108 protein-coding genes (2 of these 108 running past the window's edge) are annotated in these 112,027 nt (G+C 67.7%); 52 read left to right on the plus strand and 56 right to left on the minus strand.

Going from position 1 to position 112,027, the window contains the following annotated elements; all coding sequences use genetic code 11:
* The 3 genes in view from OJF58_RS10090 to OJF58_RS10100 are tightly spaced (at most 1 nt apart) and all read left to right on the plus strand, a layout consistent with a single transcriptional unit that may run on beyond the window.
* Positions 1-279, plus strand: the 3' portion of a protein-coding gene (locus OJF58_RS10090; protein ID WP_300783955.1) for a thiamine pyrophosphate-binding protein. 237 nt of this gene lie to the left of the window's left edge; the window shows 279 of its 516 coding nt (coding positions 238-516); its start codon lies beyond the left edge, outside the window; its stop codon occupies positions 277-279.
* Position 280: 1 nt separating this feature from the next.
* Complete coding sequence (locus tag OJF58_RS10095) at positions 281-907, plus strand: thiamine pyrophosphate-dependent enzyme (RefSeq protein ID WP_300783957.1); 627 nt, start codon at positions 281-283, stop codon at positions 905-907.
* On the plus strand, positions 907-2,037 hold the full coding sequence (locus tag OJF58_RS10100) for a C45 family peptidase (protein ID WP_300783958.1): 1,131 nt from the start codon (positions 907-909) through the stop codon (positions 2,035-2,037). The genes OJF58_RS10095 and OJF58_RS10100 overlap by 1 nt, the downstream gene beginning before the upstream one ends.
* A gap of 190 nt (positions 2,038-2,227) precedes the next feature.
* Here the strand turns inward: OJF58_RS10100 and OJF58_RS10105 are convergent, their stop codons facing one another.
* Genes OJF58_RS10105 through OJF58_RS10115 form a run of 3 tightly spaced genes read right to left on the minus strand, consistent with a single transcriptional unit; the run spans position 2,228 to position 4,859 of the window.
* Entirely contained in the window at positions 2,228-3,625 is a 1,398-nt protein-coding gene (locus tag OJF58_RS10105) for a hypothetical protein (RefSeq protein ID WP_300783959.1), read from the minus strand.
* 35 nt (positions 3,626-3,660) lie between these two features.
* Positions 3,661-4,488 (minus strand): enoyl-CoA hydratase-related protein, encoded by an 828-nt coding sequence (locus OJF58_RS10110; protein ID WP_300783960.1) that lies wholly within the window; start codon positions 4,486-4,488, stop codon positions 3,661-3,663.
* A 2-nt stretch (positions 4,489-4,490) separates the two neighbouring features.
* The gene (locus OJF58_RS10115) at positions 4,491-4,859 is read right to left on the minus strand and encodes a nuclear transport factor 2 family protein (protein ID WP_300783962.1); all 369 of its coding nucleotides are present in this window, start codon (positions 4,857-4,859) and stop codon (positions 4,491-4,493) included.
* Between the two features lie 154 nt (positions 4,860-5,013).
* Here OJF58_RS10115 and OJF58_RS10120 point away from each other — a divergent pair, with 154 nt between their 5' ends.
* The 3 genes from OJF58_RS10120 to OJF58_RS10130 all read left to right on the plus strand — a co-directional run bounded on the left by OJF58_RS10120 (position 5,014) and on the right by OJF58_RS10130 (position 7,857).
* The gene (locus OJF58_RS10120) at positions 5,014-6,009 is read left to right on the plus strand and encodes an LLM class flavin-dependent oxidoreductase (protein ID WP_300783964.1); all 996 of its coding nucleotides are present in this window, start codon (positions 5,014-5,016) and stop codon (positions 6,007-6,009) included.
* 63 nt (positions 6,010-6,072) lie between these two features.
* Complete coding sequence (gene purT / locus OJF58_RS10125; protein ID WP_300783966.1) at positions 6,073-7,257, plus strand: formate-dependent phosphoribosylglycinamide formyltransferase; 1,185 nt, start codon at positions 6,073-6,075, stop codon at positions 7,255-7,257.
* A gap of 216 nt (positions 7,258-7,473) precedes the next feature.
* Positions 7,474-7,857, plus strand: a complete 384-nt coding sequence (locus tag OJF58_RS10130) for a hypothetical protein (protein WP_300783967.1) — start codon at positions 7,474-7,476, stop codon at positions 7,855-7,857.
* 104 nt (positions 7,858-7,961) lie between these two features.
* Here OJF58_RS10130 and purH read toward each other — a convergent pair whose 3' ends face one another.
* From purH to OJF58_RS10155, 5 genes are all read right to left on the minus strand, one after another.
* Entirely contained in the window at positions 7,962-9,575 is a 1,614-nt protein-coding gene (purH, locus tag OJF58_RS10135) for a bifunctional phosphoribosylaminoimidazolecarboxamide formyltransferase/IMP cyclohydrolase (RefSeq protein ID WP_300783968.1), read from the minus strand.
* A gap of 55 nt (positions 9,576-9,630) precedes the next feature.
* Positions 9,631-9,936 (minus strand): NIPSNAP family protein, encoded by a 306-nt coding sequence (locus OJF58_RS10140; protein WP_300783969.1) that lies wholly within the window; start codon positions 9,934-9,936, stop codon positions 9,631-9,633.
* Positions 9,937-10,009: 73 nt separating this feature from the next.
* Positions 10,010-11,233, minus strand: a complete 1,224-nt coding sequence (locus OJF58_RS10145; protein ID WP_300783970.1) for a threonine ammonia-lyase — start codon at positions 11,231-11,233, stop codon at positions 10,010-10,012.
* Entirely contained in the window at positions 11,233-12,561 is a 1,329-nt protein-coding gene (locus OJF58_RS10150; protein WP_300783971.1) for an FAD-binding oxidoreductase, read from the minus strand. Before OJF58_RS10150 ends, OJF58_RS10145 begins: the two co-directional genes overlap by 1 nt.
* Positions 12,558-12,725, minus strand: a complete 168-nt coding sequence (locus tag OJF58_RS10155) for a DUF1674 domain-containing protein (protein ID WP_300783973.1) — start codon at positions 12,723-12,725, stop codon at positions 12,558-12,560. The genes OJF58_RS10150 and OJF58_RS10155 overlap by 4 nt, the downstream gene beginning before the upstream one ends.
* Positions 12,726-12,785: 60 nt before the next feature.
* Here OJF58_RS10155 and htpX point away from each other — a divergent pair, with 60 nt between their 5' ends.
* On the plus strand, positions 12,786-13,715 hold the full coding sequence (gene htpX / locus OJF58_RS10160) for a zinc metalloprotease HtpX (RefSeq protein WP_300783974.1): 930 nt from the start codon (positions 12,786-12,788) through the stop codon (positions 13,713-13,715).
* A gap of 73 nt (positions 13,716-13,788) precedes the next feature.
* Positions 13,789-14,868 (plus strand): IS630 family transposase, encoded by a 1,080-nt coding sequence (locus OJF58_RS10165; protein ID WP_300779365.1) that lies wholly within the window; start codon positions 13,789-13,791, stop codon positions 14,866-14,868.
* On the opposite strand, the gene rmuC is transcribed toward OJF58_RS10165, so the two are convergent.
* On the minus strand, positions 14,865-15,911 hold the full coding sequence (gene rmuC / locus OJF58_RS10170) for a DNA recombination protein RmuC (RefSeq protein WP_300783976.1): 1,047 nt from the start codon (positions 15,909-15,911) through the stop codon (positions 14,865-14,867). The two genes, OJF58_RS10165 and rmuC, sit on opposite strands and share 4 nt — an antisense overlap.
* A gap of 63 nt (positions 15,912-15,974) precedes the next feature.
* On the opposite strand from rmuC, the gene OJF58_RS10175 reads away from it, so the two are divergent.
* The 3 genes from OJF58_RS10175 to rnk all read left to right on the plus strand — a co-directional run bounded on the left by OJF58_RS10175 (position 15,975) and on the right by rnk (position 18,153).
* Positions 15,975-16,658 (plus strand): pyrimidine 5'-nucleotidase, encoded by a 684-nt coding sequence (locus tag OJF58_RS10175; protein WP_300783978.1) that lies wholly within the window; start codon positions 15,975-15,977, stop codon positions 16,656-16,658.
* Positions 16,655-17,602 carry a ketopantoate reductase family protein gene (locus OJF58_RS10180; protein WP_300783980.1) on the plus strand — a complete coding sequence of 316 codons (948 nt, stop codon included), beginning with the start codon at positions 16,655-16,657 and terminating at the stop codon, positions 17,600-17,602. Before OJF58_RS10175 ends, OJF58_RS10180 begins: the two co-directional genes overlap by 4 nt.
* A 137-nt stretch (positions 17,603-17,739) precedes the next feature.
* A complete protein-coding gene (gene rnk / locus OJF58_RS10185; RefSeq protein ID WP_300783982.1) occupies positions 17,740-18,153 on the plus strand; it encodes a nucleoside diphosphate kinase regulator in 414 nt (137 codons plus the stop codon).
* A gap of 10 nt (positions 18,154-18,163) precedes the next feature.
* Here the strand turns inward: rnk and OJF58_RS10190 are convergent, their stop codons facing one another.
* The 5 genes from OJF58_RS10190 to OJF58_RS10210 form a co-directional block, all read right to left on the minus strand.
* Positions 18,164-19,447, minus strand: coding sequence for a TRAP transporter large permease (locus OJF58_RS10190; RefSeq protein WP_300783984.1), 1,284 nt, complete (start codon positions 19,445-19,447; stop codon positions 18,164-18,166).
* A gap of 18 nt (positions 19,448-19,465) precedes the next feature.
* Positions 19,466-19,957 (minus strand): TRAP transporter small permease subunit, encoded by a 492-nt coding sequence (locus OJF58_RS10195; RefSeq protein WP_300783985.1) that lies wholly within the window; start codon positions 19,955-19,957, stop codon positions 19,466-19,468.
* A 12-nt stretch (positions 19,958-19,969) separates the two neighbouring features.
* The gene (locus OJF58_RS10200) at positions 19,970-21,004 is read right to left on the minus strand and encodes a TRAP transporter substrate-binding protein (RefSeq protein WP_300783986.1); all 1,035 of its coding nucleotides are present in this window, start codon (positions 21,002-21,004) and stop codon (positions 19,970-19,972) included.
* A gap of 103 nt (positions 21,005-21,107) precedes the next feature.
* Positions 21,108-22,826 (minus strand): amidohydrolase family protein, encoded by a 1,719-nt coding sequence (locus OJF58_RS10205; protein ID WP_300783987.1) that lies wholly within the window; start codon positions 22,824-22,826, stop codon positions 21,108-21,110.
* Positions 22,827-22,828: 2 nt separating this feature from the next.
* A complete protein-coding gene (locus OJF58_RS10210) occupies positions 22,829-25,126 on the minus strand; it encodes an NADP-dependent malic enzyme (RefSeq protein ID WP_300783988.1) in 2,298 nt (765 codons plus the stop codon).
* A 164-nt stretch (positions 25,127-25,290) separates the two neighbouring features.
* Here OJF58_RS10210 and OJF58_RS10215 point away from each other — a divergent pair, with 164 nt between their 5' ends.
* Both OJF58_RS10215 and OJF58_RS10220 read left to right on the plus strand, forming a co-directional pair.
* The gene (locus tag OJF58_RS10215) at positions 25,291-26,370 is read left to right on the plus strand and encodes an IS630 family transposase (RefSeq protein WP_300779365.1); all 1,080 of its coding nucleotides are present in this window, start codon (positions 25,291-25,293) and stop codon (positions 26,368-26,370) included.
* A gap of 11 nt (positions 26,371-26,381) precedes the next feature.
* Positions 26,382-27,209 (plus strand): nucleotidyltransferase domain-containing protein, encoded by an 828-nt coding sequence (locus OJF58_RS10220; protein WP_300783990.1) that lies wholly within the window; start codon positions 26,382-26,384, stop codon positions 27,207-27,209.
* A gap of 43 nt (positions 27,210-27,252) precedes the next feature.
* Here OJF58_RS10220 and OJF58_RS10225 read toward each other — a convergent pair whose 3' ends face one another.
* From OJF58_RS10225 to OJF58_RS10255, 7 genes are all read right to left on the minus strand, one after another.
* The gene (locus tag OJF58_RS10225; RefSeq protein ID WP_300783991.1) at positions 27,253-28,857 is read right to left on the minus strand and encodes an ABC transporter substrate-binding protein; all 1,605 of its coding nucleotides are present in this window, start codon (positions 28,855-28,857) and stop codon (positions 27,253-27,255) included.
* A gap of 113 nt (positions 28,858-28,970) precedes the next feature.
* Positions 28,971-29,873 carry an ABC transporter permease gene (locus OJF58_RS10230; protein WP_300783992.1) on the minus strand — a complete coding sequence of 301 codons (903 nt, stop codon included), beginning with the start codon at positions 29,871-29,873 and terminating at the stop codon, positions 28,971-28,973.
* Positions 29,874-29,886: 13 nt separating this feature from the next.
* Complete coding sequence (locus tag OJF58_RS10235; RefSeq protein ID WP_300783993.1) at positions 29,887-30,858, minus strand: ABC transporter permease; 972 nt, start codon at positions 30,856-30,858, stop codon at positions 29,887-29,889.
* Between the two features lie 65 nt (positions 30,859-30,923).
* Positions 30,924-32,528, minus strand: coding sequence for an ABC transporter substrate-binding protein (locus tag OJF58_RS10240; protein ID WP_300783995.1), 1,605 nt, complete (start codon positions 32,526-32,528; stop codon positions 30,924-30,926).
* A gap of 40 nt (positions 32,529-32,568) precedes the next feature.
* A complete protein-coding gene (locus OJF58_RS10245; protein WP_300783997.1) occupies positions 32,569-33,561 on the minus strand; it encodes an ABC transporter ATP-binding protein in 993 nt (330 codons plus the stop codon).
* Positions 33,558-34,556: an ABC transporter ATP-binding protein gene (locus OJF58_RS10250; RefSeq protein WP_300783999.1), complete on the minus strand. Its 999-nt coding sequence runs from the start codon at positions 34,554-34,556 to the stop codon at positions 33,558-33,560. Before OJF58_RS10250 ends, OJF58_RS10245 begins: the two co-directional genes overlap by 4 nt.
* 257 nt (positions 34,557-34,813) lie before the next feature.
* Entirely contained in the window at positions 34,814-36,073 is a 1,260-nt protein-coding gene (locus OJF58_RS10255; RefSeq protein ID WP_300784001.1) for an MFS transporter, read from the minus strand.
* Positions 36,074-36,142: 69 nt separating this feature from the next.
* Between OJF58_RS10255 and mutS the strand changes: the two genes are divergently transcribed.
* On the plus strand, positions 36,143-38,824 hold the full coding sequence (gene mutS / locus OJF58_RS10260) for a DNA mismatch repair protein MutS (protein ID WP_300784002.1): 2,682 nt from the start codon (positions 36,143-36,145) through the stop codon (positions 38,822-38,824).
* On the opposite strand, the gene OJF58_RS10265 is transcribed toward mutS, so the two are convergent.
* From OJF58_RS10265 to OJF58_RS10285, 5 genes are all read right to left on the minus strand, one after another.
* A complete protein-coding gene (locus OJF58_RS10265; protein ID WP_300784004.1) occupies positions 38,825-39,082 on the minus strand; it encodes a hypothetical protein in 258 nt (85 codons plus the stop codon).
* 139 nt (positions 39,083-39,221) lie between these two features.
* Positions 39,222-40,238 (minus strand): methionine synthase, encoded by a 1,017-nt coding sequence (locus OJF58_RS10270; protein WP_300784005.1) that lies wholly within the window; start codon positions 40,236-40,238, stop codon positions 39,222-39,224.
* A gap of 10 nt (positions 40,239-40,248) precedes the next feature.
* Positions 40,249-41,610 (minus strand): heme biosynthesis HemY N-terminal domain-containing protein, encoded by a 1,362-nt coding sequence (locus OJF58_RS10275; RefSeq protein WP_300784006.1) that lies wholly within the window; start codon positions 41,608-41,610, stop codon positions 40,249-40,251.
* A 6-nt stretch (positions 41,611-41,616) separates the two neighbouring features.
* Positions 41,617-43,602: a uroporphyrinogen-III synthase gene (locus OJF58_RS10280; RefSeq protein ID WP_300784007.1), complete on the minus strand. Its 1,986-nt coding sequence runs from the start codon at positions 43,600-43,602 to the stop codon at positions 41,617-41,619.
* Between the two features lie 34 nt (positions 43,603-43,636).
* On the minus strand, positions 43,637-44,098 hold the full coding sequence (locus OJF58_RS10285; protein ID WP_300784009.1) for a methylated-DNA--[protein]-cysteine S-methyltransferase: 462 nt from the start codon (positions 44,096-44,098) through the stop codon (positions 43,637-43,639).
* A gap of 69 nt (positions 44,099-44,167) precedes the next feature.
* Here OJF58_RS10285 and OJF58_RS10290 point away from each other — a divergent pair, with 69 nt between their 5' ends.
* Positions 44,168-45,526: an alpha/beta fold hydrolase gene (locus OJF58_RS10290; RefSeq protein WP_300784010.1), complete on the plus strand. Its 1,359-nt coding sequence runs from the start codon at positions 44,168-44,170 to the stop codon at positions 45,524-45,526.
* A gap of 131 nt (positions 45,527-45,657) precedes the next feature.
* On the opposite strand, the gene OJF58_RS10295 is transcribed toward OJF58_RS10290, so the two are convergent.
* Complete coding sequence (locus OJF58_RS10295; protein ID WP_300784011.1) at positions 45,658-46,146, minus strand: L-2-amino-thiazoline-4-carboxylic acid hydrolase; 489 nt, start codon at positions 46,144-46,146, stop codon at positions 45,658-45,660.
* Positions 46,147-46,397: 251 nt separating this feature from the next.
* Here OJF58_RS10295 and argC point away from each other — a divergent pair, with 251 nt between their 5' ends.
* The 5 genes from argC to OJF58_RS10320 all read left to right on the plus strand — a co-directional run bounded on the left by argC (position 46,398) and on the right by OJF58_RS10320 (position 51,947).
* Positions 46,398-47,360 (plus strand): N-acetyl-gamma-glutamyl-phosphate reductase, encoded by a 963-nt coding sequence (gene argC, locus OJF58_RS10300; protein ID WP_300784013.1) that lies wholly within the window; start codon positions 46,398-46,400, stop codon positions 47,358-47,360.
* 168 nt (positions 47,361-47,528) lie between these two features.
* Positions 47,529-49,280, plus strand: coding sequence for an ABC transporter permease subunit (locus OJF58_RS10305; RefSeq protein ID WP_300784015.1), 1,752 nt, complete (start codon positions 47,529-47,531; stop codon positions 49,278-49,280).
* A gap of 12 nt (positions 49,281-49,292) precedes the next feature.
* Positions 49,293-50,621: a nitrate/sulfonate/bicarbonate ABC transporter ATP-binding protein gene (locus tag OJF58_RS10310; RefSeq protein ID WP_300784016.1), complete on the plus strand. Its 1,329-nt coding sequence runs from the start codon at positions 49,293-49,295 to the stop codon at positions 50,619-50,621.
* A 275-nt stretch (positions 50,622-50,896) separates the two neighbouring features.
* Positions 50,897-51,094 carry a hypothetical protein gene (locus tag OJF58_RS10315; RefSeq protein WP_300784018.1) on the plus strand — a complete coding sequence of 66 codons (198 nt, stop codon included), beginning with the start codon at positions 50,897-50,899 and terminating at the stop codon, positions 51,092-51,094.
* 76 nt (positions 51,095-51,170) lie between these two features.
* Positions 51,171-51,947: a sulfite exporter TauE/SafE family protein gene (locus tag OJF58_RS10320; protein ID WP_300784019.1), complete on the plus strand. Its 777-nt coding sequence runs from the start codon at positions 51,171-51,173 to the stop codon at positions 51,945-51,947.
* A gap of 37 nt (positions 51,948-51,984) precedes the next feature.
* Here OJF58_RS10320 and OJF58_RS10325 read toward each other — a convergent pair whose 3' ends face one another.
* A complete protein-coding gene (locus tag OJF58_RS10325) occupies positions 51,985-52,449 on the minus strand; it encodes a GNAT family N-acetyltransferase (protein WP_300784020.1) in 465 nt (154 codons plus the stop codon).
* 51 nt (positions 52,450-52,500) lie between these two features.
* On the minus strand, positions 52,501-53,649 hold the full coding sequence (locus OJF58_RS10330) for an LLM class flavin-dependent oxidoreductase (RefSeq protein ID WP_300784022.1): 1,149 nt from the start codon (positions 53,647-53,649) through the stop codon (positions 52,501-52,503).
* Between the two features lie 165 nt (positions 53,650-53,814).
* On the opposite strand from OJF58_RS10330, the gene OJF58_RS10335 reads away from it, so the two are divergent.
* Positions 53,815-54,990, plus strand: coding sequence for a YncE family protein (locus OJF58_RS10335; protein WP_300784024.1), 1,176 nt, complete (start codon positions 53,815-53,817; stop codon positions 54,988-54,990).
* A gap of 2 nt (positions 54,991-54,992) precedes the next feature.
* Here the strand turns inward: OJF58_RS10335 and OJF58_RS10340 are convergent, their stop codons facing one another.
* On the minus strand, positions 54,993-56,204 hold the full coding sequence (locus OJF58_RS10340) for a CoA transferase (protein WP_300784026.1): 1,212 nt from the start codon (positions 56,202-56,204) through the stop codon (positions 54,993-54,995).
* A 40-nt stretch (positions 56,205-56,244) separates the two neighbouring features.
* On the opposite strand from OJF58_RS10340, the gene OJF58_RS10345 reads away from it, so the two are divergent.
* From OJF58_RS10345 to OJF58_RS10355, 3 genes are all read left to right on the plus strand, one after another.
* Entirely contained in the window at positions 56,245-57,414 is a 1,170-nt protein-coding gene (locus OJF58_RS10345) for a hypothetical protein (RefSeq protein WP_300784028.1), read from the plus strand.
* Complete coding sequence (locus OJF58_RS10350; RefSeq protein ID WP_300784030.1) at positions 57,411-58,397, plus strand: AMP-binding protein; 987 nt, start codon at positions 57,411-57,413, stop codon at positions 58,395-58,397. Before OJF58_RS10345 ends, OJF58_RS10350 begins: the two co-directional genes overlap by 4 nt.
* Positions 58,398-58,509: 112 nt before the next feature.
* A complete protein-coding gene (locus OJF58_RS10355) occupies positions 58,510-58,773 on the plus strand; it encodes a hypothetical protein (protein ID WP_300784032.1) in 264 nt (87 codons plus the stop codon).
* A 6-nt stretch (positions 58,774-58,779) separates the two neighbouring features.
* Here OJF58_RS10355 and OJF58_RS10360 read toward each other — a convergent pair whose 3' ends face one another.
* Both OJF58_RS10360 and OJF58_RS10365 read right to left on the minus strand, forming a co-directional pair.
* Entirely contained in the window at positions 58,780-60,030 is a 1,251-nt protein-coding gene (locus tag OJF58_RS10360; protein ID WP_300784034.1) for a flavin-dependent oxidoreductase, read from the minus strand.
* Positions 60,027-60,167 (minus strand): hypothetical protein, encoded by a 141-nt coding sequence (locus OJF58_RS10365; protein ID WP_300784036.1) that lies wholly within the window; start codon positions 60,165-60,167, stop codon positions 60,027-60,029. Before OJF58_RS10365 ends, OJF58_RS10360 begins: the two co-directional genes overlap by 4 nt.
* 241 nt (positions 60,168-60,408) lie before the next feature.
* Between OJF58_RS10365 and OJF58_RS10370 the strand changes: the two genes are divergently transcribed.
* On the plus strand, positions 60,409-62,031 hold the full coding sequence (locus OJF58_RS10370; RefSeq protein ID WP_300784038.1) for a YifB family Mg chelatase-like AAA ATPase: 1,623 nt from the start codon (positions 60,409-60,411) through the stop codon (positions 62,029-62,031).
* 2 nt (positions 62,032-62,033) lie between these two features.
* Here OJF58_RS10370 and OJF58_RS10375 read toward each other — a convergent pair whose 3' ends face one another.
* Positions 62,034-62,768, minus strand: coding sequence for an MBL fold metallo-hydrolase (locus OJF58_RS10375; RefSeq protein WP_300785239.1), 735 nt, complete (start codon positions 62,766-62,768; stop codon positions 62,034-62,036).
* Between the two features lie 56 nt (positions 62,769-62,824).
* On the opposite strand from OJF58_RS10375, the gene OJF58_RS10380 reads away from it, so the two are divergent.
* The 5 genes from OJF58_RS10380 (at position 62,825) to OJF58_RS10400 (ending at position 67,601) form a co-directional block, all read left to right on the plus strand.
* Positions 62,825-63,841 (plus strand): phosphonate dehydrogenase, encoded by a 1,017-nt coding sequence (locus OJF58_RS10380; protein ID WP_300784040.1) that lies wholly within the window; start codon positions 62,825-62,827, stop codon positions 63,839-63,841.
* Positions 63,838-64,710 carry a LysR family transcriptional regulator gene (locus OJF58_RS10385; protein ID WP_300784042.1) on the plus strand — a complete coding sequence of 291 codons (873 nt, stop codon included), beginning with the start codon at positions 63,838-63,840 and terminating at the stop codon, positions 64,708-64,710. The genes OJF58_RS10380 and OJF58_RS10385 overlap by 4 nt, the downstream gene beginning before the upstream one ends.
* Complete coding sequence (locus OJF58_RS10390; RefSeq protein ID WP_300784044.1) at positions 64,707-65,411, plus strand: glutamine amidotransferase; 705 nt, start codon at positions 64,707-64,709, stop codon at positions 65,409-65,411. Before OJF58_RS10385 ends, OJF58_RS10390 begins: the two co-directional genes overlap by 4 nt.
* A 95-nt stretch (positions 65,412-65,506) precedes the next feature.
* Positions 65,507-66,316, plus strand: coding sequence for a creatininase family protein (locus OJF58_RS10395; protein WP_300784046.1), 810 nt, complete (start codon positions 65,507-65,509; stop codon positions 66,314-66,316).
* 10 nt (positions 66,317-66,326) lie between these two features.
* Positions 66,327-67,601 carry a YncE family protein gene (locus OJF58_RS10400; RefSeq protein WP_300784048.1) on the plus strand — a complete coding sequence of 425 codons (1,275 nt, stop codon included), beginning with the start codon at positions 66,327-66,329 and terminating at the stop codon, positions 67,599-67,601.
* A gap of 9 nt (positions 67,602-67,610) precedes the next feature.
* On the opposite strand, the gene OJF58_RS10405 is transcribed toward OJF58_RS10400, so the two are convergent.
* The 6 genes from OJF58_RS10405 to OJF58_RS10430 are packed head-to-tail and all read right to left on the minus strand — an operon-like array spanning position 67,611 to position 73,926.
* Complete coding sequence (locus OJF58_RS10405) at positions 67,611-69,203, minus strand: FAD-binding oxidoreductase (RefSeq protein ID WP_300784050.1); 1,593 nt, start codon at positions 69,201-69,203, stop codon at positions 67,611-67,613.
* 51 nt (positions 69,204-69,254) lie between these two features.
* Complete coding sequence (locus tag OJF58_RS10410) at positions 69,255-70,274, minus strand: branched-chain amino acid ABC transporter permease (protein WP_300784051.1); 1,020 nt, start codon at positions 70,272-70,274, stop codon at positions 69,255-69,257.
* 8 nt (positions 70,275-70,282) lie between these two features.
* Entirely contained in the window at positions 70,283-71,146 is an 864-nt protein-coding gene (locus tag OJF58_RS10415) for a branched-chain amino acid ABC transporter permease (protein WP_300784053.1), read from the minus strand.
* 6 nt (positions 71,147-71,152) lie between these two features.
* On the minus strand, positions 71,153-71,872 hold the full coding sequence (locus OJF58_RS10420; protein WP_300784054.1) for an ABC transporter ATP-binding protein: 720 nt from the start codon (positions 71,870-71,872) through the stop codon (positions 71,153-71,155).
* 7 nt (positions 71,873-71,879) lie between these two features.
* Positions 71,880-72,605, minus strand: coding sequence for an ABC transporter ATP-binding protein (locus OJF58_RS10425; RefSeq protein ID WP_300784056.1), 726 nt, complete (start codon positions 72,603-72,605; stop codon positions 71,880-71,882).
* Between the two features lie 49 nt (positions 72,606-72,654).
* A complete protein-coding gene (locus tag OJF58_RS10430; RefSeq protein WP_300784059.1) occupies positions 72,655-73,926 on the minus strand; it encodes an ABC transporter substrate-binding protein in 1,272 nt (423 codons plus the stop codon).
* A gap of 149 nt (positions 73,927-74,075) precedes the next feature.
* On the opposite strand from OJF58_RS10430, the gene OJF58_RS10435 reads away from it, so the two are divergent.
* Both OJF58_RS10435 and OJF58_RS10440 read left to right on the plus strand, forming a co-directional pair.
* The gene (locus OJF58_RS10435) at positions 74,076-74,933 is read left to right on the plus strand and encodes a hypothetical protein (protein WP_300784061.1); all 858 of its coding nucleotides are present in this window, start codon (positions 74,076-74,078) and stop codon (positions 74,931-74,933) included.
* Positions 74,920-75,744 carry an FCD domain-containing protein gene (locus tag OJF58_RS10440; protein ID WP_300784063.1) on the plus strand — a complete coding sequence of 275 codons (825 nt, stop codon included), beginning with the start codon at positions 74,920-74,922 and terminating at the stop codon, positions 75,742-75,744. The genes OJF58_RS10435 and OJF58_RS10440 overlap by 14 nt, the downstream gene beginning before the upstream one ends.
* A 6-nt stretch (positions 75,745-75,750) precedes the next feature.
* On the opposite strand, the gene OJF58_RS10445 is transcribed toward OJF58_RS10440, so the two are convergent.
* The 6 genes from OJF58_RS10445 to OJF58_RS10470 form a co-directional block, all read right to left on the minus strand.
* Positions 75,751-76,776 (minus strand): alpha/beta fold hydrolase, encoded by a 1,026-nt coding sequence (locus tag OJF58_RS10445; protein WP_300784065.1) that lies wholly within the window; start codon positions 76,774-76,776, stop codon positions 75,751-75,753.
* On the minus strand, positions 76,773-77,159 hold the full coding sequence (locus tag OJF58_RS10450) for a histidine triad nucleotide-binding protein (RefSeq protein ID WP_300784066.1): 387 nt from the start codon (positions 77,157-77,159) through the stop codon (positions 76,773-76,775). The genes OJF58_RS10445 and OJF58_RS10450 overlap by 4 nt, the downstream gene beginning before the upstream one ends.
* Before the next feature lie 78 nt (positions 77,160-77,237).
* Entirely contained in the window at positions 77,238-77,621 is a 384-nt protein-coding gene (locus tag OJF58_RS10455) for a phosphoribosyl-ATP diphosphatase (protein WP_300784068.1), read from the minus strand.
* A 52-nt stretch (positions 77,622-77,673) separates the two neighbouring features.
* Complete coding sequence (gene hisF, locus OJF58_RS10460; RefSeq protein WP_300784069.1) at positions 77,674-78,453, minus strand: imidazole glycerol phosphate synthase subunit HisF; 780 nt, start codon at positions 78,451-78,453, stop codon at positions 77,674-77,676.
* Positions 78,454-78,460: 7 nt separating this feature from the next.
* Positions 78,461-79,189, minus strand: coding sequence for a 1-(5-phosphoribosyl)-5-[(5-phosphoribosylamino)methylideneamino]imidazole-4-carboxamide isomerase (hisA, locus tag OJF58_RS10465; RefSeq protein ID WP_300784070.1), 729 nt, complete (start codon positions 79,187-79,189; stop codon positions 78,461-78,463).
* Between the two features lie 59 nt (positions 79,190-79,248).
* Positions 79,249-79,794, minus strand: coding sequence for a sugar O-acetyltransferase (locus tag OJF58_RS10470; protein ID WP_300784072.1), 546 nt, complete (start codon positions 79,792-79,794; stop codon positions 79,249-79,251).
* 76 nt (positions 79,795-79,870) lie between these two features.
* On the opposite strand from OJF58_RS10470, the gene OJF58_RS10475 reads away from it, so the two are divergent.
* Complete coding sequence (locus tag OJF58_RS10475) at positions 79,871-81,061, plus strand: M20 aminoacylase family protein (RefSeq protein ID WP_300784074.1); 1,191 nt, start codon at positions 79,871-79,873, stop codon at positions 81,059-81,061.
* A 17-nt stretch (positions 81,062-81,078) separates the two neighbouring features.
* On the opposite strand, the gene OJF58_RS10480 is transcribed toward OJF58_RS10475, so the two are convergent.
* Positions 81,079-82,656, minus strand: coding sequence for an ABC transporter substrate-binding protein (locus OJF58_RS10480; RefSeq protein WP_300784075.1), 1,578 nt, complete (start codon positions 82,654-82,656; stop codon positions 81,079-81,081).
* Between the two features lie 224 nt (positions 82,657-82,880).
* Between OJF58_RS10480 and OJF58_RS10485 the strand changes: the two genes are divergently transcribed.
* Together OJF58_RS10485 and trmB are read left to right on the plus strand one after the other, a co-directional pair.
* On the plus strand, positions 82,881-84,428 hold the full coding sequence (locus tag OJF58_RS10485) for an acetolactate synthase large subunit (RefSeq protein ID WP_300784077.1): 1,548 nt from the start codon (positions 82,881-82,883) through the stop codon (positions 84,426-84,428).
* A 21-nt stretch (positions 84,429-84,449) separates the two neighbouring features.
* Positions 84,450-85,190, plus strand: coding sequence for a tRNA (guanosine(46)-N7)-methyltransferase TrmB (gene trmB / locus OJF58_RS10490; RefSeq protein ID WP_300784078.1), 741 nt, complete (start codon positions 84,450-84,452; stop codon positions 85,188-85,190).
* Here trmB and OJF58_RS10495 read toward each other — a convergent pair.
* Positions 85,165-86,385 carry an MFS transporter gene (locus OJF58_RS10495; protein ID WP_300784080.1) on the minus strand — a complete coding sequence of 407 codons (1,221 nt, stop codon included), beginning with the start codon at positions 86,383-86,385 and terminating at the stop codon, positions 85,165-85,167. The two genes, trmB and OJF58_RS10495, sit on opposite strands and share 26 nt — an antisense overlap.
* A 261-nt stretch (positions 86,386-86,646) precedes the next feature.
* Here OJF58_RS10495 and rimP point away from each other — a divergent pair, with 261 nt between their 5' ends.
* From rimP to pnp, 8 genes are all read left to right on the plus strand, one after another.
* Positions 86,647-87,159, plus strand: a complete 513-nt coding sequence (rimP, locus tag OJF58_RS10500; protein WP_300784082.1) for a ribosome maturation factor RimP — start codon at positions 86,647-86,649, stop codon at positions 87,157-87,159.
* 32 nt (positions 87,160-87,191) lie between these two features.
* Positions 87,192-88,727, plus strand: coding sequence for a transcription termination factor NusA (gene nusA, locus OJF58_RS10505; protein ID WP_300784084.1), 1,536 nt, complete (start codon positions 87,192-87,194; stop codon positions 88,725-88,727).
* 22 nt (positions 88,728-88,749) lie between these two features.
* The gene (locus OJF58_RS10510) at positions 88,750-89,373 is read left to right on the plus strand and encodes an RNA-binding protein (protein ID WP_300785240.1); all 624 of its coding nucleotides are present in this window, start codon (positions 88,750-88,752) and stop codon (positions 89,371-89,373) included.
* Between the two features lie 32 nt (positions 89,374-89,405).
* Positions 89,406-92,111, plus strand: a complete 2,706-nt coding sequence (gene infB / locus OJF58_RS10515; protein ID WP_300784086.1) for a translation initiation factor IF-2 — start codon at positions 89,406-89,408, stop codon at positions 92,109-92,111.
* Positions 92,112-92,175: 64 nt separating this feature from the next.
* Positions 92,176-92,580, plus strand: coding sequence for a 30S ribosome-binding factor RbfA (gene rbfA / locus OJF58_RS10520; protein WP_300784088.1), 405 nt, complete (start codon positions 92,176-92,178; stop codon positions 92,578-92,580).
* A 69-nt stretch (positions 92,581-92,649) separates the two neighbouring features.
* Complete coding sequence (truB, locus tag OJF58_RS10525) at positions 92,650-93,552, plus strand: tRNA pseudouridine(55) synthase TruB (RefSeq protein WP_300784090.1); 903 nt, start codon at positions 92,650-92,652, stop codon at positions 93,550-93,552.
* Between the two features lie 16 nt (positions 93,553-93,568).
* The gene (rpsO, locus tag OJF58_RS10530) at positions 93,569-93,838 is read left to right on the plus strand and encodes a 30S ribosomal protein S15 (RefSeq protein WP_300784092.1); all 270 of its coding nucleotides are present in this window, start codon (positions 93,569-93,571) and stop codon (positions 93,836-93,838) included.
* 225 nt (positions 93,839-94,063) lie between these two features.
* Positions 94,064-96,208: a polyribonucleotide nucleotidyltransferase gene (pnp, locus tag OJF58_RS10535; protein ID WP_300785242.1), complete on the plus strand. Its 2,145-nt coding sequence runs from the start codon at positions 94,064-94,066 to the stop codon at positions 96,206-96,208.
* 98 nt (positions 96,209-96,306) lie between these two features.
* Here pnp and OJF58_RS10540 read toward each other — a convergent pair whose 3' ends face one another.
* The 3 genes from OJF58_RS10540 to fabA all read right to left on the minus strand — a co-directional run bounded on the left by OJF58_RS10540 (position 96,307) and on the right by fabA (position 99,018).
* Positions 96,307-97,134, minus strand: a complete 828-nt coding sequence (locus OJF58_RS10540) for an SDR family oxidoreductase (RefSeq protein WP_300785244.1) — start codon at positions 97,132-97,134, stop codon at positions 96,307-96,309.
* A gap of 116 nt (positions 97,135-97,250) precedes the next feature.
* Positions 97,251-98,486, minus strand: coding sequence for a beta-ketoacyl-ACP synthase I (gene fabB, locus OJF58_RS10545; protein ID WP_300784094.1), 1,236 nt, complete (start codon positions 98,484-98,486; stop codon positions 97,251-97,253).
* A gap of 1 nt (position 98,487) precedes the next feature.
* Positions 98,488-99,018 (minus strand): 3-hydroxyacyl-[acyl-carrier-protein] dehydratase FabA, encoded by a 531-nt coding sequence (fabA, locus tag OJF58_RS10550; RefSeq protein WP_300784096.1) that lies wholly within the window; start codon positions 99,016-99,018, stop codon positions 98,488-98,490.
* Positions 99,019-99,153: 135 nt separating this feature from the next.
* Between fabA and irrA the strand changes: the two genes are divergently transcribed.
* From irrA to OJF58_RS10570, 4 genes are all read left to right on the plus strand, one after another.
* Positions 99,154-99,561 carry an iron response transcriptional regulator IrrA gene (gene irrA / locus OJF58_RS10555; RefSeq protein ID WP_300784098.1) on the plus strand — a complete coding sequence of 136 codons (408 nt, stop codon included), beginning with the start codon at positions 99,154-99,156 and terminating at the stop codon, positions 99,559-99,561.
* Between the two features lie 116 nt (positions 99,562-99,677).
* The gene (locus OJF58_RS10560) at positions 99,678-100,097 is read left to right on the plus strand and encodes a rubrerythrin family protein (RefSeq protein WP_300784100.1); all 420 of its coding nucleotides are present in this window, start codon (positions 99,678-99,680) and stop codon (positions 100,095-100,097) included.
* A gap of 84 nt (positions 100,098-100,181) precedes the next feature.
* Complete coding sequence (locus OJF58_RS10565; protein ID WP_300784102.1) at positions 100,182-101,546, plus strand: heterodisulfide reductase-related iron-sulfur binding cluster; 1,365 nt, start codon at positions 100,182-100,184, stop codon at positions 101,544-101,546.
* Positions 101,543-102,130 carry a DUF3501 family protein gene (locus OJF58_RS10570; RefSeq protein ID WP_300784104.1) on the plus strand — a complete coding sequence of 196 codons (588 nt, stop codon included), beginning with the start codon at positions 101,543-101,545 and terminating at the stop codon, positions 102,128-102,130. Before OJF58_RS10565 ends, OJF58_RS10570 begins: the two co-directional genes overlap by 4 nt.
* Before the next feature lie 9 nt (positions 102,131-102,139).
* On the opposite strand, the gene OJF58_RS10575 is transcribed toward OJF58_RS10570, so the two are convergent.
* Positions 102,140-103,075: an energy transducer TonB gene (locus OJF58_RS10575; protein ID WP_300784107.1), complete on the minus strand. Its 936-nt coding sequence runs from the start codon at positions 103,073-103,075 to the stop codon at positions 102,140-102,142.
* A gap of 33 nt (positions 103,076-103,108) precedes the next feature.
* A complete protein-coding gene (locus tag OJF58_RS10580) occupies positions 103,109-103,705 on the minus strand; it encodes an SH3 domain-containing protein (RefSeq protein WP_300784109.1) in 597 nt (198 codons plus the stop codon).
* Positions 103,706-103,794: 89 nt separating this feature from the next.
* Between OJF58_RS10580 and OJF58_RS10585 the strand changes: the two genes are divergently transcribed.
* A complete protein-coding gene (locus OJF58_RS10585) occupies positions 103,795-104,790 on the plus strand; it encodes a D-glycerate dehydrogenase (protein ID WP_300784111.1) in 996 nt (331 codons plus the stop codon).
* Positions 104,791-104,803: 13 nt separating this feature from the next.
* Here OJF58_RS10585 and OJF58_RS10590 read toward each other — a convergent pair whose 3' ends face one another.
* Complete coding sequence (locus tag OJF58_RS10590; protein ID WP_300784113.1) at positions 104,804-105,682, minus strand: YihY/virulence factor BrkB family protein; 879 nt, start codon at positions 105,680-105,682, stop codon at positions 104,804-104,806.
* Positions 105,683-105,698: 16 nt separating this feature from the next.
* A complete protein-coding gene (locus OJF58_RS10595) occupies positions 105,699-106,085 on the minus strand; it encodes an MAPEG family protein (RefSeq protein ID WP_300784115.1) in 387 nt (128 codons plus the stop codon).
* 75 nt (positions 106,086-106,160) lie between these two features.
* Between OJF58_RS10595 and msrA the strand changes: the two genes are divergently transcribed.
* Both msrA and OJF58_RS10605 read left to right on the plus strand, forming a co-directional pair.
* Complete coding sequence (msrA, locus tag OJF58_RS10600) at positions 106,161-106,823, plus strand: peptide-methionine (S)-S-oxide reductase MsrA (RefSeq protein ID WP_300784117.1); 663 nt, start codon at positions 106,161-106,163, stop codon at positions 106,821-106,823.
* A 17-nt stretch (positions 106,824-106,840) separates the two neighbouring features.
* Positions 106,841-107,593: a SprT family zinc-dependent metalloprotease gene (locus tag OJF58_RS10605; protein ID WP_300784118.1), complete on the plus strand. Its 753-nt coding sequence runs from the start codon at positions 106,841-106,843 to the stop codon at positions 107,591-107,593.
* 156 nt (positions 107,594-107,749) lie between these two features.
* Here OJF58_RS10605 and OJF58_RS10610 read toward each other — a convergent pair whose 3' ends face one another.
* Both OJF58_RS10610 and OJF58_RS10615 read right to left on the minus strand, forming a co-directional pair.
* Positions 107,750-109,216 (minus strand): amidohydrolase family protein, encoded by a 1,467-nt coding sequence (locus tag OJF58_RS10610; RefSeq protein WP_300784120.1) that lies wholly within the window; start codon positions 109,214-109,216, stop codon positions 107,750-107,752.
* Between the two features lie 124 nt (positions 109,217-109,340).
* Positions 109,341-110,591 carry an FAD-dependent oxidoreductase gene (locus OJF58_RS10615; protein ID WP_300784121.1) on the minus strand — a complete coding sequence of 417 codons (1,251 nt, stop codon included), beginning with the start codon at positions 110,589-110,591 and terminating at the stop codon, positions 109,341-109,343.
* 78 nt (positions 110,592-110,669) lie between these two features.
* On the opposite strand from OJF58_RS10615, the gene hslV reads away from it, so the two are divergent.
* Both hslV and hslU read left to right on the plus strand, forming a co-directional pair.
* The gene (gene hslV / locus OJF58_RS10620; protein WP_300784123.1) at positions 110,670-111,227 is read left to right on the plus strand and encodes an ATP-dependent protease subunit HslV; all 558 of its coding nucleotides are present in this window, start codon (positions 110,670-110,672) and stop codon (positions 111,225-111,227) included.
* A 7-nt stretch (positions 111,228-111,234) separates the two neighbouring features.
* Positions 111,235-112,027 carry the 5' portion of an ATP-dependent protease ATPase subunit HslU gene (gene hslU, locus OJF58_RS10625; RefSeq protein ID WP_300784124.1) on the plus strand. The gene runs 518 nt beyond the window's last position, so 793 of the gene's 1,311 nt are visible here — the first part of the coding sequence; it begins with the start codon at positions 111,235-111,237; its stop codon lies beyond the right edge, outside the window.

Here is a 112,027-nt window from a genome sequence, read left to right on the forward strand (position 1 = left end):
AACCTGATGGGCCTCACCAAGACGCTGCGCTTTCCCTTTCTGACGTTGATCACCATGCGCGGCGACTATGGCGAGTTCAATTCCTGGCAGTATCCCATGGGCCAGGGCACCCCCAAGGTGCTGGAGGCGATGGGCGTGCTGCTCTACTCCGTCGACAAGGCTGGCGAGGTGAAGGGCACGGTCGACGCGGCGGCGCGCTCGGCCTTCAGCGGCGGCCAGGCGGTCGCCGTGCTGTTGCGCCAGAAGCTGATCGGCATCAAGGCATTCGGAAAGAAATGACATGAGCAAAGCCACGCTGCAGCCCGCCCTTCAAAGGCGCCCTTTGGTGAAGAAGATCCTCGAAGGAGCCGACGACGACCTTCTCGTCCTGGCGGGTCTCGGCTCGGCCAACTGGGACATCACCAACGCCGGCGACCGTTCGCTCAATATGCCGTTGTGGGGCGCGATGGGTGCGACGGTGGCGATGGGGCTCGGCCTGGCGCTGGCCCAGCCCGCCAAGCGCGTGCTGGTGATCACGGGCGACGGCGACATGCTGATGGGCATGGGCTCGCTCGCCACAGTCGCCGTCCAGCAGCCGGACAATCTCGCGATCTGCGTGCTCGACAACGAGAAATTCGGCGAGACCGGCAACCAGGCTACGCATACCAGCCCGCGCAACAACGGTCCGACGGAGTCGGGCGCCGGCACCGATCTCAGCCTGATCGCCAAGGGCTGCGGCATCGCCGACACGGGCGTCGTGCGCGTCGAGGCCGAGGTCCCGACGCTGGTGAAGGATCTGCGGACCAGGAAAGGCCCCGTCTTCCGGGTCGTCAAGGTGATGGTCGAGAAGCTCGATTTCGTCATGCCGCCGCAGGACGGCGCCTATCTCAAGGACCGTTTCCGCGAGGCCCTGCTCGGGAGGCCGTGATGGACTATGCGCCATTCCCCTTGATCGAACTCTCAGGCAACGCCCACGAGCGCGGCCTGCAGCACGGTCGTGCGGTGGCCGATCGCATCAAGTGCGGTATCGCGATGTATGCCGAGTCGCTCGTGAGGAACGGTGTCGACTGGCCGGAGCTCGAGCGCCGCGCCGAGGCTCTCTTACCGACGATCGAAGCGTTCGATGCGGCATATGTCGAGGAGATGCGCGGCATCGCCCGAGCGGCGGATGTCCCTTTCGCCGGCATCGTTCTCATGAACGCCCGCACCGAGATGGTGGTCGGCGCACGCAAGGCGCGGGAGCCGTTGCTGCCCGATGGCTGCACGGCGGCGCTGGCATTGCCCGAGGTGACTGCGGACGGCGTGCTCCTGCACGGCCAGAACTGGGATTGGCGCGCCGAATGCGCCGAAACCGGCGTGCTGCTCCGGATCCGCCGCGAGGATGGGCCCGATATCCTGACCTTCACCGAGGCCGGCGGGCTTGCACGCTCTGGCCTCAACTCGGCGGGCATCGGCCTCACCGCCAATGCGCTCGAATGCGACCGCGATTATCAGCGCGGGCCGGGCGTGCCGCTGCCCTTTATCCGCCGCAAGGTGCTCGAGAGCGCGTTCCTCGCCCAGGCCGTGCGCACGGTCTTCGCGACCCGGAAGCTCGGCTCGAACCACATGGCGGTGAGCCATTGTGGGGGCGAGGCCTTCGGCTTGGAATGTGCGCCCGACGAGACCTTCTGGCTCGCCCCCGACCGCGGTCTTTACGTCCATGCCAATCACTGGATCTCCGACGCTGCGCGCGTCAAGGTGAAGGATACCGGGCTCGCCGAGACACCTTGCTCGATCTACCGCGACAGGCGCGTGCGCGAGCAGCTTTCGCCCGATCGCGGCCGGCTCACGCTCGAGCATTTCCGCCAGGCGTTCTTCGACGACTATGCCTCGCCCTGGTCGGTCTGCCGGCCGCCGCGCCCGAACAATCGTGGCGCGATGGTCGCGACGGCCGCCATGATCCTCATGCGGCCCGGCGAGGGCCATCTCGAGGCCTGCCCCATGCCTGCGCTCAACCGCCATTTCACGAGCTACCGCCTCACGCCCGACCGCACGGCGCAGAAGCAGGCGGCGGCGTAGAAGCTCAACGCACGCAGTAGCGACTAGCAAGGAAGGCGAAGCCAGCAGGTAGGCCGCAAGAAGTGAAGCGTCGTAACGATCCAAACGCTTTCATGACAAGGTCGCCGGCAACGTTTCCATGAGCAGAGGGGCATATCATTCGGCGATACAACCCGCATGTCCACCCAACGGCCCACAAGTATCAATGCCGTCACGACGCACAGTAGTGACGGGCGACAAGCTCCAGAAATTCCCGGTCCTGGCTGTCACGTGCCTGGCCGAGGGCGCGCTCGACGGCCGGACATTGATACGGTCGCCATTCGGCGCCGCCCCCCAGGGGATGGAACAGCACGCTCCGGCGGTCGGAGCGGAAGTAGCTGTAGAAGGCCAGCGGCACGCGCGAGAAGTCATAGGACGGCATGACGACATCGCGGACATAGTCCTGCCCCGCGCCGTACTTGAAGGCGATGCGCAAGGCGGTCGGTCCGGAGGGCCTCGACGACCAGGGATCCGCCACCGTGGCGGCATCCACGATGCCTGGGCGCAGCTCGCGATCGATGTAGCGGCCGAACAGCCAGACGTCGACGTTGAACGAGATCGCGCTCACCGCGACGATGGCCGCGAACAGGATCAGCGGGCGTTCGGCCGCTTTCAGCCAGCTCCCCGGCGCCGGCAGGGCGAGAACGAGGGTCAACGCCAGCACGTAGACGCCGGTATGGCGTGCCCAGGTATCCGTTTTCAAGCTCGTGCCGGCGAGGGCGAACCACAATCCAAGTGCCGCGACAACCAGGATCGCAACAGGCGCGAACCGCCGCCCCTGCCGCGGCGGGGATGTCACTGGCACCAGCAGCAGGAACCACAGGGCAGCCAGCATGGGAAAGTACACGACCGTCTTCAGCATCCAGACCGGATTGATGTAGGCGAGGCGGTTCGTGGCATGGGAGGCGCCATCCGTTGCGTTGGCCGGCGGCAGCAGGTGATCCATGGCGAAATGGACCGCCAGTATCGCCACCGACAGCAGAGCGACGGCGAACAGGGTTCGCGCCGGCAGACGCCTGCGGAAGACCGCAAGTGCCGCGCCCGCCACGACGAACAGGAGTCCCATCAGGGCAAGCACGGCGTGGCTGTAGGCCATGATCGCGCCCAGCAGCAGGGTGAGCAATGCCACGCTGGCGGTGGAGCGGGCGAGATCGCTCACCAAGGCGAGCCAGATCATCCAGATGCCCAGGCCGAAGATCAGCTCCGTCGGGAAGTAGAGCATCGGCAGGACGATCGCGAGATAGAGCCGCGAGAACAGGCGATCGCGTTCGACGGCGCGCAGCACGAGCCACAGGACGAGCGGAACGGCAAAATAAAGCGCGTGCGCCAGGGCGACGTAAGTGCCGGAATCGAGATCCAGTGCCGAGCGGGCCCACCAGGCCGGCCCGTGCATGGCCAGCACCGCCGCCGCGCGGTCCGGGATCTGGCCGGCATAGAGGTCCCAGAAATTGCCCAGCCAGCCGGCCGCGATGATGATCGCGCCGTCGTCGTGCATCAGGCAGTGCGTCCAGGTGCCGAGCCCGGCCGCCACCAGGAACGCGGCAAGCAGAGCCTTGTCGCTTCGATCCATCAGGAGAGCCCTCTCCCCTGCGCCCGGCCGGGAGCCTAGGCGATCGGCTCTTGGCTGTCGCCCGAATTCCGACGCTGCTCGGGATACCAGGCTGGCTTGCGCTTCTCTCTGAAGCTCGCCAGGCCTTCCGTCGCTTCCGCCTGCTGGCGCGTGCGGGCATGCTCCTCGACAAGGTCACGCAGGTCGCCCTCGTCGAGGAAGGCGCCGGCGGACGAAAGAGTGCGCAGCTTGGTTGCCGTGGTCGCCGCGGGAGCGTTCATGAGCACTGCCTCAACGACTTTCTGGCCCGTTGCCTCGAGCTCGCTGACCGGGCAGACCTCATGCACGAACCCGATCCGCCGCGCCTCTGCCGCATCGAAGCGTTCGCCGGTGAGCGCATAACGACGGACCTGGCGCACGCCCATGGCACGGCAGAGGTGCGGCAGAATGATCCCGGCCATCAGCCCCCAGCGTGTCTCGCTGATGGAGAAGATCGCATTCTCGGCAGCCACGACAATATCACAGGCAGCGGCGATGCCGGTGCCGCCGCCGAAGCAGCCGCCCTGGATCAGGGCAAGCGTGGGTACCGGGCAGGTATCGAGGCGGCAGATGGCCTCGGCCGTGAGCCGGCTCACCTCGCGGTTCTCACGTGGCCCTTGCGCCGCGACTGCACGGATCCAGGCAAGGTCGGCGCCGGCCTGGAAGTGCCGGCCGTTGCCCTTCAGCACCACGATGCGCAGGCCTCTCTCGCGCTCCAGCCCATCCATTGCGGTGTGAAGGCCGGCGATCAGATCGCCATTGTAGGCATTGTTGACCTGCGGCCGGTTGAGCGTGACCGTGGCCACGCCGCGCCCGTCGATATGCCAGAGAACGGTGTCGTTCACGTTCAATCGACCTTGAGATAGCTGTCCTTGAGCGCGATCTTGCCGTCGCGCAGCTCGTAAAGGTCGATGCCGTAGCGGTCGAACGGCTGGCCCTTGGCGTCGATGCCGGTGACGCGGAAGGTGCCGAACAGCTTGTCGCCGGCGCGATGGATGCGCGCCTCCGAGTAGCGCGCCTCGCGGTGGGCTTGGCTCTTGTCGCCAAAGTAACGCCTGAGATCGTCCTTGCCCTTCAGCACCGTGCCGGACGGCCGCGCGCCCGACGCGAGGCGCCATTCGAAATCGTCGGTCACGCAGGCCGCGATCTCTTCCACATCGGCCTTGTTGAAGGCCTTGCCGAAGCGGCGGAACAGGTCGTCGATGGCATCGGGCATAGCATCCTCCTCTTTCGTGCCGAGGATAGAGGTGGTGCCGCATCGCTGTCATCCGACAGCCGGTGCAGGATTTCGCAACGACAATTGACTTTGCCAGGTCCGATTCGGCCTGATGGGCTGCCGCAACCGGGGAGACCGCTCGGGGGGAGGGATGATGAAGCTGGGCGTGCTTCAGTTCTTCAGTTGGCCGGGCCGGCATGGACCGCTCGAGCAGGTCTATGCCCGCGCGCTCGAGCGCATCGAAATCATGGATCGCGGCGGCTTCGATGCGGTGTGGCTGGCCGAGCACCATTTCACCACCTTCAGCGTCTGCCCGTCGGTCCATATGTTGGGTGTGCTGGCGGCTGCGCGCACCCGGAAGTTGCGCATCGGGACGGCCGTGTCGCTCGCGGCGCTTTATCATCCCCTGCGGCTCGCCGAGGAGGTGGCGCTTCTGGACGTGCTGTCGGGCGGACGGGTGAACTGGGGCGCAGGCCGGGGCTTCGCCCATGCCGAGTTCAACGCTTTCGGCGTGCCGCCGGAGGAAAGCGCGGACCGCTTTCGCGAGGCCGTCGAGGTCGTGCTCAGGGCCTGGACCGAGGAGCGGCTGAGCTTCCAGGGCTGCCATTTCCAGTTCGACGACGTCGAGGTCCTGCCCAAGCCCCTGCAGCAACCGCATCCGCCGGTCTGGATGGCGGCGACGTCGGAGGGCGCCATCGACTGGGCGGCGAGCCGGGGCTTCTCCATCCTGATGGACCCGCATGCCTCCCTGGTGGAGCTGGGCGACAAGAGGCGGCGTTACAAGGCCAAGCTCGCCGAGGCGGGCTTCTCCGACCGGGGGCGCGATATTCCGGTGGCGCGGCTGGTCGCGCTGGCCGCCACCAAGGCCAAGGCGGCCGAGGTCGCCCGTCGTGGCGCGCAATGGCTGGTCGATGCCTATGCCGGCCCGCAGCACCCCCACCGCAAGTCGATGCAGATGGCTCGCAGCTACGATGGCAAGGACCCGGCGCAGCACTATGTCGACAGCGTGATCCTGCACGGCACGCCCGCCGCTGTCGTCGAGCAGATTACGGCGCTCAAGGAGGAGATCGACCTCGACTACCTGATGTGCGCGCCGCTCAGCCGCGAGACGTTCCGGCTGCTGGCCGACGAGGTCGCCCCCAGGCTGTGAACATCGCTTCGGCGACGCCCGTCCGCCGCTGGGCCTCGCCCGGTGCGCTGCTATCATGAGGGCATGAAGAAATTCGGGACTCCTCTCAAGCCGTCATCGGTCAGGATCATGCTGCTGGGCTCGGGCGAGCTCGGCAAGGAAGTGGCCATCGAGGCCATGCGGCTCGGGGTCGAGGTGATCGCCTGCGATCGCTACGACAACGCGCCGGCCATGCTGGTCGCCAATCGGGCGCATGCCTTCAACATGCGCGACGGCGCCGCGTTGCGAGGGATCGTCGAACGGGAGCGGCCGCATTTCATCGTGCCCGAGATCGAGGCCATCGCGACCGACACGCTGGTCGAGCTCGAGAAGGAGGGTTGGACGGTGGTGCCGACCGCGCGCGCCACGCGGCTCACGATGGATCGCCGCGGCATCCGCAAGCTCGCGGCCGAGAAGCTCGGACTGCCCACCTCGCCCTATCGCTTTGCCGCGAGCCTCGCGGAGCTGGGGGATGGCGCCCGCGCCGTCGGCTTTCCCTGCTTCGTCAAGCCCACCATGTCCTCCTCGGGACACGGCCAGAGCGTGGCGCGCGGGCCGCGCGATCTCGCCCGAAGCTGGCGATACGCGGTGGAAGGCTCGCGCGCCGACACGGGGATGGTCATTGTCGAGGGCGCGATCGACTTCGACTACGAGATCACTCTGCTCACCGTGCGGCACGCCAGGGGCATCGGCTTCTGCGCGCCCATCGGTCATCTCCAGATCGACGGCGACTATCGCGAAAGCTGGCAGCCTCATCCCATGTCCGCCAGCGCGCTCAGCAAGGCTCGCATGATCGCGCGCAAGGTGGTCGACGACCTGTGCGGCCGCAAAGGTCGCGGGCTGTTCGGCGTGGAGCTGTTCGTCAAGGGCAACCGGGTCTGGTTCTCGGAATTGTCGCCGCGCCCGCACGATACCGGCATGGTGACCATGGTCTCGCAGGACATGAGCGAGATGGAGCTCCATGTGCGCGCCATCCTCGGCCTGCCCATTCCCCTGATCGCCTGCAGGCCCGGCGCGTCGGTGCCTATTGTCGCGGAGGGCGAGATCGACGATCCGACCTATGCCGGTATCGACCGGGCGCTTGCGCAAGCGGGCACCTCGGTGCGCCTTTTCGGCAAGCCCGAAGTCAAGGGCCATCGCCGCATGGCCGTGGCCCTGGCAACCGGCAGAAGCGTGAAAGAGGCGCGGCGGAACGCCAAAGCGGCGGCGAAGCAGATCAAGGTGTGCTAGACTGCTTAATGCCAGCCACCTGACTGCTGCGACGAAATGGTGGCGTGAGCAACAACAGCAGCCTCCTCCTCCTCCCGCCGTTAATTGCTGGCGGGCACACGCACGTGAAGCAAGATGGTGTGGATCTTGCGTGTTCCGAAACTGGTCGCGCTGCACCTTGACCAAGGTGTTGCGCGCACCACTTGAGAATCGAGTCTTACTAGCAAGGAGGTCGATATGTGTGATTACTCACTCGAAGCGTATCAGTCACGACCTGCCGCAGTCGGTGAGAAACTCACCCTTGAGCGCTTTCCGAGTGGCTCAATGGGATTTACCTCGGCGCCAACCTGCGACTTGGCGGTTTGCGTCGCGGCGGACAGCCACCTGCGCCTCGAAGGCATCGGGGAAACTGTCCAGAAAGCCTATGGCGTAGGACCAATCGAGGAGGTCGTCATGACCCGCCTCGAAAGCGGTCCGCACAAGGATGCCGTTCGGTTTTCCAATGGAACTGAAGTGTCGCTGCAAAGGCTCGATCGCGGGCTGACCGCCGTGATGCTGGGATCCGACGAGGACCTGATCGACATCGCCAAGATCGCCGGCAAGACGCCGGAGTACGCCTAGCCGCGTTGATGGCGTCGGCGTTCCGCGCGATGGCCTGAGGCCAAAGCGCGATGACGGGCCGCCCTGGTATTTCCCGGGCGGCAGGGGCGGCGAATGGCCGTCAATCAATGACGGAAATGGCGCATGCCCGTGAAGACCATGGCAAGGCCCGCCTGGTCGGCGGCGTCGATCACTGCTTGGTCGCGGATCGATCCACCGGGCTGGATGACGGCCGTCGCGCCGGCGTCGGCCGCGGCGAGCAAGCCGTCGGGGAAGGGGAAGAAGGCGTCGGAAGCGACCACGCTCCCGATGGCGGGATTTTGCGGCAACTTGGCGAGTTCGCCTGACTCGGCGGCCCGGATGGCGGCAATCCGGGAACTGTCGCGTCGGTTCATCTGTCCCGCGCCGACACCCACTGTCGCACCGTCCTTCGCATAGACGATTGCGTTCGATTTCACATGCTTGCAGACCGTGAAGGCGAACAGCAGGTCCTCGACCTCGCGAGCGGTCGGTGCGCGCTTGGTCACCACCTTGAGATCGGCCTTGGCCACCTGCCCGCTGTCGCGACTCTGCAGGAGATAGCCACCCGCCACGCTCTTCAGCGTCATACCCGCGCTGCGCGGATCCGGCATGCCTCCGGCAAGAAGGAGGCGCACGTTCCGTCGCGCCGCCATCACCTTTCGGGCTTCCTCGGAGGCGTCGGGAGCGATCACCACCTCGGTCAGGATCTTCACCACTTCAGCGGCGGTCTTGGCGTCGAGCGGCCGATTGAAGGCAATGATGCCGCCGAAGGCCGAGACCGGATCGCAGGCGAGCGCCCGGAGATACGCTTCCGTGATGTCCTTGCCGATCGCGACGCCACAGGGATTGGCATGCTTGATGATCGTGCAGGCCGGCCCCTCGAACTCGGCAACGCACTCGTAGGCCGCCTCCGTGTCGTTAATATTGTTGTAGGAAAGCTCCTTGCCCTGGACCATGCGCGCGGTCGCAATGCCGGGCCGATTGCTGCCGTCGGCATAGAAGGCGGCCTGCTGGTGGGGGTTCTCGCCATAACGCAGGATCTGCACGCGCCGGGCGGCAAGCGTGAACTGTTCGGGAAAGATCTCGCCCTGCTGATGGGCGAACCAGGTGGCGATCGCCGAGTCGTAGGCCGCCGTACGGGCATAGGCCGTCGCGGCGAGCCTGCGCCGCAGCGCCAGCGTCGTCGCCCCCTCGTTGGCGGTCAGCTCGGCCAGCAGCGCCGGATAGTCCACCGGATCGACGACCACGGTCACGAAGTCGTGGTTCTTGGCGGCGGCTCGGATCAAAGCCGGGCCGCCGATATCGATATTCTCGACGCAGATCGGGAAATCGGCGCCGCGCGCCACCGTGGCCTCGAAGGGGTAGAGGTTCACCACCACGAGATCGATGGCCGCGATCCTGTGGTCGGCCATCGCCTTGGCATGGCCTGCATCCGTGCGGCGCGCCAGGATGCCGCCATGGATCGACGGCTGCAGGGTCTTCACCCGGCCGTCCATGATCTCCGGGAAGCCGGTATGGTCGCTCACCTCGATCACCTCGAGCCCGGCCTCGCGCAGCGCCTTGGCCGAGCCGCCGGTGGACAGGATCTCGACCCCGTGGCCCGCCAGCGCCTTGCCTAGCTCGACGAGGCCCGCCTTGTCGGAGACCGAGATCAGGGCGCGCTCGATCCGGGCAAGATCGGGCGTGGGTGAGGGGATGTAGGTCGGGGGTGCGGACATGGCGGCCCTTTTAGCCCGCACCCCGGCAGGATGTAAGCGGCGCTTTGGTGCTCGCCTAGACGACCGGCCGCAGGAAGGTCCGTTCCTCCGCCAGGATGAAGCGCCCCTCCTCGGCGCTGCGGAAGTTGGCCATGCCCTCGACGTCGTCGCGCAGGCGGGCGCGATAGGCTTCATAGGCACCAAGGCTCCCGAAGGTGATCAGCGCCCGGGCGATGTTGTTGGTGCCCTCGTGCGGCATCCAGTAACCCACGAGATCGCCGCCGCAGCGCGGGATGATCGCGCGCCAGCGCCTGGCATAGGCCTCGAACGCGTCGCGCTTGAATGGATCGATCTGGTAACGGATGAACACGGTGATCGCCATGCCGGTCTCCTGTTGGGAGGCTGAACTCTGGCGCGTTCCTGCGAGCGCAGGTTTCGGCCGCTGCCGAAATTTCCTAGAGGTCCGCCCCCTCCAACACACGGACGACGAAGCCGTCGCGTTCCAGCGCCGCGACGAGCTCGCGGACATGGGCGCGATCGCGAGTCTCGGCGGTGACGTCGAGCTCGGCGCGCTTGGCGACCACGCCGAACAGGCGCTGATGCTGGACCTCGACGATGTTGCCGCCCGCGTCGCCGATCCGGCCGGCGACGCGCGCGAGCTGCCCCGGCAAGTCGTTGATCATGACGCGCAACCGCACGATCCGGCCGTCGCGCACCAGTCCGCGTAGCAGGACCGAGGCCATCAGGCGTGTGTCGATGTTGCCGCCGCTCAGCACCAGGCCAACCTTGCGTCCCCTGAACGCCGCCGGATGGGCAAGCAGAGCGGCGAGCCCCGCGGCGCCAGCGCCCTCGACCACGGTCTTCTCGACCTCGATCAGGAGCGAAATCGCCCGCTCGATCACCACTTCCTCGACCGCCAGCACCCGGTCGAGCAGGCGGCGGGCGATCTGAAGCGGCAGCTTGCCGATGTCGCTGACGGCAATGCCTTCGGCGATGGTGTCGCCACCGGCCGTCACTGGCTCGCCGGCCAGAAGCTGCCGCAGCGCCGAGTAGCTCGCGGTTTCGACGCCGATCACCTTGATGTCCGGCTTGAGCCCGCGGGCGACGATCGCGCAGCCGCCGATCATGCCGCCGCCGCCCACCGGGGCGACCAGCGTATCGAGCTCGGGCGCGTCCTGCAGCATCTCGAGCGCGATCGTGCCCTGGCCCGCGATGATGCGCGGGTCGTCGTAGGGATGCACGAAGGTGAGTTGTTCGGCCGCCTCGAGACGATGGGCTTCGGCGCCGGCTTCGGCGAGCGTGTCCCCGTGCAGGACGACCGCCGCACCGTGCCCGCGCGTATGCGTCACCTTGGTGTTGGGAGTGAAGGACGGCATCACGATGGTGGCCGGGATGCCGAGCCGGCCGGCATGGTAGGCCACGCCCTGCGCGTGATTGCCGGCCGACATGGCGATCACGCCGCGTCGCCGCTCGGCCTCGCTGAGCTGCAGGAGCGTGTTCAGCGCGCCGCGCTCCTTGAACGACGCCGTGAACTGAAGATTCTCGAACTTGAGCCAGACATCGGCCTCGGCGATGCGCGACAGCGTCTCGCTGCGCAGGCAGGGCGTGCGCACGACCGCGCCCTTGATGCGGGCTGCGGCGGCCTGGATGTCCGCGAGCGTAACCGGCAGCGCGTCCATCACGCGGCTCGCCGCCGGTCGATCCAGTCGCGGGTCCGGTACCAGGCACCGACCAGCGGCAGGAACCAGGACGGGTCGCCGTTGTAGAACCGGCTTTCGGGGAAGTCGCGGCCGTCCAGCGGGTTGATCGGCGCGTTGGTGCCGCCGGCGATCTTCTTCGCCGTCTGGGTGCCGAGATAGGTCATCATGGCGACGCCGTTGCCGTTGCAAGCGAGCAGATAGTGCAAGCCCTGGTCCGTGCCCATGTGTGGCATGTAGTCGAGCGCGAAGGCGACGTTGCCGGTCCACACATGGGTGATGCGGATGCCGCGAAGCTGCGGGAAGCGGTCGATCATGTACCGATAAAGAATGGGCGCGCTCACTTCCGGCGCCGCCGCCGTGAAGCGGGCGCGGCCGCCGAAGATGAGATGCCGACCGTCGGGCGAAGGCCTGTAGTAGGTCAACACCCGCTTGGTGTCGGCGATGGAGCGCAGCTCGGGAATCAACTCGGTCGCGGGCATCGGCAGCGGTTCGGTCGCGATGATATGGCTCGCGACCGGCACCACGCGCCGCTTGAGCCGGGGCGTCAGATCGCCGGTGTAGCCATTGGTGGCGATCACGACCTCGCGGCACTGGACCGGCCCTTTGGCCGTCAGCACCCGCCAGCCGGTGCCGGACTTCTCGATGCGCTCGGCCTCGACGTTGGCGCAGAGGACGGCGCCTGCGCGATGGGCCGCTTCCAGCAGGCCCTTGTAGTAGAGCGCCGGATGGAGATGACCCGAGCGCCGCGCGTACATGCCGCCGAAGTAGTAGTCCGAGGCGATCATCTCGTGCTGGCGCTCGCGCGGCACCATCTCGGCGCCGGTACCGGCGTACTTGTTGAACATTTCGATCTTGGCGGCCTGCTCGTCGTAGTGCCGCGGCGTCCAGGCGCCGACGAAGCGGCCTTTCTTGATCACGCCGCATTCGATCTTCTCGCGGGCGATGATGTCCTCGAGCACGCTGAGCGAGTCCGATCCCGCCGTCAGGAACTCGGCCTTGCGGCGGGCGAATTCCTCGGCGGCCTGGTTCTTGCCGCCGAGCCCCTTGCCGAGATTGACGCCGCCCGAGATCATGCCGCCGTTGCGCGTCGAGGCGCCGACACCGAAATCGCCGCGCTCCAGCACGACCGCCTCGATGCCGTTGCGATGCAATTCGAGGGCCGTCGACAGCCCGCCGTAGCCCGCTCCCACGATCAGCACGTCCGTCCGGGCCGGCGGGTCCTGGCTCAGGGCATTGTTCGGCGTCCACGCCTCCCACCACCACGGCCGGGCCTTGAAGCCGGGATGGAAGATGTCTGAGCGCCTCAAAAGTCGGTTACCTTGCCGTTGAATTGCCAGTCGCCGTAGCGCGTCGGCTCGGGGCCGGGCGGGCCGCCGATCTCCTCGACCTTCTTGGGCTTCTCGGGGGCGGCCGGCTCGGCCGAATCGGGCTTGGGCGTCTGAGCGGCGGGCGCGGGCTTCGGATCGGTCATGGCCCCATGATGCCGTCCGGCGTCTTGATTCGCCACAGTCCCGGGCCATCTTTATCGGCCATGAACTATTTTCGTACCGCCCTGCTCCTGGCGGCGCTGACGGCCTTTTTTCTGGTGATCGGCTACCTGCTGGGCGGCCGGCAGGGGCTGGTGATCGCGCTGGTGGTGGCGCTGGGCACCAACCTCTTCGCTTACTGGAACTCCGACCGCCTGGTGTTGCGCATGAGCAACGCGCACGAAGCCGGTCCGCAGGAGGCGCCCGAACTCTACGGCATGGTGCAGCAGCTCGCCCAGCGCGCCGGCCTGCCGATGCCGCGCGTCTATGTCATCGACGAGGACCAGCCCAACGCCTTTGCCACCGGCCGCAGCCCCGAGCATGCGGCGATCGCCGTGAACACGGGCCTGCTGCGCCATCTCAGCCGGGAGGAGGTAATGGGCGTGCTGAGCCACGAGCTCGGCCACGTGAAGAACCGCGACACGCTCACCATGACGGTGGCGGCGACCCTCTCCGGCGCCATTGGCATGCTGGCGAGCTTCGGCTTCTTCTTCGGCGGCGGCCGGGACGAGAACGGCCGGCCGGTCGGCAATCCTATTCTGAGCATCCTGGCCATGATCCTGGCGCCCATCGCCGCCTCGCTGATCCAGATGGCGATCAGCCGCAGCCGCGAGTACGAGGCGGATCGCATGGGCGCCGAGATTTCCGGCCATCCGGAATGGCTGGCCTCGGCGCTCGGCCGCCTCCATGCCGGCACGCAGGCAATTCCCAATGCGACCGCGCAGGCCAATCCCGGAACGGCGCATCTCTATATCGACAATCCGCTGTCGGCCGGCGGCATGGCCAGCCTGTTCTCGACCCATCCGCCGATGGAGGAGCGCATCGCGCGCTTGCGGGCCATGGCGGCGCAGGCGATGCCGACCGCGTCTGCACCATTGCGTACCCGTCCCGGCGGCTCCGTGCCGCAGACCGGCGGCCGCGGTCCCTGGAGCTGACCTAGTGGACCAAATCTAACATTTCGATTCGCGAGGGGATTCCCGATCGGGCTCGCGTATGCGAGTCAGAGGAATGCACGAGCGAACGAACTTTCAGTTGAATGCCACGGACCGTGGCGAGCTGGAGGCGGTGGTGGCCAACCGCAACAGCCCGCAAAAGCACGTCTGGCGGGCAAGGATCGTTCTTTTGACCGCCGACGGGCATGGCACTGCCGAGATCATGCGTGCCACCGGCAAGGCCAAGACGGTGATCTGGCGCTGGCAGGAACGGTTCGGGGCGGAAGGTGCAGCGGGGCTGTGGCGCGACAAGACACGCCCGTCGCGCATCCCGCCGCTCCATCCCGAGGTGGCCGAGCACGTTGTCGCCATGACGCTGGCAGGGCCGCCGTCGGGGGCGAGCCATTGGACCGGCCCGGCGATGGCCGAGGCGGCCGGGATCAGCGTCAGCTCGGTGCAACGGATCTGGCGCGCCCATGGCCTGAGGCCGCATCTGGTCCGCCAATTCAAGCTGTCCAATGATCCGCAGTTTGCCGCCAAGCTCAGGGACATCGTCGGGCTGTACGTCAATCCGCCCGACCACGCCATCGTGCTCTCGGTCGATGAAAAGAGCCAAATCCAGGCGCTGGACCGCACCCAGCCGGGACTGCCGATGAAGAAGGGGCGCGCCGGCACCATGACCCACGACTACAAGCGCCATGGCGTCACCACTCTGTTCGCCGCCCTCGACGTCCTGGAGGGCAAGGTTATCGGCCAGTGCATGAAGCGCCATCGTCATCAAGAGTTCATCCGCTTCCTCAACGCCATCGATGCAAGGACACCCAGGAGAAAGACGATCCACGTCATCATCGATAACTATGCCACCCACAGCCATCCCAAAGTGATGCAATGGCTCGACAAGCATCCGCGGTTCGCCTTCCACTTCACCCCAACGTCGGCGTCCTGGCTCAATGCCGTCGAGGGCTTCTTTGCAAAGCTCGCGAACAAACGCCTCAAGCGCGGCGTCTTCCGATCTCTTCGCGAACTCAAAGACGCCATCCACTGCTTCCTTCGCCTCCACAATGCAGACCCAAGGCCCTTCATCTGGACAAAGGACCCCAACAAAATCATCGCCGCCGTCAAACGAGGGCACCAAGTGTTAGATTCCATCCACTAGACCTTCGGCGGCAACGGTGCCGGTGCGTCACCGAGTTCGGTGTCGAGAATGCGCTCGCCACGCTTGGTGATGCGCTCGGTCGAGGTCTCGATGTCGCGCAGGTCCTTCTCCGTTTGCGTGAAATGGGTCTTGAGCTTCGTCACCCGCTCGTCGAGCCGGCGCACATCGTCGAGCATCAGCCCGACCGCCTTCTGGATCTCGCCGGCCTGCTCGCGCATGCGCACGTCCTTCAGGACGGCCCGTACCGTGTTCAGCGTCGCCATCAGGGTGGTGGGCGAAACGATCCAGACGCGCGCCTTGTAGGACTCCTCGACCACCGTGGCGAAGTTGGCATGCAGCTCGGCATAGATCGCCTCGGATGGCAGGAACAGCAACGCCGACTCGGCCGTCTCACCGGCCACGATGTATTTGTCCCGGATGTCGCCGATGTGCTTGCGCATCGCCTGCTGGAAGGCGCGCTGCGCCGTCGCGAGCCCGGGCGAGTCGCCCGGCGTCACGCCGCGCAGGAGCCGGTAGCTTTCGAGCGGGAACTTGGCATCGATGGCGATCGAGCCCGGCGGGTTGGGCAGCCTGAGCAGGCAGTCCACCCGCGCCCCGTTGCCGAGGCTGCACTGGAACTCGTAGGCCGAGGGCGGCAGCGCGCTTTGCACCAGATCGTTGAGCTGGACCTCGCCGAAGGCGCCGCGCGCCTGCTTGTTGGACAGGATCTCCTGCAGACCGACCACCTGCGTCGAGAGCTCGCCGATCTTCCTCTGCGCCTCGTCGATGCGGGCCAGTCGCTCGCGCAGGTCGGTCACGACCTGGCCGGTGGCCTTCTCGCTGCGGTCGAGGCGCTCGCTCACGACCTTGCTCAGTGCCTGCTCCTGCTCGCGCAGCGAGCGCTCGACGCGCTGGACGGTCTCGGCCTGCTGGCTCAACGCCATCTCGAGATGCTGGCGCACCGCCTGCGTCTCGCGATTGTCGCCGCGCCGCAGCAACAGGACGATCAACCCGACCAGCAGCAGGGCGATCAGCGCCAGAAAGGCATAGAGGAGGATATCCATTGCCGCCCGTTATAAGCTCGCCGCTCGACAAGCGCACGGGCGGCGATTAAGCAAAATCCCCAAATGCCCATCCCGCTGCATGATCCCGACGTCTGGCTGTTCGATCTCGACAACACGCTCTATCCGGCGCGCTGCAACCTCTTTGCCCAGATCGATGTGCGCATCGGCGCCTATATCGCCGATCGCCTCAAGGTCCGCCTCGAGGAGGCGCGGCGCATGCAGAAGCAGTATTGGCGCGATCATGGCACGTCGATGCGGGGCCTCATGACCCTGCACGGCGTCGACCCCAAGCATATGCTGGCCTACGTACACGACATCGACTATTCGCCGGTGCTGCCCGCGCCGGCGCTCGATGCCGCGCTGGCGGCGCTGCCCGGCCGCAAGATTATCTTCACGGCCGGCGACGTGCCGCATGCCGAGCGTGTCGTGGAGCGGCTGGGGGTGGCCCGCCACTTCGAGGCGATCTTCGATATCGTGGCCGGCGACTATTGGCCCAAGCCGCACCAGGCGATCTACGACAAGCTGGTGCTGAAGCACGGCGTCGATCCGACCCGCGCCGCCATGGCCGACGACATCGCCGCCAACCTGAAGCCCGCCTGCGCCATGGGCATGCGCACGGTGTGGATCCGCACCGACGAAAGCGTGAAGCGGGCGGCCGGCCTCGATCTCGACCATATTCATCACCAGACCGACGACCTGGCGATTTGGCTCGCCGATTGGATCGCTCGAAGGAGGGCGCCGAAATGAAGACCTTGATCCTGGGTGCCGGAGCGATCGGCGGCTATGTCGGCGGCCGGATGCAGCAGGGCGGCGCCGACGTCACCTTCCTCGTCCGCCCGGCGCGCCGCGACGCCCTGCAACGCAGCGGACTCGTGATCAAGAGCACCAAGGGCGACGTCACGCAGAAGGTCAAGACCGTGCTCGGCGGCGCCGAGGGCGGGCCGTACGATGTCGTGATGCTGACCTGCAAGGCTTACGACCTCGACTCGGCGATCGAGGCGGTGGCGCCGGCGATAGGACCGGACACCACAGTCGTGCCCATGCTGAACGGCATGCGCCATATCGATGTCCTGGCCGGGCATTTCGGCGAGAGGCCGGTCGTGGGTGGCCTTGCCCGCGTCGGCGTCGCCCTCTCGCCCACGGGAGAGGTTCTGCACACCAGCCCCTTCGCTGCCATCTCCTTCGGCGAGCGCGATGGCAAACCGGCACGGCCGGCGCTGGTCGAGCTCGATGCGGCCGTCAAGAAGGCCGGCATCGACGGCGGCCTGCACAAGAACATCGTCCAGGATCTTTGGGACAAATGGATCATGCTGTGCACGCTCGCCTCGATGTGCTGCCTGATGCGCGGCACGTCCGGCGACATCCTCGAAGCCGACGAGGGCCGGGCGATCGTGCTCGAGACAGTCGAGGAATGCCGAAAGGTTGCGGCCGCCGCGGGCTGCGATCCGGGCGAGAAGGGAATGAACAACGTCCGCTCCTACCTCACCCAGAAAGGCTCACGGTTTGCCGCGTCCATGCTGCACGATCTCGAAAAGGGCGCCATGGTCGAGGCCGACCACGTCGTGGGCGACATGATCGTCCGCGGGCGCAAGGCGGGCGTTGCCACGCCCAATCTGCGCCTGGCCTATGCCCACCTCCAGGTCTATCTCGCCCGGCGGGCGCGCGGTGGGGTCGGCAAGCCCGCCCTTTGAGCCGTTGCAGGCCGGTTGAAATCCCGGCCCCACGTCCTTACGTTTGACGGTGTGCGACGGGTGGGTCGCCCAAGCGTTCGCGCCTTTGCGCGCTCTTTTCGCTTCCAATCCGCGTTTGTTCCTGAAAGGCCTTGTCGATGCGCGACGTCGTGCGGAGCCGGTCGGTTCCCCAGATCATCATCAGCAACGCCGACTACGAGCGGCTCAGCGATCTTGCCAACGCATCGCTGCAGCGGCTGCCGGAGGTCGCGCAGGAGCTGCTGGACGAGCTCGATCGCGCGCAGATCGTGAGCGAGGAGGCGGTGCCGGCCGACGTCGTGCGCATGGGCTCGACGGTGACCTTCAAGTCGGACGACGGCCAGACACGGACGATGACGCTCGTCTATCCCGTGGACGAAAGCCTCGATGCGCATCGCATCTCGATCATGACGCCGATCGGCGCCGCGCTGATCGGGCTCGGCGTCGGCCAGTCGATCTCGTGGCCGGGACGAGACGGCAAGCAGCACCGGCTCACTGTGATCAAGGTCGCAGGACCGGCGAAGGCTGGCTGAGCGTGCTTGCCTAGTTGAGCGCGCCCACGGCGCGGGGCAGGAACAGCGAGATCTGCGGGAACAGGATGATCAGCATCAGTCCCAGCAGCAAGGCACCGACGTAAGGCAGATAGGTGCGCCAGTGCTGGCCAACCGTCAGGTTGGCGAACTTGAGCGCCATCAGCAGCCCTACCCCCATCGGCGGCAGGAACAGCCCGATGCCGACAGCCGCCGTCTGCACGATGTTGAAGTGATAGGGGTTGATGTTCATCTTCTCGGCAATCGGGAAGACCACCGGGATCAGCACAACGGCCGCCGGCAGGCCCTCCAGCACCATGCCGAACATCATGGTGATGAGGGCGGTGCAGGTGAGGAACAGCCACGGCATCGACTTCAGCGGCGCCAGGATCTCGGCCAGCAGCGCCGGCACGCCGGAGACGCCCATCAGGTACTGGAACACCGACGCCACGGCGAGCAGGAAGACAACGGAGGCGGTCAGGATCGCGCTTTCGTAGGCGAGCTTGCCCATCTCGGCGAAGCCGACATTGCGGTAGTAGAAGCGGGCGGCGACGAAGGCGTAGGCCGCCACCACGGCGCCCGCCTCGGTGGCGGTGAAGACGCCGCCGATGAAGCCGCTCAGGATCACGATCGGGATCACCAGCGGCACGCTCGCGCGGCGTGCCGTGCCGATCAGCAGCGCGGCGCTCGGCCTCGTGTCGACCGGCCAGTCGTACTTGCGGGCGCGATACCAGACCAGCGCCATCAGGCAGAGCATGATGACGGCCGCCGGAACGAAGCCGGCGAGGAAGAGGGCGACCGCCGAGGTGTTGGTCACCTGGGCGATCACGATCATGAAGATCGCGGGCGGCACGAGCATGCCCATCGCGGTGCCGGCCGCGATCAGCGACGCAGAGTCCTGGCGCCGGTAGCCTGCCTTGGTGAGCGGCGGCATCAGGGTCGAGCCCAGGGCCGAGACCTCGGCCATCTTGGAGCCGCAGATGTCGGAAAAGAAATAGGCGACCAGGATCACCGACATGCCGAGCCCGCCCTTGACCCAGCCGACCAGCGCGCGGGCGAAGTCGACCAGCGTGTGGCTCATGCCGCAGCGCTCCATCAGCCCGCCGGCGAAGACGAAGGCGGGAATGGCGAGGAGCACCCAGCTCTGCGAGCCGGAAACCAGGCTGGAGGACAGGACCTGCATGTCGTAGCCGCCGAGCCACAGCCCCGCCACGGCCGAGACGCCGAGCGCGAACACGATGGGCATGGAGAAGACGACCAGCACGACAAAGATCGCGGCGACGAGAAGCAGCAGCATGCCCTGGGCGATCCCCGTTCAGTGCAGGGGGTCGGCTTCGAGCCGGGTCGGCGCGACGATCATCGACACCGCGTAGATCGCCAGCAACAGGCCGCCGGCCACAGCGGAGCCGTAAAGCACGGCGAGGTTGATCTGCAGACCCGGCGTCGTGAGGGCGCTGTTCAGGATGCAGAGCTTGACCCCGAACCAGGCGACCAGCAGACCGACGACGGTCACCAGCGTGAAATGGATGCGGTCGACGAGGAGGCGGCTGTGCCGCGAGAGGTTCAGCACGTGCAGGGTGAAGTGGGCGCGCTCGCGCACACCGATCGCGGCGCCGATCAGGGTGAGGTAGGCCAGCATCATCTCGCCGACCTCCTCGACCCAGGTGAAGGGGATCGGGTCGAGATCAAGCCAGTCGGTGACCGGAATCATCACGTAGCGCAGGAATACGCCCACCAGCAGGTTCACGATGGCGGCGACCAGCAGCAGCGAGACGACGAGCTTGGGGATGCGGGCGATCAGATTCATGACCGCGCGCCCTTACGCCTTGAAGTTGGCGATGGTGTCCCACAATTCGGCGTACTGCTTCTTATAGGCTGGCCAGATCTTCGCTTCTGCGACCTTGCGGAAAGCCTCGAGGTCGCCCTTGACGACCGTCATGCCCTTGGGCTCGAGCGCCTTCTTGGCGGCGTCGAAATTGTCGACCGACTCGGTAAGCTCGCGGCACTTGGCCTGCGCCTCGCGGCTGGTGTCGAGCATGATCTTCTTGTGCGCCGGGCTGAGGCTTTCCCAGATGCCGAGGTTCATGGTGTTGAGAGTCGGCCCGTAGTTGTGGAAGGTCATCGAGCAGTACTTCGAGACCTCGTAGATCTTGAGCGCGATCTGGTTGACGATCGGCAGATCGCCGCCGTCGATGACGCCCGACTTGGCCGCCGAGATCACCTCGCCCCAGGCGAGCGGCACGGCGTTGCCGCCCAGCCCGTTGATGGTGTCCGCGAAAACCTTGGCCTGCTGCACGCGGATCTTGGCGCCGCGCAGGTCCTTGGGCTCGACGATCGGCTTCTTGCTGGTCCAGAAATGGCGGAAGCCGTAATCGAAGAAGCACAGCGTCTTCAGCTTGTATTTTTGCTGGAATGTCTTGTCGAGCTGGTCGCCGATCGCGCCATTGAACATCTTGTAGGCTTGGTCGTAGCTGCGCACGAGATAGGGCACCAGGAACACACCCATCTCGGGGAAGATCGTCGCCGCCGCACCGGCCGGGTTGCCGATGGCGATGTTGCCCGACTTCACCGCGTTCATGATGTCGAGTTCCTTGCTCATCAGCGTCGAGCCGAAGAACCGCATGTCGAGCTCGCCGTTGGAGCGCTTGCGCACCTCCTGTGCCTGCCAGTCGAAGGCGACCGCCGCCGACTCGGGAAGAGCGTTGATGTGCGCCATCACGAGCTTGATGGGCTCCGCGCGCGCGATCGTCGGCGCGAGGCCGCTCGCGATCACGCCGGCCAGCCCTCCCTTCACGATGCCGCGGCGGCGCAGCACGGGCAGATTCCGGCTGCTGATCTTCATGATCGTCGACATGGGCGCCCTCCCCAGGCGAACTGATTGCGGCGAGCCTATACCGCCTCGGCAGGGCCGCAAGGCATTTGGTACAGGCCGCGGCTCGACGTTCCGCGCGGCGATGCTACTGCGCGGCGATCGCGCGGTGGCTGCCCCGGGATGCGTTGAACCGGTCGAGCACATGCCCCGGCGCCACGGTGTGCCTCACGTAATCCTTGCCGTCGAAGGTCATCACGCCGTTGCAGAAGACGCCATGCACGCCCGTCGGGCGGCGGATCGTGCGCCGGCCGCCGCCCGGCAGGTCGGCGACGCGCTCGGCCGGCGAGACACCGACGGTGGCCGGATCGAACAGCAGCAAGTCCGCCTGCGCGCCGACGGCGATGCGGCCGCGATTGCGGATTCCATAAAGGTCGGCGGGATGGCTGGTGAGGCGGCGGACGCCTTCGGCGAGATCGAAGTCGCCGCGCTCGCGCACCCAATGCGCCAGGAAATGCAGGCCGAAGCCCGCGTCGCACATATAGATCAGATGAGCGCCCGCATCCGACAGCGCCACCACGCCCGCCTCATGCTTCAGGAGACGGGCCACGCCCTCGTCACCGACATTGAGGAAGCGGCCGAGGAACGCCGTCTCGAGGTTCTCGTCGAGCGCCAGATCCAGCATGACGTCGAGAGGGTCGCGCTTCTCTTCCGCCGCGATCTCGTCCAGATAGCGGTTTACGTAGCTTGCGTTGGCGGGCTTCTGGACGACCGCCACCATCACGCGCTCCCAGTTGCCCTGGAAGATCATGCCCGGTCGCGGGTTCTTGGCGTTGTCGCGGAACCTGGCGCGCCACGACGGATCGCGGAACACCGCCTTCAACTGCTCGGGCGAGTAGGCCTTGATCGGGTCGAAGGCCGAATGGCTGTAGAACGGATAGGCGTTGGCCATCGTGAAGTCGAACGACAGCGGCTGACAGGGGATCTGGACGTAGAGGCCGTTGCCGCGGCGGAGCGCGGCCGCGCAGGCGTCGAAGATGCGCAGCGCGCGCTCGGGCTCCTGCTCGTTGTACATCGCCATGCCGGTGCCCTGAAAGAACGGCCGGCCGTGCTTTGCCGCTATCGGCTCCAGCTCCTCCGGCGTCTTCACGCCCGAGGCGATCGCGATCACACCCTGGCCGCGCGGGCCCATCGCGCCCACCAGCGCGTCCAGCTCCGACAGGGGCGCGATGGTCGACGGCATCGGCACGCCGCCATAGCCGGAATGGTTGAGCGAGTAGGAGGCGCCGAGCCCGATCGCGCCTTGAGCCATGGCGTCGGCGACCATGGCCTTCATCCGCGCGAGTTCCTCGGGCGTCGCATCGGCGCGCTGCGACGCGGCCTCGCCCATGATCGCGGTGCGGATGGTCGAATGGCCGGCCAGCACCGCCAAGTTGGCGTAGGCCGGCCGCCGGCGCAGCATGTCCATGTACTCGCCGAAGCTCTCGAACTCCCAACGGATGCCGGCGCGCAGCGCGTCGAGGTCCATGCCTTCGACGACCGAGAGATTGCGGATCACGAGGTCGCGAGCCGCGGGCGGCGCGGGTACGATGCCGAAACCGCAATTGCCGATCACCGCGGTGGTGACGCCCAGCGACGGCGACGGTGACAGGGTAGGGTCCCACGTGGCCTGGGCGTCGTAGTGGGTGTGCACATCGACGATGCCGGGCGACAGGACAAGCCCGCCGGCGTCGATCGTGCGCGCCTCGCTATCCCGGATCTCGCCGACGGCCTCGATGCGGCCGTCCTTGACCGCGAGATCAGCCCGACGCGGCTCGTGGCCCAGCCCGTCGACGACCGTGGCGCCGCGAATGACGAGATCGGACATGACTACCTCCGTCGGCTGAGCGCGCCATAGGCGGCGAGGGCGGCGTGATTGACGAGGTCGCTGACGGTCGCGCCCATGGCCACGATCTGCACCGGCATCTGCAGGCCGTCGATCACCGGCCCGATCACCGTCACGCCGCCCAGGCTCTGCACCAGGCGCGACGAGATATGGGCGGAGTGCAGCCCCGGCATCACCAGCACGTTGGCGGGACCGGTGAGACGGCAGAATGGGTAGGTCGCCTTCAGGAGCTCGTGGTCGAGCGCCATGTCGGCCTGCATCTCGCCGTCGTATTCGAAGTCGACCTTCTCGGCGTCGAGGATGCGAATCGCCTTGCGGATGCGATCGATGCGCTCGATCTCGCGGCTGCCGAAATTGGTGAAGGAAGTGAAGGCGACGCGCGGATGGTGCCCCATCATTCGCGCGTTGGCCGCCATCTGCCGCGCGATCGCCGCGAGCTGCTCGGGTGTGGGCGTCTCGTTGATGGACGTGTCGGCGAGGAACACCGTGCCATGTCGCGCCACGACGATGGAATAGCCCATCGCCACCTTGTTGGACTCGGCATCGATCACGCGCTTCACATCGCCGTAGCATTCGGGGAAGCGCCGCGTGATTCCGGTGACCATGCCGTCGGCGTCGCCCATGGCCACCATGCAGGCGCCGAACACGTTACGCCCCTGGTTCACCATGCGCTGCACGTCGCGGCGCAGGTAGCCGTCGCGCTGCAGGCGCTTGTAGACCATGTCGGTATAGGGTGTGTTTCGGGTGCTGAGCCGCGCATTGTGGATCTCGAGCCCGTCGGTATTGGCGATGCCGAGGGCCTTCATCGTCTCGCGCACCTGCTCCTCGCGTCCGATCAGGATCGGCGTGCCGTAGCCGTTGTCGCGGAACACGAGCGCGGCGCGGATGGTGCGCTCCTCCTCGCCCTCGGCGAACACGATGCGCTGCGGATTGGCTTTCACCTGCTCGAACAGGCTTTGCAGCCAGTGGCTGGTGGGATCGAGGCGCCCCGACAGCGAGCGCTTGTATTCCGCCAGGTTGGGAATGGGCTTGCGCGCGACGCCCGACTTCACCGCCGCTTCGGCGACCGCCGACGAGACGGCCGAGATCAGGCGGGGATCGAACGGCACGGGGACGATGTAGTCCGGCCCATAACGCAGCCGTCGGCCGGAGTAGGCGCGATCGACCTCGTCGGGCACATCCTCGCGGGCGAGCTTGGCCAGCGCCTCGGCCGCCGCGATCTTCATCGCCTCGTTGATGGTGGTGGCCCTGACATCGAGCGCACCGCGGAAGATGTAGGGGAAGCCCAGCACATTGTTGATCTGGTTGGGATAGTCGCTGCGCCCGGTGGCGATGATCGCGTCCGAGCGCGCCGCGCGGACATCCTCGGGCGTGATCTCGGGATCCGGATTGGCCATGGCGAAAATGATCGGGCTGGCGGCCATCGATTTCACCATGTCCCTGGTGACGGCGCCCTTGACCGAGAGGCCGAAGAACACGTCGGCGCCCTCGATCGCCTCGGCGAGCGAACGCGCCTTGGTGCGCACGGCGTGGGCGCTCTTCCACTGGTTCATGCCCTCGGTGCGGCCCTGGTAGATCACGCCCTTGGTGTCGCACAGGATGGCGTTCTCGGGCGGCAGGCCCATCGCCTTCACGAGCTCGATGCAGGCGATCGAGGCGGCGCCTGCGCCGTTCACCACCATCCTGACGTTCCTGAGGTCGCGGCCGGTGAGGTGCATGGCGTTGATCAGGCCGGCGGCCGAGACGATCGCGGTGCCGTGCTGGTCGTCGTGGAAGATCGGGATGTCCATCATCTCACGCAGGCGTTGCTCGATGATGAAGCACTCCGGCGCCTTGATGTCCTCGAGGTTGATGCCGCCGAAGGTGGGGCCGAGGAAGCGCACGCAATTGACGAACTCGTCGACGTCCCTGGTGTCGACCTCGAGGTCCATGCAGTCGACGTCGGCGAAGCGCTTGAAGAGCACGGCCTTGCCCTCCATCACCGGCTTGCCGCCCAGCGCGCCGAGATCGCCGAGGCCGAGCACGGCCGTGCCGTTGGAGATCACCGCCACGAGGTTGCCCTTGGCGGTGTAGTCGTAGGCGGTGGACGGATCCTTGGCGATCTCGAGGCAGGGCGCGGCGACGCCGGGCGAATAGGCGAGCGCCAGGTCGCGCTGCGTCACCAGGGGCTTGCTGGCGATGATCTCGATCTTGCCCGGCCGTCCGGACCTGTGCATCCGCAGCGAATCGCCGTCGAGATCGCCCATTTCGTTGACCATCGCTTCCGAGCTTATGCTCGCCATATGCGTCTCTCTCCCGGTTGAAGGAATATATTGGCGGCATTCACGCAGCGGGGCCAGCCGGCCGTGCCGCGCTGCAACGTGGCCACGGGATGCTAGTGGACCAAATCTAACATTTCGATTCGCGAGGGGATTCCCGATCGGGCTCGCGTATGCGAGTCAGAGGAATGCACGAGCGAACGAACTTTCAGTTGAATGCCACGGACCGTGGCGAGCTGGAGGCGGTGGTGGCCAACCGCAACAGCCCGCAAAAGCACGTCTGGCGGGCAAGGATCGTTCTTTTGACCGCCGACGGGCATGGCACTGCCGAGATCATGCGTGCCACCGGCAAGGCCAAGACGGTGATCTGGCGCTGGCAGGAACGGTTCGGGGCGGAAGGTGCAGCGGGGCTGTGGCGCGACAAGACACGCCCGTCGCGCATCCCGCCGCTCCATCCCGAGGTGGCCGAGCACGTTGTCGCCATGACGCTGGCAGGGCCGCCGTCGGGGGCGAGCCATTGGACCGGCCCGGCGATGGCCGAGGCGGCCGGGATCAGCGTCAGCTCGGTGCAACGGATCTGGCGCGCCCATGGCCTGAGGCCGCATCTGGTCCGCCAATTCAAGCTGTCCAATGATCCGCAGTTTGCCGCCAAGCTCAGGGACATCGTCGGGCTGTACGTCAATCCGCCCGACCACGCCATCGTGCTCTCGGTCGATGAAAAGAGCCAAATCCAGGCGCTGGACCGCACCCAGCCGGGACTGCCGATGAAGAAGGGGCGCGCCGGCACCATGACCCACGACTACAAGCGCCATGGCGTCACCACTCTGTTCGCCGCCCTCGACGTCCTGGAGGGCAAGGTTATCGGCCAGTGCATGAAGCGCCATCGTCATCAAGAGTTCATCCGCTTCCTCAACGCCATCGATGCAAGGACACCCAGGAGAAAGACGATCCACGTCATCATCGATAACTATGCCACCCACAGCCATCCCAAAGTGATGCAATGGCTCGACAAGCATCCGCGGTTCGCCTTCCACTTCACCCCAACGTCGGCGTCCTGGCTCAATGCCGTCGAGGGCTTCTTTGCAAAGCTCGCGAACAAACGCCTCAAGCGCGGCGTCTTCCGATCTCTTCGCGAACTCAAAGACGCCATCCACTGCTTCCTTCGCCTCCACAATGCAGACCCAAGGCCCTTCATCTGGACAAAGGACCCCAACAAAATCATCGCCGCCGTCAAACGAGGGCACCAAGTGTTAGATTCCATCCACTAGAGTCAGAGGCGATGGTCGATACCGAAGCCAACGATGAGACCCTGCTGCGCCGCCTCGTGCGCGCCTTCGGCGGCGTGCCCGGCATCAGGGCCATCGTGCTGGGCGGCTCGCGGGCGCGCGGCGAGGCGGCGCCCACGTCCGATTACGATGTCGGCCTCTACTACGAACCGGACCATCCGATCGATGTCGGGCGCCTGGCCAAGGCGGCTGTCCTGCTGCCCGGCGCGGCGAGCTCGTCGGTGACGGACCTGGGCGAATGGGGCCCCTGGATCGACGGCGGGGCGTGGCTTACGGTGGATGGCCGGCGTGTCGATCTCCTCTACCGCGACCTCGGCAAGGTGCGTGGCGTGATCGGCGCCTGCCGCGACGGCCGAGTCGAGCGGGCCTACCAGCCCGGCCATCTGCACGCCTTCGTGTCGGCGATCTACATGGGCGAGGTTGCCTGTTGCCAACCGTTGTGGGATCCCGAGGCGGTGCTGGCGCCCCTGAAGCGTCAATGCGAGCCCTATCCGTCGGCGCTCGCCGAGGCGCTGATCCGCACGTTCTTCTGGGAAGCGCGCTTTGCCCTCGAGAATGCCGGCCACGGCCGCGCCCGTGACGATCCGGCCTATGTCGCGGGCTGCGCTTTCCGCTCTGTCGCCTGCCTTTGCCAGACGCTGTTTGCGCTGAACCGCGCCTGGCTCCTGAACGAGAAAGGCGCGGTGGCCGGCGTCGAGCGGCTGGCCGTCAAGCCGGCGGATTTTGCCGGTCGCGTACGGCAGTCGATCGGTGCCGGCGCGGACGGCCTTGTCGGCTTGTCGGCGTTGATCGACGAGACGGCCGGGCTCCTCGATGCCTGACCGGCCGCGCCATCGGTCCCGAGCCGCGGACGCGCCGATCGCGCTACTTGTCGAGCCAGATGTTGGCGAGGTCCTGGTTGAGGTAGTGGCTGGGACTGATCTTCCAGCCCTTCACGTAGGATCGCGCCAGCACGATGCGGTACCAGTATGGCAGGACGATCTCATGCGCCATCGCGTCCAGCGTGTGCTTTTCGTAGGCGCGCATGGCAGCCCGCTGCTTCTTGGGATCGGTCTCGTACTGCATCTTGTTGTAGAGCTCGACCGATTTCGGATCGTCGTAGCCCCCATAGTTGTCCGGAAAGATCTTGCCGGGCAGATACTTGCCGGTGTCGAGCACGGGGTTGACGACGCTCTGGCAGTTGGCCTCCAGCGCCACGTCGAAGGTGCCGGCGCGCATGTTCTGGAACCACGGGCCGGTGGGCACGACCTTCTGCTCGACGTCGAGGCCGATCTTCTTCCACTCGCTGACCGCCCAGGTGCCGACAAACTTGTAGGGCTGGTCGACATTGCGGTTGAGCAGCTCGAATTTCAGGCCTTCGGCGCCGGCCTCCTTCAGGAGACGCTTGGCCTCGGCCCGCGACTTGTCGACGTCGGGCCAGTAGCCGGCGATCTGCTGCAGCTCCTCCTTGGTCGCGGCCAGCGGCGAGCCGGGGAACACGATGCCGCCCACGGTGCGTACGTTCGCGATCTTGGAGAGGGCCGGAGCCCCGTGCCACTGGTCGATGGCAAGGGCCAGGGCGCGACGCACGCGCACGTCGTCGAACGGCTTCTTCCGGCTGTTCGGCGTCAGGATGTTGCCGCAGTTCCAGTCGCTCTCCTGCACGGTGACCTTGTCGCCAAGCTCTTTCACCAGCTGGTCCCGGGCCGCGGGCGGAAGCCCCCGGAACTCGATGGCGGCACGGTCGGCGCGCAGCGCATCGATACGCACCGACTGCTTGGGGGTAAAGATGCCCTCGATCGCGTCGAGATAGGGTTGGCCCTTGTGATAGTAGTCGGGGTTGCGGACGCCCTTGATCGACTGGCCGACCTCGTAGGAGACGAACTTGAAGGGGCCGGAGCCCATGATGTTCTTCTCGTACCAGCGCGGATCCTTGTCGAGGATCTCCTTCTTGTAGATCCAGGCGAAGGGATCGGCGAGTGCGGGCAGGAAGGCCGTCGTCGGGTACTTCAGACGGAACACGACAGTGTCGTCGTCGGGCGCCTCGATCTTGTCGACCATCGCGTAGAAGCTGACACGTGCACTGGTGACCCCTTTGCGGGGGAAGACGATCTCGTTCCAGCTCGCTGCGACGTCCATCGCCGTGAGCTTGCTGCCGTCGTGCCACTTCACGTCGCGGCGGATCTTGAAGGTGTAGGTCTTGCCGCCGTCGGTCGGCTTGGACATCTCGGTGCAGAGATCGCAAACGAACTCGGTCGTCGATGCCGGATTGTCGGGCGGCACGCGGATCAGCACGCTGTAATACGGCGCCGCCGTGTGCACCGTGGCGAAGGTGGTCTCGCGGTGGCCGTCGAAGCTCGGTGGCGCGTCGGCCGGTATGAGATAGGTGAGTGTGCCGCCCCGCTTGGGCGTTTGTGCGCTTGCCGACGCCGCGGCGATCGCGGCCGCCAAGCCGATCCCCACGGCCCACAGTCCTGTTCGAAGGTCCATCGCTTCCTCCTCCTGCCCGACCCGGTCTTTGCGGGTCTTGCTAGCGCCCGTCTTGCCCTTCTGTCGGCGGCGGCCGGCGCGACGGCCAGCCTGCTCGTTGCCCGACCGGCCGCTCAGCGCGTCCGCAGCTTGGGATCGATGGCATCGCGCAGCGCATCGCCGAACAAGCTGAAGCCGAACACCGTCGCCGTGATCGCGAGACCCGGGAAGATCGCGATCCAGGGTGCCGTGGAGGCGTACTCCTCGGCGCCGCCCTGCAGCATCAGGCCCCACGCCGGCACCGGCTCCTGCACGCCGAGCCCGAGATAGGACAGCGACGCCTCGGCCAGAATCGCCTGACCTACGAAGGCGGTGAGCATGATCAGGAATGGTGCCATCACGTTCGGCACCATGTGCCGGAGAATGATGCGCATATGCCCGAAGCCGCAGGCGCGCGCCGCGTCGACATAGGGCACCTCGCGGATCGCAAGCGCGCTCGAGCGCACCACGCGGGCGCAGCGCGGGATCAGCGGAATGGTGATTGCGGTGATCACGTTGTGCACGCCGGTGCCGAAGATCGACACGACCGCGAGCGCCATGATGATCAGCGGGAACGCCATCATCACGTCGAGCACCCGCTGCACCGCAAGGTCGATGCGCCCGCCGAAATAGGCGCTGGCGACCCCGAGCACGAGGCCGCTGACCCCCCCGACGATGGCCGACGAGAAGCCGACGATCAGCGCGGTGCGCGCGCCGAAGATGATGCGCGAGAGGATGTCGCGGCCGAACTGATCGGTGCCGAGCAGGTGCGCCCAGCTCGGCGCCTGGGTCATGGCGTCGAAGTCGTTGGAGGTCGGGTTGTAGGGCGCGATCCAGTCGGCAGTGAGGCCGGCGAAGGCGATCACCAGAACGATCACGATGCCGATCGTGCCGACCGGCTGGCGGCGTAGGAACGTCAGGACCGATTTGCCGAACGAGCGCCGGATTTCCGGCACCTCGACAACGTCGGCGGCAGACGTGGAAACGATGGACGTCATGGGAACTGCCCCTTCACCCGTACCGGATACGTGGGTCGAGCCACGCGTAAAGCAGGTCGACCACGAGATTGGTCACCACGAAGATGGTCACGACGAGCATCACCAGGGCCTGGGTCAGCGTATAGTCCTGGTTCTGCACCGCCTGCACGAACAGCCGGCCGATGCCGTTGAGGTTGAACACCTGCTCGGTGACCACAAGGCCGCCGATCAGGAAGGCGAACTCGATGCCGATCAGGGAGACGACCGGCAGCAGCGCGTTCTTGAGCGCATGCCGGTTGATGATGATCCGCTCGATCAGGCCCTTGGCCCGCGCGGTGCGGACGTAGTCCTCGCGCATCACTTCGAGCATGGCCGAGCGCGTCATGCGCATCACCACCGCTGCATAGCGATAGCCGACGGTGATCGCCGGCAGGATCACGATCGAGAGATTGTGGATCGGATCCTGCCAGATCGGCACATAGTTGATCGGCGGCATCCAGGGCGACCCGGTGATCGCCTGGGTGAGCTCGAGGACCAGCAGGATGGTCACGATGCCGAGCCAGAACGAAGGGGTGGCGATGCCGGCAATCGCGACCGAGCGCACGATCAGGTCGGTCCAGCTGTTCTGCTTCAGGGCCGAGATCGTGCCGAGCGGGATCGCAATCGCGACCGCGACCACGGTGGCAAGGATCGCCACCTCGAGCGAGATCGGGAACCGGACGCCGATCTCGTAGGCCACGGTCTTGCCGGACCACATCGAGATGCCGAAGTGGCCGGTGAAGAAGCCCCCGACGAAACTCAGGAACTGATAGACGAGCGGACGATCGAGGCCGAGCTCCTTGTGGCAGAGCGCCACCGCGTGCGGATCGAAGGTGCCGCCGCCGGCGCCCAGTCGCACGACGCAGATGTCGCCGGGGATCAGGCGCATCAGCACGAACACGAGCGCGGCCGCCCCGACCAGCGTCGGGATGGTGAGCAGCACCCGCTTCAGGATGTATCGATACATGGCCTTGGTTCGATTCCGGATCCGCCGGTGCCCGTCCACGGGGGCGGACACCGACGAGTGCTACGCTACTTGTCGAGCCAGATGGTCGACAGGTCCTGGTTGATGTAGTGGCTGGGGCTGATCTTCCAGCCCTTCACGTACGACCGGTACGGGACGATCCGGTGCCACCAGGGCGTCATGATCGCGTGCACCTGGGTGCCCAGAACATAGGTCTCGAACTCCCGCATCTCCTCGCGGAGCTTCTTCACGTCGGTCTCGTGCAGCATGGCGTCGTAAAGCTTGACCTCTTTCGGATCCTCATAGTTCCCGTAGTTCTCGCTGTAGACGGAGTGCGGCAGGAACTTGCTGACATCCATGACCGGATTGACGACGCTCTGGCAGTTGAAGTCCATCGTGGTGTCGAAGGTGTTGTGCCGAAGCGCATCGAAGAACGGGGCGGTCGGCAGGACGCGCTGCGTCGCGTGCAGGCCGATCTTGCTCCACTGGTCGATCAGCCAGGTCGCGACATACTTGTAGGGCTGGTCGACGTTGCGGTTGAGCAGCTCGAATTGCAGCCCCTCGGCGCCGGCCTCCTTGAGCAGCTTCTTCGCCTCGGCACGGGCCTTTTCCACGTCCGGCCAGAAGCCGGGAAGCTTTTCGAGCTCGGCCTTGGTCGCGGCCAGCGGATGGTCCGGAAAGACGATGCCGCCGGGCGTCTTGACGATGGCGATCTTGGCGAGCGCCGGAGCGCCATGCCAGGTGTCGAGCGCGAGCGCCAGCGCCTTGCGCACGCGGACGTCGTTGAACGGCTTCTTGCCATGGTTCGGTGTCACCATGAGCAGGCAGTTCCAGTTGCTCTGCTGCACGGTGATCTTGTCGCCGAGCTCCTTCTTGAGCTGGTCGACCGCCGACGGCGGATAGCCGCGGAACTCGATCGCGGCGCGGTCCGCGCGAATGGCGTCGATCTGCACGGCCTGCTTCGCGGCGTAGATGCCGACGAAGCTGTCGAGGTACGGCAGGCCCTTATGGTAGTAATTCGGGTTGCGCTTGCCGGAGATCGACTGGCCGACCTCGTACTTGTCGAAGATGAACGGGCCGGAGCCGAGGACGTTCTTCTCGAACCAGTGCGGATCCTTCTCGAGGATCTTCTTGGGGTAGATCCAGGCGTATGGATCCGCCAATGCCGGCAGGAACGCCGTCGTCGCATATTTCAGGTGGAACACGACCGTGGCCGGATCGGGCGCCTCGATCTTGTCGACCATGACGTAATAGGTCTTGCGTGCGCTCGCCACGCCCTCGGGCGGGAACACGATATAGTTCCAGCTTGTGGCCACGTCGTCGGCAGTGAGCGGCGAACCGTCGGAGAACTTCACGCCGTCGCGGATCTTGAAGGTATAGGTCTTGCCGCCGTCTGTCGGCTTGGGCATCTCGGTGCAGAGATCGCACACGAAGTCGGTCGTCGAGGACGGGTTGTTGGGGTCGACGCGGATCAGCACGCTGTAGAAGGGCGCGGCCGAGTGGACGGTCGCGTAGGTGGTCTCCTTGTGGCCGTCGAAGCTCGGCGGCGACACCGCCGGAATCAGATAGTGCAGGACTCCGCCGCGCTTTGGCGTCTGCGCGCTCGCAGAAGCCGCGGCGATCATGGCGGCCAAGCCGATCCCTATGGCCCACAGTCCTTTTCGAACGTCCATCGCTTCCTCCTCTTGTCCGACCCGGTCTTTGCGGGCCTTGCTAGTTCACGACGTCGCAGGCGACCCAATGGCCGGGCCGCAATTCCCTGAGCGCAGGCCTTGCTCTCCTGCAGGTCTCGACCGCCAAGGGGCAGCGGGGATGGAAGACGCATCCCGCGGGTGGATTGATCGGGCTCGGCACCTCGCCGCGCGGCGGCCGAAAGGCGCGCGACGCCTCGACCGTCGGATCGGGAATCGGCACGGCCGCCAGCAGGGCCTGCGTATAGGGATGAAGCGGATTGTCGAACAGCTCGTCGCTGGCGGCCATCTCGACGATTCGGCCGAGATACATCACCGCCACGCGCTGGCAGAGATGGCGCACGACGGAGAGATCGTGGGCGATGAAGAGGTAGGTGAGGCCGAGCCGCTCGCGCAGATCCTCCAGCAGGTTGACGACCTGCGCCTGGATCGAGACGTCGAGTGCGGACACCGCCTCGTCGCAGACGATGAACTCGGGCTCGAGAGCGAGCGCGCGCGCGATGCCGACACGCTGGCGCTGGCCGCCCGACATCTCGTGCGGATAGCGGTCGGCGAACTTCGGGTCGAGCCCACACATCGACAGGAGCTCGTCGACCCGCGCGCGCCGGCGAGCGGGGTTGCGTTCCGTGCCGTGGACCTTGATCGGCTCGGCGACGATGTCGCCCACCTTCATGCGCGGATTGAGCGAGCTGTAGGGATCCTGGAAGATCACCTGCATGCGCCGCCGCAACGCCACCAGGCCGCCGCCGCGCAGCCGGCTGACGTCCTGGCCGTCGAACAGGATCTGGCCGGCCGTCGGGCGCTCCAGTCGCAGGATGCAACGGCCGGTCGTGGTCTTGCCGCAGCCGCTCTCGCCGACCAGGCCGAGCGTCTCGCCCCGGCCGATGGCAAAGTCGATGCCGTCGACCGCCTTCACCTCGCCGACCTTGCGCGACAGCACGATCCCTTCGGTGACCGGGAAGTGCATGGCGAGGCCCCGCACTTCCAGAAGCGGCGAGGTGGCCGCGGCCGTCATGCGGCGACCCCCTCGGCGAGAAGTTCGGCGCTGCGGAAGCAGGCGGCGAGATGGGCCGGCTCTCCCGCCGGCTCGAGCGCCGGCCGGGCCTCGGCACAGCGCTCCACGGCGAACCGGCACCGGGCGCGAAAGGCGCAGCCCGCACCGAGCCGCGTCAGATCGGGCGGCTGGCCGTCGACGGGGTCGAGACGGGCCCGCCGCGGACGGTCGAGCCGCGGCACGGAGCGCAACAGCGCCATGGTGTAGGGATGGCGTGGCCGGTGATAGATCGCCTCGGCGCGGCCCGCCTCGACGATGCGTCCGGCATACATCACGTTCACCCGGCTAGCGTAGCGCGCGACCACCCCGAGATTGTGGGTGATGATGATCTGTGCGACGCCGAGCTTGCGCGTCAGCGACTTCATCAACTCCAGGATCTGCGCCTGGATGGTGACGTCGAGCGCCGTGGTGGGCTCGTCGGCGATGATCAGCTTGGGATTGCAGGCGAGCGCAATCGCGATCATGACCCGCTGCCGCATGCCGCCGGAAAGCTGGTGCGGATATTGCCTGAGCCGCCGGGCGGGATCGGCGATGCCGACCATCTCCAGCAGCTGCACCGCGCGCCTTTCGGCCGTCGGCCGGTCCGCGCCCTGATGCTCCTCCAGCGTCTCGGTGATCTGTCGTCCGATCGTGAGCACGGGATTGAGCGACGTCATCGGCTCCTGGAACACCATGCCGATGTCGCGCCCGCGGATCGTGCGCATCTCCGATTCGGGCAGGCGCAGCAGGTCGCGGCCGTCGAACAGAATCTCGCCGGCCGTGATGCGGCCGGGCGGATCGGCGATCAGGCGCAGGATCGAGAGGGCACCGACCGATTTGCCCGACCCGCTTTCGCCCACCACCGCCACTGTCTCGCCGTGCTCGACGGTGTAGGAGACGCCATCGACGGCGCGCACGACGCCGGCGCCGGTACGAAACTCGGTATGGAGTCCTTTTACCTCCAGCAATGGCGGCACGCGGTCTCTCCGTGAAGCAGCTTGCCTGACGCTACGCACGCACTCGGAACAGTCGGCGCCGTCCGCCCTGCCTGTCTCGGCGGGCGTCGTTCCGCATGGGCCTCGAAGGGCCCTGCGAACGCTCGGGCCGTCAAACGTCTACTGTGAAGCCTGTTTCCTCATCACGCTCCCGGCCTCTTGCTGGACGGGGCAGCCTCTATCGGGCCACGCGAAGCCTACGAGGCGTCCAGCCGCGGTGCAACCGGTATGAAGGGCGGTCACGATGACGTCGCGGCGACGGCCGGCGCTCGCGCGGTCAACGCCGCGCCGGCCGCGAGGACGGCGAGTATGCCGAACAGGACGAGCGAATCGAAATAGCTCCCGCTCCAATCGCGCAAAGTACCGGACAGCAACGGACCTGCCGCCTGCGCCAGCACCTGCAACGGCAAGGCGACGCCACGGATGGCGCCATAGCTCTCGCGGCCGAAGTAGTCGGCCCACGCCATCGGTAGCAGCGTCATAATGCCGCCGATGCCGAGGCCGAACGTGCCGGCGGCAAGGCAGCCGGCGGGCAGCGAGCCGACGCCGATGAGGGCGAAGGCGCCGGTGCCCATCAGCAGGGCGGCCAGCATCAGCCCGTGGCGGACCGGCCAGTGCCGCGGCAGGAAGCCGATGCCGAAGCTTGCGAGGGCCGACATGGCCGAGAAGAAGCTGATCACCGTGGCGGCGGCGATCGGCGACAGGCCGCGCTCGATGAGATGCGGCGCCTGGTAGAGGCTGACGCCGGCCTGCACCGGATAGACCAGCACCGTGTAGAGCGACAGCAGCCAGAAGGCCTGGGTGCGCATCGCCTGACTTCGATTGAAGCGCGGCTCGGCCGCAGGGCCGCCGGCGGCAGCGACCGAACGGTCCGGCTGCAGGCCGAGATCCTCGGGCCGGCGCACCAGCAGCAGCCAGCACGGCAGGAAGCCCACGACCAGCACCGTGGCGCCCACCGCGAGCCAGCCCGCACGCCAGTCGCCGCCCTGCATGGCGATCTGGGCGAGGAAGGGCAGCGTCACCAGGCCGGACATCTGCGCCAGCGTGGCGATGGAGGTGGCGCGCACGCGCCGGGCGACGAACCAGTTGTTCAAGGCGCCATAGAGTCCCAGCTCGAACGGCCCCGCCCAGTTCATGCGCGCGAAGCAGAACAGCAGATAGAACATCACGAGCGACTGCGTGAGGGAGAGGGCCATGGCCGCGAGTCCCGTCGTCAGCACCGCGAGGCAGAGGACGAGGCGCGCACCGCGACGATCGAGAACGGGCCCGATCACCGGCGAGACGATCGCGGCCAGCAGACCGCCCAGCGACACCGCGCCGCCCATCGCCGTACGCGACCAGCCGAACTCGTGGGTCATCGGCGTGACGAAAACCGACAGCACGGCGACCGCCGGTCCCTGGCGGGCGAAGCCCGCGAGGCAGACGCATCCCAGCACCACCCAGCCGTAGAAGAACGGCAGGCGTGGCGCGAGCAGGCGGGACAGGAAAGGCGGTTGCATGTCTTCCCTTGTTGAAAGCGGGGATGACCGGCCGTGGCGAGGCGGCGGCCGTGCATGTTAAGCGAAAGCGTGCCCGATAGCTCCCGCCTCGCTTCCGTGCCGGCCGACGCCACGCCGATGATGCGCCAGTATCTCGCCATCAAGGCAGCGCATCCGGACCACCTGGTGTTCTACCGGATGGGCGACTTCTATGAGCTGTTCTTCGACGATGCGGTGAAGGCGTCGGCGGCGCTCGACATCGCGCTCACCAGGCGCGGCCAGCATCTCGGCGAAGATATCAAGATGTGCGGCGTGCCGGTGCACAGTCATGAGGCCTATCTCTCGCGGCTGATCCGCCAGGGCTTCAAGGTCGCGGTCTGCGAGCAGACCGAGGATCCGGCCGAGGCCAGGAAGCGCGGCGCCAAGTCGGTGGTCGAGCGCGCGGTGGTACGCGTCATCACGCCCGGAACGCTCACCGAGGATGCGCTGCTCGATGCGCGCAGTCACAACTATCTCGCCGCGCTCGCCGAGGCCCAGGGCGAACTGGCGCTGGCCTGGCTCGATCTCTCGACTGCGGACTTCGCGGCCCAGCCACTCGCCGATGGCCAGCTCGCTGCCGCCCTGGCGCGCCTGTCGCCGGGGGAACTGCTGGTGCCGGATCGGCTGCTGGCACGCGACGGCCTCAAGGCGGCGCTGGACGAATGGCAGGCCGTGCTCACGCCTCTGCCCTCGGCACGGTTCGACTCCGACAATGCGCGCAAGCGCCTGCAGGCGACGTTCCAGGTCGCGGCGCTCGACAGTTTCGGCAACTTCTCGCGCGCGGAGATCGCGGCCTGTGGCGCGCTGCTCGACTATGTCGAGCTGACGCAGGCCGGCAAGACGCCCATCTTCTCGCCACCGCGCCGGGAGCGACCGGATGGCACGATGGAGATCGATCCGGCGACGCGGCGCAATCTCGAGCTGATCAGGAGCCTCGACGGACGGCGCGACGGCAGCCTGCTGGCCACGATCGATCGCACCCTGACGGGGCCCGGCGCGCGGCTGCTGGCGGAGCGGCTGGCCGCGCCGCTCACCGACCGCGGCGAGATCGAGCGTCGTCTCGATCTGGTGCAGCTCTTTGTCGAGCGTCCCGCCTTGCGTGAGCGCGTGCGCGAGACCTTGAAGCGCACACCCGACATCGAGCGCGCCCTGCAGCGCCTGTCGGTTGGCCGCGGCGGGCCGCGCGACCTCGCCGCCCTGCGCGACGGGCTCGAAGCAGCCGAGACTCTGGCCACGCTTCCCGGTGCCGAGCCGGAGGCGCTGTCGCCATCGCCCGCGCCGCTCACCGGGATCGTGGCGGCCCTGTCGAACCATCGCACCCTGATCCGGTCGCTGGCGGCGGCGCTCGCCGACGAGCCACCGCTTCTTGCGCGCGACGGCGGTTTCGTTCGCGTGGGCTATCGCGCCGAGCTCGACGAGCAACGCACCCTGCGCGACGACAGCCGCAAGACGGTGGCGGCGCTGGAAGCGAGGTATCGCAGCGCCGCGGGCGTGCCATCGCTCAAGATCCGCCACAACAACATGATCGGCTACCACATCGAGGTGACGGCGACGCACGCCGACAAGCTCGACCTTGCCGCTTTGGGCTTCACGCGCCGCCAGTCGATGGCCAACGCCACGCGTTTCAGCACCGCCGAGCTGGCCGATCTCGAGACCCGCATCGGCCGGGCGGCCGACCAGGCGCTGGCGCTGGAGCTGGCGATCTTCGAAGCCTTGATCGCAGAGGCGATGGCGGTGTCGGACAGGATCGCCGCCGCCGGCCGGGCGCTGGCCACGCTGGACGTCGCGGCGGCCCTGGCCGAGCTCGCGACCCGCGGCAACTATGTGCGGCCGACGCTCGCCGACGAGGCCGTTTTCACCGTGGTCGGCGGTCGTCATCCCGTCGTGGAGGCGGCGCTGCAACGCCAGGGCGGGCCGGGCTTCGTGCCCAACGATTGCGAGCTCGGGCCCGAGCGGCGGCTGTGGCTGCTGACCGGCCCGAACATGGCCGGCAAGTCGACCTTCCTGCGCCAGAACGCGCTGATCGCGATCCTGGCGCAGGCGGGCTCCTTCGTGCCGGCGAAGGAAGCGCGCCTCGGCATCGTCGACCGCCTGTTCAGCCGTGTCGGCGCGGCCGACGACCTGGCGCGCGGCCGCTCGACCTTCATGGTCGAGATGGTGGAGACCGCGGCGATCCTGAACCAGGCGACGCCGCGCAGCCTCGTGATCCTGGACGAGATCGGCCGCGGCACGGCGACCTTCGACGGGCTCTCCATCGCCTGGGCAACGCTCGAGCACCTGCACGACATCAACAAGTGCCGCGCGCTCTTCGCCACCCACTATCACGAGCTGGGTGCGCTCAAGGAACGGCTGGCGGCGCTCGTGCCCTACACCATGCGTGTCAAGGAGTGGCAGAACGAGGTCGTTTTCCTGCACGAGGTGGCGCCGGGAGCGGCCGACCGGTCCTACGGCATCCATGTCGCGCAGCTGGCCGGTCTTCCGGCCGCGGTCGTCGCCCGTGCCGAGGAGGTGTTGGCGGCGCTGGAGAAGGGCGAGCAGTCGGGCGCCGTCACGCGCCTCGCCGACGATCTGCCGCTCTTCGCATCAGCGCCCGCGCGGCCCACGAGCGAGATGGCCAAGCCCGCCAAGTCCGAAGTCGAAGCCGCACTGGCGTCGGTCAATCCCGACGAGCTCTCGCCGCGCGAGGCGCTGGAGCTCGTCTATGCTCTGCGGGGCAAGATCGAAAGGGCGTAGTTATTTCAAGTGCACGGTGGGCATGGCGCCGTTGGGCAACGCCTCGGTAAGCGCCCGGCCGACCAGCCTCCCTTTCTGTGGAATCTCGAGCTGCAGCCGATGCGCGATGATCATGCCGAGATCGGCGTTGCGCGCCGGCGCGGGGTCCTCGAAATGCCGCCGGAAGCTTGGGCCCGCCGCGCCCATGGTGTTGCGGGTGTCGGCGCGCGAGAAGGAACCATACATGCCCTGGCCTTGCTGCAGGCCGGTATCGGCCACCTCCACGCCGCAGGTCGCGGGCCGGGCCGCAGGCCGTCGGCCACGAACAGGACGACGGCGGCAATCGGCAACGCATCGGACGATATCCCTTTTCACGCATATCGAGCTGCAATTAGCCCGAATGCGTGACGGGAATATCTCAGAGCGCCTTCCGCGCGAGCGCCGCGCCCTGGGCCAGCGCGCGCAGCTTGGCGTAAGCCGCGCCGAGCGTCATGGGCGCCATGCCGCAATTGGTGCAGGCCTGAATGCGCTCCGGATCGACGAACTGCGCCGCGAGCTTCAGCGTCGCCGCGACCTCTTCGGGCGTCTCGATCTTCTCGGAGGCGACGTCGATCGCACCCACCAACACGGTCTTGTTCTTGAGGAGCGTCATCAGCTCCGGCGGCACATGGCTCTGCCGGCACTCCAGCGATACCTGCTGGATCCGGCTGCGATCGAGGGCGGGGAAGGTCTCCTCGTACTGACGCCAGCTTTCGCCCAGCGTCTCTTTCCACTTGATGTTGGCCTCGATGCCGTAGCCGTAGCAGATGTGCACGGCGGTGGCGCACATCAGGCCCTCCGCGGCCTTTTCCAGCGCCGGCACGCCCCAGTCGACCGTTTCGGCCAGATAGACGTTGAAGGCAGGCTCGTCGAACTGGATCACGTCCACGCCGAGCCTCTCGAGGTCCTTCGCCTCCTGGTTCAGGAGCTCGGCGAAGGCGAAGGCCATCTTCACGCGATCGCCGTAGTGCCCGTCGGCCAGCGTGTCGATCAGGGTCATGGGACCGGGCAGGGTGAACTTGAGCTTGCGCGCCGTGGCTGCGCGGGCGACCCGCGCCTCCTTCTCGTGCACGAAGCGGCGGCGCCTGAGCGGGGCGACGACGGTCGGACAGTCCGCCTCGTAGCGGTTGTTGCGAATCCCCATGCGGATCTTCTTGTCGAAATCGACGCCATCGATCTCGGCGAGGAAGCCGTGCACGAAATGCTGCCGCGCCTGCTCGCCGTCGCTCACGATGTCGATGCCGGCCTGCTCCTGCCGCCGGATGGCCAGCGCGGTGGCGTCCTCCTTGGCCTCCTGCAGCGGCTGGCCGGTGAGCGTCCAGGGCGCCCACAGCACGTTGGGCGTAGCGAGCCACGACGGCTTGGGCAGGCTGCCGGCCAACGTCGTCTCGAACATCGGCGTCTCCTCAGACCTTTGTTTCCGCCGCGGGCAGGGCGGGCTTGGGGTGAACCTCGGGCGGCAGAATGTGGCCATAGGTGCCCGGCGCGCGCCAGTGCAACGTTCCGAACGCGCCGCAGCTCTCGCACACCGACCGCCAGGCCTCGTGGTGAGCGCCGCAGGCCGAGCAGCGCCAGGCCCGGTCCGCGGGCGCCTCGGCGGCGCGCGCCAGCCACTCGTGCACCTTGACCGAACCGCCGCCGGACCGCTCCTCGACATCGGCCATCATGCGGCACACGCGCGCCGTCGGATGGTCGCCGCCCGCCAGCTCGAGATGGCGCCGCGCCTCGCCCCACAGGCCGGCGTCGAGCGCGGCCTGGGCGATGGCGATATGGCTTTCGACATCCTCGATCTTCCGCTCGACCAGGCGGCGCACGAGGCCGACGCGCTTCAGCGGATCGCTCTCGCCGGCCGCCTCGAGATAGAGCCGGGCGAGATCGGGATGGGGCGAAAGCGACCACGCACGTTCGAGCGTCTTCATCGCGCGTCCGCCCTGGCCCGCCTTGGTCTGCAGCGCGGCGAGACGGCTCGCCACGGCGATGCGCTCGGGGGCGAGCCCGAAGGCTTCGCGCGCCAGACCCAGGGCATTGTCCTGCCTGCCCGCGCGCTCGGCCTCGCGGCTGCGCTCCACCAGCAGCAGCGCCTTCAGCGTGCGCCCCTTCTCGGCCGCCACCACGCGCGTGCGCAGACCCGTCTCGAGCGTTTCCTGGGCCGCTTGCCACCGGCCGACCTGCGCCTGCATGTCGAACAGCGAGTGCACGACCCACGCCGTCTGCGGCCGCAGCCGGAACGCGCGCTCGGCATAGTCCAGCGCCTGCACCTGATCGCCGTCATTGAGCGACTGGGCGATCATCCCGCGCAGGCCGAGGAAGGCCATGTGCTCGTCCTCGAGCATCGAACGGAAGGCGCGCCTGGCGCCGTCGCGATCGCCGTTGAGCTGAGCGGCCTGAGCCGAAAGCAGCAGCGTGAGCGATGGATCCGAGAGAAGCTGCTCGGCCTTGCGCGCATTCTTCTGCGCCTCGGCTGCATCGCCCGCGGCGACCGCCGCCAGGCCCTGCGTCAGCGCCCGATATCCGCGCCGTCGTCGGCTCTCGCCCCAGCCTTCGAGCAGTGCGCCCGGCGCGCCCACGATCCACCGGTAGAGCAGCCAGAGCGCCACGGCGAGCAGGATCACGATCAGAAGGGCGGCCAGCAGCACGCCGACGCTGGTATCGAGCCGCCAGCCGCGCCATTGCACGGTCACGGCACCCGGCCGCTCGGCGAGCCACACGGCGGCAAGCATCAGGACGGCCGCCACCGCGAACCAGAAGAGGGTACGCAGGAAGGTCATCGCGAACTACCGCGCGGCGCTCAGGAGAGAAACGCCTTCGGCCGCCAGCCGGTCGACGGCGCGCTGGCCCGCAAGATGCGCCTCGGCACGCGCCAGCCAGATCGCGGTCGCGCGATGCGTCTGTTCCGGCAAGGACTTCACGAGGTCGATCGCGTGGGCCAGGTCGCCCGCCTTCAGCGCCGCCTCGGCGCGCGCAAGCTTCGCCTCGGTCGTGTCACCCGTCACATCGGGCCCGACCCGACGCAGCGACACCAGCGCTTTCAGCCGACCGAGGATCCGCTGGCCGAACGAGTCGTCGGCGAGGTCGTCGGCCATCGCCGCGCGCGCCATCGCCGGGAAGTCGGCGGCGAGGCCCGCGCGCGACGCCACGCCCTTCTCCGCCAGCGGCTGCAGCGCCGTCTTCTGCTCGGCGATGGTCTTGTCGTCCTGCGCGAGCGGTCCCAGCAGGGCGAGATCGGCGGCGAAGGGCTGCTCGGACTCGAGGGCGGCGTCGAGGCGGGCGGCAATGCCGATCACGGCCGACGCGCGCGCCGCGGCCAGCGCCTTCTTCTCATTGGCGTCCACGCGGCTCGAATCGGCCTTCGCCTTCTCGACCGCGTCCGCCAGCGCCTTTGCCTTGTCCCCTTGTCCGGAGACCGTCTGCTCGAGATTCTGCAGGCCCGAGCGCAAGGTCGCGATCTCGACGCGCAGCGCCGCGACATCCCTGTCGACCTTGTCGACCTCGGCGCTGCTCGCCGCGTTCGCATCGGTCGACGGTGGCGCTGCCGGCTTGTTCTCCAGCGCTTCGACCCGGCTGCGCAAGCTGTTCAGCGCCTCGTCCGGCGGCGCCGGCGAGGACGGCGGTGGCGGGGCCTGCGCCTGCGTCGGCAACTGCGCCACGGTGCTGGTGAGCGCCCGCAGGCGCTTGTCGAGGTCGTCGATGCGCGCGTTGAGCGCCTGCTTGGCGGCCTCGATCTCGGCGGCGACATCGACCGCAGGCGGCGGCACGGCCGGAGCGGTCGCCACCTGTTGCGTCGGCCCGCGCCACAGGGCGCGCGCCTCGTCCGGCCAATACGGCAGGGACAGGAGAGCCGCCGCCAGCACGATCACCGCGGCGACGAGGCCGACCAGGAAGGCGGCGGGCAGACCGATGCCGCGTCGTGCCGGGACGACCGGTTTCGGCATGGACGCCGCGGCCGCCACGGGCGGCGCATCCGCCGACGGCGCAGGGGAAGTGAGGGTGTCGCTCATGGCCGGTCTCGCGGGTTCCGCCTGTTCTGCTGCCTGGGCATCGGTCAGCCGGTCGATCTCGTCGATCACGGCCTGACGTGTCGGCCGCGCCGCCGCCACCGTCGCCTTGAAAGGCAGGACCTTCAGGGGCTCGGTTGCGGCGGCACTGATGGCGATGGCCGTGATGGGGCGGCAGGCCTCGGCGAGTCCTGCAGCCGTCACCAGCTTGACGAAGGTGCGGGAGGCGCGCGGCGAGAAGAAGGTGGCGGCATCGAGCGCACGGGCCTCGAGCGCGGCACGCGCCGAATCGGGCAGCGCCTCCACCTCGCGCGCCTCGTAGAGCGCGAAGCGTCGGACGATATTCTCCGGGGCAGGGTCGCCCGCGACATCGACTCCGGAGACATGGACCAGCGGTCCGGCCTTGGGATCGAGCCGCTCCTGGACGAGCTTCGCGAGCGCGGCGCGGTCGCCCGAGGCCGAGGCCACCGAGGTGAAGCCCAGCCCCTCAGCGGTGGCCGCCGTCATGTCGCCGACGGCGAGGATCGGCTTGCTGCGCTGCTCGCTCGCCTCGGCAAGAGCGCGCGCGCCGTTGGCGCTGGTAAGCAGCACGGCCTGGCTCGCGGCCAAAGCCGCGGCGAAATCGTCGGGCGGTCGCCGGAAGTGGAGCTCGAACAACGGCGCGATCACGGCGACGTGGCCGCGCTGGCCGAGCGCCTGGGCAAGCGCCATCGCCTCGCGTTCCGGACGGGTGATCAGCACGCGCATGCGCTCTCCGTAACCCATCGAGCCGTGCCACTCCAGTGGCGCGCGTCCCCGCCTAAGGCAACATCACGCCTTCGAGGGCGAGAAGTCGCCGCTTGGTCGGCAGGCCGCGTCCGCCGGAATAGCCGCCGGCGCTGCCGCCGCTGCCCAGGACGCGATGGCACGGCACGACGATCGGCAGGGCATTGCGTCCGCAGGCCATGCCGACCGCCCGCGGCCCGGAGCCCAGCGCCATCGCCATGCCGCCATAGGTCGCAGTCTCGCCATAGGGGATGTCGCACATCATCGCCCAGACCCGCCTCTGGAAATCCGTGCCATGCAGGACAAGCGGGACATCGAAGCGCTTGAGTTTGCCGGCGAAGTAGCGTTCAAGCTGGCGCGCGGCCTCGTTGAGGATCGGCGAAGGCTTCCCGACCGCCCTTTCGGCGCCGTTCGTCCAGCGCACGGCGGAGAGGGCCTCGCCCTCTGCCTCGAGTGCAAGACGGCCGACCGGACTGTCGATGAAGCAAATCGTCATCCCACAAAGCGTAGCGTCGCGGCCGGGCATTTGCCAACATGCGGCAATCATGGTTTCGGGGGAGAAAGGATGAACGTCGGACGGCCGACACGACGGGCCGTGCTGGCAGGCGCGGCCACAGTGGTACCGACGCTTGCCTTCGGTCAGCGACGCCAGGCGCCGCGCGAGACGGTGCCGCCGATCGTTTTCGTGCACGGCAACGGCGACTCCGCCGCCGTCTGGATCAACAACTTCTGGCGCTTCGAAAGCAACGGCATCCATCGCAACCAGCTTTTCGCCATCGACTTTCCCTATCCGCTGGCCCGGACCGACGACTCCAAACCGCAGCCGCTGCGTTCCTCGACGGAAGACCAGATGCGCGAGCTGGCGGCGTTCGTGGCGGATGTGCGCGACAAGACCCATCGCCGCAAGGTGGCGCTGATCGCCTCGTCGCGCGGCGGCAATGCGGTGCGCAATTATCTCAAGAACGGCGGCGGGGCAGAGTTCGTTAGCCATGCCGTGCTGTGCGGCACGCCCAACAAGGGCATCGTCGTGTCCGACACGATGCTGGTCGGCAGCGAATTCAACGGCGCATCGCCCTTTCTCAAGGGCCTGAACAGCGGGCCGGACGATCTCGTTCCCGGCGTCGAGATGATGGCGATCCGCTCCGACAAGAACGACAAGTACTCCCAGCCCGACGCGCGCTTCGTCGGCCATCCCGGCAAGCCGACCGGGGTCGGCTACGACGCCTCGGAGCTGCGCGGCGCGAAGAATGTCGTCCTGGACGGCCTCGATCATCGCGAGACGGCATTCCACAAGCTCGCCTTCGCCGCCCAATACGAATTCATTGTCGGCAAACCCGCCGGGACGCTGTTCATCGCCCAGGAGCCGCGGCCGACATTGAACGGCAAGGCAAGCGGCATCACCGATGGTATCTACACCAATCTTCCCGTGTCGGGCGCCGAGGTCGAGATCTACGAAGTCGACCCCAAGACCGGCGACCGCAAGAGCAACATCCCGGCGCATCGCAAGACGACCGGTGCCGATGGCCTGTGGGGGCCATTCATTTCCCACTCGGAGGCCTACTACGAGTTCGTGCTGCGGATCGACGGGGAGCCCGTCACGCACATCTACCGCTCACCGTTCCTGCGCTCGTCCGACATCGTCCATCTGCGGCCGCAGCCTTTCGGCAAGGGCGACGAGGGGGCTGGCGCGGTCGTGATGATGAGCCGGCCGCGCGGCTATTTCGGCATCGACCGCGACAAGTTCAGCCTCGACGGCAAGGTCCCGCCCGGCATCACCGAAGGCGTGCCCGCCGTATCGACCGGCAAGCTCCATTTCGACGCCAAGCCGCGCACCATCGTGGCGGTGCTCAACAACGAGACCATCGCGACCCGCACCTTCCCGGCCAAGGACAATCACATCGTGGTCGCCGAGTTCACGAACTGACTCGAGCTCGGGCAAGTAGGCCACTCCAGTGGCATCTTCATGCCGTTTCGACGTCGTCTGAGCGCAACTGGAGTTGCGCGCTCCCGTCACGAATGATCAGGGGCAGATCTGCCAGTTGACGGCGTCCCTCGTCACTTGTCGTAGCGATAGCGGAAGTCGCAGTGGCTTGCGCCCTGCATGATGGTCTGCGTGCGCTCGAGCTTGAGCTTGGGATCGTAGCCCTCGCAGAAGGCGCCGTCGCGATTGCACGAGAGCAGGTGGCCGATCTCGCCGAGCCCCATGGCCTTGTAGGTCTCGGCATAGCGGCAGCGCGTGACATTGAAGGCGAAGGTCTCGTCGCTCTGTTCCTTGACCTCGATCTCGAGCGCGCCGCCCTTGGTCCAGAGCGGCATCACGTCCTGGAAGGCCTGGAGAGAGGTGCCGCCCGGTGCGGCGGCGGCGAACGCGCGCGCCTGGGCGATCGCCGACCGTCGCACGGATTCGGCGACGGTCTTACGCGCAACCTCCTCGCCGTGGCTTGCCTTCAGGGTCTCGTAGACCTCCTTCAGGATCTCGGCTTCGATCTTGCGCTTCTCGAGCATCGACAGGCCTTCGGGATGGGCGGCCGGCGGCTGTGTCATGACGGGCACTCCGGAATGGATCGGCCAGCCTACACCTTGACATCGCTCCTGTCGGATGAAATATCCCGGCACGATGATCTCGTTCGCCTTCCTCCGGTCGCGACGCCGCCGCTTGTCCAAGCGGCGCGAAGGCGTGCGCGCGTAACGGCGCGCCGCATGATGAAGCCGCTGGAGAGGACAGAGCGGCTTCCCTGTTTCCTTCTTCTCCAGCCGGCCCCTCCAGAAGGCCCCGATTTGCGAGAGAGAAGACCATGACCAGCAACAAGACCAAGATCTTCATCGACGGTCAGCACGGCACGACCGGGCTCAAGATCCACGAGCGGCTGAAGGATCGGCCGGACATCGAGCTCCTCGAGCTGCCGGCGGCCGAGCGCAAGGACCTCGCCAGACGGGTCGAGATCGCCCGGGCGGCCGACATTGCCGTGCTCTGCCTGCCGGACGCGGCGGCGAAGGAGCTGGTGGCGGCGCTGGGCGACGCCGAGGTCTGCGTGATCGACGCCAGCACCGCCCATCGCGTCGCCGACGGCTGGACATACGGTTTCCCCGAGCTTGGCAAGGACCATCGCCGGAAGCTGCTGGCCTCCCGGCGCATCAGCAATCCGGGCTGCTATCCCACCGGCGCCATCGCCATCCTCCATCCGCTGGTGGAGGCGGGCATCGTGCGGGCCGATTCGACGCCCGCGGTCTTCGGTGTCTCCGGCTATACGGGCGGCGGCAAGGAGCTGATCGAGGTCCATGAGAAAACCGACGTCGAGCCGTTCGGCGTCTACGGCCTCGAGCTCGCGCACAAGCACGTGCCGGAGATGAAGAAGTACTCCGGCCTTGCGCACGCGCCGCTGTTCGTGCCGTCGGTGGGGCACTATGCCCAAGGAATGCTGGTCATGGTGCCGATCACGCGCGACATCACGGCGAAGCAGGTGACGGCGGCCGACGTGCACAGGGTGCTGACCGACCACTATGCTGGCGAGACTTTCGTGCCGGTGCGGCCGTTCGCCGACCGCAAATGGCTGGAGCGCGACCGGTTCCTGCGCGCCGACCGGCTGATCGACACCAACTCGATGGAGCTCGCGGTTTACGGCAACGACGCCGAGGGCAACGTTCTCGCCGTCGCCTCGCTCGACAATCTCGGCAAGGGGGCGTCCGGCGCGGCGGTGCAGGTGATCAACCTCAAGACCGGCGTCGACGAAACCACGGGGCTCGCCGTCGCGTCGTAGCTTCCTGCGGACCGCGAGCTTCCAGCCCGCTCATCATCACCAGCTCGAGCGCCATTTCCCGCGAGCGGGCTGGAAGCCTGCGGCCCCGTTGCGCTGGCCTGTCATTCGCCCGTCATCTAGCTTTGCGATGGCTGCCCGCAACGGAGATGGGCCCACCGGAAAGAGGCTATGGCTCAACGGGACCTCGAAAAGGTTGGCCGGACTCCGCTGCTCGGGCTGGGCGGCGCGGCGCTGCGGCCGAACGTCTATGACCTTGCGATCTTCGTCCTGATCGCCGCGGCGTTCGTGGCGATGGCGCACGGGGCCAACGAGATTGCGGCGCCGGCGGCCAAGCTCGCGGCCGAGCCGGTGACGCTCGATCCCGCCAACCTGCCCGAATATGCGCTGCGCACGACGCTTCGCATGTTCGCCGCCATCGCCGCGTCGCTCGTCTTCACCTTCGTCGTCGCCACGCTCGCCGCCAAGAGCCGCAAGGCCGAGCTGGTGATCGTGCCGGCGCTCGACATCCTGCAGTCGGTCCCGGTCCTGGGCTTCCTCACCTTCACGGTCGTGTTCTTCCTGCGCCTCTTCCCGAGGAGCGAGCTCGGCGCGGAGTGTGCGGCGGTCTTCGCCATCTTCACCAGCCAGGCCTGGAACATGGCCTTCAGCTTCTACCAGTCGCTGCGCACGGTGCCGGCCGATCTCGACGAGGTGAGCCGCCACTTCCAGCTCTCGCCCTGGCTGAAGTTCTGGCGCCTGGAGGCGCCGTTCGCCGCACCGGGCCTGATCTGGAACACGATGATGTCGATGTCGGGCGGCTGGTTCTTCGTCGTCGCCTCGGAAGCGATCACGGTGGGCGACACCACCGTGAACCTGCCCGGCATCGGCTCGTGGCTGGCCGCCGCCATCGAAGCGCGCGACATCACGGCCGTTGTGCAGGCAGTGATTACCATGGCGGTGGTGATCCTGGCCTACGACCAGCTCCTGTTCCGTCCGATCGTCGCCTGGGCCGACAAGTTCCGCTTCGAGCAGACGGCGTCCCAGCAGCGGCCGCGTTCCTGGGTCTACGACCTGTGGCGGCGCGGCCGGCTGGTGCGTCGGGTGGACTTGGTCACCGCCTGGATCGGCCGAACCATCTCGGTCCTGCCGGTGCGACCCATGCAGCCGTCGCGGCAGGTTGCGGCGCGGACCACGGGGCGGGCGCCCGACATTGTCTGGCGTCTCGTGATGCTGGCGGTCGCGGCCTATGCGGTATGGCGCATCGCCCTCTTCGTCCGCAGCACCCTCGGCTGGAGCGACATCCGGATGGCGGTCGAGATGGGGTTGCTGACGCTGCTGCGCGTGGTGGTGCTGATCGCCGTCGCCAGCGCCGTCTGGGTGCCGATCGGGGTCTGGATCGGCCTCAGGCCGCGCCTGGCGACGCGGGTGCAGCCGCTGGCCCAGTTCCTGGCGGCCTTCCCGGCCAATGTGCTGTTCCCCATCGCCGTGGTGCTGATCGTCTCGCTCCGGCTCGATCCCGATATCTGGCTGAGCCCGCTGATGGTGCTCGGCACGCAGTGGTACATCCTGTTCAACGTGATCGCCGGCGCCAGCGCGTTTCCGACCGACCTGCGCGAGGCCTCGACGCTGTTCCGGCTGCGCACCTGGCAGTGGTGGCGCAAGGTGATCATCCCCGGCATCCTGCCTTACTACGTGACCGGCGCACTCACGGCGACGGGCGGATCGTGGAACGCGAGCATCGTCGCCGAGGTGGCAAGCTGGGGCGACACGAAGCTCAAGGCCGTGGGCCTCGGCTCCTATATCGCCGACGCGACGGCCGTCGCGGACTATCCGCGTGTGGTGCTGGGCATCGTGGTCATGTCGGTGCTGGTGGTGGTATGCAACCGCCTGGTCTGGCGGTCACTCTACCGCCTGGCCGAGCGCCGTTTCCGTCTCGCCTGAAGAGGGTTCGCCATGGATCTGGCCGCCGCTCCCAAAGTCGCCCCGCGCACCGACATGGCGCCGCTGGTCGTGGTCGATCATGTGCGCCAGCTCTACGCCAAGGGCAGCGGCGATCATCTGCTGGTGCTCGACAACGTGAACCTGACGCTGCGCCGCAACGAAATCGTCTCGATCCTTGGCCGTTCGGGCTGCGGCAAGTCCTCGCTGCTGCGCATCATCGCCGGTCTGATGCCCGCGAGCGCCGGCAAGGTGACGATCGGCGGCAGGGTGGTCGACGGCCCGGCCGAGGAAGTCGCCATGGTGTTCCAGACCTTCGCGCTCTTCCCCTGGCTCACCGTGCTCGAGAATGTCGAGATCGGGCTCGAGGCGCAGAAGGTGCCGCCGGCGGAGCGCCAGAAGCGGGCGTTGGCGGCCATCGACCTGATCGGCCTCGACGGCTACGAGAGCGCATACCCCAAGGAGCTGTCGGGCGGCATGCGCCAGCGGGTCGGGCTGGCGCGGGCGCTGGTGGTGCATCCCAAGCTCCTGCTGATGGACGAGCCGTTCTCGGCGCTCGACGTGCTGACGGCCGAGACGCTGCGCACCGACCTGCTCGATCTGTGGACCGAGGGCCGCATGCCGATCTCCTCGATCCTGCTGGTCACCCACAATATCGAGGAGGCGGTGCTGATGAGCGACCGCATCCTCGTCTTCTCCTCCAATCCCGGACGTCTCGTGGCGGAGATCCCGGTCCACCTGCCGATGCCGCGCAACCGTCTCGATCCCGCCTTCCGGCAGATGGTGGACGACATCTATGCGCTGATGACGGCCCGGCCGGTGGGCAAGCCTGCCTACAGCCTGCCCGGCACCGGCATCTCCATGGAGGTTCCGCGCGTGTCGCCCAATCTGCTGGCCGGCCTCATGGAGGCGGTGGCCGGCGAGCCGTTCCACGGCCATGCCGACCTGCCCGCGGTCGCGGGACCCCTGCAGATGGAGATCGATGATCTCTTTCCCGTGGCCGAGGCGCTGCAGCTTCTGCGCTTCGCCGAGGTGGCCGAGGGCGACATCCGCCTCACCGAAGCCGGCCGGCGCTTCGTGCAGCTCGATCCCGACGGCCGCAAGCGGCTGTTCGCCCAGCACGTGCTGGCCTTCGTCCCGCTGGCCCAGCACATCAAGCGCGTGCTCGACGAACGCGATGCTCATGCCGCGCCTGCCAGCCGCTTCCGCGACGAGCTGGAGGACAGCATGTCCGAGGACTACGCCGATCGCACGCTGCGCGCCGTGACGTCATGGGGACGCTACGGCGAACTCTTCGCCTACGACGAGGACAGCGGCGTCTTCAGCCTCGACAACCCGACCTGAACGACCAGATTTTTCCATCCGCGCCGGCCCGCGCATCCGGTCCCTGTCATGCAGCGGCCGAAGTTTGGCAACGTCCATCATTGTCGCGAGGTAAAGACGACGCCATTTCTCTGGCGCCGAAAGGACCATGGCCGAGATGACGATGATCGAAGCTTCTCTCTCCGCCTTCCGCTCACTCTGTCGACGCGGGACATGTTGCCGGCTCGCCTGAACCGGACCGCCCATCGATTGTCTCGCAGGGTCGAAGGCCGGCCTGCGCCGGCAGGAGAAGAGTCATGTCCGAGCCCTATATCGTCGAAGTCTGGGGTGAGGCCGCCGGCATCGTCCTGAAGGAGGGCAACGCCTTCCGTTTTCATGCGCTGGCCCGCCCGTTCTTCGCCCTCGACGGCACGCAGTTCACTACGCCGGGCCAGGCGCGCCTCGCTGCCGCCCGGCTGCAGCCGCGGCGCTTCGACGACAGCATCCTTCATTGAGCCGTCTTCGGCGTCGCCGCCGGTCTTTCCGGCGCCTGCCGATCCGTGCCAGCATGACGACCGACTGGCTCGGCGCATGACTCTCGACCCGATCTACATCGCCCTTGGCGCCTGCGTGGGCTTCATCGTCGGCCTCACGGGGGTCGGCGGTGGCTCGCTGATGACGCCGGCGCTGGTGCTGCTGTTCGGCATCCATCCCGCGACCGCCGTCGGCACCGACCTGCTATATGCCGCCGTGACCAAGGGCGTCGGCTCGCTCGTCCATGGCGCGCGCAGGAACGTCGATCTGCGCGTGGTCGGGTTGCTGGCGCTGGGCAGCGTGCCGACGGCGGCGATCACGCTGCTCTCCCTCTCCCAGCTCGGGCCGAGAAGCGGCCAGGCGGCAAAGGTCATCACCTGCGCGCTGGGGGCGACCTTGCTGATCACGGCCGTCTCGCTGGTCTTCCGACGGAAACTGATGACGATGCGGTTGGCCGAACCGGAACGGAGCGCCGACCGTAGTGCGGCCCTGACCATCCTCACCGGTGCCGTCATCGGCGCTCTCGTGACGCTCTCCTCAGTGGGCGCCGGCGCGATCGGCGTGACCGCCCTGCTTCTGCTGTACCCGTCCTCCTCGGCCTCACGCATCGTCGGCACCGACATCGCCCATGCCGTGCCGCTGACCCTGGTGGCTGGCGCCGGTCACTGGCTGACCGGCTCGGTCGACCCTTCGATGCTGCTATCCCTTGTTACAGGATCGGTGCCGGCGATCGTGGTCGCCAGCTATCTCGCGCCACGCCTGCCCGAGGTCGGGCTGCGCTATCTGCTGGCGCTGGTGCTGGCGATCGCCGGCGGCAAGCTGGTCGTGGCTTAGCTGGGCGCGGGTGCGGTTGTGGCCGGATAAAGACGCCTCACGCCGCATCGACTTTCTTGCTCATGAACACCGTGATGCCGCCCTTGAAGGGCTCTTCGCGATTGACGGCGTATCCGTGCCGGCGATAGAACTCGACGTTTCCGGCGAACCGGGCGTTGGTGTAGAGACGAAGCTCGGGCAGCCGCAGCGAGTGGGCGACGCGCTCGGCCTGGGTCACGAGCAGGCCGCCGTAACCCTGCCGCTGGAAGGACGGCGCAATGGCGACGTTCTCGATCAGGAGATGATCGCCTCCGTCGACCATCTCGACGAGGCCGGCCAGCTCCGCGCCGACAAACAGCAGGTCGACGATATGCTCGCGCACCGCGCGGTCGTAGTCGGCTGCCATGGGCAACGGCTCGCGGCCGATGGCCACGATCCACTTCGCATAGGCCGAGCGCGTCAGGCCGCGGATGCGCGGGGCGTCGGCGGCAAGAGCCCGCCGGATCGACATGTTCGGAGGCAAGAGCTGGTTCATTGACGGCGGCGGGGAAGGCGTCGGTCGCCGACTGCGCGATCAGGCCGGGGCGAAGATGCCGTCCTGGGCGGCATGCTGGCCGCGGGTCTCCGGCGCCGCCTTTTTTGGGCCGGCATAGGCCGGGTCGCGCTGCAATGTCGGCAGGACCTGGTCGGCGAACAGCCGCAGGTTCTTCTCGGCCTCGTGGTGCGGCAGGTTGCCGAACGAGAACTCGGCCACGAGGTGCTCCAGCCCGGTGACGCGCTGCAGTTCGCCGAGCTGCTGCAGGCAGTCGTCGGGCGTGCCGACGATCTGGATCGAGACGTAGAAGTCGGTCGCTTTCTTGAGGTTGGCCGGGTCCTTCAGCTTGGCGTAGGTCTTGGCCGTCTTGCCGTAGGCCTCGTAGCCTTTGACGTTGGCGAGATGGCCGTCGGAGAAATGATAGTGGTCGTCGATCGACTGCCACTTGCGGCCGAGATAGCGGAAGGCCCGCTCCTGCGCCTCCTCGCGCGATTCGGCACAGGAGATGTTGGTCAGGATGATCGGCGGCTTGGGCACGAAGCCGGCCGCCTGCGACATCGTCTGGAACTTCTCGATGTCCTCGCGGCACTTGCTCCACTCGTTCTGCATGATCATCAGCATGCCGAAGCCCAGCCGCGCGATCAGCTCGGCCGACTCGGGGCTGACGGAGCTCGCATAGAAGCGCCGCTCCGGGCGCGACATGGGCCGCGGCCGGATCGACATGCGCGGAATCTGGAAGAAGCGGCCCTGGTGCTCGAAGGTCTCGTTGGCGAGCGCCTTCACCACGATCTCGGCGGCTTCCGCGAAGCGCGGCCGCGCCTCGCCCATGGGAATGCGGAAGCCCTCGTACTCGGTCGAGGCGGCGCCACGGCCGAAGCCGAACAGGCAGCGGCCGCCGCACATGACGTCGAGCAGCGCGATCTGCTCGGCGACGCGCACCGGATCGTGCCAGGGCAGGACGATCACCGCGGTGCCGAGCTGGATGCGCTTGGTGCGGCCGGCGAAGTAGGCGAGGAGCTGGGTCGGCGCGGGCGACATGGCGTAGCCGGTGAAGTGATGCTCCAGCGCCCACAGCGAATCGAAGCCCAGCGGCTCGACGAGATCGCCCAGCGCGAAGTGCTCGTGCACCACCGCGACGTCGGGCCGGCCCTGCTCGTAGAGCATGTTCATGGCGATGCCCACCTTCATGGCGTTCCTCCGGGGTTCGTAGTCGGGACGATTGTTGAGATCGCAAGACCGGCAAGCAAGGGCATTGTCGGCCCGCACAAATGTGTGAGGTCGATTGCCCTCCGGCGTCGGGCGGCTCATGATCGCGCCACAACCATAAGTTCGACCGACGGGAGGAGTGATATCATGCGTGTCACTGCTTCGTTCCTGGTGTTTCTCGGCGTCGCGTCCCTTATGTCCATTTCCGGCACCGCCCCGAGCCGGGCCGATCCGTTGCTGATCGTGGGCAATGACGAGAAGCTCACCTGGGATGCCCAGGGCAAGGGGGTGCTGGCGCCTGGCGGCAAGGATTCGGTGGTGATCCTCGATCTCGCCAATCCCGAGGAGCCCAGGATCGTGGCCAACCTGCCGCTCAAGAACTCGGTCGTCGGACCGCCGGTGAACGTCGCGATCGATCCCACCAACTCGGTCGCGCTCGTGGCCGACTCGGTCGACGTCGTGAAGGACGGCGACAAGCTGAAGCAGGTGCCGGACGACAAAATCTACGTCATCGACCTCAAGGCCAAGCCATCCAAGCTCGCGGCCACGGTGACGGTCGGCAAGCAGCCGTCGGGGCTGAGCTTCAGCCCCTCGGGCACGCTCGCACTGGTCGCCAACCGCGCCAGCAAGTCGATCGGCGTGCTCTCGGTCAAGGGCACCGACGTGAAGGTGATCGACACGGTCGATATGGACGACATCGTGAGCCACGTGGTGTTCACGCCGGACGGCAAGCGGGCGCTCGCCACCAAGTTCAACGCCCACAAGGTGTCGCTGCTCACTGTCGATGGCGACAAGGTCAGCTACACCAAGCGCGACCTGCCGACTGGGCAATGGCCCTACAACGTGGCGGTCGCCCCCGACGGCAAGATCGCGCTCACCGCCGACAATGGCGACGCGGGCTCGTCGGACGGCAGCGTCGACACGGTGAGCGTGGTCGATCTCGCGCTCGATCCGCCTCGCATCGTCGATCGCGTCGTGGTGGGCGATGGGCCGGAGGGGCTCGCGATCTCGCCCAAGGGCGACGTCGCCGCCGCCATCATCCTGGCCGGCTCGAACAATCCCAGCGCCTATTTCCACAAGAAGAACGGCAGCGTGTCGGTGCTGGGGATCGCCGGCGGCAAGGTCACCAAGGTGGGCGATGTCGAGGTGGGCGGCCTGCCGGAGGGAACGGCCTTCACGCCGGACGGCAAATATCTGCTGGTCGGCAACTACCTCGACCAGGATCTCTCGATCCTGAAGGTCGATGGCACCACGATCACCGACACCGGCAAGCGCTTCAAGCTGCCGGGCCACCCGGCGTCAGTCAGGATGAGCGTGCACTGATCTCAGCCCAGCGCGCCGCTCTTGCGCAGGCGGTCGATCTCGCCCGTGCCGTAACCGAGCTCGGCCAGGATCTTGTCGGTGTGCTGGCCGTGCGCCGGCGCCGGGCCGGGAACATTCGGGGCCGGCGCAAACGAGAGCCGGATGGGCGCCGAGATGGTGCGTGGCATCTCGGCCACGGCGCTCTTCACGATCGCGCCGTTGGCGACGGCCTGCTCGTCGTCCGGCACGTCGCGCAGCACGCCCAGCAGGCCGAAGGTGACCTCGTGGCGGCGCAGGCGGGTGCGCCATTCGGGCCAGGGCCGGGAGGCGAAGATCGGGTCGAGAAGGGCCGCCAATTCGGGCGCATGGGCGCGCCGCAGCTCGGTCGTCTGAAAACGCGGATCGTCCAGCAGATCCTCGCGCTCCATCGCCTTGCAGAGCTCGGGCCAGAGCTTCTCCTCGCGCACGATCGTGAGCTGGATCCAGCGGCCGTCCGACGTCCGGTACTGATTGGCGAGCGCGCTCCTGGGCTTGGTGCGCGGCGGCCGTGGCGCCACGAACGCGCCGAGCAGCGCGCCCTGCGCCAGCATGGCGTTGGACCACAATCCGCCCGCCAGCAGGGACGTCGAGACTTCGCTGCCCTTGCCGGTGCGCTCGCGATGCAGCAGCGCCATGCTGATGGCGGCAAAGAGGTTCATGCCGACCATCTGGTCGCCCTGCGCCGGCAGCGAGAAGGCAGGTGGCCCGCCGTCATAGGTGAGCGCATCGAGCAGGCCCGAGCGGGCGAAGAAGGCGGTCGAGTCGAAACCCGGTTGCTCGGCGTCCGGACCCTGCTCGCCATAGCCGGTCATCGAGGCGTAGATCAGGCGTGGGTTGAGGGGCGCCACGTCGGCGTAGCGCATCCTGAGACGCTCGCGCACCTTGAGCGGGAAGTTCACGACCATCACGTCGGCCGTCTTCACGAGGCGATCGAAGACGGCGCGGCCCTCGGCGTGCTTGAGGTCGAGCACCATCGCGCGCTTGTTGCGGTTCACGAGGTGCCAGCAGAAGTTCACCGGATGCTGCGGGATCGAATGCGCCTGGCCGAGCTTGCGCTGCGGATCGCCCTCGCCCGGCGGCTCGATCTTGATCACCTCCGCGCCGTAATCGCCCATCACCGTGGTGGCGACCGGACCGGCAATGAAGCTCGCCAGATCGAGCACGCGAAGTCCTGTCAGCGGCAGAGGCCCGCCCATTGATGTTTTCCTCCTGAACCCGTACAGCCGACCCTACCCTATGGCGGCAACCAGACGAAATCTCGGGATCGCGGCGGGGCTGGCTCTCCTGCTGGCCGTCGGCGCGACGATTCTGCCGTCGACGGGCCTGGTCTGCGGTCTCGCGGCCCTGCTGGGGCTGGGCGGCGTCGTTCTGCTGCGCGGCAATGGCTGGCGCAGCGGGGCGCTGCTGATCGCGGCGCTGGCGCTGGCGGCCGGGCTGCTCGATCTCCTTGCCGGTCTCGTCTCGCCCGAGGCGCATGGGGCCGGCCTCGTGACGACCTACAAGCCGAAGGACTGGACCGTACCCGATCCCGATCTTGGCTTTCGTCCGCGGCCCGATTCCAAGGTCGCCGTCACGGCCACCTATGGCGCGCAGACGGTGTTCGACGTCACCTACACCATCACGCCGCGCGGCACGCGAATCCCGCCGCCTGCGCCGCCCGGCGCCGACACCTATGTCTTCGTAGGTGACTCCTTCATGTTCGGCCACGGCCTCGACGATGACCAGACGCTGCCGGCGCAGTTCGCGCGGGAGGCCGATTTCAAGGTGCGGATCGTCAACTTCTCGGCGCCGTCCTATGGGCCGAACCAGTTCGTGCGCCTGCTCGAGGCAGGCCGGCTCGACTGGCTGAAAGGCCAGCCGATCAAGGCGGTGGTGAGCTGGATCATCCCGCCGCATCTGGCGCGCGTCACCGGGGACGAGCCGTGGCTTGGCCGCTCGCCGCGCTACGTGCTGGAAAACGGCGTGCCGCGCTTCACCGGCTCGTTCGATCATTATCGCTGGACGCACCCCGTGGCGGGGCTGCAGCACTTTGCCCGGGACCACTTTCCCTTCGTCGCTGCGATCGGCATCGGCCAGCGCCAGGAGCGGCAGGGAGCGCTGTTCACCGCGCTCATGCTGCGCCTGCAGCAGCTTGCCCGGCAGAAGTTCGACGCCCCGCTGCTGGTGCTTTATTCCTGGCCCGACGAGCGGTCGCGGCCGGGTTTCGACAACAACACGGCCAACCAGCTGATGCTGGTCTCGGTGCTGAAAGGGCTGCGCGACCGCGGCCTCCACCTCATGGCTGTCAACGATCTGATGAGCGGTCTGCCGTCGGCGAAGATCACCATTGCCCACGACGGCCATCCCACCGCCTTCGCCGATCGGCTGGTGGCGGCCGAGCTGAAGAGGCGGCTGATCGGACCGTGAGCAAGCGAGCGCCTTTCGCGCTCAGGATCGAGCGCCGAGCCAATGGCGTGCTGCTGCTGTCGGCCGATCGCGCGCTTGCTCGCGACTATCCGTTGCCGATCGACGACCTTCGGCACGCGGCCGAGCGGCGGCCGCGTGCTCCTTTCCGCGCCCAGCGGCTCAGCCATGCGGGAGCCTGGGCGAGAACCGGCGCCATCGCTTCCTGGCTGATCGCGCAGGGTTATGGGCCGGAAAGCGCGCCGGCTGCGATCCTGTCCGGCGACAGCCTCGAGCAGGCGCTCTTTCGGCTCGGCGCAGCCCGAGCCGGCCTGGCGGTCGCGCTGCTTTCGCCCGGCGACTCGCCGTCGGACGACCCGGGTCGCCTGGACGAGGCGCTTGATGTCGTGCAGCCGACGCTGGTCTTTGCGCAGGATTCCGGCGAGCGCGCTCGGATGCTCGACCGCGCTGCGACGGGCGGCGCGCAGATCGTGACGGTGGATGGCCGGCGCGGCCTCGCCTATGGCGCGCTCGCCAACTGCCCGGTCGATGCCGCCGTGGCCGAGCGACAGCTGCACATCACCGCGGACACACCGGCCAGCATCCTGTGCGCTTCGGATTCGGCTGGAGTGCTCAAGGCGGTCGTGAACACGCACGGCAATCTCGCCGCGGCGGCCGCGATGGAGCGCACCGCGCGAGCGCTGCTTCGAGCGGACGCTGGCGCCGCCGTATGGGGCATGGCGGAGACGGCCGGCGTCGGCTTCGCGCGCGGCCTGCCGCTGCCGGGTCTTTGCGCCAAGCTCGTGCCGATGGCCGATCGCTACGAGCTGCGCGTCAAGGGGCCGAACGTGACGCCGGGCTACTATCGGAACGCCGAAGCGACGCGCACCGCTTTCGATGAAGCCGGCTTCTTCAAGACCGGCCATGCCGCGCGCTGGATCGATCCGGCGGTTCCGGAGAGGGGCCTTGCCTTCGATGCCGTTTCAGCCCGGTTGCAATCCGGATGACACTTCTTCTGCAAATGCCGCTTCGACGTTTACAGCGCACCACCGGCAAGGGATGTTGCGCCACGGGTCTGGGAGCCCGCAGACGGAGAGGAGACGACAGATGACGAAGTCGATGCTGGTCACGGCCTCTGCCCTTGCTTGCGTTCTTGCGGCGTCCGCGTTCGCACAGACCTCGACCGCGCCGGCCGCGGCGCCCTCGTGCAAGGCGCAAGCCGCGGACAAGAAGCTGGCCGGCGCCGCACTCACGAGCTTCATGAAGAAATGCGAAAGCGATGCCACGAAAGCGTGCGACACCGCCGCCGCCGACAAGAAGCTGGCTGGCGCGGCCAAGACGAGCTTCACCAAGAAGTGCGTGTCGACCGCCGTCGGTAGCTGATCGCAGCTACACGAAGCTCGGTCGGCGGCGCAGCGTCTCGCGATCGAAGCCGGATACTTTGCGGTAGCGGTCCAGGATCGCCTGCAGCTCGGCGGTCGAGATCACGTCCTCGATGCGCTCGAACGGTCGCCCGCCGGAGCGCTGCCACACCTCGCGCAGGATCGAATCGGGCGGGTTGGTGCGGTTGGTCAGCACGACCTGCGCGGTGGCGGGATTGCGCACAGCCTCATACTCGACGAGCGCCCCGGGCGTCGCGCCGCGCTTCTTGATCTGCCCGGCGAGGCAACGCGCGTCGATGATGGCCTGGCTCGCGCCGTTGGAGCCGCGCGGATACATCGGATGGGCGGCGTCGCCCAGAAGTGTGACGCGACCGAAGCTCCAGCGCTCCAGCGGATCGCGATCGACCATCGGATATTCCAGGATCTCCTCCGTGCTCTCGATCATGCCGCTGACGTCGAGCCAATCGAAGGTGAGGCCGGCGAAGGCCGGCATCATGTCGGACAATCGCCCGCGGCCGGTCCAGTCCTGGCGCGCCACCTGCGGTCGCTCGAGCTCGGCGACCCAGTTGATCAGCGGCCGGCCGTCGGTCTCCGAGGTGCCGCGGCGGATCGGGTAGATCACCGTCTTGCCGACGGTCAGCCAGCCGGTCGAGACCATGATGTCGCCGCCCAGAAAGGCGGGCCAGGGCGTGGCGCCGCGCCACATGTTGACGCCGGAGTATCTGGGCGGCCCTTCGTTCGGATAGAGCTGGCGGCGCACGGCTGAGTGGATGCCGTCGGCGCCGATGGCGATCCGGCCGCGATACGCGGCGCCATTGTCGCAATGGAGGATGACGGCGCCGGGCTCCTGCTCGAGGCGGAGACAGCGGTGGCCGAGCTGCAGGGCGTCGTCGCCCAGCCGCTCATGCGTCGCCGCGAGCAGTACCTCGTGCAGATCGGCGCGGTGGATCGAGAGCTGCGCCCAGTCGTAGCCGGCGAAGCGGCCGCGCGGCTCCTTGTGGATGAACTGGCCGTGACGGCTGTAGTAGCGGAGCTCGCGCGTCTCGATGGCGTGCCGGGCAAGCTCGTCGGCCAGGCCCAGCTCGGAAAGCTCGCGCATGGCGTGCGGCAGCAGGTTGATGCCTACGCCGAGCGGCAGGAGCTGCGGCGCGGCCTCGAAGACACGGCAGGAAATGCCGGCCTGGTGGAGGCTGAGCGCCAGCACCAGTCCGCCGATGCCGCCGCCTACGATCAGGATATCGGGAGAGGAGTCGCTCATTCGGGCTTGGTCCCGCGCCTCGCGATGATCTCGGTCCAGCGGTCGGCCAGCTCAGCCGGACTCGGTGTGAGGATATCGACAAGCCGCTTGTCCAGGCGCGCCACGATCTCCGTCGGCGCACCGTTGGGTGCGATCATGTCGGAACCGCCTGCAGGCGCATAGGGCACGATCAAGCGGATCGGCTGTTCCGGCCAGGCAAGGGCGGTTCCGATCGCGAAGGGCCAAGGCCACAGGCCGGCCAAGACGGGACCAATCAGTCGACGTCGCATGGCCGTCATTGAACCAAAGAGAAGGTCGATAGTCGATACAACCTATACGAGCTTTACTTATGGTGTATGCGTTCTATACTTGTTCCCGTCGAGAGGCCGGAGAACGGGCATGCAGGCGAAGGTGCGGACGGTGGCGTTTCAGGGTGTGGATGTGCTGCCGATCGATGTCCAGGTGATGATCGCGCCGGGACAGCTCGCCTTCACCGTGGTCGGTCTTGCAGACAAGGCGGTCGGCGAGAGTCGGGAGCGGGTGCGGGCGGCCTTGCGCGCCTTGGGGTTGGCCCTGCCGCCGCAACGCATCACGGTCAATCTCTCGCCGGCCGACCTCGCCAAGGAGGGCAGCCACTACGACCTGCCGATCGCGCTCGGGCTCCTGGTGGCGATGGGGGTGGTGACCCGAGAGAGCGTGGCGGGCTTCGTTGCATTGGGCGAGCTTGCGCTCGATGGCTCCCTGACGCGCGTGCCGGGCGTGCTGCCGGCCGCCATTGCTGCGGCGTCGACCGGACGCGGCATCATCTGTCCGGCCGCCTGCGGCGGCGAGGCTGCCTGGGGCGGCTTCCAGCCAGCGGACGATCCCGATCGGCCGCCGGTGCTCGCCGCGCCCACCCTGCTGGCGCTGATCAACCAACTGCGCGGCCAGCAGACCCTGCCGGCGCCGCAGGCGCTCGTGTCCGAGGACGAGGTCTCTTACCCCGATCTCGCCGAGATCAAGGGCCAGGAGACGGCCAAGCGCGTGCTCGAGATCGCGGCGGCTGGCGGCCACAATCTCCTGATGATTGGCCCACCCGGTTCGGGCAAGTCGATGCTGGCGGCGCGCCTGCCGGGCCTCCTGCCGCCGCTCGAGGCGGAGGAGGCGCTGGAAGCGACGATGCTGCGTTCGCTGGCGGGCGAGACGGGCGACGGAAGGCTGTCGCGAAGGCGCGCCTTTCGCGATCCGCATCATTCGGCGACCCTGCAGGCCCTGGTGGGCGGTGGGGCGCGCGCCAAACCGGGCGAGGTGTCGCTCGCCCATCATGGTGTGCTGTTCCTCGACGAGTTGCCGGAATTCAGCCGCGCCACCCTCGAGGCGTTGCGCCAGCCGATCGAGACCGGTCGCATCACTGTCGCCCGCGCGGCGGCGCACGTCACCTATCCGGCCCGCTTCCAGCTCGTGGCGGCAATGAATCCCTGCCGCTGCGGGCATCTCATGGAAGCCGGGCGCGGCTGCGGACGGGCGCCGCGCTGCGGCATCGACTACCAGGCCAAGCTCTCGGGGCCGCTGCTCGATCGCATCGATCTCTGCATCGACGTGCCGCCGGTCGACGCGGCCGATCTGGCGCTGCCGCCGCCGGCGGAAAGCTCGGCCGACGTGGCGGCCCGGGTCGCCGTGGCGCGCGCCGTCCAGCGCGACCGCCTGACGGCGCTCGACCGGAAGGGCAAGCTGGTCGAGATCGAGAGCGAGCCCAGCGCCGGCCTCCTGTCGGAGCGGGCCCGCCATTGGAGCAAGCCGCGCTGCAATGCCGATACCGACGGTGCGTTGCTCGCGGCCATCGCCGAGCCGGATGCCGAAGGACGTGCCTTGCTGACGCGTGCTGCCGAACGGCTGGGCCTCTCGGCGCGCGCCTGGCACCGCACGCTGCGGGTGGCACGCACGCTCGCCGATCTCGACGGCTCGGATGCCGTGCGCCGCCTGCATGTCGCCGAGGCGCTGTCCTATCGCCGTGCCGAGGCGCGGCCGGCGCTGGCGGCGTAGCGTCAGATCGAGACCACCATGCCGTCCTCGGCGGCTTCGCAGGCGAACGCCTCGCGACAGCCAAGCATGTCGGGGCTCATATGGGTCAGGATCACGCGTCTGGCGCCGATCGCCGGCAGGTGCGCGACGAGCGTCTCATAGTCGAGGTGGAACTTGACCTTCTTGTCCCTGAAATAGGCCTCGGCGACAAAGAGATCCGCACCGCGCGCCGCGTCGCCCAGCGCCTCGACCCATTCGGTGTCGCCCGAGTAGCAGATGACCTTGCCGTCGACGCCGATACGCAAGGCGAAGGGCGGCGCGCCGCAGGGATGCTTCATGAGATAAGGCGTCACGTCGGCGCCCTCGATGTTGCTGGTTTCGCCTACCTGCATCTCGCGGACCTCGAGGGTGAAGCGCCGCTCGACCCTGCTCGAGCCGGGAAAAAACGTCTCCATCGCGGCCGCCAGACGGGTCCCGAGGCCGGGCGGCCCGGCGACGACCAGCGGTGTGGTGCGCCGGCTGACGAGCTGCGCGTCGAGGATGAAAAACGGCAGGCCGCCGAAATGATCGCCGTGCAGATGCGAGACCATGACGGCGCGAATCTCGTTGGGATCGACGCCGAACTTGCGCAGCGCGACCATCGAGGACGCACCGCAGTCGATCAGGAAGGCGCCTTGCCGGTCGCGCACCAGGAAGCAGGTGTTGAAGCGTCCGCCGCTGCCGAACGCGTCGCCCGAGCCCAGAAACTGCAACTCCATGGCCATTTCCTTGTATTGCGATATATAATATAAGGTATCAAAGATCACGTTATCAGATGATGCCGAAGATCGTTCTGTCAAGCTGGGTCCATCCAGAGGTGATCGCCTTCCTGGCGGGCGCCGCGGAGGTAGTGCCGCACCAGGAGCGCGATGCCCTTCCGGCCGACGAGCTCGGGCGCCGTTGCCGTGATGCGCAGGGGCTGATGGCCTTCATGTCGGATCGCATCGACGAGGGGTTCTTGCGAGCGTGTCCGGATCTCAAGGTCATCGCCTGCGCCCTGAAGGGCTACGACAATTTCGATGTCGCGGCCTGCGAGCGGCAGGGCGTGTGGCTCACCATCGTGCCGGACCGGCTGACACTCCCAACCGCGGAACTCGCGATCGGCCTGATGATCGGCCTCGCCCGCAACATCCTGCCGGGCGACAGGCTGGTCCGGTCCGGCCGGTTCCGTGGCTGGCGGCCGGTCCTGTACGGTCGCGGACTCGACGGCAGCACGGTCGGCCTGATCGGCGTCGGCGCCGTGGGCAAGGCCGTGGCGCGGCGGCTCGCCGGCTTCCAGACGACGCTGCTCTATACCGACCGCGTGCCGCTCTCGCCCGACCAGGAAGATGCATTGCGCTTGCATTGCGTCTCGCGCGACGAGCTTCTGCGGCGAAGCGACTTCGTTCTCCTGGGCCTGCCGCTTGCCGCCGACACGCGCGGCCTGGTCGATGCGCGTTTCCTCGAGCGCCTCAAGCGTGGCGCCTGCCTGATCAACATTGCACGTGGCTCGCTCGTCGACGAGACGGCGGTCGCGGACGCGCTCGAAAGCGGGGCGCTGGGCGGCTACGCGGCCGACGTCTTCGCCTTCGAAGATTGGGCAATCGAAGGTCGCCCGGCTGGCCTCGACGAGAGGCTGCGCACGGCGCAGGACAGGACGCTCTTCACCCCGCATCTCGGCTCCGCGGTCGACGACGTCCGGCGCGACATCGCCTTGCAAGCCGCGGCGAGCCTGCTCGATGCGTTGCGCGGCCAGGTTCCGGCCGGGGCCGTGAACCGGCCGTCGGCGGCGCGCGGTATCGTTGTGCCATGATCGATCTGGAACAGGTCCGCACCTTCGTCACCGTCATCGAGGCCGGCTCCTTCCAGAGCGCCGCGACGCGGCGGGGCATCGCCCAGCCCACTGTCTCGCAACATGTCCGGAAGCTCGAGGATGCGCTCGGCCGCCGCCTGGTCGCGCGGTCGCGCACGCAGGCCAGTCCGACCCCGGAAGGAACCCGCTTCCTTCCCTTTGCCCGCGCCCTGCTGCGGCTCGCGGCCCGCGCCGAGGCGAGCCTCGCGGGCGGCGGACTGGCCATCGGCGCCAGCAGCAACATCGGCATCTACCTTCTCCAGCCGTTCGTCAGCGCCTTTGGCCCACAGGTTTCCGACCTTGGCCCGATCGACATCCGGATCGGCTCCAACCCCGAGACGGCACGCCGCCTCGAGGAAGCCGAGATCGACATCGCGCTCATGGAGTGGTGGGATGGCCGGCCCGGTTTCGACGCCGCCGTGTGGCGCGATGAGCCGGTCGTGGTCATCGTTCCGCCCGGCCATCCGTGGGCGCGCCGCCAGTGGATCGACAAGACGATGCTGATGGACGCCTCCTTGATCGGCGGCGAGCCCGGCACCGGCACGGCGCGGCTGCTGCAGGAGCGACTGGGCATCGATGCCGCCCGGCTCAAGACCAGCCTCCAGCTCGGCAGCACCGAGGCGGTGAAGCAGGCCGTGCGTGCAGGCCTCGGCGTCTCTGTGACGCTCGCGAGCGCCGTCCACGAAGAGATCGCCGCCGGCCAGCTCGCGGCCGCCCGACTGCGCGGCGGCCGGCTCTCCAAGCCGCTCTATTCGATCGTTCCCGACCATGCGCTGCCGCGCAGTGCCGCCCGCCGGTTCGCGGCGTTCTTGCAGGGCAAGGCGGCATGAAGCGCGCTGTCGCCCTGCGCCATCTCGCCTTCGAGGACCTCGGGCTCCTGACGGACGTGCTGTCGGCCGAACAGTACGAGGTGAGCTACCGCGAGGCCGGCGTGGACGGGCTCTGCGACCTTCGACTCGCTCCCGAAGATTTGCTGGTCGTATTGGGCGGCCCGATCAGCGCCTGCGACGACCGTCGCTATCCCTTCCTGATCGAGGAACTCCGCTTGATCGAGCAGAGCCTGCGGCGCGACGTGCCGGTGCTGGGCATTTGCTTGGGGGCGCAGCTCCTCGCTCGGGCGCTCGGCGCGCGCGTCTACGCCGGATCGGCCAAGGAGATCGGCTTCGCGCCTGTCACGCTGACGGCGGACGGACGGGCGAGTTGCCTGGCGATCCTCGAGCGCGAGGCGAGCCCGGCATTGCATTGGCATGGCGACACCTTCGACCTCCCCGCCGGCAGCCATCGCCTGGCGTCGACCGATATCACGCCCAACCAGGCGTTCGGCCTCGGCGCTCGCCTGCTCGGTCTGCAGTTCCATCTCGAGGCCGACCTTTCGCGGTTCGAACGCTGGTTGATCGGACATACAGGGGAGCTCGCGGCCGAGGGGATCGATGTCGGCCGCTTGCGCGCCGACGGCTGCAGACACGCGGCGTTGCTGACCCGTTCCGGACGCGCGGTGCTGGGGAGCTGGATTGGCCATCTGCGGCCCTGAACGAGCGCGCTCGTATCGCAGGGTCGGGCAACGACCGGCACTGGCGGCCCGGAAGGCGATAGCGTAGAAGGCTGTCCGCCCGAGGAGAGGCGTTGATGCGCGCTGCGTTCGGCTTGGTGATTTTTCTCGCCTTCTGTCTCGGCGCCGGCGCTCCGGCCGCGCGGGCCGCGCTGCCCAGCCCCTATCTCGAAGAGCTGACCTGGACCGAGCTGCGCGACGCGCTGGCGGCCGGGACCACGACCGTCATCGTGCCGGTCGGCGGCACCGAGCAAAGCGGCCCCCATCTCGCGCTCGGCAAGCACAATGCCCGGGTGAAGGTGCTGGCCGGCCGCATCGCCACGCGCCTGGGAGACACGCTGGTGGCGCCGGTGGTGGCTTACGTACCGGAGGGTAGTATTTCGCCGCCTACCGGCCATATGCGCTTTCCCGGCACGATCTCGGTGTCCGCGACGGCGTTCAAGGGCGTGCTCGAAGGCGCGGCGGAGAGTCTCAAGCGGGCCGGGTTCACGCACATCGTGCTGATCGGCGATCATGGCGGCTATCAGACGCTGCTCAAGGAAGTGGCCGACCATTTGAACCATTTGTGGACCGCAAGCGGCGCCCGGGCGCATTTCATCGCGGCTTACTACGGTGCCGCTCAAACGGCCTATGTGCGGGCGCTGCGGGCCAAGGGCCTGAGCGATGCGGAGATCGGTACCCATGCCGGGCTCGCCGACACCTCGCTGGAGCTTGCCACCGATCCGGCGATGGTGCGGCTCGACCGCCTTGCCGCGGCGCAGGGGGCGAAGAGCGGCGTTGCCGGCGATCCGCGGCGGGCCAGCGCCGCGCTCGGCCAGCTTGGTGTCGACCTCATCGTCGACGAGACTGTGACGGCGATCAGAAAGGCGCGGCTGGATAAGCAGTGAATCCATGAAAATGAAACGTCTTGTTGCCCTCCCCGCCCTGGCGGTCGTCTTGGCGGGATGGTGGGCCGCGGCACAAACGAGCCCGCAAGCGCCCGCCGCCGCCCAGCCGATCGTCACCATCCCGGGCATGCCGCCGGTGATCGACCCGAGCAACCTCTACAGCGAGACCGCGGCCGACAAGATGAGTCCCGCGGTCGAAGGCGCGCTGCCGCGCATCTATGTTCCCAACCGCCGCGGCAACAACGTGACCGTGATCGATCCGGCGACCCTGCAGGTCGTCGACACCTTCAAGGTGGGCATCAACCCGCAGCATGTGGTGCCGTCATGGGATCTCAGGACGCTGTGGGTCGCCAACAACGCCGAGGGCCGCACCGACGGCAGCCTGACGCCGGTCGATCCGCTGACCGGCAAGCCGGGCGAGCCGGTCGCGGTCGACGATCCCTACAACCTCTATTGGACGCCCGATGGCCGCTACGCGATCGTCGTCGCCGAGGAGTACCGGCGGCTCGACTTCCGCGATCCGCGGACGATGAAGCTCGAGTTCTCGATCCCAGTGCCCAAATGCGGCGGCGTCAACCATGCCGATTTCTCGATCGACGGCACCTATGCGCTCTTCACCTGCGAGTTCGACGGTGCCGTCACCAAGATCGACATGGTGAACCACAGCGTCATCGGTACGCTGGTGCTGACGCCGTTCTACCAGCGTCCCGACGTCGTCGCGCAGCTCGAGGTGTTCGAGAAGAAGCCAGCGATCGTGAGCGACTCGCTGGAGCTGGGCGGTGCCATCTGCGCCTCGCGCGGCATGCCCCAGGACGTTCGCATCTCGCCCGACGGCAGGCTGTTCTACGTCGCGGACATGCTGGCCGACGGCGTGCACATCGTCGACGGCGTCTCGTTCCGCCAGGTCGGCTTCATCCCGACCGGCATCGGCGCACATGGGCTCTATCCCAGCCGCGACGGCAAGCTCCTTTATGTCGCCAACCGCGGCAGCAACAAGATGCTGGGGCCGCGCCACGGCAAGGGCAGCGTGTCGGTGATCGACTTCGCGACGCAGGAGGTGGTGGCCAACTGGCCGATCCCCGGCGGCGGCAGCCCGGACATGGGCAACGTCTCGGCCGACGGCAAATATCTCTGGCTGTCGGGCCGGTTCGACAATGTGGTCTATCGTTTCGATACCGCGACCGGCGCTGTCGACCAGGTCAAGGTCGGCCGCGAGCCGCACGGGCTCGCCGTCTGGCCACTGCCCGGCCGCTACTCGCTCGGGCATACCGGCAACATGCGCTGACGATCCGGCTCAGGGGTCGATCAGGACGCCGGGATTCATCAGGCCCTTGGGATCGAGCTCGCGCTTGGCGCCGCGCAGTGCGCGGGCGAACAGCTCGGGGCGTTGCCTGTCGTAGAACGGCCGATGGAACCGGCCGACGGCATGATGATGGGTGGTGGTCCCACCATGCTCCACCGTCGCGGCGGTGCAGGTGGTCAGGACGTCCATGAACTGCTCGAGCTGGCGGCGCTTGTCGAGAAGGCCGCCGAAGGTGAAGTAGAGGCAGGGCCCGTCGGGATAGACGTGCGTGAAGCGGCAGGTCACGGTGCCGTCGCGGCCGGTGACGCGCCGGATCGTGTCCCTGGTGATCGCGGTGATCTTCTGGTGGAAGTCGCGAAAGCGCTCCCATGTCATCGATGTCTCGAAGGTCGAGGACATGATGCCGCGCGCCACCGCATGCTCGCTATAGTGCGGCGCCCGGATGAAGCGGTTCCGCCAGGCGCCGGCGGCGCCGGAGCGATGGGCATTCTCGTCGTCGGGGTCAGCCGGATCGACGACGCCACCATGGTCGCCGCAGATCTCGATCGCGCGCGCCATCCAGGCGTCCAGCGGGTGGTTGCCTGATTCGAAGCCGAGCACCAGGACCGCCTGCTCGTTGTCCCAAGGCACGCCGGGCAGCGCCTCGCGTGCTTCGAGCAGACGACAGTTGGCGGGGTAGAGCCCGGCCTGGGTGATGGTCCGGACGGCGTCGGCGCCGGTGTAGAAGTCCCTGAACCGCACCGACGCCGACGCGCGAAAGGTCGGCTTCCTGCGCAGGCGGACCCAGGCCTCGGTGATGATGCCGAAGATGCCTTCAGATCCCAGGATCAGGCGGTCCGGACTCGGCCCTGCGCCCGAGCCCGGCAGGCGGCGGGTCTCCAGCGCACCGGTCGGCGCCACCATGCGGATGCTTTCGACGAAATCGTCGATGTGGGTGTAGAGCGTGGCGTAGTGGCCGCCCGAGCGCGTGGCGATCCAGCCGCCGAGCGTCGAGCAGCGATAGGCCTGCATGTAGTGACGCATGGTGAAGGGCGTGGCGCGCAGCTGGTCCTCGATCGCCGGACCATAGATGCCGGCCTGGATACGTGCCGCCTGGCTCACCGGGTCGACCTCGAGCACCTTGTCCATATGGCGGGTCGAGATGGTCACGACCTTGTCCGCGGATGCCGGCGGCTCGATGCCCTTCACGACCGAGCTGCCCCCGCCATAGGGGATGACGGTGGCGCCGATCCCGTCGCACCAGTCGAGGACCCGCACGACGTCCTGCTCGCTCTCCGGGAAGGCCACGGCGTCGGGCGGCTGGGGGACCGAGCGCATGAACATGCGGATCGCATCGAAGGCTGCCTTGCCGTAGCTGTGCTCGAGCCGCGTCAGGTGGTCGGTCTGCACCAGCGACTGCAGCGAGGCGGGCACGCTGACCCTGGATGGCCGCAACGTGAACTCTTCCGGTCTGGGCGGCGGCGTGACGTCGAACGCCGCGATGCCGTAGCGCTTGGCGATCTCGGCCTCCCAGGGCGCTATCTCCCCGGGCGAAAGGTCTTCATCGGCATAGCCCCAGGCGTAGAACTTTTTCTGCCGGCGCATCGCTCCTCCTCAACGCTGTGGGCGCAATGATCGGAGCCGCGGGCACGGCGATCAAGCGCCCGGCTTGCGCCCGGCGCCGAAACCGGGCCGTGCCCGATGCGAGACGGGAATGAGGTCGCCGCCCAGCGCGCGCCTCAGCAGGCCCCACAACCCGCGCGGCTCGATCAGGATGACGGCAATCGAGAGCGTGCCCAGGATGATGAGGTGCCATGTGCCGAGCTGCGCGAGATATTCGCGCAGCAGGAAGAACAGCACCGTCCCCAGGATCGGGCCTTCGAGGCTGCCGATGCCGCCGATCACGACGTTGAAGATGACGAACACCGTCCAGTCGATGATGCTGAACGAGGCGGGCGGCGAGATGCGCAGCTTCTGCAGCGTGATGATGGCGCCCGCCAGGCCGAGGAACGGCGCGGTCCACAGGAAGCAGACGATGCGTGCGCGCACGAGGTGGACGCCCATCGCGCCCGCCGCCTCCTCGTTGTCGCGCATCGCCATGAGGCCGAGCCCGATGCGCGAGCGCAGCAGCAGCCAGGTGCTGGCGAAGGCCGCCGCCGCCAGCGCGAAGGCGAGCCAGTAGATGGTGGCGAAGCGCGCGTCGGGCCGGGCGCCGAACTCGCGGGCGACGCGGACCGGCAGGCTGACGCCCGAGCCGAAGCCGAAGCCCGGCAGCTTGCCCGCGATCAGCATCAGCACCTCGGCCACCACCCAGGTGCCGACCGCGAGATAGGCGGCGCGCAGGCGGAAGACGATCAGCATCGCCGGCAGCGCGATGACGAAGGCGGTCAGTGCCGCCGCACCGAAGGCGAGATACGGGTCGACGCCCAGCAGCACCACCGCGCCGTAGAAGGCATAGGCCCCTACGCCCACGAAGGCATGCTGGCCTACCGTCACGATATCGGCATAGCCTGCCAGCAGGTTCCACATCAGGGCCAGCACCAGCAGGCAGAGGAATTCCGTCAGCACCGTGAGGCCGCCCGCGTCGAGGAAGGTGGGAGCGGCGAGGAGGGCAAGTGCGGCCACGGCGAGGACCGCGCGGCCGCCGGCAATCGAGAGATGCTGATGCCTGCGCAATTCGGCCTCTAGTACCGTGGCAGGAGGCCTTGCGGCCGCAGCAGGAAAATGGCCAGGAAAACGAGGTGGCCGGCCAGAACCTGCCAGGCACCATCGATCTGGCCGCCCAGCGTCTGGGCGATGCCGAGCACGATGCCGCCCAGCAAAGTGCCGCGCAGGCTGCCGAGCCCGCCCAGCACCACGACCTCGAAGGCGACCAGCAGCCGGCTCGGCCCGCTGGTGGGATCGAAGTTCATGCGCAGCCCCATGAAGCAGGCGGCGATCGCCACGGTGACGCCGACGATGCCCATGGCGATGGCGTAGATCCGCGCCGACGAGAGGCCGATCAGGTTGGCGGCGGCGACATCGTCGGCCACGGCGCGGATGCCGGCGCCGATCCGCGAGCGATAGAGCAGCCACTCGAGGCCCAGCACCAAGACGATGGCGAGCACGAAGGTCGCGACCGGCAGGACGCCGACATAGAGGCCACCGATCTGCAGGCTCGACGTGTCGAGCCGGCCGGCGGAGAGGGTACGCGTGTCGGCGCCGAAGCCTTGCAGCAGGCCGTTCTGCACGATGATCGACAGGCCGAAGGTGACGAGCAGCGGCAGCAGTACGTTCTCGCCGACGACCCGCTGCAGCAGAATCCGCTGCAGCAGATAGCCGCCGGCGAAGGCCAGCGGGATCACCAGCAGGAGCGCCAGCAGCACGTTGATGTGCAGCGCCGTCGCCACCGTGAGCAGCAGGAACGAGACGAGGACGATGAAGTCGCCGTGCGCGATGTTGACGAAGCGCATCACCCCGACCGAGAGCGAGAGCCCCAGGGCGAAGATCGCGTAGAGCCCGCCCAGCAGCACGCCCTGGACGACGAGGTTGAGGTAGGTGGCAAGCATGCGGCTTCAGGATCCGAAATAGTGCCGGGTGATAGTGTCGCGGTCGAAATCGCCGGGTCGGCCGGTGAGCGAGATGCGGCCTTCGAGCAGGCAGTAGAAGCGGCTGGCGATGGCCAGCGAGCGGCGGATGTCCTGCTCGACCAGCAGCACGCCGATGCCGCGCCGGTTGATCGACAGTAGCAGGGCGTAGAGATCGTTCACGACCGCCGGGGCGAGGCCGAGGCTGATCTCGTCGCACAGCAGCAGGCGCGGATCGGCGAGCAGGGCGCGGCCGAGCGCCACCATCTGCTGCTGGCCGCCCGAGAGCTGCCAGGCGGGCTGGCGCCGCTTGTCGCGCAGCGCTGGAAAGAGATCGAACACCTCGTCGAGGCGGACGCCGCCCGCCTTGCGGCCGACCTGCCAGCCGATCTCGAGGTTCTCCTCGACCGTGAGGGAGGGGAACAGCCGGCGACCTTCGGGAACCAGGGCGATGCCCGACGCGGCGATGGCGGGCGTGGAGCGATGCGCAATGTCCTCGCCGGCGAACAGGATACGGCCTTCGATGCGGTCGACCTGGGCGACGATCGCCTTGAGCAGCGACGACTTGCCGGCGCCGTTGGCGCCGATGATCGACACGATCTCGCCTGGGCCGACCGAGATGTCGACACTATTCAGCGCGCGGAACTGCGCATGGTAGACCGACAGTCCCTCGATCGAGAGCAGGGGCGTATCCGCCGGCACCGTCATCGCCGCCTCATTCGCCGAGATAGATGCTTCTGATGCGGGCATCCGCCAGCACTGCTTGGGGCTCGCCGATCGCGACGAACGAGCCCTCGTGCAGCACGGCGATGCGGTGGCAGAGGCCGCGCAGCGCGCGGATGACATGCTCGATCCAGACAATGGCGGTGCCCTCTCCGTGCACGCGCCGGATGATGCCGAGAAGCGTGTCGACCTCGGCATCGGTGAGCCCGCCTGCGATCTCGTCCAGCAACAGGAGCCGGGGCCCGACCGCCAGGGCACGGCAGAGCTCGAGCCGCTTGAGATCGAGCAGCGTGAGCTGCCCGGCGGGGCGGCCATGGTCCGCGGAGAGACCGGTGATCTCCAGCATCGCCTCGGCCTGCTCGCGCGCGGCGCGAAGGCTCTTGGCCGCGCCGTGCACTGCCGCCGCCAGCACGTTTTCGAACACGGTCAGGTGCGTGAACGGCTTGGGGATCTGATAGGTGCGGCCGATGCCGAGACGGCAGCGATCCCAGGTCCTGAGGCGGCCGATCTCGCGGCCATTGTAGCGGATGGTGCCGGCGGAAGGCTGCAGCACTCCCGCCACGAGGTTGAACAGCGTCGTCTTGCCCGCGCCATTGGGGCCGATGATGCCGAGGATTTCGCGGTCGCCCACCGTGAGGTCGAGGCCGTCGATCACAGTGAGGCCGCCGAAACGCTTGGCAAGGCCGGCGATCTCGAGGACGGTCGAACGCTCTGTCATTGCCTCGCCGACGATGAGCGGAATAGGACGCCGCGCTGTGCGGTTGCGTCTAGCTGTAGGTGATCGCCTCCGGCTCGCCGCCGGCCGGGATTTCCGGGGCGTATTTGTTGTCGACGATCACCAGCTCCAGTGGCCATTTCTTGCCCTTTCGCCACTGGCCGCCGACGACCGGCGTCAGCGAGGTGTTGGGCAGCGGGCCCTTCCTGAAGTTCACCGGCCCGACGATCGACTTGTAGTCCATGTCGCGGATGGCATCGCGCACCGATTCGCGCTTGTCGAGATCGTGCGCCCGCTTCAGGGCGTCGAACGCGGTCTCGAACAGGGCGTGGCGGAAGCCGAGCGCCATCGAGCCCTGCCGGCCGCTCACCTTCTCGTATTCGTCGGCGAGCTGCGCCGAGGTCTGGCCGGTGAGCCCCGAGGAGAACGGGTGGAAGCGCGACCACCAGACCTCGATGCTGAAGTTGACGGCGCGGTCGCCGAACGGATAGACGCCCGGCGGGAACTCGGCGACCTTGCCCGGCGTCACGAGCTTGGGCCTGAAGCCCTGCTGGGCGCTGCTGTTCCAGAACACAGTGAACTCCGGCGCCGGCGTCACCGTCATCACGCCTTCGGCCCCGCCAGCCTTGAAGGCGGCGATCTGCGCGTCGAAGTTGTTGGCCGGCAGGTCGAACCGGCCCGGATCGACGATGGTGAAGCCGGCGCCGGTGATCGGCGGCGGCATGACGCGGGCGAACACATTGCCGTCGTCGTCGTTCGGCCACAGCACGCCAAGTTTCTTGTTGGTCGGGATCCGGCCCCACATCGACAGCATGGCGTGGATCACCTCGTCGCCCGAGAAGAAGTAGTTGTAGGTCCAGTCGAAGCCCTTCTTCGGATCGCCGTGCCGGCCGAAGAACCACGACTCGAGCGGCGCGTCGTTGGAGATGCAGGGCACGGCGTTGAGCTCGCACTGATCGGACACCGGATTGACCGTCTCCGGCGTCGCGAAGGCGCACATGATGTCGACCTTGTCCTTCAGGATCAGGTCGCTGGCCACCTCCGAGGCGCGGTTGGGATTGGACTGGCTGTCCCTGACGATGATCTCGAACGGCCGGTTGGTGCCGCCGATCTTGAGATTGCCGCCGGTCGCCCGCTTGATCTGGTCGAGCACAAAGGGGATGTGCTCGGAAAACAGGCTGATCGGCCCGGTCTGCGGCGCCACCAGTCCGATCTTCAGCGTGCGCGGCACGGCGAAGGCCGGTCGGGCCAGCAGGCTTGCCGCGCCGGCTGCGGCGGCACCCTTGAGGACGGAACGCCGGTCGACGACGGGAATCCTGCGCATGGTTTCCTCCCACATGGCGCCGTTCGGCGACGGCATTCTTGCTGCGCATTATCGATAACCAACATAGAATGTCGATATTTTTGTTGACAGTCGTCAAGCGATGCCGACCATCGCCGGCATCAGCAAGAACGGCGCTGCGGGAGGGACAAATGGGCAAAATCGTTGCCGCTGCGGTCGTCAGCCATCAGCCGGGAATCATGTTGCCGAGCGCGCTTCGGCTCGAGCTGTACGGCGGGAAGGATACGACGCTGGTCGCGGGCTTCGAGACCATGCGCGCGGCGCTCGACCGGGTGCGGCCCGACACCTTCATCATCTTCGACACGCACTGGTTCACCACGCTCAACCACATCCTGGCCGGTGCGCCGCACTACAAGGGCCTCTACACGTCGGAGGAGCTGCCGGAGTTCCTGTCCGACGTTCCCTACGACTATCCCGGCGCTCCCGAGCTCGCCAAGGCGATCGCCGCGGCGGCGACGGCGCGCGGGCAGCGCGTGCTGAACTACGACAAGCCCAACATTCCGCTGCACTATCCCACCATCAATCTCGTGCACTATCTGCGCCGGGACGAGAAGATCCTGTCGATCGGCACCTGCCAGGTCGCGCAGTGCCACAATTTTCTCGACATGGGCGGCGCAATCGCCGAAGGGATTGCGAACACGGACTGTCGCGTCGCTCTCCTCGCGGCGGGCGGAATGAGCCACAGCTTCGAGCCCCTCGACACGATCATGGATCACATGAAGCCCGATCCCGCCCTCGTCGTGACGGCCGAGGCGCGCGACATGGACCACAAGGTGCTCGAATGCTGGGAGCGCGGCGACCATGCCGGCGTCATCGCGCTCTATCCGGCCTATCGCGCGCACAATCCGGAGGGCTTCTTCGCCCACTACCTGATGACCGTCGGCGCCCTGGGAGGGGCCGGCTGCAAGGCCGTCGGCAGGCAGATGTCGGCCTACGAGAATGCCGCCGGCACGGGCCAGGTCCATGTCTGGTTCGATGTCGCCGCCTGAGCGTTCGCTGCCGACCGTCAAGCCCGTCGAGACGCCGGAGGAAAAGGACCGGCGCCATCGGCGGGACGCCAAGACGCTGATCGAATACGCCTACAAGCGGCTCAAGACCAACATCATCCGCGGCCATCTCGCGCCGGGCGAGAAGCTCAAGATCGAGCGGCTGCGCAAGGAATATGGCGTCGCCTCCAGCACGCTGCGCGAGGCACTGTCGCTCCTGGTCGCCGACTCGCTGGTCACGGCCGAGGGCCAGCAGGGCTTTCGCGTCGTGCCGATGTCGATCGAGGATTTCCGCGAAATCTGCGGCCTGCGCAAGATGATGGAGACGCTGGCCTTGCGCGAGGCGATCGCCAACGGCGACGAGGACTGGGAGGCGGGCATCGTGGCCGCGTTCCACAAGCTCAACCTCCTCGACCTCGAGCGCCTCAACAGTTCGGAGGCGCTGGTCGATGCCTACAACGAGCGCAATCACGTCTTTCACGAGGCGCTGGTCGCCGCCTGCCGCTCGCCCTGGGTACGTCGCTTCCGCAGCGTGCTCTACGACAATGCCCGCCGCTATCGCCACCTCTCCGTCGCCAAGGGCGGCATCCGGCCGAACATCCAGGACGAGCATCGGGCGATCATGGAGGCGGCGCTCGCCCGCGACGTCGCGCTGGCCTGCCGGCTGACCGAGGAGCACATCGACCTCACGCTGCATCGGCTGGCCCAGTTCCCGCCGGAGGAGATTGCCGCCGGATTCCCCGGCCTGCCGCGACGCGGCGCGGCGGCAGCACCTGCCCGCCGTTCCCGCGCCAGGGCGGCAGGCCGTCCGTGAAATCGCTCAGAGGGCGGAGGGCGCGGCGAGCAGATGGCGGAGCCAGCCGACAAGCTTGATCTCGATGGCCGGCGCGATCGGCCCCGCGAAACCCGGATCGTCGGGTCCTGTCACGAGCTTGAGGTTGTGGCTCACCATCGGTGCGATCAGCGCCTCGCCGGGCGCGTTTCGCCGGGCCAGGGTGTCGAGCAGCGGCTGCACGTCGCGCGGCGGCACCACCTGGATGTCGGCGTCCCCCTGCAGCAGCAGACACGGGATGTCGGTGCGGGCGAGCGTCGCCGCCGGATCGAAGGCGAACGCGGCCTTCAGGAAAGCGCCGGCATAGGCGGGGAAGACCGCCCGGAATGCCGATGGCACGTCGCGCGGCACCTGGCCGGAATCGCGGATCGCGGCCATGATGCGCTCGGCGGTCGGGCCGAGCGACGGCATGCTGCGGGCGATCTGCTCGCGCACGATCTGGCCCAGCGGCCGTCCGGGCGTCGACGCCAGCACGAGGGCGTAGGGCCGCTTCTTGCCCATGGCCGCAGTGGCCGCGATCGCGAGCAGCCCGCCCTCGCTGTGGCCGAGCAGGGCCGTCGCGTAGGACTTGATTTCGTCGTGTCGCACCAGCTCGGCATGAGCCGCCTGCACGTCGCTCACGAACTGGTCCCAGGTGAAATAGCTTTCCTGGCGATCGGCGGCATCTCGTTGATGGATCGCCGAACCGCCGATGCCGCGCTTGTCGTAGCGGAGGGTCGCGATGCCGGCGCGGCCCAGCGATCGGGCGATCTCCTTCAGAAGATCGACGCGCACGGGAATGAGCGGATTGTTGCCGTCTCGGTCGGTCGGGCCGCTGCCGGCGACCAGCACCACGCCCGGCACCCGCTCGATCTCGCTGATCGCGGGCAGAACGAGGGTGCCGGCCAGCGCCACGCCGCCGCTGCCGGCGAAGTGCAACTCGTGCTCCTTGATGCCGCGCGGAAAATACTGGGCGCGCGTCTCCGTCGCGGCCAGCATGGCGGCGCCGGCAAGCAGGAGGCGCCGGCCAATCATGGCCTGGCGTCGGCCGTGGGCAGCCTGGTCATGTCGTGCGGCATCGCCTTGCCGCCGAAGATATGGACATGGAAATGGAACACCGATTGGCCGCTCCGCGGACCGTGGTTGGCGACCAGACGATAGCCGTCCGGATCGAGGCCCAGCCTGTGCGCGGTCGCTCCGACGGCGCGCCAGAAGCCCGCGATCAGCTCCGGCGGCGCCGAGGCGGCGAAGTCGGCGTTGGAGACATAGTCGCCCTTCGGCACCACCAGCACATGGACCGGCGCCAGCGGGCGGATGTCGTGGAAGGCGAGGGCGAACTCGTCCTCGTAGACTTTTCGGCATGGCAGCTCGCCGCGCAGGATGCGGGCGAAGACATTGTTGCGGTCATAACTCGGCATGCGGCACTCGGAACGCCTCGCGTGAGGCCCGAGAATCGTTCGCCGCGACGGGAATGACAACCGGGGTCGGCGTCCCGTTCAGGCAGGCTTGCGGGCCGCCTTCTCGGCGATGCCGGAGATGCCCTCGCGGCGCGCCAGCTCGGACCAGACGGCCTGCGGCTTGACGCCGGTCGCGGCCCACAAGGTCAGCAGGTGATAGAGCATGTCGGCGCTCTCGCCCACCAGCTTGGAGCGATCGCCGCGAATGCCCTCGATCAGCGCCTCGACCGCTTCCTCGCCCAGCTTCTTGGCGATCTGCTGGCGACCGCGACTGAACAGGCGGGCGGTGTAGGACGTGTTCGGATCGGCGCCTTTGCGGCTGTCGATCACGACATAGAGACGGTCCAGCACGTGCTCGTCGGCACCGCCGTCTTCCTGGCGCTTCTTCAGCGCCTTCCGCTTTGCTTTCTTTTTCTTGGCCATCGAAGGGGGAACTCTCGTCGCCTCTTGGTGGGGCGTTGAGGAATACTTTACGTCAAGTTCGCGGCGCGTGCGAGGTTTGTCGTATCGGAACGCCGGCTCGCGCCAGATGTTCCTTCGCCTGGGCGATGGTGAACTCGCCGAAATGGAAGATGGAGGCGGCCAGCACCGCCGACGCGCCGCCCTCGGTCACGCCTGCGAGCAGGTGATCGAGCGTGCCGACGCCGCCCGACGCCACGACCGGCACCGGCACCGCATCCGACACCGCGCGCGTGAGGGCGATGTCGAAGCCCGACTTCGTGCCGTCGCGGTCCATCGACGTGAGCAGGATCTCGCCGGCGCCATGGTCGGTCATGCGCCTTGCCCATGCGACGGCGTCGAGCCCGGTGCCCTTGCGTCCGCCGTGGGTGAAGACCTCCCAGGCGCCGGGCCGGATCTGGCGCGCATCGACCGCAACGACGATGCACTGGTCGCCGTATTTCTCGGCCGCCTCGCGCACGAAATCGGGCCGCGCCACCGCGGCCGAATTGATCGAGACTTTGTCGGCGCCGGCCAGCAGGAGCCGGCGGATGTCCTCGATCGTGCGCACGCCGCCGCCGACGGTAAGCGGCATGAAGCACTGCTCGGCGGTGCGCGCCACGACATCGAGAATGGTGTCGCGGTTCTCGTGGCTCGCCGTGATGTCGAGGAAGGTGAGCTCGTCGGCGCCGGCGGCATCGTAGACCCGCGCCTGCTCGACCGGATCGCCGGCATCGCGCAGATCGACGAACTGCACGCCCTTCACGACGCGGCCGTCCTTGACGTCGAGGCAGGGGATGATGCGGACCTTGAGCATGGTCGCGTCACTCCTCGCACAGGACGCGGATGGCGTCGGGCACGGTCACGCGGCCGTCATAGAGCGCGCGCCCCACGATCGCGCCGATGATGCCGTGCTCCTCGGCCGGCCGGAGCTCGCGCAGGTCGTCGAGCGAGCTGACGCCGCCCGAAGCGATCACCGGCGTGGTGAGATGCTGGGCCAGCGTGATGGTGGCGTCGATATTGACGCCGCCCATGGCGCCGTCGCGGTCGATGTCGGTGTAGATGATGGCTGCGACACCCGCATCCTCGAAGCGCAGGGCAAGATCGAGCGCGCGCACCGTGCTCTGCTTGGTCCAGCCGTCGACCGCGACCATGCCGTCGCGCGCGTCGATGCCGACCGCAATGCGGCCCGGCCACTGCTTGCAGGCGGCCTTCACGAGCCCCGGCTCCTTGACCGCAATGGTGCCGAGGATCACACGCTTGACCCCGGCCTCGATCCATTGCGCGATGCTTTCGATGGTGCGGATGCCGCCGCCAAGCTGGGTCGGCACGTCGACCGCCTTCAGGATCTCGACCACCGCCGCCCGATTGACCGGATGGCCCTCGACCGCGCCATTGAGATCGACCAGATGCAGCCATTCGCAGCCCGCGGTGGTGAAGGCGCGCGCCTGGGCGGCCGGGCTGTCGTTGAACACCGTGGCGCGGGCCATGTCGCCGCGCAGCAGGCGCACGCACTTGCCGTCCTTCAAGTCGATCGCGGGGAACAGGATCATGGCGGCGCGGATTTACCCCGTTGCCGGCCTCGGCGCCACCCTGTTGCCTGCTCGGCAGGCTATCGCGACAGCCGGCGCGCCGGATTGCCGACGACCGTGGCGCCGGGAGCGACGTCGCGTGTGACGACCGCTCCGGCGCCCACGATCGCATCGTCGCCGATCGTCACGCCCGGCAGGATCAATGCGCCGCCGCCGATCCAGACGTTGCGCCCGACGCTGACGGCACGTCCCAGCTCCAGGCCGGCGCGTCGCAGATCCGGCTCGCGCGGATGGTCGACCGCCAGGATCTGGACGGCCGGCCCGATCTGGGTGTTGTCGCCGATCGTCACGGCGACCACGTCGAGGACGACGCAGTTGAAGTTCAGGAACGCGCCGGCGCCGAGGCGGATGTTGAAGCCGTAGTCGCAGAAGAAGGGCGGCCGGATCGTCGCTTCTTCGCCGACGAAGGCGAAGTGCCGGCACAGCAGATCGCGGCGCTGGTCGGGATCGCGGGAGGCGTTGTACTGCGCGAGCCAGGCCGCATTTGTCCGGGCGTCGGCCTGAAGCTCGGGATCGCTCGGCTTGTACAGCTCGCCGGCGAGCATCTTCTGCTTTTCTGTCATCATCGTCGTCTCCTGTCGGGTCCTCTCGACGGGATCGCCGCCGGACGGCTAGTCTTCGCGCACAACGCGAGGAGGCACCATGACCCGTTTTACGCCCGATCTCCTGGCCGGCCAGCAGGCCGAGCTGACCGCCATCCGGCGCGACATCCATCGCCATCCGGAAACGGCGTTCGAGGAAGAGCGGACGTCGCAGATCGTGGCGGAGAAATTGCAGTCGTGGGGGATCGAAGTTCATCGCGGCCTGGCGACCACCGGGGTCGTGGGCACGCTGAAGGGCAAGCGGCCGGGCCAGAAGACGATCGGCCTGCGTGCCGACATGGATGCGCTCCATCTGCAGGAGAAGAACGACTTCGACTACGCCTCGTCGATTCCCAACAAAATGCATGCCTGCGGCCATGACGGCCACACAACCATGCTGCTGGGCGCGGCCAGGCAGCTCGCCGCCGCGCCGGACTTCGGCGGCACGGTGCATTTCATCTTCCAGCCCGCCGAGGAAGGGCAAGGCGGCGCACGGGTGATGATCGAGGAGGGGCTGTTCGACAGGTTCAACTGCGACGCCGTCTACGGCATGCACAACATGCCGGGCTTCCCTCGCGGCCACTTCGCCATCCGGTCGGGACCGATGCTGGCGGCGAGCGATAGCTGGGAAGTGACCTTCAAGGGGACCGGCGGCCACGGCGCCATGCCGTACCGCGGCACCGATCCGACCTTCGTCGCCGGCCAGTTCATCGTCGCCCTCCAGGGCATCATCGGTCGCAACGTGCCGCCCACGCAGGCCTCGGTGCTGAGCGTGGGCCATATCGCAGCCGGCACGGCCGGCTCACCCAACGTGATCCCGTCGGAGGTGCTGATCCGCGGCACGGCGCGCAGCTTCACGCCCGACGTGCGCGATCTCCTCGAACGACGCGTGGGCGAGCTCGCGGTCGGCATTGCCCAGGGCGGCGGCTGCGACGCCGAGTACAAGTATTTCCGCCGCTATCCGCCGCTCATCAATTCGATCGAGCAGACCTCGATCGCCGTCGAGGCGGCGGCACTCACCGTGGGCCGCGACAAGGTCGAGCCCAACACGCCGCCCGTCACCGGCGCGGAGGATTTCGCCTTCATGCTGGAGAAGAAGCCCGGCGCCTACATCATGATCGGGAACGGCGGTCCTGACGAGGGCGGCTGCCACAACGTCCATTCGCCGCTCTACGATTTCAGCGACGCGATCCTGACGACGGGTGCGGCCTACTGGGTCAATCTCGTGCAGCTCGAGCTGGGAGACGCTTAGCTCGCGGTCCGCGAGAGCTATTTCGCCGGCTTCACGAACTGCGCCAGCGTCATCTGATCGGCGCGGGCGGCGTAGGCGAGGCCCTTGCGCATCGCCCACAGCGACATCTCGAACGCGATGGGCAGAATGCCGTGGTCGGCGAGGACGAGCCGGCTCGCCTCCTGCAAGAGCGCCTCGCGCGCCTTGTCGTCGACGGTGCGCAGCGCCTCGTCGAGCTTGGCGTCCACCGCCGGGTTGGAATAGCGGCCGCGATTGTTGCCGCCCATGCCCTTCTCGCGGCTGGGCGTGGCGACGAGTGCGCGCAGGGGATTGGATATCTCGCCGCTTTCCGCGTTCCAGCCGGCGAGATAGGCGCTGTACTTGAATTCGTCGCGATTCTTGAAGAAGGCCGACGGCTCGCTGGCTTCCACTCCCGTCTTGACGCCGACGTGATCCCAGTAGTCGGCCACCGCCTGTGCGATCTGCGCGTCCCGGGCGTAGCGACCGTTGGGCGTGCCCAGCGTGATCGAGAAACCCTTCGGATAGCCGGCCTCGGCGAGCAGCCGTCGCGCCTCCGCCGGATCGTAGCGGTCCGGATGGGCATCCTTGCGCGCGCCGAAGGCGGGCCACGGCAGGAAATCGCCGGCCGGCTGAGCGGCGCCGTCCATCACCTTCTCGACGATCGCACCGCGGTTGATCGCCTCGCTCAACGCCTGCCGCACGCGCTTGTCCTTCAGCGGATTCTTGCCGTCGGTGTCGGGGATGCCGGGGGACGGTTCGGCGAACTGGTCGAGCGCGATATAGATCAGGCGGCTCGACGGCGCCTGCGCCAGCGCGACCTTCGGATCCTTGCGCAGCTTCGGCAGATCGGCGATCGGCGGATCCTCGATCAGGTCGACGCTGCCGGCGACGAGAGCCGCGACGCGTGCCGCCGCGTCCGGAAGTGGCCGGAACGTGACCTGGCCCCATGCCGGCTTCGGTCCCCAATAATCGTCGTTGCGCGCCAGCACCAGCGGGCCGCCGCGCTGCCACTCCACGAACTTGAACGGTCCGGTGCCGACGAGGCCCACCCCGCGATCGAGCTCGGCCGTGGTCTTGCCTTCGGGCGCGCCGCCCGCCGCCGCCGTGTGCGACAGGATGGGCAGGCCCGCGAGATCGACCGGCAGAAGCGGCGCCGGCGCCGCCGTGGCGATGCGCAACGTCAGCGGGTCGACGATCTCGAGTCGCGTCATCTGGCGCGTGAGCACCGTGAAGGGCGAGGGACTGTTGGGCACCTTGGCCGCGCGTTCGTAGGTGAAGACCACATCCTTCGCGGTAAAAGGCGAGCCGTCCTGGAATCGGACGTCGGGGCGCAGCCTGAATTCCCAGACCGTGTCGCTCAGCGGCTTCCACGAAAGGGCGAGGGCAGGCACCGCCCTGAGCTTCTCGTCGCGCGCGACCAGCGCATCGAAAAGATGCAGGGCGATCGCGTTGTTGACGGGAATGTTCTGGTATTGCGGATCGAGCGAGGTGGGCTCGCTGCGCAACCCGATCGTCAGTTCCTGCGCCGTCGCCGGGAGCGCGATCGCGGTCAAGACCGCAGCCAGAAGGACGCCGGCCTTGCGGAGAAAGAACATTCTGCGCAGCTCCCTGGATCGCGCGAACTGTTGGCGGTCGCCCCGCGCTTGGCAACGCGACAGGACGACCGCGGTCGATTCCGAGACAGCGCGCTTCTGGAATAAAAAGGGAACGATGGCAACGCCGGCAATGCATGACGGCGCCGCGTGCCGCGGCGTGGCCTTTGGCCTTGCTCTGGCCTAGGGTGCGCGCGACGCGGATCCAGCAAGCATTGGGGATGTCGATGAACGGAGCGGAGAGTCTGGTGCGGACCTTGGTCAAGGGCGGGGTCGAGGTCTGCTTCGCCAACCCCGGGACTTCGGAGATGCATTTCGTCGGGGCCCTCGACCGCGTCGAGGGTATGCGCTGCGTGCTTGGCCTGTTCGAGGGTGTGTGCAGCGGCGCCGCCGACGGCTACTACCGCATGACCGACAAGCCGGCCTCGACGCTGCTTCATCTCGGCCCCGGTCTCGCCAATGCGGCTGCCAATCTGCACAACGCCAAGAAGGCGGGCTCCGGCATCGTGAACATCGTCGGCGAGCACGCGCTCTATCACATCAAGTACGACACGCCGCTCACTGCCGACATCGAGGGTATCGCGCGACCGTTCTCGCACTGGGTGAAGACCTCGCCGACCGCCAAAACCGTGGCATCGGATGGCGCGGCGGCGATCCAGGCGGCGCGCGTGGCGCCGGGCCAGATCGCGACGCTCATCCTGCCTGCCGATACCGCCTGGACCGAAGCCGACGGCGTGGCCGAGACCCCGTTGACGCCGCCGCCGCAGAAGCCCGCCAATGAAACCGTCGTGGCCGCGGCCAAGGCGCTGCGGGCCGGCCAGTCGGGGATGCTGTTCCTGGGCGGTCGGTCGCTGCGCGCCAGGGGACTGGAACTCGCCGGCAAGATCGCGGCCAAGACAGGCTGCAGGCTGCAGGCGGCCGGCGGTACGGCGCGCATCGAGCGTGGCGCCGGCCGGGTGCCGGTGTTGCGGCTGCATTTCGTGGTCGAGACGGCGCTCGAGATGCTGAAGGGGACGAAGCACATGGTGCTGTGCGGCGCCAAGGCGCCGGCCGCCTTCTTCGCCTATCCCGGCAAGCCGTCCGTCCTGGTGCCCGAGGGCTGCGAGGTGACGACGCTGTGCCCCGTCGACGGCGATCCGCTCGCCGCCCTGGAGATGCTGGCCGCCGAGCTGGGGGCGCTCAACGAAAAGCCGGCAAATGTCGCTCGAGCCGAGCGGCCCGACCGTCCGACCGGCAAGTTCACGCTCGAAGGGCTGGGTGCGGCGCTCGGCGCCACGCTGCCGGAAGGCGCCATCGTGGTCGACGAGTCGGTGACGACAGGCCGCGGCTTCTTTCCCCATAGCGTCGGCGCGCCGCCGCACGACTGGCTCAACAACATGGGCGGCTCGATCGGGTTCGGCGCCCCGGTCGCGGTCGGCGCGGCGGTCGCCTGTCCCGATCGCAAGGTGATCGCCATGATCGGCGACGGCAGCGCCATGTACACGATCCAGTCACTGTGGACCATGGCGCGCGAGAATCTCGACGTCTGCGTGATGATCTTCTCCAACCGCTCCTACAAGATCCTCTACAGCCAGCTCGCCGATGTCGGCGCCGCCAATCCCGGACCGCGTGCGGTCGACATGCTGACGCTCGACCGGCCGACACTCGACTTCACCCTGATGGCCAAGAGCATGGGCGTGCCCGCCGCCAGGGCGGTCGATCTCGACGAGCTCACCAGGCAGCTCACCTATGCCATGTCGCAGAAGGGCCCTTACCTGATCGACGTGGTGATGTAGGCGGCGCGTCCGGAACAGCCCATGGGAGAAGCCCGCCGGCGCACATTGCACGGCCGTCGCCGGGGCAAGAAACTGCGCGCCGGTCAACAGTCGCTGATCGACACGCTCTTGCCACGCCTCGCCGTCGGCCTGCCCGCCGAGCCCGTTGTCACCGCTGAAGGGGAGGTCGTCGAGAGTTCCGCCAAGATCGATCTGGCGCGGCTGTTCGGCGGCATCGTTCCCGCGGGCGGCATCTGGCTGGAAGTGGGCTTTGGCGCCGGCGAGCATCTCGCATGGCAGGCCGCACATCATCCCGACGTCGGGCTGATCGGATGCGAACCCTACGTCAATGGCGTGGCCAAGTGCCTCGCGCACATCAAGCGCGCCGGGGTGTCGAACGTGCGGCTCTTCGCCGACGATGCGCGGTTCGTGATGGCGGCCCTGCCGCCGCGATCGCTGTCGCGCGTCTTCGTGCTCTTTCCCGATCCCTGGCCCAAGACGCGCCATCACAAACGGCGCTTCGTGCAAAGACGCAACCTCGACCTGTTGGCGCGCCTGATGCGTCCAGATGCCGAGCTGCGTTTGGCCACCGACGATCCGAGCTATCTGCCCTGGATGGTGGAGCATGCCTGCCGGCATCCGGCTTTCGAATGGCTCGCCGAGAGCCCTGCCGACTGGCGCGCGCGCCCGGCCGACTGGCCAGCCACCCGTTACGAACTGAAGATGCTGGCCGGCCGCAAGCCCGCTTTCCTGCGCTTCAGGCGTCGGCCGGAAGATCGATAGGCCGCGGGCCGGGCCGGCTCAGCACGAGCAGGGCGGCGGTCGCCTGCAGGACGAGGCAGGCGATCAGCGACGTGCGATAGCTGCCCGAGAGGTCGTGCAGGATGCCGAGCAGCGATGGCCCGACCGCAGCGACGAGCTGGGTGATGGCGACGTTGAAGCTCACGGCCCGCGCAAAGTCGCGGCGCGGAAATTCCTGCTGCACGATCAGGCCGGGCAGCGTGATGAGATTGCCGACGCCGAAACCGAACAGCAGGCAGCCGACATAGAGGCCGGTCACCGACGAGGTCGAGAGCAGGACGATCATCGAGACGGCCTGCACCGCGAGCACGACGCTGGAACAGCCGCGGCGATCGACCCTGTCGACGATCAGCCCGACGACGACGCGGCCGGCCAGCGCCGACAGCGCCGTCAGGCTCACCGCCCAGCCGGCGCCCCTGAGGCCAAGGACCGGCTCGAGGAACGCGGCCTGGTGGGCGATGAAGCTGATCTGGGCGAGGAGGCCGATCGAGAACGCACCGACCATCGTGAGATAGCGCGGCTCGGCCAGCAGCTCGCGCCTCGTCCGCGCGTCGCCCTCGACCGCCGAGCGACTCGTGCCATCGTCGCCGATGTCGTGCTCGGTCGGCCGCGGCGCGCGCAGGACCAGGGCGGCGGTCGGGCCGAGCGTCGCCAGCATCACGGCGATCGCCGCATAGCAGGCCTTGTCGAAGCCCCAGCTCGCGATGGCCGAGGCGAAGGCCGGCGCGAACAGAAGGCCGCCGCAGGTCGCGCCGCTCAGCGCCAGGCTGGCCGCCATGCCTCGGCGCCGGTCGAACCACTGTGCCACGATTGTGTTGATCGAGCCGCCGCCCATCGCGCCCCAGCCGGGGATCATCAGCAGGAAGGCGAGGTAGAGCTGCCACGGCTCGCGCACGATGGTGAGCGCCGCCACGCCCAGCGCCATCATGGCCGTGCCGATCAGCACGACGGGACGCGCGCCGAAGCGTTGGATGGCGTCGCCCACCTGCATCACGACGAAGGCACCCAGCACATAGTAGAAGGAAATGCCGGCCGAGACCGTGGCCGGCGACCAACCCAGCTTATCGTGTAGGGCTACCAGATATAGGCCAAGGCCATAGAAGCCGAACCCCCACCCATAGAGGGCAACGACAAAGGCGCAGAAAACCACCCACCAACCGTGATACCGACGCGACATATTCAACCACCGCTGTTCTTCCTCTTGCCGATTGTCGACAGGCCGGCGCCGGCGTGCTCGCGATTTTCGGACACGATCAGGAATGCGCCGTAAACGGCGATACGGCGCAGGAAAAGCCTTGCCAGTAAGGCTTCTTGCGCCTATATCCCCGCCATCCTCATCGGGTTCGCGGGACGGACCAAACAACAAAGAGTGGGCCAACTGCCCGCTCTTTTCGTTTATGGCCCGGCCGCCGCCCAACCGTCGAGAAGCACCGACCGCGTGACAGAGCTGCTGCGCCGCATCGAAGAGATCGTCACCCCGACCGTCGTCGGCATGGGCTACGAGCTCGTGCGCGTCGCGATGAGCCGCGGCGGCACGCTGCAGATCATGATCGAGCCGGCCGACGGACGGCCGATGGATGTCGAGGATTGCGCCACGCTCTCGCGCGCCCTCTCGGCGGTGCTCGACGTCGAGGATCCGATTTCCGGCGCCTACACTCTGGAAGTGAGCTCGCCCGGCATTGACCGTCCGCTCACCCGCGAGAAGGATTATGCCCGTTGGGCGGGGCACGTGGCGCGCGTGGAGACCGCGCAGCCAATCGACGGCCGCCGACGCTTCAAGGGCACGCTGCTTGGCCTCGAGAACGGCACGGTGAGGCTCAGGCTCGATGACGGCACGGAGGCGCATCTGCCGCTTTCCGCCGTCGCCAGGGCCAAGCTCGAACTGACCGACGCCCTGCTCGACGAGCATCGCCACGCCCGGGACGGCGCGCCGGGAACGCCAGCTCACTGACGACGTATTCAGGGAACAAGAGGAAGACAATCATGGCAACGACCGCCGATATCCCGCGCCTGGAGATGCTGCAGGTGGCCGACATGGTCGCCCGCGAGAAGGGCATCGAGCGCGAGGAAGTGCTCGAGGCGATGGAGCAGGCCATCCAGAAGGCGGGCCGCGCGAAGTACGGCCTCGAGCACGACATCCGCGCCGAGATCGACCGCAAGACGGGCGAGATCAAACTCCTGCGCTACATGCAGGTGGCCGATCCGGTCGAGAACGAGAACGTGCAGGTCCCGCTCGCCGAGGCCCAGCGTCGCAATCCCGAGGCGCAGATCGGCGACTTCCTGACCGACGAACTGCCGCCGATCGATTTCGGGCGCGTGGCGGCCCAGACCGCCAAGCAGGTGATCACCCAGCGCATGCGCGAGAGCGAGCGCAAGCGTCAGTACGAGGAGTTCAAGGACCGCGTCGGCGAGATCGTGTCGGGCGTGGTGAAGCGCGTCGACTACGGCAACATCACCGTCGACCTTCAGCGTGCCGAAGGCGTCATCCGCCGCGACGAGTCGATCCCGCGCGAGTCGCTGCGCGTCAACGACCGGGTGCGGGCCTATATCTTCGACGTGCGCGAGGAGCCGCGCGGTCCGCAGATCTTCCTGTCGCGCAGCCACCCTCAGTTCATGGCCAAGCTTTTCACCCAGGAAGTGCCCGAGATCTACGACGGCATCATCGAGATCAAGGCCGTGGCGCGCGATCCGGGCAGCCGCGCCAAGATCGCGGTGCTGAGCCACGACAGCTCGATCGACCCGATCGGCGCCTGCGTGGGCATGCGCGGCAGCCGCGTCCAGGCCGTCGTGCAGGAGCTGCAGGGCGAGAAGGTCGACATCATTCCCTGGTCGCCCGAGGTCGCCAACTTCATCGTCAACGCACTCGCCCCGGCGGAGGTCAGCAAGGTGCTGATGGACGAGGAGAAGAACAAGGCCGAGGTCGTCGTGCCGGACGACCAGCTCAGCCTCGCCATCGGCCGCCGCGGCCAGAACGTGAAGCTCGCCTCCCAGCTCACCGGCTGGGAGATCGACATCATGACCGAGGCCGAGGAGAGCGAGCGCCGGCAGAAGGAGACGCGCGAGCGCACCGAGCTCTTCAAGGCGGCCCTTGATGTCGATGACGTCATTGCCCATCTCCTCGTTGCCGAAGGCTACGCCACGGTCGAGGACGTTTCCGATGCCGCCGTCGAGGATCTGACCGGCGTCGAGGGCTTCGACGAGGAGATCGCCACGGAGCTGCAGCGGCGGGCGCGGGAGTACATCGAAAAGCGCGATGCCGAGTTGGCGAGCCGCCTCGAGGAGCTGGGCGTGGCCGAGGAAGTGCGCTCCGCCGAGGGTCTCACCCTGCCGATGCTGGTTGCGCTCGGCGAGAACGGCGTGAAGACGCTCGACGACCTCGCCGATCTCGCATCCGACGAGTTGCGCGAGATCGTGGGCGAGAGCGCAATGGACACCGACACCGCCAACGCCATCATCATGAAGGCGCGCGAACACTGGTTCCCGGCCGAGGACGTGGCCGGCGAGGCCGCCAAAGCCTAGGAGGACAGATCGCTTGAGCTTCGTGCCCGCGATGACCCGCTTCGACGAGAAGGTCGCCGCCGCCTCCGCGCGGCCGGTGCGGACCTGCCTCGTGACCGGCGCCGAGGGGAATCCGGAGCAGATGCTCCGCTTCGTCGTCGGGCCGGAGGGCGAGGTCGTGCCGGATCTGGCGCGTCGCCTGCCCGGTCGCGGGATGTGGCTGACGGCGGAGCGCGCGGCGGTGGAGCAGGCGGTCGCGCGCAGGCTCTTCTCCAAAGCGGCGCGCGCGCCCGTGACGGCTCCGGCGGACCTCGCCGACCGGGTCGAGCGGCTGCTGCGCGACCGCGTGCTCGAGGATCTCGGCCGCGCCCGGCGGGCCGGCCGTGCGGTGACCGGCTTCGTGCGGGTCGAGCAGATGATCGGCCAGGGCCGGGCGGGCCTGCTGATCGTGCCCGAGGAGGCCGATGGCGACGGGCTGGCCAAGCTCCAGGCGAGCGGGCTGCCGGTCGAACGGCTGGCGGACGCGGCGGCGCTGGGCGGCGTCTTCGGACGCGAGCAGGCCGTCTATGTGGCGGTGGCGCGCGACGATCGGTCGGGCCGGTTCATTGAACGGATTGCGGGGGGTGCGGCGCGGTGGCGCCGCTATCGCCTCGACGGCGCCGGTTGACGGGCCGGAGCGGAGCAAGGACAACACGCGACATGACGGAACAGAAAGAAACCAACAAGCCGACCAAGCCGCTGACCCTGTCGACGACGGCGCGCACGGGCGCGTCCTCGTCCAAGAGCGATGCGACCCAGGTACGGCAGAAATTCTCCCACGGCCGCACCCGCGCCGTGACCGTCGAGGTCAAGAAGCCGGCCAAGCGGACGTCGGGCGCGAGCGCCTCCCCGGCGTCGCCCGCAGCGTCCCCGGCAAAGCCGCCGCCCGCGGCGGCACCGTCGACCGGCGGCGGGCGTACCTTGAAGCTCGGTGGAGGCGCCGCATCGCGACCGGCGCCGACGCGGCCCGATGGCGGCCGCGGCATCGTGCTGCGCACCCTGACCGAGGAGGAGAAGGAGGCGCGGGCACGCGCCCTGGTCGACGCCAATCGCGAGGCCGAGGTCGCCCGTCAGCGCGCGGCCGAGGAGGCGGCGCGTCGGGCTGCCGAGGAGAAGGCGCGCAAGGCGGCTGAAGAGGAGCACAAGCGGCGGCTCGCCGAGGAGGAGGCGCGGCGCAAGGCCGAAGAGGAAATGAAGCGCAAGGCCGACGTCATGGTGCAGAAGCGCCTCGACCAGGCCGCCAGCGCGCCGCAGACGCCCATCGCCCGGCAGGCGGACGAGATCAAGGCCGGCGCGGCGCCGTCCACCAGCCCCGCACAGCCTGTCCGTCGCCCACCGGGAGCACCGGCCCCCGCCGGCGCCAGCTCGACCGGGCCGGGCGGCGTCCTGCGCCGTCCGCCGATGCGTCCGGCGATCAACAAGCGCCTGCCGCAGCCGCCCGGCGCGCGGCGCGAGGCGCCGAAGCGGCGGTCCGACAAGATCGACGTGGCGCGCGCGGTCGCGGGCGAGAACGACTTCCGCAGCCGCTCGGTGGCGCAGCAGCGCCGCCGGCTCGAGCGCGAGCGGCGTCGCGAGCACGCCAACGACACGCCGCAGCAGAAGGTCTATCGCGAGGTCACGATTCCCGAGACCATCACGGTGCAGGAGCTCGCCTCGCGCATGTCCGAGCGCGGCGCCGATGTCATCAAGACGCTGATGCGCATGGGTGTGATGGCGACCATCAACCACGCGATCGACGCCGATACCGCCGAGCTGGTGGTGACGGAGATGGGCCATCGGCCCAAGCGCGTGGCCGAAGGCGACGTGGAGCTCGGCCTCAGCGACATGGTCGATCCCGAAGGCTCCCAGGTGTCGCGGCCGCCGGTCGTCACCATCATGGGCCATGTCGATCACGGCAAGACCTCGCTGCTCGATGCCCTGCGCGCCACCGACGTGGCGGCGCACGAGGCGGGCGGCATCACCCAGCATATCGGCGCCTATCAGGTGACTCTGCCGTCGCAGCAGAAGATCACCTTCCTCGATACACCGGGCCACGAGGCCTTCACCGCCATGCGCGCCCGCGGCGCCAAGGTGACGGATATCGTCGTGCTGGTGGTGGCCGGCGACGACGGCGTCATGCCGCAGACCAAGGAGGCGATCGCCCATGCCAAGTCGGCGGGCGTGCCGATGATCGTCGCCATCAACAAGATGGACAAGCCGGGCGCGGATGCGAGCCGCGTACGCACCGAGCTGCTGCAGGACGAGGTCCAGGTCGAGCAACTGGGCGGCGACGTGCAGTCGATCGAGGTCTCGGCCGTCAAGAAGACGAATCTCGACAAGCTCGAGGAAGCGATCCTCCTGCAGGCCGAGGTGCTGGAGCTCAGGGCCAATCCCAACCGTCCGGCGGACGGCGTGGTGGTCGAGGCCAAGCTCGATCCCGGCCGCGGCCCGGTGGCGACCGTGCTCGTGCAGCGCGGCACGCTCAAGGTCGGCGACGTGCTGGTGGCGGGCTCGGTGTGGGGGCGCGTGCGGCGCCTGCTCGACGATCGCGGCAGCGCGGTCGACAGCGCAGGCCCCGCTTTTCCGGTCGAGATCCTGGGTCTCGACGGCACGCCGCAGGCGGGCGACGAGTTCCATGTGGTCGAGAGCGAGGCCCGCGCCAGGGAAGTCGCCGATTTCCGCTCCCGCCGCGAGCGCCAGGCTCAGCTTGCCCGCGCCGCCGGCGGCCGTGGCACGCTCGAGGAGATGCTGAAGGGTATCCGCGAGGGCACGGCGAAGGAGCTGCCCGTCCTGATCAAGGCGGATGTGCAAGGCTCGGCCGAGGCGCTCGCCGGCGCGATCTCGCGCCTCAGCACGGAGAAGGTGGCGGCGCGCGTGATCTACAGCGGCGTCGGCGGCATCAGCGAGGCCGACATCACGCTTGCCAAGGCGTCGGGCGCGCTGATCATCGGCTTCAACGTGCGGGCCAATCCGCAGGCCCGCGAGATCGCCAGGCGCGACAAGGTCGACATCCGCTACTACAGCATCATCTACAAGGTGACCGAGGACATCCAGTCGCTCATGGTCGGCCTGCTCGAGCCCACCTTCAAGGAGACCTTCCTGGGCAACGCGCAGATCCGCGAGGTCTTCCGCATCACCAAGGTCGGCAATGTCGCCGGCTGCATGGTGACGGAGGGCCAGGTCAAGCGCGGCGCCAAGGTGCGTCTGCTGCGCGACAACGTGGTGATCCACGAAGGCACGCTGAAGACGCTGCGGCGGTTCAAGGACGAGGTCCGCGAGGTCCAGCACGGCTTCGAATGCGGCATGGCGTTCGAGAACTACGACGACATCAAGGTCGGCGACGTGATCGAATGCTTCGAGGTCGAGGAAGTCCGGCCGACACTCTGATACGAAGCCTCCCCCTCATCGGGGGAGGCGTCGCCCTCTTGGGGCGACGGAGGGAAGGAACGCCATGTCCCGGCGTCGTTCGTCCGAGAGAGACGGCCGTGGCCACAGCCAGCGGCAGTTGCGCGTCGGCGAGGAGATTCGTCATCTGCTGGCCGATCTGATCGAGCGCGGCAACATGCGCGATCCGGAGTTGCGCGGTGCATCGATCACGGTGACGGCCGTCGACGTTAGCCCCGACCTGCGCAACGCCACGGCCTTTGTCATGCCGTTGGGCGGGGTCGACGAGGCGCGACTGCTCGCCGCCATGCGTCGCGCCGCGCCCTGGTTCCGGGCGCGGGTCGGCGAGCGCGCCGGCCTGCGTTACGCACCCGAGATCCGCTTCGAGCTCGATCGCACCTTCGACGAGGCCGACAGGATCGGCGCGCTGCTGCGCCGGCCCGATGTGGCGCGCGATATCGAGGAGGAGTGAATTGCGGACCGCGAGCTTCCAGCTCGCCCGTCGGCGCGCAAGATGCGCGCGGTCCAGTGCGGCGCCCCAATGAATCGGAAGAAAGGCCAGAAGATCGACGGCTGGGTCGTGCTCGACAAGCCGGTCGGGCTCGGCTCGACCCAGGCGGTGGGACGCGTGCGCCGGCTGTTCGGGGCGCAAAAGGCGGGGCATGGCGGCACGCTCGATCCGCTGGCCAGCGGCGTGCTGCCGATCGCGCTCGGCGAGGCGACCAAGACCGTGCCGTTCGTCATGGACGGGCGGAAGGAATACCATTTCACGGTTCGCTTCGGCGAGGCACGCTCGACGGAGGATGCCGAGGGCGAAGTAACGGCGACCAGCGCTGTCCGGCCCTCGGGCGAGGCCATCCACGCCGTCCTCGGCCGCTTCAGGGGTGAGATCGAGCAGCGGCCGCCGGCCTATTCCGCCCTCAAGGTCGACGGCAGGCGCGCCTATGATCTCGCGCGCGGCGGCGAGGCGGTCGAGCTCGCCCCTCGCAAGGTGCGGATCGACCGGCTGGAGCTTCTGGCCCGCCCGGATGTGGACCATGCAGATTTCGTGGTCGCCTGCGGCAAGGGCACCTACATCCGCGCGCTTGGCCGCGATCTCGCGCTGGCCCTGGGCACCGTCGGGCATCTCTCGGCGCTGCGTCGGACGGCCGCCGGCCCTTTCCGGGAGACGGCGGCCATTTCGCTTTCCAAACTGGAAGCCCTCGGGCATATTCCGCCGCTTCTCGGGGCCCTGGCTCCCGTCGCGACCGCGCTGGACGACATCCCGGCATTGGCCCTGACGGACGCCCAGGCGGCCCGGCTGCGCCTCGGCCAGCCGGTGTCCCTGACCCGGGACGCACCGCCCTCCGGCGCACTGGTTCGCGCCGAGGCGGGCAGCAGGCTGGTCGCGCTGGTCCGTTCGGACGGCGCCTCTCTCCAGCCGGTGCGCGTGTTCAACCTTTAGAGCTAGGAGATGACCGATGTCGATTACGGCCGCGCGCAAGGCGGAGCTGATCAAGACTTATGCCCAGGGCGAAGGCGATACCGGATCGCCGGAAGTGCAGGTCGCCATCCTGAGCGAGCGCATCGCCAACCTCACCGAGCACTTCAAGGGCCATGCGAAGGACCATCATTCGCGCCGCGGCCTGTTGAAGCTCGTCGGCCAGCGGCGCCGGCTGCTCGACTACCTCAAGGCCAAGGACCACAAGCGCTACGACTCGTTGATCGAGCGCCTGGGTCTGCGCCGTTGATTGTCGGCCCCGTCACCCGTCGTTTCGAGGATGGGGCGGGGCCTTTTCGTGTCGCGTCGTTCGGCTCCCGTGAGTTCGGCCGGCTGATGCGACTTCGCAGTAACCGGGAAGGCAGGGGCGAGAGCAAAGGCCTGGTCCGGTCCTGCCGGCGCAAGGGCGCCGGCGGGCGGTCGCCGCCAAACGGGGGCGGTCGACCGTGCAGGAAAGGATGATGATATGACCGATATGTTCAAGGTTTTCCGCAAAGAGGTGGAATGGGCCGGCCGCAAGCTGGTGCTGGAAACGGGCAAGATCGCGCGCCAGGCCGACGGTGCGGTGCTGGCGACCTACGGCGGCACCACGGTGCTGGCCGCCGTCGTGTACGAGAAGAAGCCCAAGCCCGGGCTCGACTTCTTCCCGCTCACCGTCAACTACCAGGAAAAGGCGTTCGCCGCCGGCAAGATCCCGGGCGGCTTCTTCAAGCGCGAAGGCCGTCCCTCCGAGAAGGAGATCCTGACCTCGCGTCTGATCGACCGGCCGATCCGGCCGCTGTTCCATGAGGGCTACCGCAACGAGACGCTGGTGGTGGTGACCACGCTGGCGCACGACATGGAGAACGACCCGGACATCGTGTCGATGGTCGCGACATCGGCTGCACTCACGATTTCGGGCGTGCCTTTCATGGGCCCGATCGGCGCGGCGCGGGTGGGCTGGCTCGACGGCAAGTTCGTCGTCAACCCGACGCTCGAGCAGAACGAGAAGAGCGAGCTCGACCTCGTCGTGGCCGGCACCAAGGAAGGCGTGCTGATGGTCGAGTCGGAGGCCAAGGAGCTGCCCGAGGACGTGATGCTGAACGCGGTGATGGAAGGCCACCGCTCCTTCCAGCCCGTGATCGACGCCATCATCTCGCTGGCCGAGCATGCGGCCAAGGATCCGCTGCCGCTCAGCGATCCCTCGGAGGCGTCCAGGACCGTCGCAGACAAGCTCAAGGCGGAGGTGCGCGGCAAGCTCGTCGAGGCCTATGCCGAGACGGTGAAGCAGGCGCGCCAGCAGAAGGTCGGCGCCGTGAAGGACGAGGCCAGGAAGCTGTTCGAGGGCAACGAGGAAGAGCTCGAGGCCTTCGGCGAGCAGTTCGGCAACCTCGAGGCCGACGTGGTGCGCAGCGCCATCCTCGACACCGGCAAGCGCATCGACGGCCGCGACACCAGAACCGTGCGGCCGATCGTGGCCGAGGTCGGCGTGCTGCCAAGGGCTCACGGCTCCGCCCTCTTCACCCGGGGCGAGACGCAGGCGCTGGTCGTGGCCACGCTGGGCACGGGCCAGGACGAGCAGATCATCGACGCGCTCGAGGGCGAGTACCGCGAGCACTTCATGCTGCACTACAACTTCCCGCCCTATTCGGTCGGCGAGGTGCGGCGCATGGGTTCGCCCGGACGCCGCGAGATCGGCCACGGCAAGCTCGCCTGGCGCGCGCTGCGGCCGATGCTGCCGTCCAAGGACAAGTTCCCCTACACGATCCGCGTCGTGTCGGAGATCACCGAAAGCAACGGCTCCTCGTCGATGGCCTCGGTATGCGGCGGCTCGCTGTCGCTGATGGACGCCGGCGTTCCGCTGGAGCGTCCGGTGGCCGGCATCGCCATGGGCCTGATCAAGGAGGGCGAGCGCTTCGCCGTCCTGTCCGACATCCTGGGCGACGAGGACCATCTTGGCGACATGGACTTCAAGGTGGCCGGCACCGATCGCGGCGTGACGTCGCTGCAGATGGACATCAAGATCACCTCGATCACCGAGGAGATCATGAAGGTGGCGCTCGCGCAGGCGAAGGACGGCCGCATCCATATCCTGGGCGAGATGGCCAAGGGCCTGGGCGGAGCGCGCGAGACGGTCAGCAGCAATGCGCCGCGCATCACCCAGTTCACGATTCCCAAGGACAAGATCCGCGAAGTGATCGGCACCGGCGGCAAGGTGATCCGCGAGATCACCGAGCAGACCGGCACCAAGATCGACATCGAGGACGACGGCACGATCAAGGTCGCGGCGGTCGACGCGACGGCGAGCCAGAAGGCGATCGACTGGATCAAGGGCATCGTGGCCGAGCCGGAAGTCGGCGTGATCTACAACGGCAAGGTCGTGAAGACCGTCGAGTTCGGCGCCTTCGTCAACTTCCTGGGTGCGCGCGACGGCCTGGTGCACATCTCCGAGCTGGCGCCGCGCCGCGTCGCCAAGGTGACCGACGTGGTCAAGGAAGGCGACCAGGTGAAGGTCAAGGTCCTGGGCGTCGACGATCGCGGCAAGGTCCGCCTCAGCATGAAGGCGGTCGACCAGACGACCGGCGAGGACATCTCCAACAAGCCGCGCGAGGAGCAATCCGCGCCGGCCGCCGGCGAGTAGAAGCGAAAACGGCGGCCCGCGGGCCGCCGTTTTCTTTTGGACCGCGCGCTTCCAGCGCTTTTCATGAGGGCGCTGGAAGCGCACGGTCCCGAAGACGGCTACTTTTCGTTGCCGTTGCCGTTCTCCTCGCCGTTCTGGCCGGTGGCGCTGGCGGGCGGCATGCCGATGGCGTGATAGCCGCCATCGACATAGTGGATGGTGCCGGTGACGCCCGCACTCAGGTCGGAGAGATAGTAGAGTGCTGCCCCGCCGATGTCGGAGAGTTCCATGTTGCGGCGAAGCGGCGAGGTCTCGCGCGACAGGCGATAGACGTAGCGGCTGCTGCCGATCACCGCGCCGGCCAGGGTGCGCATCGGCCCGGCCGAGATCGCGTTCACGCGTACACCCTGAGGGCCGAGGTCGGCGGCGAGATAGCGCACGCTCGCCTCCAGGGCGGCCTTGGCGACGCCCATCACGTTGTACGACGGCATCACGCGCGCGGCGCCTTCGTAGGTGAGCGTGATCAGGCTGCCGCCGTCGGTCATCAGCGGCAACGCGCGGCGCGCGATCTCGGTGAAGGAATAGCAGGAGATGGTGAGGCTCTTCTGGAAGTTGGCCTTGGTCGTGTCGACGTACCGGCCCTTCAGCTCCTCCTTGTCGGAAAAGGCGATGGCATGAACCACGAAGTCGAGCCGGCCCCAGTCCTTCTCCAGGCGGGCGAAGAGCGCATCGAGGCTCTCCTCGTTCTCGACGTCGGCCTCCTGGACGATGCGCGCGCCGAGCTTTTCGACCATCGGCAGCACGCGCTTGCCGAAGGCGGCACCCTGATAAGTGAAGGCCATTTCCGCGCCGGCGCCATGCAATGCCTGGGCGATGCCCCAGGCGATCGAGCGCTCGTTCGCGACGCCCATCACGAGACCGCGCTTGCCGGCCATCAGCTTCGGCACAGGCGGCAGCTCGGCCGGCCGGGAAAGGGTTGCCCCCGGCTCCGGCGGGCCGGATATGCTCCCGCCCGACGCATCGGGCGCGGCGGAGAGGGTACGATTTACTGGCATTTTCCCTCTCAGTGGTCGTAACGCGAGAACAGCAGGCAGGCATTGGTGCCGCCGAAGCCGAAGCTGTTCGACATCACCGTCTGCAACCCAGCCTTGTCGATACGCTGCCGGGCAATCGGGTATCCCTCGGCCGCCGGATCCAGGTTCTCGATGTTCGCCGAGGCGGCGACGAAATCCTCCTTCAGCATCAGCAGGGAGTAGATCGCCTCGTGCGCGCCGGTCGCGCCCTGGCTGTGACCGGTGAGCGACTTGGTCGAGCTCACCGTCGGCAGCTTCTCGCCGAACACCGTGCGGATCGCGTCGAGCTCGGTGATGTCACCCACCGGCGTCGACGTGCCGTGCGCGTTGATGTAGTCGACCGGCGTGTTGCGGCGGGCTGCGCCCGGAAAGCCCTCGACGGCGAGCTTCATGCAGCGCACGGCGCCTTCGCCAGACGGGGCGACCATATCGGCGCCATCGGAGGTGGCGCCGTAGCCGATCACCTCGGCGTATATCCTGGCGCCGCGCGCCCTGGCGACCTCGAGATCCTCCAGCACCAGCATGCCGCCGCCGCCCGAGATCACGAAGCCGTCGCGGTCCTTGTCGTAAGCCCGGCTCGCACGCGGCGGCTCGCCGTTGTACCTGGACGACATGGCGCCCATGGCGTCGAACAGCACCGACAGCGTCCAGTCGAGCTCCTCGCCGCCGCCGGCGAACATGCGGTCGGCCTTGCCGAGCTGAATGCACTCGACGGCATTGCCGATGCAGTGGGCCGATGTCGAGCAGGCCGAGCTGATCGAATAGGAGAGTCCCTTGATCCGGTAGGCGGTCGCGAGGTTGGCCGACACGGTGCTCGACATCGCCCTGGGCACCATGAAGGGACCGATCTTCCTCGGCCCCTTTTCCTTGGCGATGATGGCCGACTGCACGATGGCGCCCGTGGTCGGGCCGCCCGAGCCGGCCACCAGTCCGGTGCGTTCGTTGGAAACCTCGCTGTCGCTCAGCGCCGCGTCGGCAATCGCTTCCTTCATGGCGAGATAGGCGAAGGCCGCGCCGTCACCCATGAAGCGGCGCAGGCGGCGGTCGACGGCCTCGTCCACATTCAGCTTGATCGTGCCCGCCACCTGGCTGCGGAAGCCCAGCTCCTTGTATTGCGGCACGAACTCGATGCCGGACTTGCCGTCGCGCAGCGACTTCGTCACCTCGGCGGCGTTGTTGCCGATCGAGGAAACGACGCCGAGGCCCGTGACCACGACACGCCGCATGTCAGCTCGCCGCCGCGGCGGCCGCCGCTTCCTGGGCGAGGCCGACCTTCATGTCGTTCGCCTCGTAGACCGGCTTGCCGTCGGCCTGCACGAATCCGTCGGCGATGCCCATGACCAGCCGGCGCAGAATCACGCGCTTGAGATGCACGTGATAGGTCAGCTTGCGAACGCTCGGCAGGATCATGCCGGTCAGCTTGACCTCACCGACGCCCAGCGCGCGGCCACGGCCGGGTGCCTTCATCCAGCCGAGGAAAAAACCGAGCATCTGCCACATGGCGTCGAGCCCGAGGCAGCCCGGCATCACCGGGTCGCCCTTGAAATGGCAGGCGAAAAACCAAAGATCGGGCTTCACGTCGAGTTCTGCCACGATTTCGCCCTTGCCGTACTTGCCGCCGACATCCGCGATCCGCACGATCCGGTCGAACATCAGCATCGGCGGCAGGGGAAGCTGGGCGTTTCCGGGACCGAACAGGCGGCCCTTGGCGCATTCGATCAGGTCTTCGAAGGAATAACTGCTCTTCTTTTCGTTCACTCTTCACCGTCCCGCAGGCGTCCGGTTCCCGGATAGCATGCAGAATAAGGACGGCGGCCGGCTCACGCAAACCGCCGAATTGGCCGTTTGGGGCCTTTCCAGGCCCTGTTCCAGCCCTTACATATGGTCGCAACCATGTCCGGTACCAGCCCCGATTTCGCCGGTCGCCTGCGCGGCGCGGGCCTGCGCCCCACCCGCCAGCGGGTGGCCTTGGCGCGCATCCTGTTCGGTTCCGGCCACCGGCACGTGACGGCCGAGGGCCTGTACGCCGAGGTGAAGGCAACCGGACTTCCCGTGGCATTGGCCACTGTCTACAACGCTCTGAACCAGTTCCGCGACGCAGGCCTGTTGCGGGAGGTCGTGGTGGCGCCCGGGCGGTCCTATTTCGATACCAACACCGGGCATCACCATCATTTCTTCGTCGAGAACGACGGCGAGTTGCACGACTTTCCCTCGGACAAGGTGACGATCGACGGTCTGCCGGCACCGCCGAAAGGAACGCGGCTGTCGCGGGTCGATGTCGTGGTGCGGGTGCGCCGCTAGCAAAGCTGCGGCATTTGCTGCTTGCGAGTCGTTTGCATCTTTTGGAATTATTCTAAAGAGCTTGACGCTCGGCGAACCAACTCCCAAAATCCGATCCTCATTCGGAGGAGAGGATCATGGCCAATCTCAAAGGTTCCAAGACTGAAGACAACCTGAAGGCGGCGTTCGCGGGCGAGAGCCAGGCCAACCGTCGCTATCTCTACTTCGCCCAGAAGGCGGACGTGGAGGGCTACAACGACGTCGCCACAGTCTTCCGCTCCACGGCGGAAGGCGAGACCGGGCACGCCCACGGCCATCTCGAGTTCCTCGAGGTGAGCGGCGACCCGGCCACCGGCCTGCCGATCGGCGAAACCTCGGCCAATCTCAAGGCCGCGATCGCGGGCGAAACCCACGAATATACCGACATGTACCCGGGCATGGCACGGACCGCGCGCGAGGAGGGCTTCGGCGAGATCGCCGACTGGTTCGAGACGCTGGCCAAGGCCGAGAAGAGCCACGCCGGCCGTTTCCAGAAGGCGCTCGACACGCTGGCCTGAGCGACGCCTGCCTTCCCAAGGGGGACCGGCGCGGTCCCCCTTTTTCGTCCATTCCCATCGATATCCAAGACCGAAGCACCGATCATGCGCGAAGGCAGTCTCGAAGCCCCCGTCCGCTATCCGCTCGAATGGCAGAACCCCTGGTTCTGGGACGAGCGGGCGCTCGAGAAGGAGATGGAGCGCATTTTCGACATCTGTCATGGCTGCCGGCGCTGCTTCAATCTCTGCGATTCCTTTCCCCGCCTGTTCGACCTGATCGACAACGGACCGACCGGCGAGCTCGATGGCGTCGACAAGGCCGACTACGCCAAGGTCGAGGAAGCCTGCACGCTTTGCGACATGTGCTTCATGACCAAGTGCCCGTATGTGCCGCCGCATCAGTGGGCGGTCGACTTCCCGCACCTCATGCTGCGCCACCGCGCGGTCCAGGCCCGCAAGAAGGGCGTCGATTTCGTCGAGAGCCGGCTTGCCGACACAGACCGCATGGGCCGGTTCGGCACGTTCGTGGCGCCGCTCATGAACTGGGCGACCGACGAGCGCAACCGGCCGGTCCGCCGCGGCATGGAGCGGCTGGCGGGCATCCATCACGGGGCGCGGCTGCCCAAGCAGGCGGGCGAGACCTTCGTGCAACGCGCCCACCGCGAAGGCATCACGCTCAACGAAGCCGCCCCGGCCTTCGGCCAGCGCAAGGCGGTGCTCTATGCCACCTGCTTCGTGAACTTCCACTCCACCGACATTGGCGCTGCGGCGCGTGCGGTTCTGGCCAAGAACGGCGTCGAGACCGAGGTGCTGCACCCGGCGTGTTGCGGCATGCCGAAGCTGGAGCTGGGCGATCTCGAGACGGTCGCCGAGGCGGCGAAGAAAGTCTCGGCAGAGCTGCTGCCGTGGGTCGACAAGGGCTATGACATCGTGGCCCTCACGCCGTCGTGCGCGCTGATGCTGAAATTCGAATGGCCGCTGATCTGCCCCGAGGATCCGGCGATCGAGCGGCTGGCACAGGCGACCTTCGATCTTTCCGAGTATGTGGTCGATATCGCCAAGAAGCACGGCCTGGCCGACGGTCTCGAGCCGGTCGAGGGCGGCGTCAGCCTGCACCTTGCTTGTCATGCCCGTGCCCAGAACATGGGCCCGAAGGGCGCCGAGATGCTGCGCCTCATCCCCAAGACGCGCGTCGCGATCATCGAGCGCTGCAGCGGCCATGGCGGCATCTGGGGCGCCCGCACCGAGAACTTCGAGATCGCCGTGAAGGTCGGCAAGCCCGCCGCCCAGGCGGCGCTCAAGAACGATACCGGCCATGTGGCGTCGGAATGCCCGCTGGCGGCCGAGCATCTGATGCAGGTGATGGAAATGGCCGCTGGAGAGCAGGACCAGAAGCCCAAGCCGTTTCGGGCCGACCATCCGATCGAGATTCTGGCCCGCGCCTACGGATTGAGGGAGTCCTCGTCATGAACCTGCGCAAGATCGACGCCTCGGCGATCGTTCCGCTCGCCGAATACGGCAAGCAGCGCGGCGACCGGCGCAAGCGTGTCGCCGAGATCAAGAGGGATCGCCGCCTGGAGGTTGGCCCCTTCGCGACCTTCTATTTCGAATGCTACGAGACGATGCTGCATCAGGTGCACGAGATGCTCTTCATCGAGAAGGGGGGCGCCGAGCAGCTCGCGGACGAGCTCGACGCCTACAATCCGCTGATCCCGCAGGGCAGCGAGCTGGTCGCGACGGTGATGTTCGAGATCGACGATCCGCTGCGCCGGGCCCGGGTGCTGGCGACGCTGGGCGGTATCGAGAACCGGGCCTTTATCCGCGTCGGTGGCGAGACGATCCGCGGCCGGCCGGAGGACGACCAGGAGCGCTCGCGCGAGGACGGCAAGGCCTCGTCGGTCCACTTCATCCGCTTCCCGTTCACGGCGGGGCAGATCGCCGCCTTCCGGAACGGCACGGCCGAGGTCGTGGTCGGCTTCGACCATCCGAGCTACGGCCACATGGCGGTGATGCCGGCGGCGGTGCGCAAGGCCTTGGTCGGCGATTTCGACTGATGCCGCCTGCTACTGCGGGCGATAGACCGACGCGAAGGGCAGGGTGAAGGCGATCTGCGATCCGCTCAAGCTGGCGGGCAGCGGCGCATAGGGCGCCGCAGCGCGCGCCGCTTCCATCAGGCCACGGTCGAGATTCAGGATTCCGCTCGACCGTGCGATGCTCACATCGAGCAACCGGCCATCGCGGCCGATGACCAGGCGCAGCACCACGGTACCCTGTTCGTTGGCATGGCTGGAGTGATAGCGGTACTGCGAGATCTTTCTCGCGACGTCCCAGAGATATTGTTCGACGATCCGCGACTGGTTGTACTGGTCGGCCGGATTGACCAGAGTGGCCGAGGGCGCGGTCTCCTGCCGCTCGCTGGGCATGCGCCGCTGCTGAAGCGCGGTCAGGGGAGAGGGCCGAAGTTGCTGTCGTTGCGCCGGCGGGGCGGCGTGCGCTTTGGGCCGCGCCGGTGCCGGCGGAGGCGGGGGCTTGGGTATTTCCTTCGATGTCAGCGGGGGCGGAGGCGCCTCGAGCGGCGGCAACGTCTTCTCGAGCGTTGCCGGTGGTGGCATTGGTTCCGCGGGAGCGAGCGCCTGCTGCGGCGGTTCCGGCTTCAACTCCGGCGCCGGCGCGGTCTGCTCGGGCTTGTCGGCGATCGTCGGGCTGAGCGGCGGAAGGCCCAGTGGCGCCGGGTTTGCCTTCGGCGGCACCGGGGGCGGTTGCGCCGGGGAAGGCTGCGGCTCGGGCCTGGCTTCCGGCTGGGGCGCTGCCGGAGCAGGCTCGGGCGGCTCGATCGTGACCTCGATCGCCTGCTCTGCGGGGGCGGCCGCCCGATGATTGAGCGGCGAGATCCACCACAGGGCGAGCGCCGTCGCCACATGCAACAGAACCGCCAGCGCGGCCGCCGTTGGCGACATGCGGTCGAAGCGGGTGTAGGTGGCGCTGATGACGTGGGTCACGTGACCCGTTCTAAGCAGGAGGCCGGACGGCCGCTAGTTGATTGGCTCGGACTTGTAGACACCCCAGAGGTCGCCGCGCTCGAGCCAGCCGCTCGCGCCGGATACTTTGACCCGGCACCAGTCGCCCGAGCAGGACTCGATCATGCCGGTGACCTCCGGCTCGAGCTTGGCCACCACCTCCGCCGAGCGCGATGGCGTCCGGTGCAGGCTGACCATCCGGGACGGCACGATGAAGCTGCGCTTGCCGGTCAGCAGGCCCTGATAGACCCAGCCGCTGGCGCCCTGCCAGTCGCGGATTTTGCGCCAGTTCTCGAACTCGGCGACGATCTCGACCGGCATCATCTTGCGCTTGTACACCCAGTCCACCGGGTAGCGGGTGCCCGGCCCGGTGCGAACATTGACCTCGTCCGACTTGAGCGATGCGAAGCGTGGGATGGGCAGACCCGAACCGCGATGAACCGGCGTCGCGCCCGTATCGGCGCGGGCGCCGTATTCCTGCCACGTACCGACAAGCGGCCGAAGGGCGCAGATTCCCAGGGTGGCGATGGCGATGCCGGCGGCGGCACGCAGGAAGAACGGGTTGGCTTCCATCGGCGTCACTATACATGAAATCTCGATATCCGACGACAAGCACTTAAAATCGCCCGATTTTCGCGATTTTTGCCGACCGGGGGCCGGTGCTGGACAAGAGACGACGGGACTTGCTAATCGGGGCGGGCATGCCGCCCAGCTCCAAGAAAAAGCCGCTGGTGATCGTCACCCGCAAGCTGCCCGACGCCATCGAAACGCGGCTGATGGAGCTGTTCGACACCAGGCTCAATGCCGACGACAAGCCGCTCGGGCCGGCGGCGCTGGTGGAGGCCGCCAGGACCGCAGACGTGCTGGTCCCGACCGTGACCGACCGCATCGACAGCCGCGTCCTGTCCCAGGCCGGTCCGAGATTGAAGCTGATCGCGTCGTTCGGCACGGGCGTCGACCATATCGATCTCGACACTGCCCGCCAGCGCGGCATCACCGTCACCAATACGCCGGGCGTGCTGACCGACGATACCGCCGACATGTCGATGGCGCTGGTGCTGGCCACCGCGCGGCGCATGGGTGCGGGCGAGCGCCTGATGCGCGAGGGACGGTGGGCCGGCTGGAGCCCGACCTCGATGCTGGGCTCGCGCCTGATGGGCAAGCGCATGGGCATCGTCGGCATGGGCCGCATCGGCCAGGCGCTGGCGCACCGGGCGCGCAGCTTCGGCCTGGCCATCCACTATCACAACCGCAAGCGCGTCCATCCCGAGATCGAGCGCGAGCTCGAGGCGACCTACTGGGAGAGCCTCGACCAGATGCTGGCGCGCATGGACATCGTGTCGGTCAACTGTCCGCATACGCCGGCCACCTACCATCTGCTGTCGGCACGGCGGCTGAAGCTGATGAAGCCGTCGGCGATCATCGTCAACACCGCGCGCGGCGAGGTGATCGACGAGAACGCCATGGTGCGCATGCTGCGGGCCGGTGAGCTCGCCGGTGCGGGCCTCGACGTCTACGAGCACGAACCGCAGGTCAATCCCAAGCTCCTCGAGCTCGACAATGTCGTGCTGCTGCCGCACATGGGCTCCGCCACGCTCGAGGGCCGCATCGAGATGGGCGAGAAGGTGCTGATCAACATCAAGACCTTCGCCGACGGGCACAAGCCGCCCGACCGTGTGCTGGCGACCATGTTCTGACGCCGGCCTGTCGCTAGATGTCGCCCTCGACCGCCTCGCGCGCGGCGTGGGGCTCCTCGGTGTCGAAGGCGTCGCGCGTGGCGCGGCCGATCTGGGCGCCGACCAGGATGGTGAGCGACGTCCAGTACATCCACACCATGATGGCGGCGAAGCCCGCTGTCGCGCCGAAGGCCGAGGTGAGCTGGGTCACTTCGAAGTAGTAGACGAGCGCGCGATTGCCGACGAAGAACAGAAGCGTGTTCACCGCGCCGCTGATCATGGCGAAGCGCCAGGGCACGCCGCCGGTCGGCAGCCATTTGTAGATCAGCGTGAAGAAGACCGCGAGGACGCCGTAGTGCGTGAGGCCGGAGATCGCGGGACCGATCCATTTGCCGAGAATCGGAAAAGCCTGCAGCGCGCCGGCATAGACGGAGATCACGACGCTGAGCAGCACGACCGCGATCACCAGCACCCCCAGCAGCACCATCAGCAGCACGGCGAGCAGCCGCGATTTCAGCGTTGCCAGCACGACGTGGATGTGCTGCGGGCTGTTGCCGCGCCAGATGACGTCGAAGCTGTCGTCGAGCTCCACGAACACCCGGCTGCCGGTGTAGACCAGCACCAGGGCGCCGGCGAGCGCGGCGATGCCGCGGCCGCGGAACAGATCCTCCGACGCGAACCGCTGAATGCTGTTCAGGTGCTCGGGCGCCACGACCGTGCTCAGCGCGTCGAAGATCACCTGCTGGGCGATCATCTTGCCGACGAAGGGCTCGGCGATGGCGATCGAGAAGATCATGATCGGGCCGAGGGCGAACATGGTGTAGAAGGCCATCGCCGCGGCCGAGGTCGAGAGCCGGTTGGTGAAGAAGCCGCTGAAGGAATCGACGGCGATCTTCCAGAGCTTGTCGATCATCGCAGCCGGCGCGCGGTCAGTAGAGCCGGATGTCGAGGCCCGCGAGGATCAGCAGGATCGCGGCGACCGCCAGGATCGCCGTGGTGGCCGTGGCGCCGGCCGCGCGGCCGAACTTGTAGAAGCCCAGCATGCCGCCCGCGTGCAGGAAGCGGGCCATCGTGAGGATCGCCGCGAGCACGGCGATGGTGGCGTTGCCGTAGGGGCCGTGCAGCAGCCAGATGATGAACAGGCAAAGCGGCGTCAGCTCGACCAGGTTGGCATGGGCGCGGATCGCCGATAGCATCTCGGGATCGCCGCCATCGCCGAGGAAGATCTTCTTCCGGCCGCGCAGCCGGCCCACATGCATCGTCAGGCCGACGGCCAGCAGCCCCAGCAGGCCAGCGCACACGAAAAAGACCGTCATCGGGCGGCGCTCTCCTCTCGATTCCGGTCGATTGTATGGCCATATTGGAGGACGCAAAAGCAAGGGAGCCGTGTCATGTGGCAGATCCTGCGGAAGAAAGCCGAGATGCCCGATGCCGATCATGCCCTGCCGGGCCGTGACAAGCCCGCCTTCGCAGTGCCTGCGGAGCACTTCGTGAATCACAACCGCATCCAGCCGCCGTTTCCGGCCGGACTCGAAACGGCGATGTTCGGCATGGGTTGCTTCTGGGGGGCCGAGCGCAAGTTCTGGCAGACGCCGGGCATCTATGCGACCGCCGCGGGATACGCCGCCGGCTTCACGCCCAATCCCACCTACGAGGAAGTCTGCTCGGGATATACCGGCCACAACGAGGTGGTGAAGGTGTGGTACGACCCGAAGAAGATCTCCTACGACGCGATGCTCAAGGTGTTCTGGGAGAACCACGATCCCACCCAGGGCATGCGCCAGGGCAACGATGTGGGCACGCAATACCGCTCCGGCATCTATACCTTCTCGGCCGAGCAGAAGCGGAAGGCGGAAGCGTCGCGCGAGCTCTTCCAGAAGGAGCTTGCCAGGAACGGCATGGGCCGGATCACGACCGAGATCCTCGACGCGCCGCCGTTCTACTACGCCGAGGACTATCACCAGCAGTATCTCGCCAAGAACCCCAACGGCTATTGCGGCCTCGGCGGTACTGGCGTGAGCTGCCCGATCGGGCTCGGCGTGGCGGCGAAGTAGATATCTCGGCCGACGCGATGGCCGTTCGCTCGCTGCTCATCCGCTCGGCGACGAAACCCGCTCTTCCGCCGCCGGAAGAGCTGGCGATCGACCACGCCGGCGCCTCGCTGCCCGTTACCTTCGTGCGCAGCGGGCGCGCCCGCCGAGTGTCCTTGCGTGTGGATTCGGCGCGGCGCCGCATTCTCCTGACGGCGCCGATACGGATGCCCCTCAATGTCGCGTTGCGCTTTGCCGAGACGCAGGCCGGCTGGATCGCGGCGCGACTGAAGCGCCTGCCGCCGCGCCGACCGTTCGTCGACGGCGCCGAGGTGCCGTTGTTCGGCCTGACGCATTGCATCCGCCATCGGCCGGAAGCGCGCGGCACGGTCTGGCTCGAGGGACGGGAGATCCATGTCGCGGGTCGCGCCGAGCACCTTGCGCGCCGGCTGCGCGACTGGCTGACGGCGGAGGTCCGCCGTCGGGCGACGCCGCTCGCCCACGCCAAGGCCCAGCGCGTCGAGCGCTCGGTGAAGCGGATCAGCGTGCGCGACAGCCGAACGCGCTGGGGGAGCTGCGGGCCGGACGGCGGCCTTTCCTTCTCCTGGCGTCTGGTTTTCGCGCCGCCCGAGGTGCTGGACTATCTCGTCGCCCACGAGGTCGCCCATCTCGTGCACAAGAATCACGGCCCGCGTTTCTGGGCGATGGCCGAGCGGCTGTGCGAGGGGCCGATGGCAGCGCCGCGCGCCTGGCTCAGGGCCAACGGCGAGGCGCTGCTGCAGTACGGGGCGTGATGATCGCGCCACTGGGATTCATCACCGGCCAGAGGCTGACCCCCAGGAATGAAGCCGCGCTGCCGGCTGCAAAATGGGTGTCATCCCGAGCGCAGCGAGGGATGACACAGAAGTGGCTGCAGCGCATGACCTGTTTCTTGTCAGTGGCGCTCATGCTTATTCCGCCGCCGCTCGCGCCGGCGCGAGGTTCAGGACGGCCGCCGCCTCCTTGGCCACACGGGTGCCCTCGAAGAAACGCGGATTTTGCGTGCCCCAGAGCCGTACGGCGTTGGCGAAGGTGAAGTCGCGGAAATCGTCGAGCGTGATCAGCTCGTCCTCGACCAGTTCGTAGGCTTCGGGCACCGGGCTCAGCATGTCCGGCACGTCGAAATGGCCGATATCGGAGCTGAAGATCGCATTGATGCGCGCGCCGAATGGATTGGCGCGGCCGAACGCCGTCACGTTCATGCGATCGTCCGCTTCGCAGCCGAAGTAGTAGGGCTTGGCATAAAGGTCGATCCAGTCCTGCTTGCGTTCGATCTGGCAGGCCGCGAAGTCGTCCAGCACCGGCACGCCGCCGGTCGGCTCGTCCTCCTCGTGGCTCGGCCAGCCGTCGCGGCGCGCCAGCTCGGCTGCCATGTCTGCGTCGCCGTACTTGTCGACCAGCTCCTTGAGCAGGGTGCGGTCGAGCCTGGCCGGATCCATATAGGCGATGCCCTTGGCGCCGCGTCGTTCCCAATGCTCGATCAGGTCGGCGAAGAGCTGGCAGCCCCAGCCGACGCCGCCTTCGAGAAAGGCGAAGTTGAGATCGGGGAAGCGCCGCGTCACGCCGCCCAGGAACAGCCCCTTGGCGATGGCGTGGCCGGCGGAGGCGAAGTGGCCGATATGGTTGAAGGTGAAATTGCTGGGCGAGGCGCGCAACGCGAAGCCGCGGCCGCCGGCATGGAACGTCGGCGCCACGCCGAGCTCGCGGCATTTCTGCCAGACCGGGTCGTAGTCGTGCTCGCTGTCGATGCCGATCCAGTCGTAGGATACGACGAAGCGCGCCAGCGAAGGATCGAGGCCCTCGCCGATCGGCATGCGCCGCGCGAAGGCGCCGCCGAACATGCCGACCTTGGCGCCGAGTTCCCTGGTCGCGAACTCCAGCTCCTCGATCGCCTCGTCGGGCGTGAACATCGGGATGATCGCCGCCGGCGTCAGCCGGTCGGACAACTTGCCGAAATACTCCGCCGTCACGATGTTGAAGCCGCGGGTGACGGCGCGCCGCGTCGCATCGTCCTGGATGCGCGGCACGCCGAGACCGGCGGTGGGATAGACGATGCCGAAGTCGATGCCGAGCTCGTCGAGCCGGTCGTAGAGCAGGCGCGGCATCATCGCCGTGGCGCGATCGCGCGTGTTGGTCGACTGGCGCGTCCAGTAACCTTCCATGGCGATGCCGCGCTGCTTGCGCTCGGCGATCGAAAGCCGCAGCGCATCGGGAATGCGCCGCTGGGTGGCGAGGAAGCCGTCGGCGGCCTTGTCGCCCGCGACCTTGCGCATGCGCTCGGCGAAGACCGGGTTGTATTCGACCCAATGGCCGTCGCCATCGATGATGGGGTGCTTGAGACTGGCGCGAACCTGCGCCGGACTGCGATGAGAACCCATGCGCGCCTCCAGGATCACACGTCGCCAACCAACATTGGCAGCCAACGGTAATCCCGGCGGCGCGGTCCGGCAACGCGACGCCTGAGGGGGCTTCGCCCTGCGATGCCGAGGGCGGATTTGCGCTCTAGCCGAACCGGCCGGGATCGCAGGCCGTGAGCGCTTCCGGCAGTTCCTCCCCCTCCATTTGGCGGGCGATCAGCCGGCCGGTCGCGGTGGCGAGCGTGAGGCCGACATGCTGATGGCCGTAGCCGCAGTAGACGTTGGCGAGACGCGGCGCGCGGCCGATGGCGGGCCGGAAATCGGGCAGGCTGGGGCGCTCGCCGATCCAGCGGCTGCGCTCCTCGCCGCCGACGCCGGGGAAGATGTCCTTGAGGTGCTTCACCAGGAGATCGGCGCGATGCCAGGAGGGCGGCTGGTGCGGCGCGGCGAGCTCGACCGTGCCCGCCACGCGCAGGCCTTCCTCCATCGGTGTGATGAAGAAGCCGCGCTCGGCCGGACTCACGGGAAGATCGAAGCGTACATTGTCCGGCGCCAGCATCACATGATAGCCGCGCTCTGCGATCAGCGGCGCGTTGAAGCCGAGAAGCCGCGTCAGCTCGCCGGAAGCGCGGCCGGCGGCGATCACGACCGCCGTCGCGGCAAGCTCAGAATCGGTGAGCTGCACGGCGGTGACGCGATTGCCGTCGCGCCGGAAGCCGCGCACCTTGCCGCGCACGATGGTGCCGCCTTCCGCCGCGAAGCGCTCGGCCAACGCGACGACCAGGCGATAGGGGTTGATGGTGTGCATGCCGTGTGGGTAGTAGACGCCGCGCACAATTCGCGGGCTGAGGCCCGGCGCCAGTTCGCGCGCGCGATTGCCGTCGACGATCTCGAAATTGGTCCCCTTGGTCGCTTGCAGGGCGCGCTCCTCGGCGCCGTTCTCGAACGCGATCTGGCTCTCGTAGACGTAAAGCGCGCCCTTGCCGACGAAGAGGTCGCCAAGACCGGAGGCCTGAATCTCGGCTTTCCAGGCAATGTTCGCCTCGGCCATCAGGGGGCCGAACGAATCGATGCCCTTCTTGACTTCGGCGGCGCTGTAGGCGGCGCGCGCGAAGCGCGCCATCCAGGGCACGAGTTGCGGCAGGCTGGGCGGATGCACGGTGAGCGGACCGTCGCGATCCATCAGCATCCGCGGTACGCGCTTGAGCGTCGAAGGGCGCGCCAGCGGCAGGACATGATCGATGGCGATGAAGCCCGCATTGCCGTACGACGTTGCGCGGCCCGGCTCGGCGCTGTCGATCAGGGTGACGCTGTGGCCGGCGCGCTGCAGCGTGCGGGCGGTCGCGGTGCCGACGATTCCGGCGCCAACGACGATGACGGGGGCTGAAGTCTCCATCGAGGCACGTTAGCACGGGCCCTGCGCCTGCCCAGCAATGCGATTGAATTGTGCCCGTGAATGATTATTTAGCGTCCCATGTCCCCACAATCCGACACGAATTCCCCCGGCTGGCATGCCACGACCATCCTCTCGGTGCGCAAGGCGGGGCAGGTGGTGATGGCCGGCGACGGCCAGGTCTCGATGGGCCAGACGATCGTCAAGGGCAACGCCAAGAAGGTCCGTCGCATCGGCAACGGCCAGATCGTCGCCGGCTTCGCCGGCGCCACCGCCGACGCCTTCACGCTGTTCGAGCGCCTCGAAGGCAAGCTGGAGCGTCATCCCGGCCAGCTCCTGCGCGCCTGCATCGAGCTCGCCAAGGACTGGCGCACCGACCGCTATCTGCGCCGCCTCGAGGCGATGATGGCGGTGGCCGACAAGGACGTGTCGCTTCTGCTGTCCGGCACCGGCGACGTGCTGGAGCCGGAAGGCGGCGTCATCGCCATTGGCTCGGGCGGCAACTATGCGCTGGCCGCAGCGCGCGCCCTGATCGATGTCGACGGCCTCGACGCCGAGACCATCGCGCGCAAGGCGATGGACATCGCCGCCGACATCTGCGTCTACACCAACCACAATCTCGTCATCGAGAAGCTTTGAGAAATCCATGGGCAACGATTTTTCCCCTCGCGAGATCGTCTCCGAGCTCGACAAGCACATCGTCGGCCAGCAGGACGCCAAGCGCGCCGTCGCCATCGCCTTGCGCAACCGCTGGCGCCGCCTGCAGCTTCCCGAAGCGCTGCGCGAGGAGGTGCTGCCGAAGAACATCCTGATGATCGGCCCCACGGGCTGCGGCAAGACCGAGATCGCCCGCCGTTTGGCGAGGCTCGCCAACGCGCCGTTCCTCAAGGTCGAGGCGACCAAGTTCACCGAGGTCGGCTATGTCGGCCGCGACGTCGAGCAGATCGCGCGCGATTTGATGGAGGCCGCCCTCGACATGACGCGCGAGCGCATGCGCAAGGAGGTGCGGGCCAAGGCCGAGCTTGCCGCCGAGGATCGCGTGCTCGACGCGCTCTGCGGCGCCAATGCCAGCGAGGAGACGCGACAGCGCTTCCGCCACAAGCTGCGCGCCGGCGAGCTCGACGAGCGCGAGGTCGAGATCGAGATCGCCGATCAGGGCGGCCCGCTGCAGTTCGAGGTGCCGGGCCAGCCGGGCGCCTCGGTCGGCATGATCAACATCAGCGACATGCTGGGCAAGGCGTTCGGCGGGCGCACGAAAAAGCGCAAGATGACGGTGGCCGAGTCGTACGAGACGCTGATGCGCGAGGAGAGCGACAAGCTCCTCGATCAGGAGCGCGTGGTGCGCGAGGCGCGCGAGGCGGTCGAGCAGAACGGCATCGTGTTCATCGACGAGATCGACAAGATCACCGGCCGCAGCGAGTTCCGCGGCGGCGGCGACG

It is taken from the genome of Enhydrobacter sp., assembly GCF_030246845.1.
Lineage (GTDB): Bacteria > Pseudomonadota > Alphaproteobacteria > Reyranellales > Reyranellaceae > Reyranella.

Bases quoted from the DNA above. Each gene is read 5' to 3' on its own strand.
- OJF58_RS10590 (WP_300784113.1), bottom strand. From the start codon at position 105,682: ATGATCGACAAGCTCTGGAAGATCGCCGTCGATTCCTTCAGCGGCTTC.
- OJF58_RS10405 (WP_300784050.1), bottom strand. From the start codon at position 69,203: ATGCGCCGGCAGAAAAAGTTCTACGCCTGGGGCTATGCCGATGAAGAC.
- OJF58_RS10255 (WP_300784001.1), bottom strand. From the start codon at position 36,073: ATGCAACCGCCTTTCCTGTCCCGCCTGCTCGCGCCACGCCTGCCGTTC.
- purH (WP_300783968.1), bottom strand. From the start codon at position 9,575: ATGTCCGCACCCCCGACCTACATCCCCTCACCCACGCCCGATCTTGCC.
- OJF58_RS10560 (WP_300784100.1), top strand. From the start codon at position 99,678: ATGGCCAATCTCAAAGGTTCCAAGACTGAAGACAACCTGAAGGCGGCG.
- OJF58_RS10310 (WP_300784016.1), top strand. From the start codon at position 49,293: ATGGATCTGGCCGCCGCTCCCAAAGTCGCCCCGCGCACCGACATGGCG.
- OJF58_RS10595 (WP_300784115.1), bottom strand. From the start codon at position 106,085: ATGACGGTCTTTTTCGTGTGCGCTGGCCTGCTGGGGCTGCTGGCCGTC.
- rbfA (WP_300784088.1), top strand. From the start codon at position 92,176: ATGTCCCGGCGTCGTTCGTCCGAGAGAGACGGCCGTGGCCACAGCCAG.
- OJF58_RS10400 (WP_300784048.1), top strand. From the start codon at position 66,327: ATGAAACGTCTTGTTGCCCTCCCCGCCCTGGCGGTCGTCTTGGCGGGA.
- OJF58_RS10445 (WP_300784065.1), bottom strand. From the start codon at position 76,776: ATGATTGGCCGGCGCCTCCTGCTTGCCGGCGCCGCCATGCTGGCCGCG.
- OJF58_RS10140 (WP_300783969.1), bottom strand. From the start codon at position 9,936: ATGGCGATCACCGTGTTCATCCGTTACCAGATCGATCCATTCAAGCGC.
- OJF58_RS10155 (WP_300783973.1), bottom strand. From the start codon at position 12,725: ATGACCGATCCGAAGCCCGCGCCCGCCGCTCAGACGCCCAAGCCCGAT.
- msrA (WP_300784117.1), top strand. From the start codon at position 106,161: ATGTGGCAGATCCTGCGGAAGAAAGCCGAGATGCCCGATGCCGATCAT.
- rmuC (WP_300783976.1), bottom strand. From the start codon at position 15,911: ATGGATATCCTCCTCTATGCCTTTCTGGCGCTGATCGCCCTGCTGCTG.
- OJF58_RS10130 (WP_300783967.1), top strand. From the start codon at position 7,474: ATGTGTGATTACTCACTCGAAGCGTATCAGTCACGACCTGCCGCAGTC.
- OJF58_RS10355 (WP_300784032.1), top strand. From the start codon at position 58,510: ATGCTGGTCACGGCCTCTGCCCTTGCTTGCGTTCTTGCGGCGTCCGCG.
- hisA (WP_300784070.1), bottom strand. From the start codon at position 79,189: ATGATCCTGTTCCCCGCGATCGACTTGAAGGACGGCAAGTGCGTGCGC.
- OJF58_RS10230 (WP_300783992.1), bottom strand. From the start codon at position 29,873: ATGACGTCCATCGTTTCCACGTCTGCCGCCGACGTTGTCGAGGTGCCG.
- OJF58_RS10235 (WP_300783993.1), bottom strand. From the start codon at position 30,858: ATGTATCGATACATCCTGAAGCGGGTGCTGCTCACCATCCCGACGCTG.
- OJF58_RS10440 (WP_300784063.1), top strand. From the start codon at position 74,920: ATGTCGCCGCCTGAGCGTTCGCTGCCGACCGTCAAGCCCGTCGAGACG.
- OJF58_RS10100 (WP_300783958.1), top strand. From the start codon at position 907: ATGGACTATGCGCCATTCCCCTTGATCGAACTCTCAGGCAACGCCCAC.
- OJF58_RS10610 (WP_300784120.1), bottom strand. From the start codon at position 109,216: ATGGGTTCTCATCGCAGTCCGGCGCAGGTTCGCGCCAGTCTCAAGCAC.
- OJF58_RS10470 (WP_300784072.1), bottom strand. From the start codon at position 79,794: ATGATGACAGAAAAGCAGAAGATGCTCGCCGGCGAGCTGTACAAGCCG.
- OJF58_RS10215 (WP_300779365.1), top strand. From the start codon at position 25,291: ATGCACGAGCGAACGAACTTTCAGTTGAATGCCACGGACCGTGGCGAG.
- OJF58_RS10200 (WP_300783986.1), bottom strand. From the start codon at position 21,004: ATGTCGACGATCATGAAGATCAGCAGCCGGAATCTGCCCGTGCTGCGC.
- OJF58_RS10270 (WP_300784005.1), bottom strand. From the start codon at position 40,238: ATGTTCGAGACGACGTTGGCCGGCAGCCTGCCCAAGCCGTCGTGGCTC.
- htpX (WP_300783974.1), top strand. From the start codon at position 12,786: ATGAACTATTTTCGTACCGCCCTGCTCCTGGCGGCGCTGACGGCCTTT.
- OJF58_RS10495 (WP_300784080.1), bottom strand. From the start codon at position 86,385: ATGTCGCGTCGGTATCACGGTTGGTGGGTGGTTTTCTGCGCCTTTGTC.
- OJF58_RS10395 (WP_300784046.1), top strand. From the start codon at position 65,507: ATGCGCGCTGCGTTCGGCTTGGTGATTTTTCTCGCCTTCTGTCTCGGC.
- OJF58_RS10450 (WP_300784066.1), bottom strand. From the start codon at position 77,159: ATGCCGAGTTATGACCGCAACAATGTCTTCGCCCGCATCCTGCGCGGC.
- OJF58_RS10420 (WP_300784054.1), bottom strand. From the start codon at position 71,872: ATGACGGTGCCGGCGGATACGCCCCTGCTCTCGATCGAGGGACTGTCG.
- OJF58_RS10340 (WP_300784026.1), bottom strand. From the start codon at position 56,204: ATGGGCGGGCCTCTGCCGCTGACAGGACTTCGCGTGCTCGATCTGGCG.
- OJF58_RS10480 (WP_300784075.1), bottom strand. From the start codon at position 82,656: ATGTTCTTTCTCCGCAAGGCCGGCGTCCTTCTGGCTGCGGTCTTGACC.
- irrA (WP_300784098.1), top strand. From the start codon at position 99,154: ATGTCCGGTACCAGCCCCGATTTCGCCGGTCGCCTGCGCGGCGCGGGC.
- nusA (WP_300784084.1), top strand. From the start codon at position 87,192: ATGGCAACGACCGCCGATATCCCGCGCCTGGAGATGCTGCAGGTGGCC.
- argC (WP_300784013.1), top strand. From the start codon at position 46,398: ATGACCAGCAACAAGACCAAGATCTTCATCGACGGTCAGCACGGCACG.
- trmB (WP_300784078.1), top strand. From the start codon at position 84,450: ATGGGAGAAGCCCGCCGGCGCACATTGCACGGCCGTCGCCGGGGCAAG.
- OJF58_RS10365 (WP_300784036.1), bottom strand. From the start codon at position 60,167: ATGATCGCACCCAACGGTGCGCCGACGGAGATCGTGGCGCGCCTGGAC.
- fabB (WP_300784094.1), bottom strand. From the start codon at position 98,486: ATGCGGCGTGTCGTGGTCACGGGCCTCGGCGTCGTTTCCTCGATCGGC.
- OJF58_RS10245 (WP_300783997.1), bottom strand. From the start codon at position 33,561: ATGACGGCCGCGGCCACCTCGCCGCTTCTGGAAGTGCGGGGCCTCGCC.
- OJF58_RS10285 (WP_300784009.1), bottom strand. From the start codon at position 44,098: ATGACGATTTGCTTCATCGACAGTCCGGTCGGCCGTCTTGCACTCGAG.
- OJF58_RS10115 (WP_300783962.1), bottom strand. From the start codon at position 4,859: ATGCCCGATGCCATCGACGACCTGTTCCGCCGCTTCGGCAAGGCCTTC.
- OJF58_RS10205 (WP_300783987.1), bottom strand. From the start codon at position 22,826: ATGTCCGATCTCGTCATTCGCGGCGCCACGGTCGTCGACGGGCTGGGC.
- pnp (WP_300785242.1), top strand. From the start codon at position 94,064: ATGTTCAAGGTTTTCCGCAAAGAGGTGGAATGGGCCGGCCGCAAGCTG.
- hisF (WP_300784069.1), bottom strand. From the start codon at position 78,453: ATGCTCAAGGTCCGCATCATCCCCTGCCTCGACGTCAAGGACGGCCGC.
- OJF58_RS10180 (WP_300783980.1), top strand. From the start codon at position 16,655: ATGAAGACCTTGATCCTGGGTGCCGGAGCGATCGGCGGCTATGTCGGC.
- OJF58_RS10320 (WP_300784019.1), top strand. From the start codon at position 51,171: ATGACTCTCGACCCGATCTACATCGCCCTTGGCGCCTGCGTGGGCTTC.
- OJF58_RS10195 (WP_300783985.1), bottom strand. From the start codon at position 19,957: ATGAATCTGATCGCCCGCATCCCCAAGCTCGTCGTCTCGCTGCTGCTG.
- OJF58_RS10120 (WP_300783964.1), top strand. From the start codon at position 5,014: ATGAAGCTGGGCGTGCTTCAGTTCTTCAGTTGGCCGGGCCGGCATGGA.
- OJF58_RS10225 (WP_300783991.1), bottom strand. From the start codon at position 28,857: ATGGACCTTCGAACAGGACTGTGGGCCGTGGGGATCGGCTTGGCGGCC.
- OJF58_RS10190 (WP_300783984.1), bottom strand. From the start codon at position 19,447: ATGCTGCTGCTTCTCGTCGCCGCGATCTTTGTCGTGCTGGTCGTCTTC.
- OJF58_RS10295 (WP_300784011.1), bottom strand. From the start codon at position 46,146: ATGACACAGCCGCCGGCCGCCCATCCCGAAGGCCTGTCGATGCTCGAG.
- OJF58_RS10095 (WP_300783957.1), top strand. From the start codon at position 281: ATGAGCAAAGCCACGCTGCAGCCCGCCCTTCAAAGGCGCCCTTTGGTG.
- OJF58_RS10375 (WP_300785239.1), bottom strand. From the start codon at position 62,768: ATGGAGTTGCAGTTTCTGGGCTCGGGCGACGCGTTCGGCAGCGGCGGA.
- infB (WP_300784086.1), top strand. From the start codon at position 89,406: ATGACGGAACAGAAAGAAACCAACAAGCCGACCAAGCCGCTGACCCTG.
- OJF58_RS10345 (WP_300784028.1), top strand. From the start codon at position 56,245: ATGGCGGCAACCAGACGAAATCTCGGGATCGCGGCGGGGCTGGCTCTC.
- OJF58_RS10165 (WP_300779365.1), top strand. From the start codon at position 13,789: ATGCACGAGCGAACGAACTTTCAGTTGAATGCCACGGACCGTGGCGAG.
- OJF58_RS10455 (WP_300784068.1), bottom strand. From the start codon at position 77,621: ATGGCCAAGAAAAAGAAAGCAAAGCGGAAGGCGCTGAAGAAGCGCCAG.
- purT (WP_300783966.1), top strand. From the start codon at position 6,073: ATGAAGAAATTCGGGACTCCTCTCAAGCCGTCATCGGTCAGGATCATG.
- OJF58_RS10570 (WP_300784104.1), top strand. From the start codon at position 101,543: ATGAACCTGCGCAAGATCGACGCCTCGGCGATCGTTCCGCTCGCCGAA.
- OJF58_RS10275 (WP_300784006.1), bottom strand. From the start codon at position 41,610: ATGACCTTCCTGCGTACCCTCTTCTGGTTCGCGGTGGCGGCCGTCCTG.
- rnk (WP_300783982.1), top strand. From the start codon at position 17,740: ATGCGCGACGTCGTGCGGAGCCGGTCGGTTCCCCAGATCATCATCAGC.
- OJF58_RS10425 (WP_300784056.1), bottom strand. From the start codon at position 72,605: ATGACAGAGCGTTCGACCGTCCTCGAGATCGCCGGCCTTGCCAAGCGT.
- OJF58_RS10565 (WP_300784102.1), top strand. From the start codon at position 100,182: ATGCGCGAAGGCAGTCTCGAAGCCCCCGTCCGCTATCCGCTCGAATGG.
- OJF58_RS10615 (WP_300784121.1), bottom strand. From the start codon at position 110,591: ATGGAGACTTCAGCCCCCGTCATCGTCGTTGGCGCCGGAATCGTCGGC.
- truB (WP_300784090.1), top strand. From the start codon at position 92,650: ATGAATCGGAAGAAAGGCCAGAAGATCGACGGCTGGGTCGTGCTCGAC.
- OJF58_RS10370 (WP_300784038.1), top strand. From the start codon at position 60,409: ATGCAGGCGAAGGTGCGGACGGTGGCGTTTCAGGGTGTGGATGTGCTG.
- OJF58_RS10210 (WP_300783988.1), bottom strand. From the start codon at position 25,126: ATGGCGAGCATAAGCTCGGAAGCGATGGTCAACGAAATGGGCGATCTC.
- OJF58_RS10315 (WP_300784018.1), top strand. From the start codon at position 50,897: ATGTCCGAGCCCTATATCGTCGAAGTCTGGGGTGAGGCCGCCGGCATC.
- OJF58_RS10105 (WP_300783959.1), bottom strand. From the start codon at position 3,625: ATGGATCGAAGCGACAAGGCTCTGCTTGCCGCGTTCCTGGTGGCGGCC.
- OJF58_RS10485 (WP_300784077.1), top strand. From the start codon at position 82,881: ATGAACGGAGCGGAGAGTCTGGTGCGGACCTTGGTCAAGGGCGGGGTC.
- OJF58_RS10220 (WP_300783990.1), top strand. From the start codon at position 26,382: ATGGTCGATACCGAAGCCAACGATGAGACCCTGCTGCGCCGCCTCGTG.
- OJF58_RS10305 (WP_300784015.1), top strand. From the start codon at position 47,529: ATGGCTCAACGGGACCTCGAAAAGGTTGGCCGGACTCCGCTGCTCGGG.
- OJF58_RS10475 (WP_300784074.1), top strand. From the start codon at position 79,871: ATGACCCGTTTTACGCCCGATCTCCTGGCCGGCCAGCAGGCCGAGCTG.
- OJF58_RS10280 (WP_300784007.1), bottom strand. From the start codon at position 43,602: ATGGGTTACGGAGAGCGCATGCGCGTGCTGATCACCCGTCCGGAACGC.
- OJF58_RS10290 (WP_300784010.1), top strand. From the start codon at position 44,168: ATGAACGTCGGACGGCCGACACGACGGGCCGTGCTGGCAGGCGCGGCC.
- OJF58_RS10435 (WP_300784061.1), top strand. From the start codon at position 74,076: ATGGGCAAAATCGTTGCCGCTGCGGTCGTCAGCCATCAGCCGGGAATC.
- OJF58_RS10430 (WP_300784059.1), bottom strand. From the start codon at position 73,926: ATGCGCAGGATTCCCGTCGTCGACCGGCGTTCCGTCCTCAAGGGTGCC.
- OJF58_RS10380 (WP_300784040.1), top strand. From the start codon at position 62,825: ATGATGCCGAAGATCGTTCTGTCAAGCTGGGTCCATCCAGAGGTGATC.
- OJF58_RS10415 (WP_300784053.1), bottom strand. From the start codon at position 71,146: ATGCTTGCCACCTACCTCAACCTCGTCGTCCAGGGCGTGCTGCTGGGC.
- OJF58_RS10145 (WP_300783970.1), bottom strand. From the start codon at position 11,233: ATGGACGCGCTGCCGGTTACGCTCGCGGACATCCAGGCCGCCGCAGCC.
- OJF58_RS10175 (WP_300783978.1), top strand. From the start codon at position 15,975: ATGCCCATCCCGCTGCATGATCCCGACGTCTGGCTGTTCGATCTCGAC.
- OJF58_RS10360 (WP_300784034.1), bottom strand. From the start codon at position 60,030: ATGAGCGACTCCTCTCCCGATATCCTGATCGTAGGCGGCGGCATCGGC.
- OJF58_RS10390 (WP_300784044.1), top strand. From the start codon at position 64,707: ATGAAGCGCGCTGTCGCCCTGCGCCATCTCGCCTTCGAGGACCTCGGG.
- hslV (WP_300784123.1), top strand. From the start codon at position 110,670: ATGTCCCCACAATCCGACACGAATTCCCCCGGCTGGCATGCCACGACC.
- OJF58_RS10585 (WP_300784111.1), top strand. From the start codon at position 103,795: ATGCCGCCCAGCTCCAAGAAAAAGCCGCTGGTGATCGTCACCCGCAAG.
- OJF58_RS10330 (WP_300784022.1), bottom strand. From the start codon at position 53,649: ATGAAGGTGGGCATCGCCATGAACATGCTCTACGAGCAGGGCCGGCCC.
- OJF58_RS10335 (WP_300784024.1), top strand. From the start codon at position 53,815: ATGCGTGTCACTGCTTCGTTCCTGGTGTTTCTCGGCGTCGCGTCCCTT.
- OJF58_RS10385 (WP_300784042.1), top strand. From the start codon at position 63,838: ATGATCGATCTGGAACAGGTCCGCACCTTCGTCACCGTCATCGAGGCC.
- OJF58_RS10240 (WP_300783995.1), bottom strand. From the start codon at position 32,528: ATGGACGTTCGAAAAGGACTGTGGGCCATAGGGATCGGCTTGGCCGCC.
- rpsO (WP_300784092.1), top strand. From the start codon at position 93,569: ATGTCGATTACGGCCGCGCGCAAGGCGGAGCTGATCAAGACTTATGCC.
- OJF58_RS10605 (WP_300784118.1), top strand. From the start codon at position 106,841: ATGGCCGTTCGCTCGCTGCTCATCCGCTCGGCGACGAAACCCGCTCTT.